107 protein-coding genes and 1 tRNA gene (2 of these 108 only partly in view) are annotated in these 115343 nt (G+C 64.8%); 62 read left to right on the forward strand and 46 right to left on the reverse strand.

The genetic code is table 11. From position 1 onward, the window contains the following. The 3 genes from CLV47_RS05365 to CLV47_RS21805 all read left to right on the forward strand — a co-directional run. On the forward strand, positions 1-2465 hold the 3' portion of the coding sequence (locus CLV47_RS05365) for a PA14 domain-containing protein (protein ID WP_146135291.1). Its footprint begins 2794 nt before the window's first position; only the last 2465 of its 5259 coding nucleotides appear in the window; its start codon lies beyond the left edge, outside the window; it ends in the stop codon at positions 2463-2465. A 170-nt stretch (positions 2466-2635) separates the two neighbouring features. After that, entirely contained in the window at positions 2636-2941 is a 306-nt protein-coding gene (locus tag CLV47_RS21800) for a hypothetical protein (RefSeq protein WP_146135292.1), read from the forward strand. Between the two features lie 797 nt (positions 2942-3738). Continuing rightward, positions 3739-3996: a hypothetical protein gene (locus tag CLV47_RS21805; protein ID WP_146135293.1), complete on the forward strand. Its 258-nt coding sequence runs from the start codon at positions 3739-3741 to the stop codon at positions 3994-3996. 299 nt (positions 3997-4295) lie between these two features. On the opposite strand, the gene CLV47_RS05370 is transcribed toward CLV47_RS21805, so the two are convergent. Further along, positions 4296-4643 (reverse strand): type II toxin-antitoxin system PemK/MazF family toxin, encoded by a 348-nt coding sequence (locus CLV47_RS05370; protein ID WP_106347994.1) that lies wholly within the window; start codon positions 4641-4643, stop codon positions 4296-4298. 336 nt (positions 4644-4979) lie between these two features. Continuing rightward, a complete protein-coding gene (locus CLV47_RS05380; protein ID WP_202862402.1) occupies positions 4980-5924 on the reverse strand; it encodes an N-acetylmuramoyl-L-alanine amidase in 945 nt (314 codons plus the stop codon). 94 nt (positions 5925-6018) lie between these two features. Between CLV47_RS05380 and CLV47_RS05385 the strand changes: the two genes are divergently transcribed. The 6 genes from CLV47_RS05385 to CLV47_RS05410 all read left to right on the forward strand — a co-directional run bounded on the left by CLV47_RS05385 (position 6019) and on the right by CLV47_RS05410 (position 10361). Continuing rightward, a complete protein-coding gene (locus tag CLV47_RS05385) occupies positions 6019-6351 on the forward strand; it encodes a YbaB/EbfC family nucleoid-associated protein (RefSeq protein ID WP_106347996.1) in 333 nt (110 codons plus the stop codon). 78 nt (positions 6352-6429) lie between these two features. Further along, positions 6430-7035 carry a recombination mediator RecR gene (gene recR / locus CLV47_RS05390; RefSeq protein ID WP_106347997.1) on the forward strand — a complete coding sequence of 202 codons (606 nt, stop codon included), beginning with the start codon at positions 6430-6432 and terminating at the stop codon, positions 7033-7035. Positions 7036-7199: 164 nt separating this feature from the next. After that, positions 7200-7928, forward strand: a complete 729-nt coding sequence (locus CLV47_RS05395) for a helix-turn-helix domain-containing protein (RefSeq protein ID WP_202862403.1) — start codon at positions 7200-7202, stop codon at positions 7926-7928. Positions 7929-7985: 57 nt separating this feature from the next. Then, positions 7986-9437, forward strand: a complete 1452-nt coding sequence (locus tag CLV47_RS05400) for a GMC family oxidoreductase (protein WP_106347998.1) — start codon at positions 7986-7988, stop codon at positions 9435-9437. 83 nt (positions 9438-9520) lie between these two features. Then, positions 9521-9934 (forward strand): VOC family protein, encoded by a 414-nt coding sequence (locus CLV47_RS05405; protein ID WP_106347999.1) that lies wholly within the window; start codon positions 9521-9523, stop codon positions 9932-9934. 52 nt (positions 9935-9986) lie between these two features. Then, positions 9987-10361 (forward strand): hypothetical protein, encoded by a 375-nt coding sequence (locus CLV47_RS05410; RefSeq protein WP_106348000.1) that lies wholly within the window; start codon positions 9987-9989, stop codon positions 10359-10361. A 72-nt stretch (positions 10362-10433) separates the two neighbouring features. On the opposite strand, the gene mnhG is transcribed toward CLV47_RS05410, so the two are convergent. The 6 genes from mnhG to CLV47_RS05440 are packed head-to-tail and all read right to left on the reverse strand — an operon-like array spanning position 10434 to position 16695. Then, the gene (gene mnhG, locus CLV47_RS05415; RefSeq protein ID WP_106348001.1) at positions 10434-10805 is read right to left on the reverse strand and encodes a monovalent cation/H(+) antiporter subunit G; all 372 of its coding nucleotides are present in this window, start codon (positions 10803-10805) and stop codon (positions 10434-10436) included. Then, positions 10802-11077 carry an MrpF/PhaF family protein gene (locus tag CLV47_RS05420; RefSeq protein ID WP_106348002.1) on the reverse strand — a complete coding sequence of 92 codons (276 nt, stop codon included), beginning with the start codon at positions 11075-11077 and terminating at the stop codon, positions 10802-10804. Before CLV47_RS05420 ends, mnhG begins: the two co-directional genes overlap by 4 nt. Further along, positions 11074-11658, reverse strand: a complete 585-nt coding sequence (locus CLV47_RS05425) for a Na+/H+ antiporter subunit E (RefSeq protein WP_106348003.1) — start codon at positions 11656-11658, stop codon at positions 11074-11076. The genes CLV47_RS05420 and CLV47_RS05425 overlap by 4 nt, the downstream gene beginning before the upstream one ends. Then, entirely contained in the window at positions 11655-13271 is a 1617-nt protein-coding gene (locus CLV47_RS05430) for a Na+/H+ antiporter subunit D (RefSeq protein WP_106348004.1), read from the reverse strand. Before CLV47_RS05430 ends, CLV47_RS05425 begins: the two co-directional genes overlap by 4 nt. After that, a complete protein-coding gene (locus tag CLV47_RS05435; protein ID WP_106348005.1) occupies positions 13268-13852 on the reverse strand; it encodes a Na(+)/H(+) antiporter subunit C in 585 nt (194 codons plus the stop codon). Before CLV47_RS05435 ends, CLV47_RS05430 begins: the two co-directional genes overlap by 4 nt. Continuing rightward, on the reverse strand, positions 13849-16695 hold the full coding sequence (locus CLV47_RS05440) for a Na+/H+ antiporter subunit A (protein ID WP_106348006.1): 2847 nt from the start codon (positions 16693-16695) through the stop codon (positions 13849-13851). The genes CLV47_RS05435 and CLV47_RS05440 overlap by 4 nt, the downstream gene beginning before the upstream one ends. Positions 16696-16901: 206 nt before the next feature. Here CLV47_RS05440 and CLV47_RS05445 point away from each other — a divergent pair, with 206 nt between their 5' ends. Beyond that, entirely contained in the window at positions 16902-17864 is a 963-nt protein-coding gene (locus tag CLV47_RS05445; RefSeq protein WP_106348007.1) for a type IV toxin-antitoxin system AbiEi family antitoxin domain-containing protein, read from the forward strand. A 58-nt stretch (positions 17865-17922) separates the two neighbouring features. Here CLV47_RS05445 and CLV47_RS05450 read toward each other — a convergent pair whose 3' ends face one another. Then, a complete protein-coding gene (locus CLV47_RS05450) occupies positions 17923-18567 on the reverse strand; it encodes a nitroreductase family protein (RefSeq protein ID WP_106348008.1) in 645 nt (214 codons plus the stop codon). Positions 18568-18639: 72 nt separating this feature from the next. On the opposite strand from CLV47_RS05450, the gene CLV47_RS05455 reads away from it, so the two are divergent. Beyond that, positions 18640-19893 (forward strand): acyl-CoA dehydrogenase family protein, encoded by a 1254-nt coding sequence (locus CLV47_RS05455; RefSeq protein ID WP_106348009.1) that lies wholly within the window; start codon positions 18640-18642, stop codon positions 19891-19893. Between the two features lie 29 nt (positions 19894-19922). Here the strand turns inward: CLV47_RS05455 and CLV47_RS05460 are convergent, their stop codons facing one another. The 3 genes from CLV47_RS05460 to CLV47_RS05470 form a co-directional block, all read right to left on the reverse strand. Next, positions 19923-20549, reverse strand: coding sequence for a P-loop NTPase family protein (locus CLV47_RS05460; protein ID WP_202862404.1), 627 nt, complete (start codon positions 20547-20549; stop codon positions 19923-19925). Positions 20550-20690: 141 nt separating this feature from the next. Beyond that, the gene (locus tag CLV47_RS05465; RefSeq protein WP_106348010.1) at positions 20691-21947 is read right to left on the reverse strand and encodes an ABC transporter substrate-binding protein; all 1257 of its coding nucleotides are present in this window, start codon (positions 21945-21947) and stop codon (positions 20691-20693) included. Next, on the reverse strand, positions 21944-23584 hold the full coding sequence (locus tag CLV47_RS05470) for an acetate--CoA ligase (RefSeq protein WP_106348011.1): 1641 nt from the start codon (positions 23582-23584) through the stop codon (positions 21944-21946). The genes CLV47_RS05465 and CLV47_RS05470 overlap by 4 nt, the downstream gene beginning before the upstream one ends. A gap of 136 nt (positions 23585-23720) precedes the next feature. On the opposite strand from CLV47_RS05470, the gene CLV47_RS05475 reads away from it, so the two are divergent. Beyond that, positions 23721-24335 (forward strand): TetR/AcrR family transcriptional regulator, encoded by a 615-nt coding sequence (locus tag CLV47_RS05475; RefSeq protein WP_106348012.1) that lies wholly within the window; start codon positions 23721-23723, stop codon positions 24333-24335. Between the two features lie 34 nt (positions 24336-24369). Here the strand turns inward: CLV47_RS05475 and CLV47_RS05480 are convergent, their stop codons facing one another. Continuing rightward, a complete protein-coding gene (locus CLV47_RS05480) occupies positions 24370-25188 on the reverse strand; it encodes a UbiA family prenyltransferase (RefSeq protein ID WP_106348013.1) in 819 nt (272 codons plus the stop codon). 437 nt (positions 25189-25625) lie between these two features. Next, the gene (locus tag CLV47_RS05485) at positions 25626-26450 is read right to left on the reverse strand and encodes a CHAD domain-containing protein (RefSeq protein ID WP_170110966.1); all 825 of its coding nucleotides are present in this window, start codon (positions 26448-26450) and stop codon (positions 25626-25628) included. Positions 26451-26557: 107 nt separating this feature from the next. Between CLV47_RS05485 and CLV47_RS05490 the strand changes: the two genes are divergently transcribed. From CLV47_RS05490 to CLV47_RS05510, 5 genes are all read left to right on the forward strand, one after another. Beyond that, the gene (locus tag CLV47_RS05490; RefSeq protein ID WP_106348015.1) at positions 26558-26857 is read left to right on the forward strand and encodes a DUF1330 domain-containing protein; all 300 of its coding nucleotides are present in this window, start codon (positions 26558-26560) and stop codon (positions 26855-26857) included. 60 nt (positions 26858-26917) lie between these two features. Continuing rightward, a complete protein-coding gene (locus tag CLV47_RS05495) occupies positions 26918-29086 on the forward strand; it encodes an alpha/beta hydrolase fold domain-containing protein (protein WP_202862405.1) in 2169 nt (722 codons plus the stop codon). Between the two features lie 86 nt (positions 29087-29172). After that, positions 29173-30237 (forward strand): type III polyketide synthase, encoded by a 1065-nt coding sequence (locus tag CLV47_RS05500; protein WP_106348016.1) that lies wholly within the window; start codon positions 29173-29175, stop codon positions 30235-30237. Between the two features lie 6 nt (positions 30238-30243). After that, on the forward strand, positions 30244-30756 hold the full coding sequence (locus CLV47_RS05505; RefSeq protein ID WP_106348177.1) for an isoprenylcysteine carboxyl methyltransferase family protein: 513 nt from the start codon (positions 30244-30246) through the stop codon (positions 30754-30756). Next, positions 30753-31772, forward strand: coding sequence for an NAD(P)/FAD-dependent oxidoreductase (locus tag CLV47_RS05510; RefSeq protein WP_106348017.1), 1020 nt, complete (start codon positions 30753-30755; stop codon positions 31770-31772). Before CLV47_RS05505 ends, CLV47_RS05510 begins: the two co-directional genes overlap by 4 nt. A gap of 46 nt (positions 31773-31818) precedes the next feature. On the opposite strand, the gene CLV47_RS05515 is transcribed toward CLV47_RS05510, so the two are convergent. From CLV47_RS05515 to CLV47_RS05525, 3 genes are all read right to left on the reverse strand, one after another. Next, positions 31819-32331, reverse strand: coding sequence for a hypothetical protein (locus CLV47_RS05515; RefSeq protein WP_106348018.1), 513 nt, complete (start codon positions 32329-32331; stop codon positions 31819-31821). Positions 32332-32395: 64 nt separating this feature from the next. Continuing rightward, complete coding sequence (locus CLV47_RS05520; protein ID WP_106348019.1) at positions 32396-33709, reverse strand: NtaA/DmoA family FMN-dependent monooxygenase; 1314 nt, start codon at positions 33707-33709, stop codon at positions 32396-32398. Positions 33710-33762: 53 nt separating this feature from the next. Next, the gene (locus CLV47_RS05525; protein WP_106348020.1) at positions 33763-34356 is read right to left on the reverse strand and encodes a TIGR03086 family metal-binding protein; all 594 of its coding nucleotides are present in this window, start codon (positions 34354-34356) and stop codon (positions 33763-33765) included. An 80-nt stretch (positions 34357-34436) separates the two neighbouring features. Between CLV47_RS05525 and CLV47_RS05530 the strand changes: the two genes are divergently transcribed. Beyond that, positions 34437-35297 carry a helix-turn-helix domain-containing protein gene (locus CLV47_RS05530; protein WP_170110967.1) on the forward strand — a complete coding sequence of 287 codons (861 nt, stop codon included), beginning with the start codon at positions 34437-34439 and terminating at the stop codon, positions 35295-35297. 6 nt (positions 35298-35303) lie between these two features. Here CLV47_RS05530 and CLV47_RS05535 read toward each other — a convergent pair whose 3' ends face one another. Then, entirely contained in the window at positions 35304-35963 is a 660-nt protein-coding gene (locus CLV47_RS05535) for a TetR/AcrR family transcriptional regulator (RefSeq protein ID WP_170110968.1), read from the reverse strand. 100 nt (positions 35964-36063) lie between these two features. Between CLV47_RS05535 and CLV47_RS05540 the strand changes: the two genes are divergently transcribed. The 4 genes from CLV47_RS05540 to CLV47_RS05555 are packed head-to-tail and all read left to right on the forward strand — an operon-like array spanning position 36064 to position 40424. Further along, positions 36064-37023: an alpha/beta fold hydrolase gene (locus tag CLV47_RS05540; protein WP_106348022.1), complete on the forward strand. Its 960-nt coding sequence runs from the start codon at positions 36064-36066 to the stop codon at positions 37021-37023. Between the two features lies 1 nt (position 37024). Then, entirely contained in the window at positions 37025-38227 is a 1203-nt protein-coding gene (locus tag CLV47_RS05545; protein ID WP_106348023.1) for an LLM class flavin-dependent oxidoreductase, read from the forward strand. Beyond that, entirely contained in the window at positions 38227-39258 is a 1032-nt protein-coding gene (locus tag CLV47_RS05550; protein ID WP_106348024.1) for a zinc-binding dehydrogenase, read from the forward strand. The genes CLV47_RS05545 and CLV47_RS05550 overlap by 1 nt, the downstream gene beginning before the upstream one ends. A gap of 2 nt (positions 39259-39260) precedes the next feature. Then, entirely contained in the window at positions 39261-40424 is a 1164-nt protein-coding gene (locus CLV47_RS05555; protein WP_106348025.1) for an acyl-CoA dehydrogenase family protein, read from the forward strand. A 131-nt stretch (positions 40425-40555) separates the two neighbouring features. Here the strand turns inward: CLV47_RS05555 and leuA are convergent, their stop codons facing one another. Continuing rightward, positions 40556-42301 (reverse strand): 2-isopropylmalate synthase, encoded by a 1746-nt coding sequence (leuA, locus tag CLV47_RS05560; RefSeq protein ID WP_202862406.1) that lies wholly within the window; start codon positions 42299-42301, stop codon positions 40556-40558. Positions 42302-42757: 456 nt separating this feature from the next. On the opposite strand from leuA, the gene CLV47_RS05565 reads away from it, so the two are divergent. Continuing rightward, positions 42758-44023: an aspartate kinase gene (locus CLV47_RS05565; RefSeq protein ID WP_106348180.1), complete on the forward strand. Its 1266-nt coding sequence runs from the start codon at positions 42758-42760 to the stop codon at positions 44021-44023. Positions 44024-44026: 3 nt separating this feature from the next. Further along, positions 44027-45073: an aspartate-semialdehyde dehydrogenase gene (locus tag CLV47_RS05570; RefSeq protein WP_106348026.1), complete on the forward strand. Its 1047-nt coding sequence runs from the start codon at positions 44027-44029 to the stop codon at positions 45071-45073. 243 nt (positions 45074-45316) lie between these two features. Here CLV47_RS05570 and CLV47_RS05575 read toward each other — a convergent pair whose 3' ends face one another. The 6 genes from CLV47_RS05575 to CLV47_RS05600 form a co-directional block, all read right to left on the reverse strand. Continuing rightward, the gene (locus tag CLV47_RS05575; RefSeq protein WP_106348027.1) at positions 45317-46225 is read right to left on the reverse strand and encodes a hypothetical protein; all 909 of its coding nucleotides are present in this window, start codon (positions 46223-46225) and stop codon (positions 45317-45319) included. Positions 46226-47159: 934 nt separating this feature from the next. Next, positions 47160-48071 (reverse strand): LLM class flavin-dependent oxidoreductase, encoded by a 912-nt coding sequence (locus CLV47_RS05580; protein ID WP_238145255.1) that lies wholly within the window; start codon positions 48069-48071, stop codon positions 47160-47162. Between the two features lie 111 nt (positions 48072-48182). Next, positions 48183-48968, reverse strand: a complete 786-nt coding sequence (locus tag CLV47_RS05585) for a phosphatase PAP2 family protein (protein WP_202862407.1) — start codon at positions 48966-48968, stop codon at positions 48183-48185. An 86-nt stretch (positions 48969-49054) separates the two neighbouring features. After that, positions 49055-50479, reverse strand: coding sequence for an MFS transporter (locus tag CLV47_RS05590; RefSeq protein WP_106348029.1), 1425 nt, complete (start codon positions 50477-50479; stop codon positions 49055-49057). Between the two features lie 351 nt (positions 50480-50830). Continuing rightward, entirely contained in the window at positions 50831-54517 is a 3687-nt protein-coding gene (eccCb, locus tag CLV47_RS05595; RefSeq protein WP_106348030.1) for a type VII secretion protein EccCb, read from the reverse strand. A 60-nt stretch (positions 54518-54577) separates the two neighbouring features. Then, positions 54578-55585: a PHP domain-containing protein gene (locus tag CLV47_RS05600; RefSeq protein WP_106348031.1), complete on the reverse strand. Its 1008-nt coding sequence runs from the start codon at positions 55583-55585 to the stop codon at positions 54578-54580. A gap of 242 nt (positions 55586-55827) precedes the next feature. Between CLV47_RS05600 and eccD the strand changes: the two genes are divergently transcribed. The 5 genes from eccD to CLV47_RS05625 all read left to right on the forward strand — a co-directional run bounded on the left by eccD (position 55828) and on the right by CLV47_RS05625 (position 61539). Continuing rightward, entirely contained in the window at positions 55828-57135 is a 1308-nt protein-coding gene (eccD, locus tag CLV47_RS05605) for a type VII secretion integral membrane protein EccD (protein ID WP_238145256.1), read from the forward strand. A gap of 4 nt (positions 57136-57139) precedes the next feature. After that, the gene (locus CLV47_RS05610) at positions 57140-58222 is read left to right on the forward strand and encodes a type VII secretion protein EccB (protein ID WP_106348033.1); all 1083 of its coding nucleotides are present in this window, start codon (positions 57140-57142) and stop codon (positions 58220-58222) included. A gap of 90 nt (positions 58223-58312) precedes the next feature. Further along, complete coding sequence (gene gndA / locus CLV47_RS05615) at positions 58313-59764, forward strand: NADP-dependent phosphogluconate dehydrogenase (RefSeq protein WP_106348034.1); 1452 nt, start codon at positions 58313-58315, stop codon at positions 59762-59764. Positions 59765-59813: 49 nt separating this feature from the next. Then, on the forward strand, positions 59814-60623 hold the full coding sequence (locus CLV47_RS05620; protein ID WP_106348035.1) for an SDR family NAD(P)-dependent oxidoreductase: 810 nt from the start codon (positions 59814-59816) through the stop codon (positions 60621-60623). A gap of 139 nt (positions 60624-60762) precedes the next feature. After that, on the forward strand, positions 60763-61539 hold the full coding sequence (locus tag CLV47_RS05625) for a DedA family protein (RefSeq protein WP_106348036.1): 777 nt from the start codon (positions 60763-60765) through the stop codon (positions 61537-61539). 63 nt (positions 61540-61602) lie between these two features. On the opposite strand, the gene CLV47_RS05630 is transcribed toward CLV47_RS05625, so the two are convergent. From CLV47_RS05630 to CLV47_RS21810, 3 genes are all read right to left on the reverse strand, one after another. Next, positions 61603-62361 (reverse strand): alpha/beta fold hydrolase, encoded by a 759-nt coding sequence (locus CLV47_RS05630; RefSeq protein ID WP_106348037.1) that lies wholly within the window; start codon positions 62359-62361, stop codon positions 61603-61605. Positions 62362-62464: 103 nt separating this feature from the next. Continuing rightward, positions 62465-63775 (reverse strand): reverse transcriptase family protein, encoded by a 1311-nt coding sequence (locus CLV47_RS05635; protein ID WP_202862408.1) that lies wholly within the window; start codon positions 63773-63775, stop codon positions 62465-62467. Further along, complete coding sequence (locus CLV47_RS21810) at positions 63772-63966, reverse strand: hypothetical protein (RefSeq protein WP_146135295.1); 195 nt, start codon at positions 63964-63966, stop codon at positions 63772-63774. The genes CLV47_RS05635 and CLV47_RS21810 overlap by 4 nt, the downstream gene beginning before the upstream one ends. Before the next feature lie 64 nt (positions 63967-64030). Between CLV47_RS21810 and CLV47_RS05640 the strand changes: the two genes are divergently transcribed. Further along, positions 64031-65275, forward strand: coding sequence for a glycoside hydrolase family 3 N-terminal domain-containing protein (locus CLV47_RS05640; RefSeq protein WP_106348038.1), 1245 nt, complete (start codon positions 64031-64033; stop codon positions 65273-65275). Positions 65276-65315: 40 nt separating this feature from the next. Then, a complete protein-coding gene (locus CLV47_RS05645) occupies positions 65316-66647 on the forward strand; it encodes an MFS transporter (protein WP_106348039.1) in 1332 nt (443 codons plus the stop codon). Here CLV47_RS05645 and CLV47_RS05650 read toward each other — a convergent pair. Beyond that, complete coding sequence (locus CLV47_RS05650; protein WP_106348040.1) at positions 66613-67863, reverse strand: MFS transporter; 1251 nt, start codon at positions 67861-67863, stop codon at positions 66613-66615. The genes CLV47_RS05645 and CLV47_RS05650 overlap by 35 nt on opposite strands. A 202-nt stretch (positions 67864-68065) precedes the next feature. Here CLV47_RS05650 and CLV47_RS21985 point away from each other — a divergent pair, with 202 nt between their 5' ends. The 12 genes from CLV47_RS21985 to CLV47_RS05710 all read left to right on the forward strand — a co-directional run bounded on the left by CLV47_RS21985 (position 68066) and on the right by CLV47_RS05710 (position 81439). Further along, positions 68066-68698, forward strand: a complete 633-nt coding sequence (locus CLV47_RS21985) for a TetR/AcrR family transcriptional regulator (RefSeq protein WP_170110970.1) — start codon at positions 68066-68068, stop codon at positions 68696-68698. A gap of 359 nt (positions 68699-69057) precedes the next feature. Beyond that, a complete protein-coding gene (locus tag CLV47_RS05660) occupies positions 69058-70572 on the forward strand; it encodes an ABC transporter substrate-binding protein (RefSeq protein ID WP_106348041.1) in 1515 nt (504 codons plus the stop codon). Then, complete coding sequence (locus tag CLV47_RS05665) at positions 70572-71669, forward strand: LLM class flavin-dependent oxidoreductase (protein WP_106348042.1); 1098 nt, start codon at positions 70572-70574, stop codon at positions 71667-71669. The genes CLV47_RS05660 and CLV47_RS05665 overlap by 1 nt, the downstream gene beginning before the upstream one ends. 467 nt (positions 71670-72136) lie before the next feature. Beyond that, on the forward strand, positions 72137-72706 hold the full coding sequence (locus tag CLV47_RS05670; protein ID WP_106348043.1) for a flavin reductase family protein: 570 nt from the start codon (positions 72137-72139) through the stop codon (positions 72704-72706). Further along, positions 72706-74220, forward strand: coding sequence for an ABC transporter substrate-binding protein (locus tag CLV47_RS05675; RefSeq protein ID WP_202862410.1), 1515 nt, complete (start codon positions 72706-72708; stop codon positions 74218-74220). Before CLV47_RS05670 ends, CLV47_RS05675 begins: the two co-directional genes overlap by 1 nt. Next, the gene (locus CLV47_RS05680) at positions 74217-75230 is read left to right on the forward strand and encodes an ABC transporter permease (protein ID WP_106348044.1); all 1014 of its coding nucleotides are present in this window, start codon (positions 74217-74219) and stop codon (positions 75228-75230) included. Before CLV47_RS05675 ends, CLV47_RS05680 begins: the two co-directional genes overlap by 4 nt. Continuing rightward, complete coding sequence (locus CLV47_RS05685; protein WP_106348045.1) at positions 75227-76090, forward strand: ABC transporter permease; 864 nt, start codon at positions 75227-75229, stop codon at positions 76088-76090. The genes CLV47_RS05680 and CLV47_RS05685 overlap by 4 nt, the downstream gene beginning before the upstream one ends. Next, positions 76074-77711: a nickel ABC transporter ATP-binding protein NikE gene (nikE, locus tag CLV47_RS05690; RefSeq protein ID WP_106348046.1), complete on the forward strand. Its 1638-nt coding sequence runs from the start codon at positions 76074-76076 to the stop codon at positions 77709-77711. The genes CLV47_RS05685 and nikE overlap by 17 nt, the downstream gene beginning before the upstream one ends. Next, complete coding sequence (locus CLV47_RS05695; protein WP_106348047.1) at positions 77708-78808, forward strand: LLM class flavin-dependent oxidoreductase; 1101 nt, start codon at positions 77708-77710, stop codon at positions 78806-78808. The genes nikE and CLV47_RS05695 overlap by 4 nt, the downstream gene beginning before the upstream one ends. Then, positions 78805-79356 (forward strand): NAD(P)H-dependent oxidoreductase, encoded by a 552-nt coding sequence (locus CLV47_RS05700; RefSeq protein ID WP_106348048.1) that lies wholly within the window; start codon positions 78805-78807, stop codon positions 79354-79356. Before CLV47_RS05695 ends, CLV47_RS05700 begins: the two co-directional genes overlap by 4 nt. 64 nt (positions 79357-79420) lie before the next feature. After that, on the forward strand, positions 79421-81250 hold the full coding sequence (locus tag CLV47_RS05705; RefSeq protein WP_177557492.1) for a penicillin-binding transpeptidase domain-containing protein: 1830 nt from the start codon (positions 79421-79423) through the stop codon (positions 81248-81250). A gap of 112 nt (positions 81251-81362) precedes the next feature. Beyond that, positions 81363-81439 (forward strand) — tRNA-Pro (locus CLV47_RS05710). A 264-nt stretch (positions 81440-81703) separates the two neighbouring features. Here the strand turns inward: CLV47_RS05710 and CLV47_RS05715 are convergent. The 3 genes from CLV47_RS05715 to CLV47_RS05725 are packed head-to-tail and all read right to left on the reverse strand — an operon-like array spanning position 81704 to position 85639. Further along, positions 81704-82606 (reverse strand): metallophosphoesterase, encoded by a 903-nt coding sequence (locus CLV47_RS05715; RefSeq protein ID WP_106348050.1) that lies wholly within the window; start codon positions 82604-82606, stop codon positions 81704-81706. Continuing rightward, positions 82607-83062, reverse strand: a complete 456-nt coding sequence (locus CLV47_RS05720) for a GatB/YqeY domain-containing protein (protein ID WP_106348051.1) — start codon at positions 83060-83062, stop codon at positions 82607-82609. It abuts the gene before it with no gap. 30 nt (positions 83063-83092) lie between these two features. After that, positions 83093-85639, reverse strand: coding sequence for a transglycosylase domain-containing protein (locus CLV47_RS05725; protein WP_146135296.1), 2547 nt, complete (start codon positions 85637-85639; stop codon positions 83093-83095). Between the two features lie 254 nt (positions 85640-85893). On the opposite strand from CLV47_RS05725, the gene CLV47_RS05730 reads away from it, so the two are divergent. Beyond that, positions 85894-86214 (forward strand): WhiB family transcriptional regulator, encoded by a 321-nt coding sequence (locus CLV47_RS05730; protein WP_106348053.1) that lies wholly within the window; start codon positions 85894-85896, stop codon positions 86212-86214. A gap of 19 nt (positions 86215-86233) precedes the next feature. On the opposite strand, the gene bagB is transcribed toward CLV47_RS05730, so the two are convergent. Beyond that, positions 86234-87412 carry an ArsA family ATPase gene (gene bagB / locus CLV47_RS05735; RefSeq protein ID WP_106348054.1) on the reverse strand — a complete coding sequence of 393 codons (1179 nt, stop codon included), beginning with the start codon at positions 87410-87412 and terminating at the stop codon, positions 86234-86236. Continuing rightward, the gene (gene bagA / locus CLV47_RS05740; protein WP_106348055.1) at positions 87409-88416 is read right to left on the reverse strand and encodes an ATPase BagA; all 1008 of its coding nucleotides are present in this window, start codon (positions 88414-88416) and stop codon (positions 87409-87411) included. Before bagA ends, bagB begins: the two co-directional genes overlap by 4 nt. 74 nt (positions 88417-88490) lie before the next feature. Here bagA and CLV47_RS05745 point away from each other — a divergent pair, with 74 nt between their 5' ends. The 6 genes from CLV47_RS05745 (at position 88491) to CLV47_RS05770 (ending at position 95067) form a co-directional block, all read left to right on the forward strand. Next, positions 88491-88655, forward strand: a complete 165-nt coding sequence (locus CLV47_RS05745; RefSeq protein ID WP_106348056.1) for a Sp36 family protein — start codon at positions 88491-88493, stop codon at positions 88653-88655. Positions 88656-88668: 13 nt separating this feature from the next. Beyond that, positions 88669-89124: a RidA family protein gene (locus tag CLV47_RS05750; protein ID WP_106348057.1), complete on the forward strand. Its 456-nt coding sequence runs from the start codon at positions 88669-88671 to the stop codon at positions 89122-89124. Between the two features lie 121 nt (positions 89125-89245). After that, a complete protein-coding gene (locus CLV47_RS05755; RefSeq protein WP_106348058.1) occupies positions 89246-90061 on the forward strand; it encodes an NUDIX hydrolase in 816 nt (271 codons plus the stop codon). Positions 90062-90081: 20 nt separating this feature from the next. Then, positions 90082-90870, forward strand: a complete 789-nt coding sequence (locus CLV47_RS05760; RefSeq protein WP_106348185.1) for an MBL fold metallo-hydrolase — start codon at positions 90082-90084, stop codon at positions 90868-90870. A 28-nt stretch (positions 90871-90898) separates the two neighbouring features. Next, complete coding sequence (locus CLV47_RS05765; protein WP_106348059.1) at positions 90899-94423, forward strand: indolepyruvate ferredoxin oxidoreductase family protein; 3525 nt, start codon at positions 90899-90901, stop codon at positions 94421-94423. After that, positions 94420-95067, forward strand: a complete 648-nt coding sequence (locus CLV47_RS05770; RefSeq protein WP_106348060.1) for a pyridoxamine 5'-phosphate oxidase family protein — start codon at positions 94420-94422, stop codon at positions 95065-95067. The genes CLV47_RS05765 and CLV47_RS05770 overlap by 4 nt, the downstream gene beginning before the upstream one ends. A gap of 59 nt (positions 95068-95126) precedes the next feature. On the opposite strand, the gene CLV47_RS05775 is transcribed toward CLV47_RS05770, so the two are convergent. The 3 genes from CLV47_RS05775 to CLV47_RS22210 all read right to left on the reverse strand — a co-directional run bounded on the left by CLV47_RS05775 (position 95127) and on the right by CLV47_RS22210 (position 97356). Further along, positions 95127-96065, reverse strand: a complete 939-nt coding sequence (locus CLV47_RS05775; protein ID WP_106348061.1) for a type IV toxin-antitoxin system AbiEi family antitoxin domain-containing protein — start codon at positions 96063-96065, stop codon at positions 95127-95129. Positions 96066-96219: 154 nt separating this feature from the next. Then, complete coding sequence (locus CLV47_RS05780; protein WP_106348062.1) at positions 96220-96894, reverse strand: Crp/Fnr family transcriptional regulator; 675 nt, start codon at positions 96892-96894, stop codon at positions 96220-96222. Positions 96895-96966: 72 nt separating this feature from the next. Next, on the reverse strand, positions 96967-97356 hold the full coding sequence (locus CLV47_RS22210) for a hypothetical protein (protein ID WP_177557494.1): 390 nt from the start codon (positions 97354-97356) through the stop codon (positions 96967-96969). A 200-nt stretch (positions 97357-97556) separates the two neighbouring features. Between CLV47_RS22210 and nth the strand changes: the two genes are divergently transcribed. Genes nth through CLV47_RS05810 form a run of 5 tightly spaced genes read left to right on the forward strand, consistent with a single transcriptional unit; the run spans position 97557 to position 101302 of the window. Then, positions 97557-98324 (forward strand): endonuclease III, encoded by a 768-nt coding sequence (gene nth, locus CLV47_RS05790; protein WP_106348063.1) that lies wholly within the window; start codon positions 97557-97559, stop codon positions 98322-98324. A gap of 25 nt (positions 98325-98349) precedes the next feature. Continuing rightward, a complete protein-coding gene (locus tag CLV47_RS05795; RefSeq protein ID WP_106348064.1) occupies positions 98350-98961 on the forward strand; it encodes a redoxin family protein in 612 nt (203 codons plus the stop codon). Beyond that, complete coding sequence (locus CLV47_RS05800) at positions 98958-99629, forward strand: NUDIX hydrolase (protein ID WP_106348065.1); 672 nt, start codon at positions 98958-98960, stop codon at positions 99627-99629. The genes CLV47_RS05795 and CLV47_RS05800 overlap by 4 nt, the downstream gene beginning before the upstream one ends. Continuing rightward, on the forward strand, positions 99626-100099 hold the full coding sequence (locus tag CLV47_RS05805; RefSeq protein ID WP_106348066.1) for a cupredoxin domain-containing protein: 474 nt from the start codon (positions 99626-99628) through the stop codon (positions 100097-100099). The genes CLV47_RS05800 and CLV47_RS05805 overlap by 4 nt, the downstream gene beginning before the upstream one ends. 24 nt (positions 100100-100123) lie before the next feature. After that, positions 100124-101302: a MarP family serine protease gene (locus CLV47_RS05810; RefSeq protein WP_106348067.1), complete on the forward strand. Its 1179-nt coding sequence runs from the start codon at positions 100124-100126 to the stop codon at positions 101300-101302. A 28-nt stretch (positions 101303-101330) separates the two neighbouring features. Here the strand turns inward: CLV47_RS05810 and CLV47_RS05815 are convergent, their stop codons facing one another. The 5 genes from CLV47_RS05815 to acs form a co-directional block, all read right to left on the reverse strand. Beyond that, positions 101331-102056 (reverse strand): 2OG-Fe(II) oxygenase, encoded by a 726-nt coding sequence (locus CLV47_RS05815; RefSeq protein ID WP_202862411.1) that lies wholly within the window; start codon positions 102054-102056, stop codon positions 101331-101333. A 67-nt stretch (positions 102057-102123) separates the two neighbouring features. Further along, positions 102124-103044 carry an alpha/beta fold hydrolase gene (locus tag CLV47_RS05820; RefSeq protein ID WP_106348068.1) on the reverse strand — a complete coding sequence of 307 codons (921 nt, stop codon included), beginning with the start codon at positions 103042-103044 and terminating at the stop codon, positions 102124-102126. A 35-nt stretch (positions 103045-103079) separates the two neighbouring features. Then, complete coding sequence (locus CLV47_RS05825) at positions 103080-103520, reverse strand: phage holin family protein (RefSeq protein WP_106348069.1); 441 nt, start codon at positions 103518-103520, stop codon at positions 103080-103082. Positions 103521-103576: 56 nt separating this feature from the next. Next, positions 103577-104788 (reverse strand): Na+/H+ antiporter NhaA, encoded by a 1212-nt coding sequence (gene nhaA / locus CLV47_RS05830; protein WP_106348070.1) that lies wholly within the window; start codon positions 104786-104788, stop codon positions 103577-103579. A 156-nt stretch (positions 104789-104944) separates the two neighbouring features. Then, positions 104945-106915 carry an acetate--CoA ligase gene (acs, locus tag CLV47_RS05835; RefSeq protein WP_106348071.1) on the reverse strand — a complete coding sequence of 657 codons (1971 nt, stop codon included), beginning with the start codon at positions 106913-106915 and terminating at the stop codon, positions 104945-104947. 227 nt (positions 106916-107142) lie between these two features. Between acs and CLV47_RS05840 the strand changes: the two genes are divergently transcribed. Together CLV47_RS05840 and CLV47_RS05845 are read left to right on the forward strand one after the other, a co-directional pair. Next, positions 107143-107754 (forward strand): ClpP family protease, encoded by a 612-nt coding sequence (locus CLV47_RS05840; RefSeq protein ID WP_106348187.1) that lies wholly within the window; start codon positions 107143-107145, stop codon positions 107752-107754. 3 nt (positions 107755-107757) lie between these two features. Further along, positions 107758-108348, forward strand: coding sequence for an ATP-dependent Clp protease proteolytic subunit (locus tag CLV47_RS05845; protein ID WP_106348072.1), 591 nt, complete (start codon positions 107758-107760; stop codon positions 108346-108348). Positions 108349-108509: 161 nt separating this feature from the next. Here the strand turns inward: CLV47_RS05845 and CLV47_RS05850 are convergent, their stop codons facing one another. Together CLV47_RS05850 and CLV47_RS05855 are read right to left on the reverse strand one after the other, a co-directional pair. Beyond that, positions 108510-108857 (reverse strand): helix-turn-helix domain-containing protein, encoded by a 348-nt coding sequence (locus tag CLV47_RS05850; RefSeq protein ID WP_177557496.1) that lies wholly within the window; start codon positions 108855-108857, stop codon positions 108510-108512. A 96-nt stretch (positions 108858-108953) separates the two neighbouring features. Continuing rightward, positions 108954-109331 carry an FKBP-type peptidyl-prolyl cis-trans isomerase gene (locus CLV47_RS05855; protein ID WP_106348073.1) on the reverse strand — a complete coding sequence of 126 codons (378 nt, stop codon included), beginning with the start codon at positions 109329-109331 and terminating at the stop codon, positions 108954-108956. 82 nt (positions 109332-109413) lie between these two features. Here CLV47_RS05855 and CLV47_RS05860 point away from each other — a divergent pair, with 82 nt between their 5' ends. Both CLV47_RS05860 and CLV47_RS05865 read left to right on the forward strand, forming a co-directional pair. Continuing rightward, complete coding sequence (locus CLV47_RS05860; RefSeq protein WP_202862412.1) at positions 109414-110178, forward strand: oxidoreductase; 765 nt, start codon at positions 109414-109416, stop codon at positions 110176-110178. After that, positions 110171-111079, forward strand: a complete 909-nt coding sequence (locus tag CLV47_RS05865) for a hypothetical protein (RefSeq protein WP_106348075.1) — start codon at positions 110171-110173, stop codon at positions 111077-111079. The genes CLV47_RS05860 and CLV47_RS05865 overlap by 8 nt, the downstream gene beginning before the upstream one ends. A 5-nt stretch (positions 111080-111084) precedes the next feature. On the opposite strand, the gene CLV47_RS05870 is transcribed toward CLV47_RS05865, so the two are convergent. Together CLV47_RS05870 and CLV47_RS05875 are read right to left on the reverse strand one after the other, a co-directional pair. Further along, entirely contained in the window at positions 111085-111381 is a 297-nt protein-coding gene (locus tag CLV47_RS05870; protein WP_106348076.1) for a hypothetical protein, read from the reverse strand. Between the two features lie 2 nt (positions 111382-111383). Next, on the reverse strand, positions 111384-112226 hold the full coding sequence (locus CLV47_RS05875) for an HAD family hydrolase (protein ID WP_238145246.1): 843 nt from the start codon (positions 112224-112226) through the stop codon (positions 111384-111386). Positions 112227-112258: 32 nt separating this feature from the next. Between CLV47_RS05875 and ssd the strand changes: the two genes are divergently transcribed. The 3 genes in view from ssd to CLV47_RS05890 are tightly spaced (each overlapping or abutting the next) and all read left to right on the forward strand, a layout consistent with a single transcriptional unit that may run on beyond the window. Continuing rightward, positions 112259-113527 (forward strand): septum site-determining protein Ssd, encoded by a 1269-nt coding sequence (gene ssd, locus CLV47_RS05880; protein ID WP_106348078.1) that lies wholly within the window; start codon positions 112259-112261, stop codon positions 113525-113527. After that, positions 113524-114675 carry a TadA family conjugal transfer-associated ATPase gene (locus CLV47_RS05885; protein WP_106348079.1) on the forward strand — a complete coding sequence of 384 codons (1152 nt, stop codon included), beginning with the start codon at positions 113524-113526 and terminating at the stop codon, positions 114673-114675. Before ssd ends, CLV47_RS05885 begins: the two co-directional genes overlap by 4 nt. Continuing rightward, on the forward strand, positions 114672-115343 hold the 5' portion of the coding sequence (locus tag CLV47_RS05890) for a type II secretion system F family protein (protein WP_146135298.1). The gene runs 162 nt beyond the window's last position; only the first 672 of its 834 coding nucleotides appear in the window; its start codon is at positions 114672-114674; its stop codon lies beyond the right edge, outside the window. The genes CLV47_RS05885 and CLV47_RS05890 overlap by 4 nt, the downstream gene beginning before the upstream one ends.

Genomic DNA, 115343 nt, shown 5'->3' on the forward strand with positions numbered 1-115343 from the left:
TGTGGCCGGTCAAGATCGAGGCCAACGACGAGACGAGTGCGGCGGGCGTGTCCCTGACCTGGAAACCACCCGGCGCGGGTGGGCAGGTCGCGGTCCCGGCCGCGAGTGTCGCCCCGGGTTACGGCAACGCCACGAGTACGACGAAGGCCGACAGCGGGGGCGCGACGCCGTCGATGGTCACCACGAACAGCTACGGTGCCGCGCCGTGGGAAGGGCTCATCGCCAGTACGACGCAGGCCGACGGCGCCAGCGGGCTCACGACCACGTTCAGCTATGACGCGCTGAAGCGGCGGACCGTGCGCGCCCTGCCGGCGGGGAGCATCGCTGATCCGAACAAGAGCTACACCGACTCGTATTACGGCAACACCCAGGCCGTGGTGAACCCGTGCGCGCCGTCCACGGCGGTAAACCAGGCCGGCCGGTTGTGGAAGAACACCGGCCCGGTGAACTCGGCCGGGACCCGGATCGTGACCGAGAACGTGTATGACCTGAATGGGAACGTGGTCGCGACCAGGGTCGGCAGCGGGGCGTGGACGTGCATGACGTACGACGCGCGGGGGCGTCTGCTCACGACCGCGTATCCGGCGACAGCGGACAATCCCGCCACCGTGGGGGTGAACGATGCCACCGCGGCGCGGACGGTCACGAACAGTTACGCCGTCGGCGGGAACCCGCTCGTTACCAGTATCAGCGACGCCAGTGGAACTGTCACGACCACCGCAGACCTGACTGCGAAGATCACGACCTACGTCGACGCGGCGGGCGTGAGCACCGCGTCGGCGTATGACGCGGCAGGCCGGCTGACCGGGGAGACCACCACCAAGGGCGGCGTCAGCTCGGTCACCGCCTACGCCTACAACGATGCCGGACAGGTGGTCACGACGAAGCTGGACGGTGTCCCGGTCTCCACGGCCACCTACAACGCGACGAGTGGCGAGCTTGCCGGTGCGCAGTACGGTAACGGCACCAGCGGCACCGTGACTCGCGGCTCAGACGGAGCGCTGACCTCGCGGGTGTGGGGGCTATCCGGGACGACGGTGACCTCGGCGGTCACCCGGTCGCTGTCGGGCCGGGTCACCAGCGACACGGCCACGGATTCGGCGACCAGCACCTCGGGATACGCGTGGTCGTACGGGTATGACACCGCGGGTCGGCTCACCACCGCATCGCTGGCCGCGAAAGGTGCCCGGCCGCCCGTCGCGAACACGTATACCTTCACCGGCTCCGCGCCCTCCGGCTGCCCGACGGGGTCGGTGGCGAACGCCGGCGCGAACACGAACCGCGTCACCAGTACGACCACCATCGGTGGCGCCCCGGCAGTGACAGGGTATTGCGTGGATGGCGCGGACCGCATTCTCGCGACGACCGGGCCAGTCGCGAAAACGTATATCTACGACGGGCATGGCAACATCGCCAGCGTCGTAGATGCCGCTGGGACGACGGTGTTCGTGTATGACTCGGCGGACCGGCACGTGAAGACGGTCGCGCCGAATGGCAGCGGCGGCACCGTCACTATTACCTACGCGCGGGACGCGACGAACCGGATCACCGGACGCACGGTGACCGGGTCGGTGACTGCGAATGAAAACGGCGTGTTCGCGTCCGGCTACACCGCGGACGGAGACACCCCGGACCTGGACCTGAGCACCAGCGGCACGATCGCGACCAGGACACTGTCGCTGGCCGGCGGCGTGACTTGTACGAAGGACTACACGGACTCGTCCAAGTCGCGGTGGTTCTACCCGAACGTGCACGGCGACAACATCGCCACCGCGACACCCGCCGGCCCGATCATCGGCGCCGTGGTGGCGTATGACGCGTACGGCACACCCGTCGCCGGGACAGGTGGACTCGATGCGGACGCGGGGCCCGATACGAACCCTGGCAGTCTGGACGCGGGGTATCTCGGTCAGCATCAACGCCTCGGGGAACACGCCGGAATCCTGAACTACATCGAGATGGGCGCCCGCGTCTACGACCCGTCTACTGGCCGGTTCATGGCCGTCGACCCTGTGGAGGGCGGGTCGGCGAATGACTACGACTACGTCAGCGGAGACGCAATCAACTCCTTCGATCTTGACGGCAAAAAATGCTGGTCGCTGATCTCCTGGGCCTGCAAGGGCGCCAGCAAGATCAACAGGAGCGTCTCCAAGATGATTGGAAGCGGCGCCCGAATGATCGCCAAGGCGGGCGGCGCGAAATGCGGCACCAAATATGGACTCAAGTACTGCAAGGGCGGCAAAATTAAACTCTACGGACGAGGTGGTACCACCATCGGAAACACGTATTTCACGGGCCCCGGAAAAATAACTTACAAAGTGGCGCGCCACGAGAAGGTTCACGTAAGGCAATGGAACGCCTGGGGGCTTTCATTTCCAGTGCTTTATTTTATCTCGGGCCTTAACCCATGCAAGAACAAATATGAGAGGCAGGCCGGACTGAAGGCGGGAAACTATAAATGCTAAGAATCATATTGAAATCCGCCCAGGTCGCGATCGTCACGCTCCTCGCTAGCGGTTGTATCGTTGGGCCCGAAGCTTTCCTCCCATCCGACCCTCCTACCCCAGAAGCCGGGCTAGCGGTGCGTGACGGCGTAATTGTTGCTTACCTTCCTAACTGTGACCACGGAGCGCCGGTGAGTGCTGAAGTGTACGACGCTAACGAGAAATCCGTACACGCACCCTTCTGGTCTGCGGAACATTTTCGAGGCTATGGGGCTGATGGCGTGATCTACCTGTCAGCTCAATCCTGGAATAGTCAATCGGGCGGTTATTCGGAAAACCTGTATCAAATTGACCTTGTAGTTTCGATTGAAACGGTAAAACTGTACTTTGTGGCAGTTGCTCCCGCTGGAACGAAGCTGATTGACCTTCCCGCCGGCGAGGTTCTGGTTAATGAGAAGAGCGTAGAGCTAGACAAGTTCCTATCAAAAGCTTGCTGATGGGCAACCCCGGGTTCGCTTCGACCCACAAGCCCGCTCATCCCTTACGAGTGGGTCACGTCGTTGATGATGTGCCGCCGCACGACACGCCCCAATGCAGTACTGCGGGGTCCGGCCAGTCCGTCTGCGCGGGGCGGAGGCCATGAGAGACGTTCTCGATGGTCAATTCTTACGCGGATCCCGTTGCTTGCTCCCGCAGACTGTCTTAGACAGTTTGGGCGATGCTTAAGTGAACGGTGCTCGTGAATCGATGTACGTCAACGGACGCTACCGTACCGCTTGATCTGACCGCGGGTCGCTGAGGGCATCGCCGCAATTTCGCCGCAGGATGTTCATTCTCCATTGGAGATCGGTTTCAATGTCTACCGGGGCGATCCGGACTAGTTGAAACGTCTGACTAACCTTTCTGCGCATGCGCCCTGCGGAAGGACGACCTTTTGGCAGTTGCACGGCGCGTCGCACCGGGCGCGTTGTCGAAAGACTTAAGATCGATCGGCCCTGGCGGTGTCCGATAGGCGATCGTTCACCGGTACGTCGCGACGCTGCCGCTGATTTCGCGTTTACACAGGTCGCGCAGGTTTGGGTCAGTCCCGAATACCTGTACCGCAAGCAATCCTGGTGAGGGTGCCTTTTCTGGGGCGCGCGAAGCAGCGCGATGGAGGGCGCGACGCTCGAGGCCCAGAGGTCTTAGCTCCGTCGCCGCTTCAGCGCGTGCGCTCGCTTTGCTATTTGACCTGGTCTTTACTGAGTCAAATGGCCATCTGAGCGGTCAGGCGATTCGCGCGCAGCAGGCGGGTATGGCACGCACATTTGTATGGACCACTACAGAGCAGCGCGAAAAAGTGTGGGCATACTTCCCTCTGGCGCCGACCGAACTGACCCGCGACACTCTCTCGGGTGGACAGGCGTCGGGCTATACCGTCGTTCCCGGTTACCTGCGTGCCAGGTTGGCGATTCACGCTGTTCGTCGCGGATTCGGCTATGGAGGGCAGGTGCTTGTTGACGCCCTGAGCCGGGCCACGCGTGCTGCCGAGCGTGGTAGTCGCCGCACTTGACGATTCCGCGGTGAGCATCTACCCGCATTACGCCTTCACTCCGGTCAAGGGTAACCCTCGCCGACTCGTCCTGAAGATGGCCAACGTCCGCAAGATCCCCGAGTGACTGTCAAAGCGGTAACGGCGCGGTTCCACTCGGCCAGGGAGGCGTGTACGCCGACCGCGATCTGCGCCCTGCCGATCTGGGCGCGGACGTTGACGCACGGTCCGCTGTGGTTGCCGTCTTGCCGGGTCAGTACGACGGCGATTCCCTTAACCCGTGATCGCAGGCAATCCGGACGTAGTGGAGATGGACCTCGTTATCGTTCGTCGGTTGCGAGGAAGCGCGCAAGGCAGCGTCGTATCTCGCGCATTGCTCCTTGGTCAAGTTGTCCGACCGCACGAGTAACGCGGCGCCGATCGATAGTCCGCGGCTGTTCGGTCATCGCGAAGCTCGAGTCTTCGAGCCCGGTGTTGCCGTGTAGCTGAATGTGGTTCGGCAGACCTCGGTCGCGAGTGGTTATCGGAAGAACGATCACGATGTTTGGGATCGCAGCGAGGTACTCGTCAGAGGACACGATCACCGCGGGACGATGACCGGCCTGTTCGGGCCCGACAACCGGACTGAAATTCACCCATACGACCTGGTCGCAGAACAGGTCAGTCATTGGTGAGCCCGTCAGCGATGGTCGTCTGCCCCCATTCGCTGATTTCTGCGGAATAGTCATCATCTGCTGGCAGAGCGCGGTAACGCAACCGAATCAAATCGAACCATTGATCGCGCTCGTATCTGTCGACGAGTTCCTCGACCAAGATCCCGGGCGTGACACCTCGCGAAGCTGCCGTGGAGCTCAGTCGGTCTCTGACCTCAGACGTAACCTTGATTGTGGTTGTTGCTGCCTTGGCAAAAATATACTGCTGCGGACCTCACGGGGCTACGAATTCAGGTTCAAGAACGTAGCCGAGTTCGTAGTCAGTTTAGCTGCAAGTGTCGTGCTGCTTGGCTACTCGGCCAGGTAGGCCAGTACGCCGGAGGCGAGTCCGGCCGCGATTTTGGCCCTGCCGGTGTCGCTCTTCTGGATCGCCGAGTCGATGTCCGAACGCATGTTGCCTAGTTCGCACATCGTCGTCGGAACCGTGCTCAGGTTGAGTCCCGCGAGGTCGCTGCGACTTCCATCCACTCCGTTGGTGCCCTCGTAGTTGGCGACCGGCATCACCCCACTGGCGACGACGGCATCACGCAGTAGTCCAGCGAGCCCGCTGGACTGGGTCTTGATCGCCTCGCCGCCCGGGGCGAGCGCAGTTGTCATACAGAAGAATCCGTGATTGCCGGCCGCGGAGCCGTCACCGTGGATGGAGACCACGGCGTTGGCGTGCGCATCGTTGCCGATCTGGGCGCGGACGTTGACGCACGGTCCGATGCCGTTGTCGTCTTGCCGGGTGAGTACGACGGTGACCCCGTTGGATTCGAGTATCGCCTTGAGCTTGGCGGAGAGATCCCAGGTGAAGGCGTGTTCGGCGTACCCGTCGTTGGTCGCCGTGCCGGTGGTATTGCACGCCTTCGTGCCGCCTGTGCCGTCCGGCACCTGCTTGTTGATCGCCGCGGAGTTGGCGCCGTTCGCGCCGTTGTGACCGGGGTCGATGACGACGACCTTGCCCGCGAGCGGGTTCGGCGGAGGAGGCGCCGGAGCAGCGGGAGTCGGACTGGGCGTGGCCGCGGGGGTCGGCGTGGGTGCCGTCGTGCTCGAGGTCGTCGTACTCGGGGCTGGTGTCGACGGGTCCGCTATCGAGGTGCGCGGCGTGCTCGAGGAGGAAGTTTTCCCGGCAGTATCCGGTGTGGCCGCGACCATGCAACCGCTCACGGCGAGCGTCACGGCCAGCATTGTGGCGCCGGCAACCGCCGCGGTGCGCGCCCGTGTCGCCAGTCCATGACACACTCGAACAGACATGGCGACACTCTTTCACGCCCCGAGTCGTTGTCCCACATGAGTACGGCGCACCGACGACGTCGTTACCCAACATTCACCTCAAGGAGTACGGCACATGCAGCCTGGCGGCCAGCCCGATATGCAGCAGATCATGAAGCAGGCGCAGCAGATGCAGGAGCAGCTGCAAAAGGCGCAGCAGGAAATTCAGAGCGCAACGGTCGAGGGTTCGGCCGGCAGCGGGCTCGTGAAGGTCGTCATGACCGGCGGCGGTGAGCTGCAGTCGATCGAGATTGATCCGAAGGCTGTCGATCCGGACGATGTCGAGACCCTCCAGGATCTGATCATCGCGGCCGTCCGCGACGGATCGCGTGAGGCGAGCGAGCTCGCGCAGAAGGCGATGGGACCGCTCGCCGGCGGCATGGGCGGACTCGGCCTGCCAGGCATGTAACCCGCCAGCGTCGTATTCGATCCGAGACGTTTCCAACCGGACTCGTTCCCCAGCCCGTACTAGCAAGAAAGAATCCACGTGTTCGAAGGCGCCGTTCAGGACCTCATCGATGAGCTGGGCAGACTGCCGGGCATCGGTCCCAAAAGCGCGCAGCGTATCGCATTTCACCTGCTGAGCGTGGACAGTTCCGTCATCGAGGACCTGGTCGGCGCACTGACCAAGGTCAAGGACGACGTACGTTTCTGCGTGACCTGTGGAAACGTCAGCGAGCAAGACACCTGCCGCATCTGTCGTGATCCTCGCCGAGTCGATGACGTGATCTGTGTAGTCGAGGAGTCTAAGGACGTTGCGGCGATCGAACGGACCAATGAGTTCCGCGGTCGCTACCACGTCCTCGGCGGCGCCATCAACCCGATGGACGGCATCGGCCCGGACGACCTACGCGTCAAAGAGTTACTGGCGCGCCTCGGTGACGGGACGGTGCGCGAGATCATTCTCGCGACCGACCCCAACCTCGAGGGCGAGGCGACGGCGACGTACCTGACCCGGATGCTCTCGCCAATGGGGCTCGTCGTATCGCGATTGGCAAGTGGCCTGCCCGTGGGCGGCGACCTGGAGTACGCCGATGAAGTGACGCTCGGCCGCGCGTTCGCGGGGCGGCGTACGGTGTCGCAAACCGTCTAGCGCTCTCGCTGGCCTTCTACACTGGTTTCATGTCCGCCGAAGACCTCGTCCGCAAGCCGCATCCGAGTTTGCGTCGGTACGTCGGTGACTAAGTCGGCTATGATTTCGCCGGTTTACCGCCCGGAACACATCTTGGGCTGCCTTCGGGATCGCTGACGTTCATCGTGTCGATCGATGAGCCGATTCGGCTGTACGACGAGTCGCTCGAGACCGATGAGGACTACGGCGTACTGCTGGCCGGGCTGCATCTGCGTCGTACCCTGGTCCGTCACAACGGCACTATGGCGGGGATCCAGATCAACTTCAGCCCGATCGCACCGCGCGCGTTCTTCGGGATCCCGGCGGGAGAAGTCGCGCATCGCAGCTACCAATTGGACGTCATCGCACGGTCGATGGCCGACGAGCTGCATGAGCGCGTCAACGAGACGTCGTCGTGGGCCGCGCGGTTCGGAGCGATTGACGATGTACTCCTACGCGCCACGCGTGAAGTAGAGGGCCCCCGCGACGAGGTCGTCGACTCGTGGCGGCAGATAGCGCTCAGCCATGGCGGACTGCCGATCTCGCTTGTCGCCGACCAGGTCGGCTGGAGTAGACGGCATCTCAACACGCAGTTCAACGCGGAGTTCGGCATCGGCCCGAAGGATGCGGCTCGCGTGCTGCGTTACGACCGTGCGCGGCGAATGATCTCGTCGGGAGACTTGAAGATCGCGGATATAGCAGCGATCTGCGGATATGCCGACCAGGCCCACCTCAATCGTGACTTCAAGTCGTTTACCGGTACCAGCCCTACGACGTGGCTGCGCGACGACCCGGTGGCACGGACGAATCAGCCGGCCGACGATGTCGACGAGCCAGCTCTCATTCGTCCAAGACTTGCCGGCGTACGCAAGTGAGAATTCGACGATGCTAACTGCAATTTCGCGAGCACTCTAAACCCGGATCGGGGCCAGATGTCAGATCGACTGGACACGATAATCGTCGGCGGTGGCACGGCCGGTTGCGTCCTTGCCGCCCGGCTCGCGGAGAATCGCACGGTGCTGCTGCTCGAGGCAGGGCCCGATCAACAGGGTGGACGATCAATCGGCGGTGACCTGGCCGACGACCGAAGCCAGGGGCTCGAGGAGATCGCGGTGTCAGGTAGTTCCGTTCCGTATCTGCGCGGGAAGATCCTTGGCGGCTGTTCGGCGGTCAACGACGGCGGACTGTGGCGCGCCCCATCCGCCGACTTCGCCGCGTGGTCGGGACAAGGCCTGCCGAGCTGGTCGTGGGAAAGGGTGCTTGCGGCCTACCAGGCACTGGAATGCGACCGCGACTTTGGCGACGAAGACTGGCATGGCGACTCCGGCCCGATGCCCGTCTCGCGTACGACGCGGCTTGAGCCACCGGCGCAGGCAATGCGGACCGCACTGAGCGGCTTCGGCGCGGAATGGGTCCCGGACATGAACGCGCCTACGGCCGTGGGAGTGGGGCCCTATCCCAAGAACATCCGCGACGGGAAGGTTGTCTCGACGGCGACGTCGCACCTGGCCCCAGCGCGCTTCCGCGCGGGTCTGGAGGTGCGCACTGAGACCCCCGTCGAGCGGCTCACGGTACGAAACGGCAGGGTGACTGGCGTCAAAGGGAACGGCTACGAGCTCACCGCCGACCAGGTGGTGCTGTGCGCGGGAGCGATCGGCACGCCTGCGATCCTGCTGAGATCAGGCGTCGGTGCGCGCGACGTACTCGCGGACGCCGGCGTCGACCTTGCGGTTGAGGTCCCCGGTGTGGGCCAAGGGATCTGTGACCAACCCGGTGCGGTGCTCCCGGCAATGCCCACGCCAGGGGTGATCGACGAACACGCCGAACGCAGCCAGCTCGTCGCCCGACTACCGCTCGGACCGCAGCAGGATGCCTCCTTGTATATGTGCCTTTTCGTCGGCCCGCCGCCGACTGGTGGCCCGCCGATGCTGGCGCTAATGGTCGGTGACCTGGCGCCGCTGTCGCGGGGCTCGGTGAGGGTCGATCGGCGCGGGCACCCTCGGGTTGACTTGGCGCTGCTCACTGAATTAGGTGACCGGGCCCGGATCCGTACGGCGTACCGACGCGCCTGGGAAGTGCTGCATCATGAGGCATTCTCGACAATGATCGACGAGGTCATGATGGCCGACCAGGCCACGATTGACAACGACTCGGCCCTTGACCGGTTGCTTGGGGCGCAGGTATTCAGCAGGCTAGCGACTCTCGGTGGGGCGCGCATGGGTGTTGATCCCAATCTCGGCGCCGTCGTTGATGACCGGCTGCACGTATACGGCGTATCCGGACTCTACGTCGCCGATCTGTCGATAGTCCCAGTCCCGCTACGTGCTCCGAGTGCAGCCGAAGCGATGATGATCGGGGAGCGTGCGGCGGAGATTCTCCGGTAGATCCCATTTCTACAAGACTTCCCGGGAGCGGCGCCTGCAGAATCTTAGCTAGCAAGGCTGATCTAACAAGAGGAGCGCATGAGATGACGACCAACAGCAAGGCGGCGAATGTGTGGCCGAGTTTCCGATACAAGGATGCGAAGGCCGCGATCGAGTTTCTGCAAGAGGCGTTCGGCTTCGAAGTCGTCGCCGAATATACAAGCGATGAGGACCCCGACCACGTCGACCACGCGGAGCTGCGCTGGCCCGAAGGTGGCGGAATCATGCTCGGCTCGGTGCGTGACGACGGCGGCGTCATGACCAACACCGGGATCGCCGCAGGCTCGGTGTACGTCGCGACCGACAACGTCGATGACCTCTACCGCCGCGCGATCAAGGCCGGAGCGACCGAGGTGATGGGCCTGACGGAGCAGGACTACGGCTCGCGGGACTTCAGCGTCCAGGACCCCGAGGGAGTGTTGTGGAGCTTCGGCACCTATCGGGGAGCCTCAACCTGAGAGTTTCCTATGTATCTGGGCGCCGCGCGCAGAGCGCCGGTACCGTTGTCGCATGGACGAATTCAGGGCGCAGCGCGTCAGTGACGAACTTCGTGAGCGTGGGATCGATGCGCACGTCGCGAGGGTTGGAGTCGGCCAGTTCGGCGTACGGGTCTCGCTGTCCGAAGGCCGCGAGGCGATGTGGGATACCGATGACACGCCTGGTCTTGAGGCCCAGGTGATGCGCGACGGCGTACTCGTCGGCTTTGTGCCGGTGATCGAGGGGTCGGCCAGTTTCGACGAAACACAGGTCATCGACGCGATAGCGCGGACCGACTACGAGCAGCCGATCGCGCGCCAGCGCACGGTCGCACCGCCACCGCAAGCGCCGCTGCCGCCCGAGGGCGGACTATTTCGCCGTTTCCTCGACGGGTTCCGTCAGAAATAACCCGCTCCTTCGTGACGTCCGGCAAAGTGGTCGCTCCGGCGACCACCTTGCCGGACGCTACGGCGTTGACGGCTACTTTTCGTCCCGCGGATCGTCCTCGGCCTTGCGCAGTGCCTCGGCGAGCTCGTCGCGCAGCAGCCGGCTCTCGTCGACCTGACCGGAGCGGTACGCCGCCCGGCCCACCATGTGCGCGGCTACCGGCGCGGTGAGCAGTTGCATTACGAAGACCAGCGACAGGATCCCCCACGCGGACCAGGAGCGCAGCACGAGACCGACGCCGAGCACGATCAGGAGCAGCCCGAGTGTCTGCGGTTTCGTCGCCGAATGCATGCGCGACAGTACGTCGGGGAACCGCACCAGCCCGACGGCGGCGGCCAGGCAGAGCGATGCGCCGGCTAGCAGCAGGATCGCCGCGATGACGTTGGCGACCGACTCCCAGTTCATCGGTCCTCCCGGTCGGACTCGCGCGGCCCGAGGAACCGCGCGATCGACACCGAGCTGGCGAACCCGACGACACAGAGTACGACGAGTATCGGCAACGTGGTCGGGTGTCGGTTGAATGCGGCTTCGAGTCCCAAACCGGCGATCACGATGGCCACCAGCACATCGGCGGCAACCGCCCGGTCGAGGCTTCGCGGCCCGCGGGTGAGCCTGAACAGGGTCAGAATCGCGGCCACCACGAGCATGCTGATGGTGATGATGAGGATGATCTTCATGCGCGGCTCGATCCCGTGGCGGCGACTGACTCTGCGTACGCCGCGAGCTCTTGCTTTGAGGCGAGGGCGTGCATGACCCGGCGCTCGACGGCGAAGACGCTCGCGCGGGCCCGCTCGAGGTCGGCATCGGACTTGACGTTGAGGACGTGGATGTAGAGCACCGACGACGTACGCCGGGCCTCGACAACTACCGAGCCCGGCACGAGGCAGACGAGCTCGGCGATCAGTGTCAGATAGAAGTCTGATTGACAGTGCAGTTGGGTCTCGATGATCGCATTCATCGGCGGTGGTCCGATCCGGAATGCCGTCATCGATACTTGCACCGACGAGATGACCAGGTCGGCGACGAAGTACGCGGCCAACTTGAGAACGCCCCACGGGTGCGGGCGTCCCGCGAACTCGATGGACGGCAGCGGAAACACCACCGTGACGACGATCGCGATGAGGACGCCGTTGATCAGGTTGGCCCACGAAAGGTCCCCCCACATCAACATCCACACGACGACGATCGCGATGATCGCGCGCGGCTGAAACCCGCCGCGACGAAGATGCCTGCGTGTCCTGCTTTCGGTCTGAGTCACCGTGCACCAACCGGGAGCACGGCGTTGACGTAGATGCTTGAGTGCGACATGTCTTCGGCCGAGCGTTCGGCGTACTTGTACATCGGCCCGGCGACCACGCTGATCATCAGGCTCATAACCGTCACCGCGGCGGCCGCCGCGAACATCGGCTTGGGCAAGGCGATCCGGGACTGCTGGCCGTCGACGGCGTCGGCAGCACGCACCAGGTCGCTCATCTCCAGGTCGTATTCGTCGCGTGCCGCGATATGCCGCAGGTCGACGTCGCTGGCGTTGGCGACGGCGCTGACCAGTGCCTCGTGCGGCGTACGCCAGAACGCCTGGCTCCAGGCTTTTGCCAGCGCGTAGAGCGTCAGCAGGCTGGTGACGATTCCGCCGACGACCAGGGTGATTGCCATCGGCGTACCGACGTCGATACCTGCCTGCATGAGACCGATCTTGCCAAGGAACCCAGACAGGGGCGGAATCCCGGCGAGGTTCATGAAACAGATGAAGAAGAGCACCGCTAGCTTCGGCGACACCGCGCCGAGGCCGCCCAGTTTGCTTAGCGACGTCGATCCGGCGAATCGTTCGATGAGCCCCGCGATGAGGAAAAGCGCGGTCTGGATGGTGATGTGGTGCGCGACGTAGAAGATCGCGCCGGCAAAACCGGCCGGTGTGGCAAGCCCGATCCCGAAGATCATGTAGCCGATGTGACTGACCAGGGTGAAGGACAGCATGCGCTTGATATCGGACTGCGCGACGGCGCCGAGAATCCCGACAATCATCGTCAGCAGGGCCGCCCACAGTAGTAGCCCGTGCAGCGGTGAGTCCGGGAAGAGCAGCGTCTGCACCCGAATGATCGCGTAGATGCCGACCTTTGTCAGCAGTCCCGCGAACACGGCGGTGACGGGTGCGGGTGCGGTCGGATAGCTGTCGGGTAGCCAGGCCGATAGCGGAAATACGGCCGCCTTGATCGCAAACACGGTGAGCAGCAGCAACTGCAGCATCAGGCTGACGCCGGGGCCGATGTCGCCGAGCCGCTGCGATAGCTGCGCGAGGTTGACCGTCCCGGTCGCGCCATAGATCGCGGCAAGGGCGATCAGGAACAGGATCGACGACAGCAGACTGACCACGATGTACGTCGTACCGGCACGGATCCGGGTGCCCGTCCCGCCGAGCGTGATAAGCACGTACGAAGCGAACAGCAGGACTTCGAAGCCGACGAACAGGTTAAACAGATCTCCGGCGAGGAAGGCGTTACCGATGCCCGCTGTGAGCACGAGATACGTCGGGTAGTAGATCGACAGGGGAGTGTCGCGCCCACTGTCGGAGATGCCCTGGCCGATGGAGAAGATCAGCACCAGCAGCGTCACAAGGGACGAAACGAGCAGCATCAGCGCCGCGAGTCGGTCGCAGACCAGTGCGATGCCCAGCGGCTCGGCCCATCCGCCGATCCACAGCACTTGCACGCCGTGCTGGTCGGTCTGGTAGACCAGCACCGCGGAGACCGCTACGACGCCGGACAGGACGGTGATGCTGACGAACCGTTGCAGTCTGGGCGATCGCCGAAGTGCCAGGGTCAGCGCGGCCCCGAGCAGGGGGAGCAGGACGGGAAGCGGGAGCAGGTTGGTCATGTGTCGCCGCCCGGTGGTTCCGCCGGATCGCTCTGGTCGGCTATCTCTTCGCGTACGGGCGTTCCGTCGGGATGGGCGTCGGGGTCGGTGATGTGGTCTCCGACCTCGTCGTCTTCGGTCGCGTTCTCGTCGGACTGGGTCGTCGACTCCACGTCGGGGTCGTAGGTCTCGGAGGTGCTGTCACGTTCGGCGAGCCGGTGGATCTTTGCGTCCTCGACGTCGTCCTGGACGTCGTCGGCCCCGGTCAACTGCCATTGACGATAGGCGAGCGCCAGCACAAACCCGACGGTCGCCAGTGTGATCACGATGGCAGTGAGGACCATGGCCTGGGGGAGCGGATCGCTCATATTGCTGGGATCGTTTACGCCGATGATCGGCGCCCCGCGGGCCTTGCCGCTCACGACCAGGAACAGCACGCTGACGCCGTTGCTGGCCAGGACGGCGCCGAGCAGCACGCGAGTGAGGCTACGTTCGAGTATGAGGTAGATGCCGGCCGCGACCAGTACGCCGCAGACGATGATCAGTACGAGATTGGGCCGGGCTGTGTCATTGGCGGTGTCAGCGACTGCGAGGAGCGTCATCGGGTGGCCACCTCTTGGTCCCGGCGTTCCTGCTCGACGTGCCGGTCGATGCCAGCGCCGAGACTGCGCGCGATGTCGAGGGCTAGTCCGATGACGATGAGATAGACGCCGATGTCGAAGAACAGTGAGGTGACGATGTGTACGTCGCCGTAAATCGGAAGCGTGAAGTCCAGTGACGTACTCTGCAGTACCGTTCCGCCGAACAGCAGCGGTGCCAGGGACGACACCACGCTGATCAACAGGCCGATCCCAAGAAGCAGGCCGGCGTCGATCGGTACGGCTTCGTCCAGCTCGGACCTGCCGCCGGCCAGATAGCGGACCAGTAACGCCAGCCCGGCCACGAGCCCGCCGGCGAAGCCACCGCCCGGGGCGTTGTGGCCGGAGAAGACGAGAAACAGCGAAAACGCGATCATGATGTGGAAGACCAGGCGGGTGACCACTTCGAAGATGACCGAACGGCGCTCGGGGCGTAGCCGGCCGACTCCGCGAAGCCATGTGGGGCCTGTTCCCGCAGGCGCGGGTGCGGATGGGGTGAGCGTGCGTGGATGAAGCGCGGTGTTGCGCGTCTGGATGAAAATCAGGCTAGCTATTCCGGTGGCCGCGACCACGAGGACGGAGATCTCACCGAGCGTGTCCCACGCCCTGATGTCGACCAGGGTTACGTTGACGATGTTCTTGCCGTGCCCGTAGCTCAGTGCCTCTTGCGGGAACCGGACCGACACCGGTGTCGCGACGCGCGCGTCGGCGGCGATGACGCCGACGACCGAAACCAACGCGCCGAAGACCACGCCGATTGCGATCCGCCAGTAGCGGTCGGCGCGCATCGGCCGACTGGCGAAGTATTCCGGTAGCCGCCGCAGCACCAGCACGAACACGACCAACGACACGGTCTCGACGAGCAGTTGGGTCAGCGCGAGGTCGGGTGCGCCATGCAGCAGGAACAGTACGGCGACGCCGTAGCCGCTGGCGCCCACCAGGACGACCGCCTTGAGCCGGCCGCGTGCCCGCGCGGCGAGAACGGCGCCGAGGACGATCACAATTCCGACGCCCGCTTGAGCCGGCGAGTCCCAGGCGCGCAAGGTCGGTGACGCTCCGGACCGGATTGCTGCCGAGCCGACCAGGACGATCGCGACGACGAGAATCGTGCCGAGATACAGCGGCAGCGAACCGCGCTGCGTGATCGCGGTTACCTCGACGGCCGACCGGTCAAGGCCACGCATGACCGCGTTGTAGGCGCGTTCGCCGTCGATCTTGGCGGGCACCTTCTTCTGCGTCGATTCCACTTGCGCGCGCCACCAGAACATCGCCAGACCGAGGACGATGGCGACGATCGTCATCGCGAAGGCGGGGGTGAAACCATGCCAGAGTCCGATTGCATCCACGTGCGCGCCCGAGGCGAACGAGTCGACGTACGGCGCGAACAGGTCGGTCTCGATCCCACCGAAGAAGCCGACGATCAGGCTCAGTACGCCGACAATGACTGGTACGACGGCAAACCCGGCCGTGACCTGTTTGGGATTAGTGAGCGGTATGTCGCGTTTGGTCGCGAACGCCCCCCAGAGGAAGCGGGCCGTGTAGGCCACCGTCAGCGCCGAACCGAGGACAAGCCCGATCGCCAGCGCCGCGACGTACCCGGCGCCGAGACCGGGATAGCCATGCGTCACGGCCTCGAAAGCGGACTCTTTAGCGGCGTACCCGGCGAACGGTGGGGCCGCGGCCATCGACAGGCCGGCGAGTACGGCGGCACCGAACACGACCGGCATCTTGCGCCATAGGCCTGACAGTTCGCGAAGGTTGCGGGTGCCAGCGCTGTGATCGACGATGCCGACGGTCATGAACAGTGTCGACTTGAACAACGCGTGGGCGACGACCATCGCGATGCCTCCGAGCGCGGCGGCGCGGGTGCCCATGCCCACCAGTGCGACGAGGAAGCCCAGCTGGCTCACCGTCCCGTAGGCGAGTAGCAGTTTGATGTCCTCTTGGCGCAGGGCTCGCCAGCCGCCGACGATCATGGTTATGACGCCCAGGCCCAGCGTGATCGGCCGCCAGCCGGGGATTTCGGCGTACATCGGTGCGAAGACAGCGACTAAGTAGACGCCGGCCTTGACCATCGCCGCAGCGTGCAGGTAGGCGCTCACCGGAGTCGGCGCGGCCATCGCGCCTGGAAGCCAGAAGTGGAACGGAATGAGCGCCGACTTCGACAGCGCTCCGACGAGCAGCAGAATGATCGCGGTGATGACCATGCCGTCGGCCGGCGGTGGTGTGGCCAGCAGTTCGGAAATTCGATAGCTGCTGCGCTGCCCGAGAATCACGATGCCGATGAGCATGGCCAGCCCGCCGAGCGTCGTCACGATCAGCGCTTGCATCGCGGCACGGCGGTTGGCGCTGCGAACGGGATTGTTGCCGATGAGCAGGTAGGAGAAGACCGTGGTCAGTTCCCAGAAAACGTAGAGCAGCAGCAGGTTGTCGCTAAGAACTAAGCCCAGCATGGCGCCGGCAAACGCGGTGAGCACCGACGAGAAGCGCCACAAGGACGGGTCGTCGGATTTGAAGTACGCCGCACAGTAGATGAGCACGAGCGCGCCGATACCGGTGACCAGTAGCCCAATCGTCCACGACAGCGTGCTCAGTCGCAGCGCAATGTCGAGGTGGAGCGATGGCACCCAGCCGAGGTCCTCGGTGACTACGCCGCCGTCAGATATCTCGGAGGTCTTGGTCAGTAGCCAGCAGAATGCAATGGCTGGTGCGAGCGCGAGGACAAGAAACGCCTTGCGGTGCAGGGTCCGCACGAGTATCGGAGCGACCGCCGCAATGCCGAAGTGGAGGCAGAGCAGAAGTATCACTAGTCAAGCTCCGCGGAGTCGTTGGTCGGCTCCGAACAGTCTACTTACTCAGCGACGGTCGACGACGTAATGGGACGATCGGGCTTGGTAGTCCGGTCCCGATCCTCCCATTAAATTGTCTTCGCCCTAACTGTCCTAAGCCCGCAGTTATCCACAGATATCCAGCGGCTATTGAACTAGGCCGCGGCAATGAGCAATCTCGATTCATGTACGCACGTACCGCGGTTGGTCTCGAATTACGTGAGCTCTCACGTACCCAGTCGGGAATCATCTCCAGGCAGCAAGCGCTCGACGGCGGCTTGTCTAAAACGGCGATCGGCCGGCTGCTGCGCGACGGACAGTTTCAGCGGTGGGACGCGGGTTTGTACGTCGTTGGCGCGGCGGCTCCGTCATGGAAGGGCATGGTGTGGGGTGGTCTTCTGCTGGGTGGCGAGCGAGCCCGAGCCGGCGGGCTTACTGCCGCGCGGCTCGACGGGCTTACCGATACCGACGAACTCCCGATCGAGATCATGGTGCCGCACGGTGTGCGAGTCGCTGCCCGTGAATGGGTTCGGTTCACCCGCGAACAGGCCGGGGTACGCCGTGCCTCGCTCGCGCGCGAGCCGCGGCGGGTGCGCATCGAAGACTCCGTGCTCGATCTTTGCGCGCGCGGCAGCGCAGGCGACGTAGTCATGTGGACCACGGCGGCCGTGCAGCGACGGTTGACAACCCCGGCCCGTTTACTCACGGCCATGCAGTCCCGCGCCCGCCTCGGTAACCGCTGGGTGCTGGAGGAAATTTTGGGCAGCGTTGTTGACGGCGTACACAGCAACCTGGAGTTTCGGTATGTCCGTGACGTTGAACGCCCACACGGTCTTCCAACGCCGATTCGGCAATACCGCGTGCCGACGTCGGGCGGGTACGCCGATGGCGGTTACCCCGACTACGGCGTGCTACTTGAACTCGACGGCCGTGGCTATCACTCGGGCATTCGCGAATTTCGTGATCGAGCGCGCGATAACCGACACGCCTCAGCGGGCTGGACAACGTTCCGCTTCGGGACGTACGAAATCTACGGCGATCCTTGCGGCGTGGCGTGGAGTTTCGGTGGCAACCTAGTTGACCACGGCTGGCGCGGGTCCGTGCGGCGCTGTCGCCGTTGCCGTGGCAGGTCGTTCGACGCGAAGTAGCCGTTCGGCGCGCACTAATGGGAAGATCGGGCTTGGTAGTCCGGTCGCGATCCTCCCATTAGATCCCAGGCTGCGCGTCGAAAAGGGGCGCACCGAAGCGCTCGGTGAAGACGAACTCGCTCACCGGCCCGCGGCGTAGTTTCGTGGGGAACTTCTTCGCCGGATAGCCGATCCCGAGATGCGCGGCCGTGAGGTAGTCCGCCGGGATGCCAAGCAGCTCGCGCACGGCCGGCTCGTCCGCGCACAAGAACGTCGTCACGGCCGTCGCGACGCCTTTGTCGCGCAGCGCGAGGCAGACGTTTTGCATGTGCGGATAGATCGAGGCGCCGCCGACGACACTCGTGCGATCGAGGTCTTTGTCGGTGACGTACAGCGACGCGATCTTGGCGCACAGTACGCCGATGATCGGGATGTTGGCGAAGTTCTCGGCGAAGTCGTTCGCCGGCCCGACAGGAGTCTTGACCGCCTCCTCGCGGCGGCCGCCGGGAGCGGTATAGACCCGCCATCGCGGCAGGTAGAGATCTGCGAGCGCGCGCTTCGTCGCCTGGTCGCGCACGAGAACCCAGCGGGCCGGCTGGCGATTGCCGCCCTGCGGGCCGAAACGTGCCGCGTCGAAGGCGTCGTACAGTACGTCGTCTGGTACGTCGGCCTCGTCAAAGTATCGGCAGGTGCCTGTAGTGCGCATTGCGTCAAGCAGTTCCATGTCCCAATACCTCCACTGGCATCATGCTAACTAGCAACGCCCGATTATCGGGCCCTAGGCAAGGACTTATGTATGGATTTCGCGCCAACCGATAAGACGAAGAAACTCCAGGACGGAATCAGTCAGTTCCTGGAGGAGCATATCTACCCCAACGAGGAGCTCTACGAACAGCAGGTCATCGAGTCTGGCAAGGCTCGCACCCAGCCGCCGATCATGGAGGAGCTGAAGGCCAAGGCCCGGGAGAAGGGCCTGTGGAATCTCTTCCTGCCCGCCGGTTCGCAGTGGAGTGAGCCAATCTCCAACCTCGAGTACGCGCCGCTCGCAGAACTCATGGGCCGCAGCATCTTCATGGCGCCGGAAGCGTTCAACTGCAACCCACCGGACACCGGCAACATGGAGATCCTCAACCACTTCGGCACCGATGAGCAGAAGGAGACCTGGCTTAAACCGCTGCTGGGCGGGGAGATTCGCTCGTCGTACGCGATGACCGAGCCGGCCGTTGCCTCCTCCGACGCGAGCAACGTCTCGACCCGCATCGAGCGCGACGGCGACGACTACGTCATCAACGGCACGAAGTGGTTCATCACCGGCGCGAACCGGGACCGCACCGAGATCTTCATCCTGATGGGCGTCACCGATCCGAACGCCGACCGGCATCGCCGGCACAGCCAGATCCTGATCCCGCGTCGTACGCCTGGCGTGACGGTCGCACGTGACCTCACGCTGATGGGCTATGACCCCTTCGAAACGCACGCCGAGGTTGAGTTCAAAGACGTTCGCGTCCCGGTGTCCAATTTGCTTGGCGAGGAAGGCGGCGGCTTCGCGATGTCACAGGCTCGGCTTGGGCCCGGCCGGATCCACCACTGCATGCGGATGATCGGCCTGGCCGAGCGGTCCCTGGAGCTGTTGATCAAGCGGGCCAACGACCGGGTCGCGTTCGGCGCGCCGTTGTCCGAGCAGGGCGTCGTGCGCGAGTGGATCGCGAACTCCCGGATGGAGATCGACCAAGCGCGCCTCTACACGCTGTACACGGCGTACCTCATGGACACTGTCGGCAACCGTGAGGCGGCCAGCCAGATTTCCGGCATCAAGGTCGCCGTACCGGAGATGGCGCTCAAGGTCATCGATCGCGCTATCCAGATGCATGGAGCCGGTGGGATGAGCCAGGACTTCCCGCTGGCCCGTGCGTGGGTCGAGGCCCGCACGATGCGGTTTGTCGACGGTCCCGATGAGGTGCACCGCCGCGGTGTCGCGCGTTCCGAACTGCGCCGGTACGCCGGCTACACCAACGACGGGCTGCACGGCGTGCACGCGCATCTTCGGTAGCGATCCGGCTGATTCGGAGCGCGCAGATTTTAGGGCCCGACGGCATCGCGGACGACTCCGTCTATCCATAGTTGCGCCTCGTGCTGGGAACGCAAACGCACTATGGGTAGTTGGGGGCGCCGACGACGCAGGACGGCGATCCGTCGGGCGGTCTTGGAATGTGTGCTCCAGGCCCAGCGCACGATGTGCTCCGGATCGGTGAAGATCGTCCAGAGTGGCCGCTCGACGTTGCCGTTCCACAGCACCTCTCGATGCAGCCGTCGGCGTATCGTGCGCGCGCTCACCTGACGCATCACCGTGCCTCGGGGTAGGTCAAGCCACACCAGTAGATCCGCGCGCTCGGACAGCACGGCTCGAACGGCGCTGTACTGCCATTCCGTCACCCAACGTGGTCCTGCGCTGAAGGCCGCTACGTCGTCGGCGAAGGAGTCCCGCGGAGTCCAATCCGGACCGTGGAAAAGCGCGTCGATTTCGACGTGCGGCACCTCTAGAATCTGGCCGAGTCGGCCGGCAAGGGTCGTCTTGCCCGAGCCAGACGTGCCCGCTACCAACACGCGACTGGGTCGTCGCGGAAGCGGATCTCGGGGGCCCAGGAGCATTCGATCCCGGTTGATGGTTGCTCTGGTCGCTGCCAACTTCCGGATTCGCTTGCCCATAGTCCGATGATGTCACCGGCCACGGACTCGGCGACATCGTGAGCTCCAGATAATGTGGTGAGCCCCCGCAACCTAGATGGTTGCGGGGGCTCAGTTCGCAAGCGCCGTCGGTTGTGGCGCGATCGATCGACGGCGGGTGCGCTACTTCTGGTACGGCGTCTTGTAGGACTTCGCTTCCTTGGACTCGGTCAGGTCTTGCACGAGCTTCAGTCCGCCTTCGGAGGCGGCATCTGGAGTCTCGATCAGGCTCAGGCGGCTCGAGACGTTGCCGGCCTCGGAGAAGTCGAGCTTGCCGGTGAGGCCCTGGGTGTCGATCTTGATCTTGTTCTTGGCCTTCATCAGGCCGGCGCGGGTGAGGTCCTTGTCCTTACATGCCTGGTCGAGGATCTTGCCCCAAATCGTGCCGAAGATGTAGCCCATCGTCACGCTGTCGTTGGCCTTGTCGGTGTACTTCGCGGCGTACTCCTTGCGGATCTTGGCCATCAGCGGGTTGTCCGAGGAGTAGGGCACAACCGAGGCGACGCGGTAGAACTTGCCGAACGAGCTCGCCGCCGGAGTGTCCAGCAGCGTCGGGTCGAACGAGACCGCATTGGCTACGACCGGCACGTCCAGGCCCTGTGCCTGCATCTGCGTGGTCACCGAACTGGTCGCCTTCGGGCCGAGGATCAGCGCGATCGCGTTGACGCCCTTGCTCTTCATGCTCGTCACGGCCGAAGACAGATCGTTGTCGGTCGCGGCCATCTTGACCGACTCGACCTTTATATTGTGCTTGTCGGCGTAGTACTGCACGCCGGCGAGCGTGTTTGCACCGGCCTCGCTGTCCAGGACGATGGCGCCGACAGTGTCGCCGTCTTTAATCATCTTCTGGTCCTGCAGGTAGGCCATTCCGTTCATGATCTCAATGTCGTACGTCGAGCCGACCATGAAGACCTGCTCGGTGTCGAGGTTGCTCGAGGCCCATGAGCCCGGCATCGTGATCACGTTGTCGGATTTGATCTGGGACTTGAGTGCGGCGAGCATTGGGGACCCGACGAGCTGGACCATGCCGAGCATCTTGGGCTGTACCTCGGCGTACAGGGTGACCGCCTTATCGGTGGTGTAGCCGTGATCGCGGACCTCGATCTTGATATCGCGACCGCAGATCCCGCCGCTGGCGTTGACCTCGTCGGCCCACAGCTGGTTGCCGTAGGTCAGCGACGTACCGGTCACCTTGTAGGCGCCGGACGCATCGGAGATCGCGCCAAGCGTGATGGTCTTGTCGGTCACGCCGAAGTCGGTCTTGACACCGCTCGAGTCGGTCTTGCTCTCGACGCCGCCTCCGCCTTTGGTACTGCAGCCGGTCAGCACGACTGCGGCAGCGGCCGCTGAGGCAATCAGTGCTCGGGTGCGGTTATTCATTGTTTGGAGTTCCTTCCGTCGGGTGACATTGGTGATTCTGGTGAGTCGGGCGCCTCTAAGGACGCGTCGATGAGCGCTTGGCGCAGGTTGACGCGCTGCAGCTTTCCGCTGGCAGTGCGGGGGAGCTCGTCCCACACGACGACCTTCCGGGCGGTCGCGTGCCGGCCGACGCGCTCGCCGACCCAGGCGCGCAAAATGTTATGCAGGTCGGCTGGTTCCTCGCCGTTGAGTACGACGTGCGCGGTGACGATGGTGCCTTTGACCGGGTCGGGAATGCCGACGACGCCCGCGTCGGCGATCAAAGGGTGTGCCATGAGCGCGGTCTCGACCTCCGATGGGCCGACATTCATGCCGGAGGCAACGATGACGTCGTCGGCCCGGGACTCGTACCAAAAGCGACCGTCCTCGTCTCGGCGTACCAGGTCCTCGGTGACAAACCAGTCGGCGTGGAAGCGCGCTTCCCACTCAGGCATCCGGTTCCAATAGCCGCGGCTGATCAGGTGTCCGTTGTCCTTCACGGCGAGCCTGCCGACCCCGATACCGCTGATCGGATTCATGTCGTCGTCCAGTATCTCCACGTCGTAGCCGGGGAGGGCGATGCCCATCGAGCCCGGTATCGGCGGTGGCGCTCCCGGCGTACGCAGGTTGCCCACAACCATGCCGATCTCGGACAGGCCGTAGCAGTCGTAGATCGTGACGTCCGCATTGTCCTGGAACCATTGTGCGGTCGGCGCATCGAGCGGTTCTCCCGCGCTCGAGGCGGCAGTGAAGCCCGCCGGAATCGCGTCGGAGCCTCCGCTGGCCAGTTGCCGGTACGCCGTCGGTGCGGCTGCCAGATGGTGTGCTCCGCTGCGGTCCATGACGGCCCACCACTCGGTGGCCTTGAAGGGACCTTCGTAGATGACCCGCGGGTTGCCGGCCGACAAAGGCGCGAGTCCGGTGGTGAAGAGCCCAAACGACCAGCCGGCGTCGGCGCCGGAGAACAGCACCTCGCCGGGCTGCAGCGCCAGAGCGTGGGTGATGTACGACGACAGGCCGATGATGATGTCGTGCGGCATCAGGCAGCCCTTGGGCTTACCGGTGGTGCCCGATGTGTACATGATGGTCGCGAGGTCATCAGCCTTCGTCGGCGCGGGAGCGTAGTCGCCGATCGACGTGTCGACGTCACCGAAAATGGGGCCGTCGGCGTCGACCACAATCCTTGCCAGATCGGGGAAGTCGGCCTGGACATCATCGAGCAGATGCTCACTGACCGAGTCGGTGATCATGACGCCAGGCTGGCTGTCGTCCATCCGTACCCGCAGGCCATCGCCGCTGAAGCCGCTGAACAGCGGTACGTAGATCGCTCCGAGATACCAGACAGCGAGTGCCGCCGTGAGCGATTCGGGCCGTTTGCTGAACATCCCGGCGACCCGGTCTCCCCGGCCGACGCCAAGTTCGCCGAGCCGCGCGGCCAGTTGCATCACCTGGTTGCGGATCTGGGCACCGGACAACTCGATGACCGAGCCGTCGGTGCGGCACCAGATGATCGCGCGCTGTTCGGGAAGCGCGATTCCGCTTGCGTTGTAGGTGCCGTCCGCTGTGACACCACCGCGGCGTGCGGCGTCCTCCCATGACCAATGTGGATCAAAATTCATTAGGCCTCAACAGTGTTCCGTGTATCTTCTCGGTCTAGACCGATTGGTTTGTCTGAACGATAAATGGAATCGCGAGGTTTTCAGTGTTCCGTCACCAATTTGTATCTAAAGCGTCCGCCGCGGGGGTTCGTTACTCATGACCCGAACTGCTGCGGACAGTCCGCCGAAGCCGCGCGGAGCGGCGACCCGTCAGCGTATCGTCACGGCCGCGACCGAGCTGTTTTCCGCGCGGGGTTATCACGGCACCGGCGTCGCGGAGCTCCTCGAGGTCGCTCAGGTCAGTCGCGGTTCCTTCTACCACCATTTCGACGACAAAGAGGCCGTGCTCTACGAGATCAGCCTCGTCCCGGTCGAGAACATGTGCATCGTCAGCTCCCGTATCGCGGCTGATGGAACGCCTGCTACAGAGCGAATTCGACGACTCGCCGCCGTCCTAGTCGAGGACATCGGCGTACATCAGGCGCAGTGGCGAGTGTTCCTCAGGGATTTCGAGTATCTGTCGGAGGATCGCCGCGCCGCCGTACTCGCCGCCCGCGATCGTTTCGAGTCCTACTGGGAGCAGGTGCTCGATGCCGGATACCGAAGCGGCGAGTTCCGGGAGATCTCGAAACTGCGCGTGAAGGGCATCCTCGGGATGTTTAATTTCAGCGTGCTGTGGATGGATCCGGTCGGACCGGTCTCCCCTCGCGAGATCGCCGAGGATTTCGTCGAGCTGATCCTGGCCGGCATCTGTGTTGACGCGTCTGAGTAGACCGATTGGTCTAAATCCGTAGCATCCGTGGTTGCTATCGAAGTGCGCCTGATATCGCGATCAGCACGACGCAAACCGCGGCTGCCCCCACTGTGCATAGGAACGCCGCTTCCGACCGATGATCGCGACGGGCACGCCAGAACCCCGCCGCCGCGAGGATAGCGGCGGCCACGAGTCCGCCCCAGTCGACCGGGGTCGGCGTACTCCCGCGGCCGAGTACGACGACCGCCACGGCAACCAGTACCGAACCGGATGCGGCGACCGCCGAACCGAGCCGACCAATTCGATGCGGCAGCCCGTGTACGCCGGCCGCGGCATCTTCGTCGATGTCGGGAAGCACATTGCCGAAATGTGCCGATACGCCGAGCAGTGCGCCGGCGACCAGCGCCCACCACGGCGGCCAACCTCCGCCGGGCAGAGCCAGTGTGGCGATCGCCGGCAGGCCGCCAAACGCGACGACGTACGGCGCCGGGGACAGGACCGTCGACTTGATGCCGAAGTTATAGGCCCAACCGGCCGCGGTGCCGGCGAGCTGGACTAGGCCGGCGCGCCAGCCAAGCCCGAGGGCGAGCGGGACGGTGAGGATGACGGACGCCGTGATCGCGATTATCACCGAGCGCCTGGATATCGCTCCTCGGGCGACCGGCTTGTCGGTGCGGCCGGCGGCCCGATCCCGCCTCGCGTCGATCAGGTCGTTGGACCAGCCGATCGACAGTTGGCCGGTGAGCACCGCGAGTGCCACGAGAGCGCAGGTGCCGATGGAGTTTCCCGTGACCGCGGTCAGAACGGTCGCGATGACGGTGACGGCAAGGGTCGGTATCGGGTGGCACGACAGCAGCAACGAGCGACCCATCCCGTAACTTTAGTGGTGTATTCCGTGATCAGGTGGCTGACTAGAGCCGAACCGGCACCAATGCCCGCCATCCGTCACCAAATCCCGTCATTGGTCGCGCGTGCACCGTGTGTCCGGTTTTGGTGGCGTTTCAAGCGGGCTAAACACAGGCAGTAGCGCTCTTGGTCGATTTCGGATTCCCGTCGCGACCGCTCGAGCACAGATGTGCTGTTTGGCAGCAAGATTTCGCCTATCAGTGCTGCATGTTCATACATTTGTGTGCGGTTGTGACGACAGAGCGCGGCCGGACCAGCAGCGCCGCGTTTCGTATTAGACCTACGTCAGACTCAGCCACAGACCGTTCCAGCACGCCAGCACGCCGGCGCGAAGTCACGGGTGGTGCGTGGCGGGGACGGTCGTGACGGATGGTCCCGTATTTTGTGACGGATGGGCGGGACTCAGCCTGTGTAGCGCCGGCGTACCTTGCGGCGGACCCTGCGCGCGGCACGCCGTTCACGTTCGTGCAGTACGCCGAACGTGAAGCCACTTTCTCCCGGCAGCGATGATGCTTGCTTACCGATGCGAAGAAGGAACTCCGCGCTGGCAACTGCATCGTTGTGTTCGCCGAGGAGGTCCTGTAGCGCTTCGTGCCGCCGCACCTGTTTGTCCGCCCGTTTGCGGCCGATCGCCGGCGCACCGAGTTCGGCGGCGTACCGCGCACGTTTGACCGCTTTGCGCGCCCGATGCAAGACAACAGGATCGCCCGACTTGGCGGCCTTCTTCAGCCTCGAAGCCGCGGTGTGGGTGGCGCGCGCGGTGAGTTTACAAATTGCTATTCGCGATTGCGTCCGGCGCACCGAGTCGATCTCGGCAAGCATGTGCCGGTAACGGGCGGTCGTCATATGGGCGCGGAGCCTGGCCTCGTGGCTGGCTAGCTCGGCGCTCAGCTCGATCCCGATCCGCGGGGCGACCGGGCCGACGATGAGCGGCTCGTCAAGGTCGTTCAGCAGAGCGCTCAGCCTTGTCGTAATGACCTGCCGGTCACGGACAGCTCCGAGTAGGCAGGCGTACCAGCGAAGTTCGCCGTCCAGGTGCTGTGCCTGCTCAGATTCGAAGTGGGGCGCAAACGTGCGCAGCGTGCTGCGGAACCGGCGTACGGCGACCCGGGTGTCGTGGATCGCTTCCTTGAGGTCGTTGTCCCGCTCCTCGCGCAGCGCGCGGTCGCCGACCAGGATCGCCTGCCGTTGCCGGCCGAGGTAGTCCGCTATCGGATCGATCGACAATTTAGGTTCACCACCACTTCTGCATATGGAGTCTAATGTTGGGCGCGCTGACTAGGGTGTCAGCGAAGGTGTCAGCGAAGGAAGCCGCTAGCGAAAGGAATCATCCGATGGCCAAGGGATACTGGATCGCCCGCGTCGACGTACATGACGAGGATGCATACGGGAAGTATCGGGACGCGAACGCCGCGGCGTTCGGCAAGTACGGCGCTCGGTTCGTGGTGCGTGGTGGCAATTTCGAGACCATGGAAGGTACATCGCGAGCACGAAACGTGGTCATCGAGTTTGATAACTACGAGACCGCGGTGGAGTGCTATCGGTCGCCGGAGTACCAGCACGCAATGCAGTTCCGGTCCGGCGGCGCCTCCGAGGGTGATCTGATCATTATCGAGGGATACGACGCCCCGTAGCGGGAGAACTAGTTTGAAATTGCGATCGGCCCAACTAGCGAGATTACGTCTGGAGAAGTGATGAGTTCGGTCGATGCGGAACCACTGCACGTCATCCTTGTCGGCGCCGGCATCGGTGGGTTGACTGCGGCGCTCGCGTTGCAGCATCACGGCGTTCGGGTGACGGTCCTGGAAAGGACGAGCCAGTTGACCGAATCTGGGGCCGGCATTCAGATCGCCGCGAACGGCGTCCACGTGATGCGCGCACTCGGGCTCGAAGGCGACATTGCCGAGGCCGGAGTGGCGCCGGGCTCCTATGACATCCGGGACCTTCGGACTGGACGGCAGCTCTGGTACATCCCGTTCGAAGATGTCGCCGCCCAGCGGTACGGCGCACCGATGTACAACCTGCATCGTTCGGACCTGATCGATTTGCTCAAGCGCGGGCTTCGCCAGGGCTCGGTGCGTACCGAGGCAAAGGTCGTAGCCGTCGGACAGGATGAGTCGAGCGCGTGGGCCGAGCTCGCGACCGGTGAGCGGATCACCGCCGACGCACTCATCGGTGCCGACGGGATCCACTCCGTCGTACGCACGCAACTGCGAGGTGACGAACCGCGCCAGTTCTCCAACATCCTGATGTGGCGCGGACTCATCCCGGCAGACAGGGTCGCTCACCTTGACCTGCCCGAAAACGGGAACTACTGGTTCGGTCCCGGACGGACGTTGATCACGTACTGGGTCCGCCCGGGCGAGCTCTATAGCGTGCTTGCCTCGGTGCCGGTCGACGAGGTGAGCCGCGAGTCGTGGGAGGACACCGGCGACCTGGCCGGCCTGCTCGACTCGTTCAAGGACGCCGAACCACGCGCCCGGGGGATGCTCGAGGCGATTGAAACCGGTTTCATCACCGGGATGTTCTACCGCGATCCCATCGACGGTTGGACTTCTGGCCGGATCAGCCTGCTAGGCGACGCGGCGCACCCGATGGTTCCATTCCTTGCCCAAGGAGCATGCCAGTCGATGGAAGACGCCTGGGCGCTTGCGCACTGCCTCGCCGATCCGATGCACGATTCCGTGCCGGCGGCGCTGCAGGACTACGAGGCGCGGCGGCGACCGCGTACCACCCGGGTCCAGGTCGGGGCCCGGGCGATGGTGAAACTCGTCCACGAGTCCGATCCGGAGCGAGTCGCCGTCCGAGACGGCCGGTTTCAAGGACTCATGCGGATCGACCCGATCGCCGAACGCACGTGGGCATTCGTGATGGACTACGACATCACCAAGGCGGTGCGCGAACCAGCCGGTGACGTGGTGGGGCTCTCTGGCACCCGTGAGGGCGTCACGATGAACCGGCCGGAGAGCCAGCGTGCCCACGACCTGTGGCGGACCGCGTTCACTCAAGAAGACATCGCCCGCGGGCACGACGGGCTACGCGAGGGATACGAGCGGTTCTTGACGACCAACTTTCCGACGCCGGCGGAGGCTACGTCTCGGTCGATCGAACTCGGCCGCGTCGACGCGATCGAGATCTTAGGAGCCCAATCCGCGGTCGAGGGGCCTCATCTCCTGCACTTCCACGGCGGCGGTTACGTCGTCGGCTCCGCCGAATCATCCCTCGAGTACGCCGCACGCCTGGCCAGCGCGACCAACGGTCGCTGCGTCGTGGTGGACTATCGCCTCGCACCCGAGCACCCTTATCCGGCAGCGCTTGACGATGCCCTGCATGCCTACCGCATGCTGCGAGAGTCCGGGGTCCCGGCATCTCAGATCATCTTGAGCGGCGAATCGTCAGGTGCCGGCCTGGCCGTCGCCGCGGCACTGGCCCTCAAGGGTGCCGGCGAGCAGCTCCCCGCGGGGATTATCGCGATCTGCCCGTTCGCCGACCTGACCCTGTCCTCACCGAGCGTGGCGAAGTTTGACGGGCGTGACCCTGCGACCAACCGCGACTCGTTGACGAACATGGCCGCGATGTATGTGCAAACGCACGAACCGACCGACCCGCTGGTATCGCCGCTGTACGGCGACCTGAGCGGCCTTCCACCGATATTCATCGCCGCGACCGATGGTGAAGTGCTCTACGACGACGCCCGGCGGCTGGCCGAGCAAGCATCTGGCGTGGGAGTCGAGGTCACGAGCCACTTCATCGAGGACTCCGTGCACGTGTTCCCGCTGTTCGCGTTCCTGCCGGAGACCACCGAGACCATCGACAGAATCGCGCAATGGGCGCGCCTTCTCGGCGACCGTGCAGCCAGATAGCCGCTCGGCGACGTAGCCGGAGAACGACTTGTCCGTAAAATTCTGCGTTGACCCCACTTCTGAATATGGAGTCTAGTGTTGGGCGCATGACGACGATCGCGTCCGTTCATGGGGCACTGCCGCCGTACCGCTACCGGCAGGACGCGATCACCGATGCGTTCTGCGAGTGGTGCGTGACCAGCCATGCCGAGGAACTGCTGGTCCGTCGGCTCCACAGGAGTGCGCGCGTCGATACCCGGCACCTCGTCGTACCGCTTGAGCGTTATCCCGAGCTTGCCGACTTCCACGCGGCGAATGACATGTTCATCTCCCAAGGCAGCGTGCTGGCCAAGGAAGCGCTGGTCGGCGCGCTCGATGCTGCCGGAATCCGCGCCGACGAGGTCGACGTAATCTTTTTTACGACGGTGACCGGCGTAGCGGCCCCGTCGATCGATGCGCGGATTGCCGGTGACGTAGGACTTCGCGCCGACGTGAAGCGAGTGCCGATGTTCGGTCTCGGCTGTGTGGCTGGCGCCGCAGGGGTGTCCCGGTTGCACGACTATCTCGTCGGGCACCCCGACGATGTGGCGGTGCTGCTGTCGGTGGAGCTGTGCTCGCTAACAATGCAGCGCAACGACACGTCGGTCGCGAATCTGGTCGCTAGTGGGCTTTTTGGCGATGGTGCGGCGGCCGTGGTCGCGGTTGGGGAGCGCCGCGCTCAGCTCGGCGGGATCACTGGACCGACCGTAATCGACTCGCGAAGCCATCTGTATCCGGACACTCAGCGCACTATGGGCTGGGACGTCACCGGCTCCGGTCTGAAGATCGTGCTCGACGCCCATGTGCCTGAGATCGTCGAGAAATTCCTCGGTGACGACGTACGCCGGTTCCTCAAGGAACACCATCTCGAAGTCGCCGATGTCGATGCCTGGATCTGTCATCCTGGCGGGCCCAAGGTTATCGAGGCAATCCGCGACGTGTTGGAGCTGTCGGACGCGGATGTCCGGCTAACGTGGGATTCGCTTGCACAGGTGGGAAACCTATCGTCGTCGTCGGTGCTTCACGTCTTTGCCGAAACCCTCCGGCAAAGGCCGCAGGCGCCCGGCGCGATCGGCGTACTCATGGCGATGGGCCCGGGTTTCTGTTCCGAACTAGTCCTGCTGCGCTGGTAGGTGCGTGTGCTCTGGTTTACCTGCCTCGTCGCGGCCGTCGCGGTCGAACGTCTTGTGGAGTTGATCGTCGCTACCCGCAACCTCGCATGGAGTCGATCGCGAGGCGGGATCGAGTACGGCGCCGGGCATTACTTTCCTATGGTCCTATTGCATACGGCCCTCTTGGTCGGCTGCGTCGTAGAGGTGTGGACCCGGCGTCCGCAGTTTCTCCCCGAGCTCGGATGGACGATGGTCGGCTTCGTCCTGCTCGCGCAGGCGCTGCGGTGGTGGTGCATATCGACGCTCGGCTACCAATGGAATACGCGGATCATCGTCGTGCCCGGTGCGACGCGGGTCCGAGCAGGCCCCTACCGGATCATGGCACATCCCAACTATGTGGCGGTTGTCGTCGAAGGAATCGCGTTGCCGTTGGTCTACTCGGCATGGATCACTGCTGTCGTCTTCACGGTTCTTAATGCATTCCTGTTATTTGTGCGAATCCGCACCGAAGAGGCCGCACTTGAATCAACGTTGGCATGATCGACGTACTGATTGCCGGCGCCGGCCCGATCGGTTTGGCAACCGCGCTGTACGCCGCCCGCTGCGGCCTTCAGGTCGTCGTCGTCGAGCCGCGCGCCACGCCAATCGACAAGGCGTGCGGAGAGGGGTTAATGCCGTCCGCCGTTGAGGCGCTCGACCGGCTCGGCGTCCAGCCCGCGGGCGTCGAGTTCAACGGTATCCGCTACACAGATGGGATTCGGTTCGCCGAGGCGCGTTTTGCGGCGCGTCCCGGCCTGGGTGTGCGACGTACCGAGCTGCAGCGGGCGTTGCACGCGCGAGTCGCGGATGCCGGTGTCGAGATGATCGAGGCGACGGTGGGCGAGGTTGAACAGCGGTCTGACCAAGTACGTACCGCTGGACTTGTGGCGCGCTATCTGGTCGCAGCGGACGGCCTGCACTCGCGCGTCCGCGAGAGTCTCGGGCTCGCCGTTGACCACGCCGGCGCCCGGAGGTGGGGGACTCGACGGCATTTCGCCGTACCAGCCTGGACCGACCTGGTCGAGGTGCACTGGTCAGACGATGCTGAGGCCTACGTGACGCCGATCGGCCCGGCGGAGGTGGGCGTCGCCGTACTCACCTCGAGGAGGGCGTCGTACGACGAGCAACTGCGCGGATTTGGAGCCCTGAGCGAACATCTCGCCGGCGCGGCCCCCTCGACGCCCGTGCTCGGCGCCGGCCCGTTACGGCAAAGCGCATCACGGCGGGTGCTGGGCCGCGTTGCGCTGGTCGGTGACGCGGCCGGGTACGTCGACGCGATCACCGGCGAGGGAGTCGCGGTTGGATTGGCCAGCGCCGAAGCCCTTGTCGAATGCCTCGCGCGCGATGACCTTGCGGCGTACGAAGGGATGTGGCGGCGCCGCACGCGTCGCTACCGGACGCTCACTACGGGTTTGTTGTGGGCCTCGGGCCGGCCGGCGCTGCGTCGGCAGATCGTGCCGGTGGCCGCGCGATTCCCGCCGCTGTACGGCGCGGTCGTGCGCCAACTCGCCCGCTGACCCGTGATCCGCGGCAACTTGCCCGGCGATCCGCGGCAACTACGTCTCATCCGAGACTTTCGCTCCAGAGCCTGCGCAACGCCGGCGCCAAACCCGCCGTGGCCGCGAGCAGGACGCCGACCGAGAACACTGGCAGCCCCGGTTCAAGCGTCCACTCGCCCTTACTTAGGCCGATAGACATCATCAGCCAGGCGCCAAGTGCGCCCAGCACAAGCAGGACCATCATTGTCGTGACGAATCTCGTCATGCCCAGCCCAAGGCCCCTCCGCGTGATGGAGATCAAGGCGATGATCGACAGCAACGAGACGATCGCCAGCACGAGATACGCCCCTCCGAATAACACTGAAAAGGCGACGTCATCGCCCGGCTCGATGAACGCCTGCACGCCCATGCTTGCGATCGTCGTTGTCGTCATCGTTGAGTTCTGGTCGGAGATCTCCGTATACGGCAGCACCGATCCAGCTAGTAGTAGCAGCGCGGCGAACGTAGCCAGGCCGCGCACAGCGAGGGACTCAAGTCGCTCAACGCGCGCGTTAAGATCCAATTGCTCAGCCGCCATTTAAGCCGCGGGTCCTAGTAACGGGATCAGTCATGAGCCGAACTATAGCGAACCATTAGGTGGGTCAGTGGTTTACGGACGGGCGCTGCAGTCCGAGGTGATCGCGCAGCGTGGAGCCGGCGTACTCGGTGCGGTATCTGCCGCGGCGCTGGAGTATCGGCACGACGTGATCCACGAAGGTGCTCAGTTCGTAGGGCAGCGTCGATCCCATGATGGTAAATCCATCGACCGCGCCCGCATCCTGCCAACGGATCACATGATCGGCGAGCTGATCGGGCGTTCCGATGAAGTGCATCTGGCCGGCGCCGCCGGACGTCTGGTCGGTGAGTTCGCGCAATGAAGCGTCTGGACGTGCCCGCGCGGCGGCAAACAATTGTTCTGCGCGACTCGACGGAGCTGGCCCGGACAGTAGCTCGGCGGACAAGGGAGCGTCCGGGTCATAAGCGTCAGGGTCGAGACCGGCCGTATAGAGCGCGTTTTGCCAGCGGAAGTCCGGGCTCGCCAGCTCCTCCAACTGCCGGGCCCGGTCTTGGGCTTCAGCCTCGGTGCCGCCCAAGGTGATCATCAGCGCTGGCATGACGAGCACATGCTCGGGATCTCGACCGGCGGCGACGACCTGCGCGTGCAGGTCGGTTCGGAAGTCGGCCGCTGCCTCGAGCGTTGGCGGCCCCGAGAAAACTAGCTCGGCGTACCGCGCCGCCAGTCCGATGCCGGCTGCCGACTGTCCTGCCTGGACGAGCACAGGGCGGCCTTGAGGGGAGCGTGGAAAGGGCAGCACTCCTTCGGAGTTGTAGTACTCGCCCCGGAAATGCGGGTCATGCAACTTCGAACGGTCGGCCCAGACGCCGCCCGCGCGGTCGCCGACGACCGCGTCATCTTCCCAGCTGTCCCAGGCGCGGGTCACGACGTCGACGAACTCGTGGGCCATCGCGTACCGGTCGGCATGCTCGGGATGGGCGGGCTCGCCGAAGGCGGCTGCGACCAGGGGTGTGATGGTCGTGACGATGTTCCAGCCTGCGCGGCCACCACTGAGGTGATCCAGTGTGGCGAATCGGCGGGCGAGCTCCCACGGTTTGCTGTACGTCGTCGAGCCGGTGCCGATCAGCCCGATATTGCTCGTCACGGCAGCGAGCGCCGACAACACCGAGATCGGGTCGAACTGCGTCTGCGGCAGATGCGTGGCGCGGTACTGGGCGATGGCGATGTTGTCGGCGAGGAAGATCGAGTCCATCAAACCGGCTTCGGCGATCCGCGCGATATTGGCGTAGTAGGGCAGACCGAGAACGCCGCGGACATCGTCCTCGACAACCCGCCACGCGGACTCGTGGTATCCGTTCGGCCAGACGAAAGCGTTGAAGTGCAACGGCCTTGGACTCATTGGCTAGCTCCTTAGCGAGACTCGCTAGCCACTCTTCCAGACCGCTGCGCCGCTCAGGCGGACCAGTGTGGGTCGCGGCCGACAAGACCGAGCAGCCGGTCGAACGCCGGCGCATCGGACGGTACGTCGACTCGTGGCGCGAACGGCTTGCCTTCTCCCTGGTAGTCCTCGTTGAGCATGTTGGGCATGAAGGCCAAGGATTCCTCCGCGGCCTCGGTCGGGGGTGTCCACCTCTGGCCCGTCGCGGCGGCTAGATCCCAGCCGTGCACTTGGTATTCGCACAGGATCATACCGAGCGCGAGGTCGCCGGGCATCGCGCTTTCCCCGAGGCGTAGCGGCCGGTCGGCGGCACCGTTGCGTAGGGCGCGTTCGAGCTGGTCGGCCGCCGAGCGGACCTCGCCCGCAGCGTCGGTAGGTGACGTATAGCCCTCGAGGTCCGCCTGCGGCGCCTGACCGTTGGGGTCGTCGAATCCTGCGGCAAACATCGTCAGCCAGCCAAGTGTGTGGTTGCGCAGCTGCTCCACATCGAAGTCCGTGCACGGCGTCGGCTGATGGTTCTGGTCGGATCCGATGCCATCGACGACCTTGGCCAGATCGGTGAGGACGGTGCGCAGTAGGTCCGTGGTGTGCTCGTTCGAATTCGTCATACCGGCAACTCTAGGCAGCAGGCGGTGGCCAGGATTGAAGATTCGCGCCAATGTCGGTGAGCTGGTCTAGCGTCGTTCCTGTGACTAGCGAACCGGCCCCGGTGGAGCGGGACAGCCGCGGGATTCTCGACCCGTGGATGCTGCGCCAGCGGCTGACTCTTAACCGATACCCGGTGCCTGAGACATTGGCCGGCCTCGTTGACCGTTTTTGGACGGTGCAGTGGGATTTACCCGCTGGCAGCGTCCACACCCAGCACATCCTCACGCATCCGGGCGGCAATCTCAGCGTCAGCCATCCCGATGCGCGCGATGCCTCCGCCCCCGTGATCGAACGCAGCCCGGAGGCGGTGTTCAACGGTGTCGCGACCAGTCTGATGACGCGACACCTCGCAGGCCGCGGGTGGGCTGTCGCGGCGATGACCACTCCAGGCGGACTGGGTGCTTTTATCTGCGGCTCGGTTGCCGAGTTCACTAACAAGGAAGTGCCACTGGGCCAGGTCTTGGCGATCGACGAGACCGGCCTGGTACGCCGCCTCGTCAATGCGCCGGACGACGGCGCGCGCGTCGAGCTATTGGCCGGTGCGCTTGAAGGCGCGCTTGTACCGCACCGCGCCGAAACCGCGCGTCAGGTAGCCGCCGTGGCCCGGCTTGCCGAGACGGACCGCTCAATCCGTCGGCTGGCGGACTTGGCTTCGCGCGCGGGGATTTCCTCGCGGACGTTGCAGCGCTTGTTCTCCCAGTACGCCGGGGTGTCACCGAGTTGGATGCTGCGACGCTACCGTCTGCTCGACGTCGCCGAGACGGTCCGCAACGGCGAGCGCCCGTCGTGGGCGCAGGTGGCCGCCGACCTTGGTTACGCCGACCAGGCCCACCTCGTGCGCGACTTTCACGCGGCGACTGGCCGGACACCGGCGTCGTACGCCGCCTCGCTTGCTCGGTAGCGGATGTTACGTCTGGACCGATTTGCGGTCACGGCCATCGGTGACGGCGACGTCCTGCCCGTGCCCGGTATCGGCGGCAGAGGAGAGTCGGGCGCCGACCCGGCCGATGGCGAGGAATAGTTCGGTCGCGGCGTCCACGAGTTGACCGCGCTCCAGAGGTATCTGTCCGTCGAGCCACCGGATGAGCAGTTCGCTAAACCCACCGACCAGGACCGAGGCGACGACCCGGTGGGTCGGGCCTGGTTGTTGTCCTGCGGCTTCGGTAGCCACCAGGTCAACGATCAGGGAGGAGGACTCGACCCGTCGGCGCTGTAGGTGCGCCTGGTCGCGGCCCTCGATGTAGAGCACCTGTGCGCGCCGTCGGTCGGAGTCGACGTACGCCGCCGTACTGGCGACCATGGCCCGGACGCGGCCGACGGGGTCGTCGCCTGCTGCCTCGACAGCCTCGGTGACGCAGACGCGCAGTTGGTCGACCACGTCGTCGAAAACGGCCACGACAAGGGCGTCGAGGTCGGGGAAGCTCTCGTAGAAGTAGCGCGCGTTGAGCCGGGCCTGCGCGCAGACCCCGCGGACGGTCGTGCCCGACAGGCCGTGCGTGCCGAGCAGTTCCAAGCCCGCGGCGAGCAGGAGAGAGCGGCGTTCAACTACCCGGTCGGCCGCGGGCACCCCTGCCCACCGGGTTTGTCTGTTTGGAGGATCGACTCTTGGCAACACCTGCAACCGTACTTTACGATCCTGGTAACGCCCGTTACCAGGAGGTGTCGAGGTGCTCCGACGACGCACGATTGCAGTAAACGATGTGGAGTTGAATGTCATTGACGCGGGCCCATCGGACGGGCCACTCGTCATTCTGGCTCACGGCTTCCCCGAGCTGGGCTACTCGTGGCGCCATCAGGTGCCCGCTCTGGCCGAGGCCGGTTACCGCGTACTGGCGCCCGATCAACGTGGATATGGCCTCAGCTCCCGTCCGGAAGAGATCGCCGCCTACGACATCGAGCACCTGAGTGCCGACCTGATCGGGCTGATCGATGAAATCGGCGCCGAGAAGGCCGTGCTCGTCGGGCATGACTGGGGCTCCATGGTGGTCTGGCAGACCACTCTGCTGCACCCCGACCGGGTAGCGGGCGTGTGCGGGATGAGCGTGCCGTTCAGCCCGCGCCCGCCGGCTCCGCCGACACAATTGTGGCGACAAGTCTTCGACGGCCAGTTCTTCTACATCCTCTACTTCCAGGAGCCGGGAGTGGCCGATGCCGAGCTGGACGCGGATCCGGCAAAGGTCATGCGGCGCTTGTTGTCGGGCACGCGCACCGACGTCGGCACCTCGATTGAGGCCAACGCCGACGACGGTCGCGGTTTCGTCGAGCGGGCGCCCGAGCCGGCCCACCTGCCGGCCTGGTTGTCGCAGGAAGAGCTGGACGTCTACGTCGCCGAGTTCACTCGGACCGGGTTCACGGGCGGCCTTAACTGGTACCGCAACTTCGACCGCAACTGGGAGCTGACCCCGCAACTGGACGGGGCCACGATCGACGTACCGAGCCTGTTCATCGGCGGAAAGCTCGACCCGGTGCTACTGATGGCGCCCCCGGATGCCCAGGCGCAGTGGCTGACTGACTTCCGCGGCAACCAGCTGATCGAGGATGCCGGCCACTGGGTGCAGCAGGAAAAAGCCAATGAGGTCAACACCGCACTGCTGAACTGGCTGCGGGATATCACTAAGGAGCACTAACGTGGGCCGTCCACTGAACTTCGGAGTCTTCTACGCTCCGTTCCATCCCCTCGGGCAGGATCCGACTCTCGCGCTGGAGTACGACCTGGAACGGGTCGAGGCACTCGACCGGTTTGGGTTTGACGAGGCTTGGTTCGGCGAGCATCACTCAGGCGGTTATGAGCTGTGGGGCAACCCTGAATTGATCATCGCGGCGGCCGCGCAACGCACCAAACACATCAAGTTGGGTACCGGCGTCGTGTCGATGCCGTATCACCATCCCTGGCTGCTGGCCGACCGGATCTGCCTGCTCGATCACCTGACCCGCGGACGGATCATCTTCGGCACCGGACCGGGCGCGCTGCCCACCGATGCGTCCATCCTCGGCATCGACCCCGTCAACCAGCGGCGCATGCATGAGGAAGCTCTGGAGGCTGTGATCGCGCTGTTCACCAGCGAGGAGCCGGTCACCCGCGAGACCGACTGGTTCACGATGCGCGAGGCCCGCCTGCAACTGCGGCCGTATCAATGGCCGCACCCGGAGATCGCGGTCGCCGCAATGATTTCGCCGTCCGGCCCACGGTTGGCCGGGATGTACGGCGCATCGCTGCTATCTCTGTCGATGTCTGCTGCCGCTGAGGGCTTCGCGGCGATCGGCAACGCGTGGGGTGTGGTCGAAGAGCAGGCGGCGAAGGCCGGCCAGCCGGCACCGGACCGCTCGACCTGGCGCGTGCTCGGGCAGATGCACATCGCCGAGACCCGGCAGCAGGCCGTGGACGACTGCAAATACGGGCTGCGTGACTTCGCCGCCTACTTCGGCGGCGGAGGCGCGGGATTCGTGCCGCTCGCCGACGGCGACAACGGCGAGCTCTCGGACGAAGGATTCATCACTCAGTACGCCGACAGCGGACGCGCGATGATCGGCACGCCGGACGATGCCATCGAATACATCGAGGGGCTGCTGGAGCAGTCCGGCGGGTTCGGAGCGTTCCTGATGCTGGGCCATGACTGGGCGTCGCCGGCTGCGACCATCGAGTCGTACCGGCTATTCGCGCGTCATGTCATCCCGCATTTCAAGGGCCGGCTCGCGGCGCCGCGGGCCTCGCACGCCTGGGCGGTGAGCAAGAAAGACGCGTTGCTCGGCCGCGCCGGCGAGGCGATCGTGAACGCGATCAAGAGCCACGCCCAAGAGTCCGATCAGACCCAATCGACGGGGTCGAACTGATGCGCGCGGCAGTGCTGAGCGGCGGCGGGATCATCGTCCGAGACGATCTTCCCGAGCCGGTACCTGGCCCGGGCCAGGTGCTCGTACAGGTCAAGGCCTGCGGGATCTGCGGGTCGGATCTGCACTTCGCCAAGCACGGGGCTGACATGCTCGCGCTCGGCCAGCAAATGGAAGGAGTTCCTCGCCCGGACAGGGAGCCAATTGACCTGAGCCGAGATATCTTCATGGGTCACGAGTTCGCTGGCGAGGTGCTCGAGGCCGGACCCAACACCGAGGCGCCGCCGGCGGGGACGGCCGTGACGTCGTTTCCGGTGCTGCTTCGCCCCGACGGGGCGGTTGACCCGATCGTCTACTCCAACCACGTTTACGGCGGATACGGCGAGCGGCTTCTGCTCTCGGCGCCGCTTCTGCTACCGGTTCCGAACGGGTTGTCCACCGACCTCGCAGCGCTGACCGAACCCATGGCGGTGGGACTGCACGCTGTGAACCGGTCGCGGATCGAGCAGACCGAAAAGGCCGTGGTACTCGGCTGTGGGCCGGTCGGGCTGGCGGTAATCGGGGCACTGAAAATGCGCGGAGTCACATCGATCATTGCAGCCGACTACTCCCCGGCGCGCCGCGCGCTGGCCGAAGGCCTCGGCGCTACCGACGTGGTCGACCCGCGCGAGGAGACCGCATGGGCGCGAGCGGGCGCCGCGGGCCCGCTCGTGGTGTTCGAGGCCATCGGCGTACCAGGCGTCCTCGACGAGATCCTGCGCTACGCCCCGGCGCAGTCGCGCGCGGTCGTGGTCGGCGTATGTATGAACGCCGACACGGTCAACCCCTACTTCGGCATCAGCAAAGAGTTGTCCGTGCAGTTCGTCCTCGGCTACACACCCGAGGAGTTGGCGGCGTCACTACGCTCGATCGCCGAGGGCGACATCGACGTCGCACCGCTAGTTACCGCCCGAGTTGGGCTTGACGAAGTGCCGTGGGCGTTCGAAGCCCTCGGGAACCCAGAAGAACATTGCAAGATCATCGTGGAGCCCTAACCATGACTGACTGGCCTGCTGTCGCTACCGACCTCGCCGAGGAATTCGCTTCGCGCGCCTCGGAGATCGACCGGGAAGCTCGCTTCCCCGTCGAGAACATCGAACGGATGAGGGAGGTCGGGTACCTGACGTCTGTCGTACCGACAGAACTGGGTGGAGGAGGAGCGGACCTCGCGACCTTTGCCACCTGCCAAAGAATCATCGCGGGGGGATGCGCATCAACCGCCCTCGCGATCAATATGCATCTCTTCGGCGTCGGCGCTGCGGCCGAGGGTTGGTACCGCGGCGAGCGTGAAGCCGAACCGATCCTGAGGATGGTCAGCTCTGGAGTCATTGTCGGAGGTAGCCTGACCGACGCTGCGACCGGGCTCAATGTGCGCACCTCCTCCACGCCGGCGAAGCCGGTGGACGGCGGATACGTGATCTCCGGGCGCAAAGCCTTCTGCTCGCTGGCCCCGGTGCTGCAGTTTTTCTGGGGGACCGCGGCGGACACCGAAACCGGTCAACTGCTGCTGTTCGGGATCCCGCGAGCCACCGAGGGTCTCAAGTTCGTCGACACCTGGGACACAATGGCGATGCGCGGCACCGGTTCGTGGGACGTCGTCTTCGAGGACGTTTTCGTGCCGGAGACCGCCGTACAGCGCGGCATGAACCCCGACCAGCCGCCCGTGTGGGACGCCGCCCAGGAGCGGATTTTCTCCTGGTTCGCCGCCTCCGTTGCCGCGGTCTATCTCGGTATTGGTCGTGCGGCGGCGGCGTTCGCATACGACTACGTCGGCAACCGGACTGTCACCGGTGCCTCGCTGCCGATGGCGCGCCAGCCTGCGCAGATTGCCAGCGCAGCAGACATCGAACTGACGCTGCGCCCGGCGGAGGCGATGCTGGGCGACGCACTTCGTCGGCGCATCGACGGAGAACTGCTGCAGCCCGCGGACATCCAGGCGCTGAAGTACGTCGCGGTCAATGCGGCCGATGCCGCTGTCGACCGGTGTGTGCGGATGGTCGGTGGGCATGGGATCTTCCGCAAGCTGCCGCTCGAACGCTACTACCGCGACGTACGGGCGGGGCAGTTTCACCCACCGTCCAACGATGTGGCGATTGAGACCATCGGCAAAGAGGTGCTGGGCATCGATCCCAACGCCGAACCCCGCTGGCCGTCCGACTAAGCCCCGAGCGTTCCGTGCGCGTCAGATGTCGACCGGGACGATCGCTGCCTGTGCTGCTTGTGTCATGAAAAGTGCACTTGTGTCACCGAGGTCGGTGACACAAGTGCACGATTCGTTACACGAGCGGGAAGTTAGACCAGTTCGGCGTCGCGGGCATCGCGGTTGACCGCCGAGATGATCGCTTTGAGAGAGGCGGTCACGATGTTGGCGTCGATACCCACGCCCCAGAGCACCCGCTCGCCGATCGCGCACTCGACGTACGACGCCGCGCGTGCGTCATCGCCGGCGCTCATCGCGTGCTCTGCGTAGTCGAGTACACGTACCTCGACGCCGACTTGTGACACCGCATCGCAGAAGGCGTTGATCGGGCCGTTGCCCTCGCCAGTGAGGGTGATCGGCTTGCCGTCGGCCTCGAGTTCGACGGTGATCGCATCGAGCTCGCCCTCCGTCGAGGTGTTGCTGTGCCCCTTAAGCGTGTAGCGGCCCCACGGCTTCTTGTCGTTAGGCAGGTACTCGTCGTTGAAGATCTCGAGCATCGCGTGTGGGGTGACTTCACCGCCGTCGGTGTCGGTCAGCCGCTGTACGACGCCGCTGAATTCGATCTGCAGCCGGCGCGGGAAGTCCATCTGGTATTCGGACTTCATGATGTAGGCGACGCCGCCCTTGCCGGACTGCGAGTTGACCCGGATAACCGCTTCGTAGGTGCGCCCGACGTCCTTCGGGTCGATCGGCAGGTAGGGGACGGCCCAGGGGATCTCGTCGACGGTCTTCTTGGCCGTGGCCGCGTCGCGGTCCATCCACTCGAAGCCCTTCTTGATCGCGTCCTGGTGGGACCCGGAGAAGGCGGTGTAAACGAGGTCGCCGCCGTACGGGTGGCGTTCGTTGACCGGCAACTGGTTGCAGTATTCGACCGTACGGCGGATTTCGTCGATGTCACTGAAGTTGATCTGCGGGTCGATGCCCTGGCTCATCAGGTTCATCCCGAGCGTCACGATGCACACGTTGCCGGTGCGCTCGCCGTTGCCGAACAGGCAGCCCTCGATGCGGTCGGCGCCTGCCATGTAGCCGAGCTCGGCTGCGGCGACGGCCTCACCGCGGTCGTTGTGCGGGTGCAGCGACAGGATGACCGAGTCACGGTTGTTGAGGTGGCGTCCCATCCACTCGATCGAGTCGGCGTACACGTTGGGCGTGGCCATCTCGACGGTCGCGGGCAGGTTGATGATGACCGGCCAGTCCGGCGTCGGCTCCCACACATCCATGACCTTGTTGCTGATCTCGGCCGCGAACTCCAGCTCGGTGCCGGTGTAGGACTCGGGGGAGTACTCGAAGCGGATGTCGGTGTTGCCGGCCATCTCGCGGTACTTCACGCACTGCTGCGCACCGTTGAGGGCGATATCGACGATGCCGTCGGTGTCCAGACCGAACACGACCCGGCGCTGCAGCGTCGAGGTGGAGTTGTAGAGATGCACGATGGCCCGGCCCGCGCCGCGGACCGACTCGAAGGTGCGCTCGATGAGTTCGTCGCGCGCCTGGGTCAGGACCTGGATCGTGACGTCGTCGGGGATCGCGTCCTGCTCGATGATTTGGCGGACGAAATCGAAGTCGGTCTGGCTCGCGGCCGGGAAACCGACCTCGATTTCCTTGTAGCCCATTTTGATCAGAAGATCGAACATCCGGCGCTTGCGGGCAGGAGTCATCGGGTCGATGAGCGCCTGGTTGCCGTCACGCAGGTCTACGGCACACCACTGCGGCGCGCGTTCGATCACCGTGTCCGGCCAGGTACGGTCCGGCAGGGAGATCGGCTGGAATGGCGCGTATTTGTGGATCGGCATTCCGGACGGCTGCTGCGGGTTGATGAATCGCGTGGTGTTGCCCATGGTCTTACGTGGCTCCTCATTCGGCGGAATGATGATGGCTGCCGGATGGCGGCAGGGATTCCGCGGATTAGTGTAAAAGTTCGATGCTTCGACGCGGATTCGCTGTGGGATCTACGCGTAGGTGATGCGTCGCGTCGGCGTACATGCCAAAACTCCGCGACGAGGGTGCCGACCTCTAAAGGGTCTCGTCGCGGCCGCTAAGGAGTAGGAGCGCGCCGTACATAGTGATTGACTGTAAACCCACCGCTTCGTACATGACAACCCGGGGGTACGCCGGTTCAGCGTGCGTCTGCTCATATTCAGTGGGCGCGGCAATGCGGCGGCGGTAGGATCGTCGTTGGTATCAAGCGGCCGACTGTCGGCTGACCTGGTGCTGAGCAGCCCGCGAGTGGGCAGCAACCTTGTTGGGAGTCATCGCGGACCCGGAGGCGGGTCCTTTTTCGTGTGGAGGTTCCGGTGGCGCTAGTCGTCCAGAAGTACGGCGGATCGTCGGTACAGGACGCTGACCGGATCAAGCGGGTAGCCGAACGTATCGTCGAGACGCGCCGCGCCGGCAACGACGTCGTCGTGGTGGTCAGCGCGATGGGTGACTTCACCGACGAGTTGCTCGATCTGGCCGAGAAGGTCACGCCGCTCCCTCCTGCTCGTGAGCTCGACATGCTGCTCACCTCCGGCGAGCGCATCAGCAACGCACTCGTCGCGATGGCAATCGACGCGCTCGGTGCCGAAGCCCGATCCTTTACCGGATCGCAAGCCGGCGTGATTACCGATGCTCAACATGGCCGCGCCAAGATCATCGACGTGACTCCGGGCCGTGTGCGCCAAGCGCTCGATGACGGTGCGATTGCACTTGTGGCTGGCTTCCAGGGCGTCTCGCAGGACAGCAAGGAGATCACCACGCTCGGCCGAGGCGGTTCGGACACCACCGCGATAGCGCTCGCGGCCGGGCTTGGCGCCGACGTGTGTGAGATCTACACCGATGTCGACGGCGTCTACACCGCCGACCCGAGGATCGTCCCCAACGCCTCCCAACTGCGCACCATCACGTACGAAGAGATGCTCGAGATGGCCGCCTCCGGCGCCAAGATCCTGCACCTGCGCGCGGTCGAATACGCCCGCGCATATGACATTCCCCTTCACGTCCGGTCGTCGTACACCACGAAGCCCGGCACCGTTGTCCAAGGATCGATGGAGGATCTTCCTGTGGAACAGGCGATCATCACCGGCGTCGCGCACGACCGGTCGGAAGCAAAAATCACCGTGATCGGCGTCGTCGATCACCCGGGTACGTCGGGCAAGATCTTCCGCACAATCGCGGACAACGAGATCAACATCGACATGGTTGTGCAAAACGTGTCGGCGGTCGGCACCGGCAAGACCGACGTGACCTTCACGCTCCCGAAGAACGATGGACAGCGCGCCATGGAAGCGCTCAACCGCAGCCGCGCCGAGCTCGGCTTCGACCGGCTGCTGTACGACGACCACATCGGCAAGGTCTCGCTGATCGGCGCCGGCATGCGTTCGCATCCGGGCGTGACGGCGACCTTCTGTGAGGCGCTGGCGTCGGTCGACGTCAATATCGAGATCATCTCGACCTCCGAAATTCGCATTTCGGTGCTGACCCGGGACACCGAGGTCGATTCCGCCGTGGCGGCATTACACGAAGCTTTCCAGCTCGGTGGCGATCAGGTCGCCGAGGTACACGCAGGGACGGGACGATAGATCATGGGATTCACTGTTGGAATTGTTGGCGCGACCGGTCAGGTCGGCGGCGTCATGCGCACGCTTCTCGCGGAGCGCAACTTTCCGGTAGATAAGATTCGCTACTTCGCGTCTGCCCGTTCGGCCGGGTCGACCCTGCCGTGGGGTGACGAGCAGATCACCGTCGAGGACGCCTCCGAAGCGGACCTCACGGGGCTGGACATCGCGCTGTTTTCCGCGGGCGGGGCGACGTCTAAGGCGCTCGCACGGAAGTACGCCGAGGCCGGCGCTATCGTCATCGACAACTCGTCGGCGTGGCGGATGAACCCTGACGTGCCGCTGATCGTCTCCGAGGTCAACCCCGAAGCGATCAAGGACGCCAAACTCGGCATCATCGCCAACCCCAACTGCACGACGATGGCCGCTATGCCGGTGCTGCGCGCACTGCACGCTGAGGCCGGCCTCACCCGGCTGGTCGCCTCGACGTACCAGGCGGTTTCCGGCAGTGGTGTCGCCGGCGTCGACGAGCTCGCCGACCAGGCCAGTGCTGTGGTCGATGGCGCCCGCGGGCTGGCGTTTGCCGGCGACGCGGTCGAATTTCCGCAGCCGCAGAAGTACGTCGCACCCATCGCATTCAACGTGCTTGCGATGGCCGGTAGCGTCGTCGAGGACGGTTCCAACGAGACCGACGAAGAGCAGAAGCTGCGCAACGAAAGCCGCAAGATCCTCGGTATCCCGGGGCTTCTCGTGTCCGGCACGTGTGTGCGGGTGCCGGTCTTCACGGGCCACTCGCTCTCGATTAACGTCGAGTTCGATTCGCCGATCACGGCGCAGCGCGCGGCCGAAGTGCTTGCTAACGCGCCGGGTGTCGAGCTGGTCGACGTGCCGACACCGTTGATGGCCGCCGGCCAGGATCCGTCGTACGTCGGACGCATCCGGCAGGATCAGAGCGTCGCGGACAACAAGGGCCTGGCGCTGTTCATCAGCAACGACAACCTGCGCAAGGGCGCCGCGCTCAACACGATCCAGATCGCCGAGCTGATCGCCGCGAGCAAGACCGCCGCGGTCTAGGGCGATCACTGGACTCGATACTCGCGGCTGGACGCAGCGGTGGGTTTTATGGGACCGCTCGGACGATCAGATCGCCGCCCATTTGGTCGATGCCGGGCTCCGTATCGCCACCATCGACGGCGCGTGGATCACCGCAACCCGGTAACTCCGCGTCATCGCATTGGCGTGGGGTGCGTTCGTCTCGGACCTGCTGCGCCTACGATTCATCCGCTCTCACTCATGCGGTAGCTGCAGGCTGCGATGTCACCATAATCTGGGCATTTCTGGAGCCTCTAGTTCGGTCGGCAGTTCTGCCGACGGCGTGCTGGACGTGAAGGCGGTGCGCAGCCAACACGTGCACTCGGACGTCCAGTTCCACAAGGTCGTGCTCACGGCGCCGGTGCGGACCGGGACAAACAGGGCGCTAAGCAGACCGGCGAAGGTCAGGTGCACCCCGTCGTAGTCGCGCGTCACGGCGTTCCATGTAGGCGCCAGGCCGTGGTCGATACCACCACAGTTCAGCAGACTGCGGTCCGGACCCGGGTGAGTCTCTGGGTCCCCGTAGGTCAGAGCCAGGGCATGCCAGTCGACCGCCGAGGTGATCTCGTACACCCGCGCGTGGGAGTCGACTTTGAGGCGGGTCTGGGCCACCGGATAGATCGGGTCGGCATCCCAGCCGTAGGCCAGCTCGCCATGACCTCCACTGGCGATCACTTCGCCATCCCGGACGGGGAGCAGAGTCGATGTCAGCACTGAGTCGATGGGGCGCTGCGCGTAGGTGACATTCCACAAGCCCGGCATGCCGGCCGAGGTGGGTAGATGCATTGGGTCCGGTCTCGGGGTCCGTTCGGCGGCGCGTTGGTCGACCAGGTGTACCTGGTTCGAGCCCGCTGCGGGCTGCTGCCACCAGGTGTTGCGCGGATCGGCCAGGACGGCGTTGACAAGGCTGCGCAGGGGCCGCACTTGCTCCAGGACTTGGGCGCGCAGGCGAGCCGAGCCGGGCGAGGGAACCCAGGGCGTGAGGTCGGCGATCGCACTTGAGGCCAGTGCCGTCACCAGCGCCGGGTTGGCCAGGGCGTCGGCGTCCAGACCGCCGCGGTCGGCCAGGACGAACACCGCAGCGGCCACTGGGGCACGCGAGAAGTCATCCGCTCGTTCCGCCAGATCGCGCATCCACTCAGTCTCCCAACTCTCCGGCCGTGGTCCCCTGTCAGCTGAGCACCCGATTAATCACCGATTGCGCGAGTGTAGGCGGGGTGTCGCCGGAAATACGACCTGACCGCGCTGGCTCGTCCCGGCAGCGGGGTACGCACCACATTGTTGAATCAACGGGACAAGAAACTCATCGTGCAGCTGCGGGGCAAGAAATCGCTTCCCGCCGGCGTGCGGGTCGACATCGAGAAGCCTCCGTTGAACCGATGTTGTGGATACCCGATCAAGTCGTAGGAGCCATCGGCGATGCCGGGGCAGGCGAGTCCGAGTGGATTGATCCTCTGCGGCCGATGCGGACGCGGGTGGATATCCGTCTCTAGACAGCGCGAAGGCCAGGTCCCGTCTGTACGGCGGGGATCCTGGCCTTAACTTCCCACTCACCCGCAGGAGGGGGCTTCGCGTACTAGCCTAGCCCGCGGTCGCCACCAGTGCTACCAGCGCGAGGCCCGGCCGCGTGCCGTACTTGATCGAGACACCCCGAATTAGGGATGTAGCGCAGCGCAATTCAGAAGGAGTAATCCAGCCGATGCTCGTCCTCGAAGCCACCCCACCGCAAGATAAGCGACGGCGCAGAACTGTTTGGCAGCGACGAGCCTAATCAACGCCCGGGCGCGTACCGGTTTCGCGGTGATCGACTACATGACTGCCCATATGGCGGCGTCGTCGATCATGATGGCTCTTTGCGACCGTGATGCGTGCGGCGGCACGAGTCCGTCCTGACTACGGATCGTTCATGATGGCAAATGTGTTTCCGACGACGAGCGGCAACGACCCGCCGCAGAAGGCGTCATCTAAACCAGTAGCGGCAGACGTTCTAGGCGCGCGGGGCGTGTGCCTACAACGTTCGGGCGCCCACGCCTTCGAAGGGATCATTCGTATGTTCCCGGCCGGCGGGCTAGCTGCTAAAGGCGTCGAAGACGGCCTGTACGCCGGCGAGGTGCCCACCCTTGAGCGCCGATGGGACCAGGATCGGGGTGGTGACGCCCGCTTCCTGCCATGCTGTGACGCCGTCGCGGACTTCGGCGGCGCTGCCGTAGAGCGTGGAGTTGGACAGCCAACGATCGCTCATCAATTCGGGCAGGCGCTTGAGGTCATCGTCTGCGATGGCCGCCTCGATCGCAGTCATCTCTTCTTCGTAGCCGGCGGATTTCCAGTAGTTACGGTAGTTGGGCAGCATCACGTAACCGGTCAGCGACTTGCGGTGCTTTGCCGCAGCGGCCTCCTTGTCCTCGTCGATGATGGTCGGAATCATGTTGGCCACGACGAATCCGGCATCGCGCTTCTGTTGAGGAATCCGCGCGATCGAGCGGGGGATGTCGTTGAGCGAGCAGTTGGCCCAAATCGCGCCCTCGGCGATCTCGACCGACAGGTCGACCATCTTGTCGCGCAACGTCGCGAGCAGCACCGGCGGGAGCCCGGCCCCGGCCACGCCTGGAGCGGGGTCACTGGCATGCAGATCGGCGACGTACTGGCGGATGTCGCTGAGCGGACGGCCTCGACTGGCGCCGACCCGGTCAAGCGCCGGCGCGTGGCTGACACCGATACCCAACGAGAAGCGGCCGCCGGAGATCTCGTTGAGGTATGACGCCTGGTTGGCCAGCTGTGCGGCAACCTGGAAGTAGATCGGCTGGATCGACGTCGCAAACTTGATCGACTTCGTCAGATGGGCGATCGAGCTACAAATGCCAAGCGCGTCGCCGCTGCTCGGGCAGTAGATTGCGCTGAACCCTCGCTGGTCCGCTTCCACCGCGGCATCGACGGTGGCTTGCCGCCGTCCGGGGACAGCTATTAACGAAATCGCAGGCATGTTGGTCACAGGGCGGTCCTCAGAGTCGTCGTAGATGTGGTTAGTCAGACTCGACAAGGATGTCGAGTACGGCGTACCCGTGTCAACCGAGGAGATGGGGCAATGGTCGCATCACTCGATCGACCTCTTGCTCCTGTGGAGTCTCCACCGAGCGACGGTCACGGTCCACACGGCCGCAGTCGCGATCGAGACTGACAGCAGCACCACGCTCCCGGCCACGTCCAAGACGTAGTGGTTGCCGGTGGTGAGAACGACCGCGATCATGACAATCGGGAATAGCCAGACGAGTAGCGCGAGACGCGGACGCCTGCTGCGCAGCGCCAACCATGCGGCATAGGCGCCCAACGCAGACCACCCGACGTGCATGCTTGGCATCGCCGAGAAGTGGTTCTGCCCATTCGTCATATCGCGCGAGGTGTCGCCTAAGACAAGGTCATGCTCGGCAACGATGTCGATAATTCCGTCCAGACCAAATCGCGGCGGAGACATCGGCACCAGCCAGAAGGCCACCAACGCCAACGGCATCATTACCAGCAGGGTGCGGCGGACGGTGAGGTAGGTCTCGGCGTGCCGAAAAAGCACCCACAGCAACACGACGGCAAGCGGCACGTAGTACCGGCGGTAGTACAGAACCGCCGCCTGCATCAGAACTGCGTGCTCAGCAAGCCAGTGATTAGCGGCCACCTCGATATCCAGGTTCAGTGTGCGTTCGACTGATTGCAGCGCCCGCGCGTTCGCGTTCGCCTGCGCGACATCGCTGCCTGCCAAGTTGTGCAACCGCGAGAACAGCACCAGGCACACCGTCAACACGGCTAGTTCGGCCACCGGCCGATGCCACCCGCGCGAGTTCAGGCCCGAGTGACGGTTGCGCTGATCCCACTGACCCCCGGCGCTCATGTCGCTACCGACCTGGAGACGGTACCGAGGTCGGCCATCAAACGATGGTAAAGGACACCCGAGAATTGCGAGATCGCCAAGCGGAACTAGTGTGCCTTGGCGAGCCGCTGGCTCAGGGGGATAGCGGCGAGACCGATAATCGCGATGCCGATCGAGGTCGCCGCGAACGCCCCGCCCTGGCCCCAGGCCGAGGTGGTGAGCGCTAGATATGCGGTGCCGACCGTCGCCGCGCCGAGCGCGATGCAGGTCTGCTGTGTCGTGACGAGTACGCCGCTGCCGAGCCCGGCCTGTTCGGCGGGTACCTGGTCGATGACGACGCCGAACAGCGGCATCATCACCAGACCCTGGCCCGCGCCGCCGACCAACAGCGGGGCGGCGAGATTCCACGGGGTGATGTGCGGCCAGGACAGGAGCACGACGGCACCCAGCGCGCAGTAGCCGATGATCAACATGATCCAGCCGGTGGTGATCAAGTATCCGCCGTACCGCCGTTGCAAGGCCGGCAGCGGGATCGACACGGCCAGGAAGCCGATCGCCATCGACAGCAGCGTAAGGCCGCCTTCGAGCGCGGACATGCCGGCGCCGGTCTGGGTGGCGATCGCGACGACGAACATAAACCCGCCGAACGTCGTGAAGAACGCGACTGCGACCGTCAGCCCGAGGCGTAGCGGCGGCAGCGCGATCGTGCTTGGCGGCACAAGAGGAGTGCGCAGCGTGCCGTCCAGTCGTCGCTGTAGGAACAGAAATGCGGCCCCGGCCGGGACCGAGGCGGCCATGACCAGCCAGATCCATAACGGCCAACCCAACGGCCGGCCCTCGGTCAGTGGGAATAGCAGCAGCGAGAGCGTGACGATGAGCAGGATTGCGCCGACCCAGTCGATGGCCAGCCGGCGCTCAGCCTTGGTCTCCGGCAGCAGTCGTAGCGCGAAGACGAAGCCGACTGCACTGATCGGGACGGTGACAAGGAATACCGAACGCCACTGCAGGCCGGCGATGTTTGCTTCGACGAGCACGCCGCCGAGGATCTGGCCGAACGCTGTGGCCAGTCCGCCGGCAGCCCCGAATAGCCCAATCGCGCGGACCCGGTGCTCGCCGGTGAGAGTGGCGCTGATGATGGCCAGCACTTGCGGGGTCATCATTGCTCCGCTGGCACCCTGACCGGCACGCATCGCCAGCAGCGTGCCGATGTTGGGGGACAGCGCGCACAGTAGGGAGAACACGCCGAACCCGGCCATGCCGATCAGGAACAGCCGCTTGCGTCCATAGCTGTCGCCGAGCCTGCCCCCGACGACAACAAGCGCGGCCGTAGCGATCCCGTAGCAGCCGATGACCAGTTGCAAGGCCGCTGGTGTCGCGTGCAGATCTGTGCCAATCGACGGTAGCGCGACGTTGGTGATGAAGAACGAAAGCATGGTCAGCAAGGCGCCACTGATCAGCGTGTACGTCGCCGCGGTACCCATACGTCGTTCGTCGTCGGGCGGTACTTCTCTGACTATGGTCCGCTCGCTCATCAGCTACGTCTCTGTCGACTGTCGTGATCGACCTGACCACGCTCCTATCACTGTGCCGTATGGGCCTGACAATTCTTCGCGGCGGGTGGCCGCCGACCGGAGGCGGCGCACTGTTGTCCACTCGTTGACCCGCGTAATCTTCAACCATGAGACGCGCCGTGCTCTGGGTGAGCGGCATCCTATGGGTGTGGAGTTGGCGAACGATGTGGCTGGAGATCTTCCGGTGGCACCACGTAACCCGATCGTTCCGTTTTAACGCCGGCCCGCCGATCCCGGGTACGTCGATCTATGCACACCCGGGGCGGCCGTTGCGTTTCCTCTACCTGGTCTTTGGTCTTGCGCCCGTGACGTTCATAGTGGCGATCGTCGCGGGACATACGCGACCTGGACCTCCAGTGTGCCCACCGTGCGGCCGGCGTACGTCCCGCGACCAGGGACCTGACGGCTCGCCGGTACGCCGAAGATGCGGCCCTCGTCGGGCGGGGCGCTGAGAAGCAGCGTCGGCGTTTGAAGCTCGATCAACTGGGCGACGATCGGGTCAAGTGCAGCTCTCGTGGCGCCGGCCGCACGCCGGGTGAGGAAGACCCGTAGGCCGACATCGCGGGCGTGCGGGAGGTACTCGAGCAGCGGAAGCAGAGGATGGGCTGCCGTATTCGCTACGAGGTCGTAGTCGTTGACGAGCACGTAGATCTGCGGGCCACTCCACCAGTTGCGATCACGCAGCTGTGTCTCCGTCGCTTCGTTGGTGGGCAGGCGGGCGGCCAACCCATCGCATACGCCGGTGATCAGCTCGTTCGCATGGTCCTTGGTCGCGGCGTACCCGAGGATCGCCGCGTCGTCGAAATCGCCGAATAGATCGCGGCGGTAGTCGATGACGACCAGTTTTGCCGTACCCGCAGGGAAAGTGTCTTGGACCTGACAGCCAATGCTGCGTAGTAGCGACGTCTTGCCTGACGCGGGATCGCCGAGAGTGACCAGACCGATCTCCTCGTCCGGGTCGAGGCAGAGCGGCTCAAACGTGCGGCCATTGAGCCCGAGACAGATCCGGTTATGCGGATAGGTAAGGGTTTCCAGCGGGATGACGCTTGGGAGAGGCTCGAGGTGGGGCGCCGCCGGACCGTGCCAGTCCCGGGCGATCCGGCTGACTAAAGCTCGTTCTGCGGCGGCGGCGCGCGTGATGCCCCGGGTGCGGTCAGCGCGCGGTACGGCGGCGAGAAAATGTCGGCCGTCCGGCGTCAGCCCGCGCCCAGGCGTGTCGGCGGGGATGGCTTCTTGCGCGCGCCGGCTGATGTCCGAGTCGAGACTGTCGCCGAGCTTGAGCTCGAGCCTGGTGCCGAACAAGTCCCGCAACCCATGTCGTAGGTCCGACCAGCGATGAGTGCTGAGCACTAGGTGCACGCCGTACGCCGCACCGCGTTCGGCGATCGCCCTGACCTGTATCGATAGTTCTTCGAAGTCGTGGCTAAATCCGGCGTACCCGTCGATCACCAGAAACGTGTCCGCGCCGTCGTACGTCGGCGCGCCCTCGCGCGTGGCAATGAGGTCGGTGAGGGCTTGGACGGTACGCCGTACCATCTCGGGATCTCTGCCCGCCGTGAAATTTCCGGTGTGCGGCAAGGGTTCGAGTGCTGCCAACGAACCGTCGGAAAAGTCCAGAAGATAGAAGTTGGCCTCTGCCGGTGTATGCCGGAGTGCGGCCGCGAGCACGATCGTTCGCAGCAAGGATGACTTGCCAGAACGGGGAGCGCCAACGACAGCCAAGTGCGAACCGGCGCGGGAGAAATCCACCGCCAGTCGGCTGCGACGTTGCTGCAGCGGTTCGTCAACGGTGCCGATCGGGACGACAAGCGGAGGTCGAGCGGGGTCCGCGCCGTACCCGCGACCGGTACGAGTCGCGAGCGTCGGATGCATGGCATCGAGTGGATCGGCCAGGTCCAACGGCGGCAGCCAGATCTTGTGCGCCGGCTCGCCGACGCAGGTGAGCGCGGCGATCAGCAGCGCCGCATTGTCGCCCGTAAGGCCTCCGCTGAGCTTGTCGAATGGCTTGTCAACGGACTTGTCGTGAGAGGGCTTCGCCGAACCAAGAAGGGAGAAACGCTCGACCGTCACTTCGTTTGGTGCGGCGGGCGCCGATGCGACGTGTCCCAATGTATGTGCCGCCTTGAACCGGATGAGCGACGTGCTGTCGCTGCGCAACAAGGCATGGCCGGGGGCCGATGGCAGTTCGCTTGCATCGGGTACGCCGATTGCGGCGCGTGACTCGCCGGCGGAGAACGTCCGCAGTGCTATCCGGTAGGAAAGGTGAGATTCCAAGCCACGGACCCGGGCCTCGTCAAGGTGCTGCGTGGCAAGTAAAAGGTGGATCCCTAACGACCGACCAAGTCTCCCGATCTGGACGAAGACATCGATGAAGTCTGGCTGCTGGGCCAGCAGCTCGGTAAATTCATCGACGACGATGACCAGGCTTGGAAGCGGCGGAAGATCAGGTCGAGCCGAGCGGCGCTGGGCGTATTCGCCGATCGACGTCGCATGTCCGGCCGCGCTAAGGAGGCGTTGCCTCCGGCTCAGCTCGCTGGCCAATGCGTCGCGCATTCGGTCGACCATGACGATGTCGTCTTGCAGGTTGGTGATCAACGCCGACGTGTGCGGTATCCCAGACATATCGGCGAACGTGGCGCCGCCTTTGAAGTCGACGAGCACGAAGTTAAGCAAGTCTGGTGGATGTGTCGCCGCCGCACCGAGGACCATGGTGCGCAACAGCTCCGATTTGCCCGAGCCAGTTGCGCCGACGACAAGCCCGTGCGGTCCGATACCTCCCTGAGCCGGCTCCTTGATATCCAAGAACAGCGGCCGCAGATCTGTGGTCGTGCCCATTGGTAGCGTCAGCCGCTGTTGCGCATTCCGCGCGTTGGCCCGGATCGCCTCCACGTCGATCGCCCGTATGCCGGGGATTTTCAGAAGCGTATAGAGCGAGTTGTCACTCTCATTGACGCCGGCGCCCTCGGCGTACCTTCGGGCTATTGCCCGGGCGACGGCCTCGGCCTCGGCTGCTGACAGCGAGTCCGCGCGCGCACGAGTGTTAGCCGCGTCGTCACGTCGGAGGGTGACATAGCCGCCCTCGATGTGAAGCTGAGCGTCGTACGTCGAGGCGGCGCCGAGGTGGATGACAGTCACCCGGTCGCCACCGTCAATGGTCAGTGGTGTGCCGTCGGTCAGGACGATCGAGTGCCCGGCCTCATGTCGGAGCCGCTCGACGAGATCCATGGGCGATACAGCGATGCGTCCGTGAGTGTGTGGTAGCCATTTCGCCCACTCCCAATCGCTGATTTCGTCGCTGTATATGTAAATCGAGAGTCCGCCGGGCCGGTGAAACGCGCCGGCATGTGTGATTAATGCGCGGCCGAGCCCAAGGACCTCCTGTCGGGTTCCGGCAATTCGGATGTTTTTGTGGTCGTATACCGAGATGGTCGTTGGCAGGTCAGGGAGTGACGAGTGCGCTTGGATGAACAGATCGAGTTGCCTGACACTCGCGATATCCGGCTCCGACTCGGAACCGTCGGGTTCAACTCGAAGGACAGCCATGAGCGGTTGGGCGGCCACTCCGAATCGGAGTGCCCCGAAATCGCGGTCACCGGCGTTGCGTGGCTTGATGGAGGGTGCGATGGCGCAGAGTGTCTGTGGTGTAGGGAATCGCTCGTTCATTTGAGCCCTCTGCATGCGTGCGATGTCTCTGACGACGGCGCGCTGCCCCCGAAGGTAGGCGTCGTACGATCGACGCTTTCGCGCCAGACCCTGTTTCTTAGAACCACGCCCGCGAGCAATTAGGCCGACGACCATTCCCAACGACAGCAGCAGAAACGCTCCGCCGGCGATGTAGGTAGCGGGATGGCGTGGCCCCGCGAACATGTACGCCACCGATCCGAGTCCACCCATCGCGGGCAGCGCGGTCATCAGGCCGCCGGCACCGTTGGCGTCAGGGACCGTGGGAGGCGCGCGCAGCACGATCTCGTCGTACGTGGAATCGGCTGCCCCGTGCATGGGTTCAGACCGTAGCGCCGTTGACGCGAATGGCGCGGCGACTATCCACAGGCGAGCGGTCTACCTATTGTCGGCGCACCATTCGAGAAGTTCGTCGACGGGAAGAGTGTTGATGACTCGGTCTGCCGGCACGTCGCGCGCCTCGGCACGCTCGCAACCGTAGCCCTGCCAGTCGAGCTGGCCCGGTGCGTGCGCGTCGGTATCGATCGCGAACTGGCAGCCCATCTCAAGGGCGAGGTCGATAAGTCGGTCGGGTGGGTCTTGGCGTTCGGGTCGGCTGTTGATCTCGACCGCCGTACCGAACTGGCGGCATCCTTCGAAAACGATCTCTGCGTCGAACTCGGACTCAGGTCTTGTCCCACGAGCGCCTTCGACGAGTCGCCCTGTGCAATGTCCGAGTACGTCGACGAGCGGGTTGGCGATGGCGGTGACCATGCGCCTGGTCATCGTCGTACGGTCCGACCGGAGCTTGGAGTGAACGCTCGCGACGACGATGTCGAGCTCGGCGAGAAGTTGGGGGTCTTGGTCAAGCGTCCCGTCCTCGAGGATGTCGACTTCGATCCCGGTGAGGATGCGAAACGGTGCGAGTTCGACGTTGAGCCGCGCGACGACGTCCAACTGGTCGCGCAGCCGGTCCGCGGACAGCCCGTTGGCCACTGTCAGGCGCGGCGAGTGGTCGGTCAGCGCGCAGTAGTCGTGGCCGAGAATGGCCGCGCGACGCATCATTTCCTCGATCGGGCTTCCACCGTCGGACCAGTTGGAATGAGTGTGCAGGTCACCGCGGAGCGCCGCTCGCAGTTCGCCGCCGCCGATAGGCTTGGCCTCGTCCATCAGCTCGGCGAGGTACGCCGGCGTCCCGTCGTACGACTCGGCGATGACCTTCGCCGTCTTCGGGCCGATGCCGGCGAGCTTCTGCCAACTGTGGTCGTTCTGATGTGTGGCACGTTCATCGGCACTAAGACCCTCGACGATGTCCGCTGCGCGCCGGTACGCCTTGACGCGGTGGGTTTCGGAGCGGGCACGCTCAAGCCAGTACGCGATCTCGCGGAGTGCCTCGACAGGATCCATCCTCCTACCGTAGGGGTTGATGCCACGGTCTGCCTGTCCAGTCCACACAGGGCAGTTCGTGTGTAGAGATTCCTCGCGCGGGGTGGGCAGTTCGTGAGCCGGCTGTGGACAGCGACGTCGCTATCCACAGCCGTGACGTGGTTGACGGGCCAGTTCGGCAATTCCAGGAACGCTAGGACCAGCACTCGACGTATGGATATGGCGGAAGGGGCTAGCTCTCGAAGTACAGAATGGCGGTGGCGATGGACATGCAGCGGTCGCGGGTAACGGTTTTCGCGCCGACCGGGCGCGCAGATCTTGCGGTGCCCAACAGGGTGCCACTGGCGCTGCTGCTGCCGTTTCTCTTCGATGAGCTCAAGATAAAAGGCAACCTCAGCGCCGAGACGTGGGAGGTCGCCGGCGTCGATGGCCGGGCGATCAGCCGGGACGTGGGTCTGCGCGACGCGGACATTCGGGACGGCGACCTGCTGTTCGTACGCCGCGCCGAGACCGACGATCTGGAGCGCTACGACGATGTCGCGGAGATCATCAGCGAAGAGGCTACGCAGGCCAACTGGCTTCCGCGGCATACCGCCATCGCGGGAATGGCCTTCGGTGTCATCACCATGTTGCTGGCGGTCGTGGGTGTCACGGCCAGCCTCGAACCGACCCAGCGAGTGTTGATCGGAGCCGGAGCGATCGCGGCCCTCTGGGTGGCCGCATACGTGGCGACGACGTGCGCTGATACGCGGCAACACGCGTTAGTGGCGGTAGTGCTCGCGGTGTGTTGGGCTGCGGTCACCGGTAACGCCATTGCCGGTGGTGGATTCGATGGCGCTGGCGTACTGGCCGCCGCGGTCGCCGTCGAAGCGGTATGCGTGCTCGGTTGCCTGCTGCTCGGCGTGAGGGGACCGTTGCCGTACGCCGCATCGGCGTTTTCGGCCTTCGCCGCCACGGGCGGACTGGTACTACTCGCGACCGGTCAGCGTTCGCTGGCGGCTGCGATTGTAGGTGCCGCGGGCATAGTAGCGCTCGTGGGCGCACCATCGTTGGCGCTGCGACTGAGCGGGGTCAGTGCGCTGGACAATCGGCAGGATCACGACGGTGCGATACCGATCGACCAGGCGAGGGGGAGCGTACGGCGGGCCGCCCAGGCGTTATCCGGACTGGTCACCGGCATCGCCGCCGCGATGGCAGGGGCGGTCTTCGTCCTCACTCGTGGCGATGACTCGACGGCGCATGCATTGGCGGCGGTAGTAGTTGCGTTGACGTTGATCCGGGCCCAAACATTCCGGGATCGCCGGCAGGTAGGTGCGCTGGTCGGCTGCGGACTCTGCGGACTAATCGCATTAATATCAGTGATCTCCTGGACAGACCCGCTGATGCTCAGCGCACTAGGCATCATTGTCGCAGGCTGCTTCCTGACGAACGTCGCGGTAGTGCTGCAATGGCGGGCCCACCGGCTACGCCGACTCGGCGACATCGTCGAGATGATGCTGATGGTCGCCGTAACGCCAGTGGTGCTTGCGATCGGCGGCGTCTATGGTGCCGTCTTGAACCTGTGGGACTAGCCAAGTGACAACCCCCGCAGCCGAGGCCGAGGCGCAGTCGTACGCCGCGCGCCGGCGTACAGCCGCACTCCTCAGTGGTGACCCCGACCTGACGCGAGATCCGATTCGGCGGGCACGACGCACGGCCGTTGCCAGTCTCGTCCTCGCGTGCGTGACGGTCGCGGCCGTCGCGCTCGTCGGCTTCATGACCGGGCTGAGTACGGCCGAAATCCCCGACAACGGCTCTATCGCGGTGAAGGGGAGCACCGATAGGTACGTCGTCATCGACGGGGTTGTGCACCCCGCGCTCAACCTCGGTTCGGCGATGTTGGCTGGCGGCGGCAAGATCACCACGGTCGGCGCGGAGGCGGTCGCGCAGGCGCCAAAGGGACCACCGGTCGGGATACCGGGCGCACCGGACGTGCTTCCGCGCTCAGAGCAGTTCGCGCATGGCCCCTGGACTGTCTGTGCGACAGCGGATCCGCAGCGGTTGCACCTGATCATCGGGTTGCCGCCTCCTAAGCCGCTCGCCGCCGGCACGGCCGCCGTCATCCGAGATAGCGCGGGGGCCGCGTGGCTTCTGGCTGCGGACGGGCGTTATCGGCTGCCCGCCCAGACGCAGGCGATTCTGGGGCTGAGCGATTCGCCGAGTGTCGTGCTGTCCGACGACCTGTTGGGCGTAATACCGATCCGTGCCACAGCAATATCGACGAGTTCGGGCTCCCCGTTCGACCTGATCGTGCAGCCCGAGTCCCCGCTGTGCCTGTCTATTCCCGAGGACGGCACGGGGCCGACGTCAGTCGCGCTCCCGGCCACCGTCCCTGCGCGGGAGGGCATCGCCGCCGTCGCGGTCGGCGGACCGGGCACCGCGGAGTCGGCCACTATCGCCGGCAGCGGCGCGTTGGTGTATGACGGCGACGTACCGGAGCCAGATCGGGTCTACTGGTTGGTGACCGACAGCGCAATGAGCTACCGATTTGTCTCCCAAGATGCCGTCCGCGGGCTCGGGTACGACGTCGGGAGTGCGCGCGCGGTCCCGGCCGCACTGATAGCCCTGTTCCCCTCAGGTCCGGCGCTCGATCCGAAGGCCGCCGCATCGACTGGGTAGCGTGACGGCGCGGTGTCCGCCGACTCGTCTCCTGGTCGCAAGTCACCCGCGATAGCCTGTGATGAACGTGTCAAACGGTGAGGACGAAATATGAGCGAGATCGAACCATCAGCCAACATCGGAGTCGTCGGGCTCGCCGTCATGGGGTCCAACCTTGCCCGCAACCTAGCCAGTCGCGAAGGCAACACGGTCGCCGTTTACAACCGGACCACGGCTAAGACCGACGCGCTCCTCGAAGCGCATCCGGAAGCCGGTTTCGTGCACACCGCCACTGTGCAGGAGTTCGCCGACTCGCTGCAGAAGCCGCGCACCGCGATCATCATGGTCAAGGCCGGTCGCCCAACCGACGCGGTCATCGACGAGTTGTGCGAGGTTTTCGAGGCTGGTGACGTCATTGTGGACGGCGGCAACTCGTTGTTCACCGACACGATCCGGCGCGAAAAGGCGGTGCGCGAGACCGGCATCAACTTCGTCGGGTGCGGTATCTCGGGTGGTGAGGAGGGCGCACTCAAGGGCCCGTCGCTGATGCCAGGCGGATCTGTCGAGGGATACAAGACACTCGGGCCGATCCTTTCCACGATTGCTGCCGTCGCCGAGGGGGAACCTTGCGTGACCCATGTCGGCACGGATGGTGCGGGCCACTTCGTGAAGATGGTCCACAACGGTATTGAGTACGCCGACATGCAGTTGATCGGTGAGGCCTACGACTTGATCCGGCAAGGCACGGGGGCCTCGCCGGCGCAGATCGCCGACATATTCGGGAAGTGGAACGACGGAGAGCTCAACAGCTACCTGATCGAGATTACGGCAGAGGTGCTTCGTCAGACCGACGCAGAGACGGGCAAAGCGCTCGTCGATGTGATCGTCGACCAAGCCGGCGCGAAGGGGACCGGTGCATGGACCGTCCAGACCGCGCTCGATCTAGGTATTCCGGTGTCCGGCATCGCTGAGGCGGTGTTTGCGCGGTCGCTGTCCTCGAAGCCGAAGCAGCGCGCCGTTACGGGCGATCTGCCCGGCCCGTCAGCGTCGGCGGTCGACGACGCTGAAGCGTTCATCGAGGACGTCCGGCTCGCACTGTTCGCGTCCAAGATCGTCGCCTACTCGCAAGGGTTCGACCTGATCGTTCAGGGTGCCGAAGAATACGACTGGGACATCAAAAAGGGCGATATAGCAGCGATCTGGCGTGGCGGCTGCATTATCAGGGCGCAGTTCCTGAATCGGATCACCGACGCGTACGCCGATGAGCCGGACCTCGTCGCGTTGCTGTCCGCGCCGTACTTCCGCGAGGCACTGACCGCGGCGCAGGACGGCTGGCGGCGCGTCGTCGTCGCCGCCGCGCAGTCCGGCATTCCCGCACCGGCGTTCTCCTCGTCGCTGGCGTACTACGACGGTCTGCGGGCAGAACGCCTGCCGGCCGCGCTGGTGCAGGGGCAGCGCGATTTCTTTGGTGCACATACTTACAAGCGGACCGACAAAGAAGGCACCTTCCACACCCTGTGGTCCGGTGATCGTTCGGAGGTCACAGCCGAGGACACCCACTGATACGGACGCGCGCTGACCTGCTGAATGCGTCGCGAGTTACGATCCGCTCATGACTACTCCATCGCAGGCAGCGCCCGTCCCGTCATTGAGTCGCTCGATCACCGGCGAGGTCGCTATCGTGACCGGTTCGGCGAGCGGTATGGGTCGCGCGACTGCCCAACTGTTTGCATCCGAAGGCGCGAAGGTCGTCATCGCTGACCTAGGCGAGGACCGAGTGGCGGCCGTCGTCGACGACATCAACGAGCGGTTCGGCGCAGACAGTGCACTTGGCGTCGTCACCGACGTGGCCGACCGCGACCACCTCAAGCACCTTGTCAGCCAGGCCATCGAGTGGGCCGGGCGGCTCGACATCGTGGTCAACAACGCGGGCGTCTCGATCCGCAACTCCACCGTGATGGACGAAGAGGAGTTCGAGGAGATCTGGAGCAAGACGCTTGACGTCAACCTCACCGCGCAGATCCGTCTCGTTCGGCTGGCGCTGCCGCATCTGCTCAAGTCGCCGTCGCCGCGGATCATTAACATCGCCTCCACGGAGGCGATCGTGGCGCAGCGCGGCATTCTTGCGTACGCCGCGTCCAAGGCGGGCGTGACCGGCCTGACTAAGTCGCTCGCGGTTGAACTCGGCTACCAAGGCGTCACGGTCAACTGCATCTGCCCCGGGCCGATCAATACCGGCATGACCGAGAAGTATCCCGCCGAGGACAAGGCGCGCTACGCGAAGGCGCGCGTGCCGCTACGCCGTTACGGCCTCGCCGAGGAGGTCGCCCAGATGACCCTCAACCTGTGCCTGCCCGCATCGTCGTTCGTCACCGGCGCGGTCATCCCGGTTGACGGTGGCTTGACGATCCGACACACCTAAAGACTTCGTAACGTCATACCTCCTGGCCACAATCGCGACCGGGACGTACGACGTTATTTGGGTGTGAGCGCGGCCGGGACATCTGGCTTTGCGGGTAGTGTCGCAGGGTCGATCCTGACCCTAGAATCCTGAGCGAGGCATGCCAGAGCAATCCGACGTTGATCCGTCCGCGGACGAAGTAGTCGACACCGATTCTGACGTCGATCCAGCCGCGGACGAGGCGGTCGCAGACGCGCGCCCGGCCGCGGTATCTCCCTGGCCATGGGAAGGGAAAGCGACTAAGGCCGACAAGTGGTGCTGGGGCGCGATCATGGCGATTTCGCTCTACAGCCTTGCGACGCTGCCCCTGAAGCCATTGATTCTGAGCCTCAACACCTACGCGCTTGCGGCTTTCAGCGGCTCGAACATCGCGATGATCGACATCGGGGCGCGGGCCAGGATCGGGTCCGAACCGTTCTGGTGGCTGGGTCTGCTCGCCGCCGCTCTGACGTCCATTAAGTTCGACTGGATTTTCTGGTGGGCCGGCAAGCTGTGGGGCCTGCGGATCATCGCGATGTTCACCGGGCCGTCGCGCTGGGCGCAGCGCATGGCCCGGGTGGCCGAACGGGCCGCGAAGCGTTTCGGCGGCGTGGCGATCTTCTTGTCCTGGTTCATACCGTTTATCCCCAACGTGATCGTGTACGCCTTCGTCGGGCTCACCGGTATGCGACTACGCATATTTTTGTTGATCGACTTCATCGGTGCGTTGTTGTATCGCAGCATCTTCTTGTATCTCGGGTATCGCATCGGTGAGCCTGCGAAGCACGTGGTCGATAAGATCGCCGACTACAGCTGGTATCTCGCCATCGCACTGATCGTCCTAGTGGTCTTCAAGTCCGTAACTGGCGCACGCAAGAATTCGGCGGCCCATCGCTAGTCCGTCCCCCGGAATCGGTGACCGTCCGCGATGGACGGTCCGCGCAGGCAGTGCCGGATGTGTTTATTGCAGGAAGAAATCGGCCAGGATCGGCGCGACGACCTCATGCGCAACGGGGTGCCCCTGACCTGGAACCATCTTGGCGCGCGCACCCGGAATAGCAGCCGCGACCGCGGTGGCCGACTCAAGCGCCCAGCCCTGACTGTCTCCGCCATACAGTGCGAGAGTCTCGGCCGAAATATGCGCCAACTCCTCCGAAGGGACGGTGCCGTCCCCGGCCAGTCTGAGGTCGTACGGGAGAGTGTGGGCGAGGGCGACGAGGCTCGGCCAGAACGGTGCATGTTTCCAGCCGTCGTTGTATGGCGCGCCGGTGGATCGCATCCACTCTGCCACGGCCTCGTCGCGGTTGTCGTCGGCCAGCAACTTCTCGATGTGTTCGGGGAACCCTGGCTTCGGTTCGACACAGAACGGGGGTTCGTATACGGCAACTTTGGCAAATCCCGGCGTGCTGTGCGCGGCGCGGAGGGCGAGGATCCCGCCACTTGAGTGTCCGTAAAGGTTCGCTGACCCACCGGTGACCTGCAGGACCGCACGCAGGTCTTCGACCTCGCGTGCAACCGAATACGACGTGCTGTCGCCGCTGCTGCCGCGACCTCGTCGGTCGTATCTGTACACGGTGAACTGGTCGGCAAGAAGATCGACGAGAGGGCCGACAGATTGGCTGGCGGACAACGCGCCTACCGTCAGAATTAGGGCGTCTCCCGCACCTGCCGATTGATAGGCGATGGGGGTGCCGTCGGCGGAAGCTACTGTGTCGGCCAATGTCGTATTCCTTCGCTGCGGTGCCTGGACGGCCGCTGATGCGACCCCTGTCGTATATCGAGACTGTCGGTTCGGTATCGAACCTAATATGACAGCATTCTTCCTAGAACGACCAGTCGATAGCGTCGAACAGGGCACGCAGGCGTGCCCCCCGCGCCGGATCGTGCTGCGCGACCCACGCGATCCGTCCGCGCAGATGGCCCTCGAAGTCCGGTACGCCGGCACGGTTCTGTGTGCTCGGCCCGTCCCTGCGACAGTTGTGCAGCACCGCGCGTAACAGGTCGACCTCGGCGCGCGAAACATGCGGCCGTTCGTTGACGACCAGACCGCCGAGTACCTGACGTGAGTGCGCCGGTAGCACGGCGGTCTTGCGGTCGTTGAGCCGAAAGCCTTCATCACGCACGATGTCGCCGACCAGTGCGACCAACCGCGAGACGTCGCCACGCCAGCCGATCCCTCCAGATAGCGCGAGATCGTCGGCGTACCGGGTGTACCGCCCGCCCCAGGAGGACGCCAGGGCGCTGAGCCGGACGTCGAGCCGATGGGCGGCGAGGTTCGCCAGCGCGGGGGAGGTCGGTGCGCCCTGCGGCAGATGTGGTCCGGCCAGCCGGCGGCCGAGGCGCCAGTGTGCTTCGCGCAGGTCAGGATTGGCCGGCGGCGAGATCGCGTTCCACTCTGCGCGAGGTAGCACCGTTGTCGCCAGCCCGGTCAGGGCATGCGCGACCGGCTCCGGATAGCCGGCGCTTCGCAAGATGCCGTAGACGCGGCCCGCGGTGATGCTTGCAAAGAATCCTTCGAGGTCCATCCGTACGACGACTGGCTGTCCGCCGTGCGGCGCGGCGTAGCTGGCGACGGAGCGCCCGGCGCGGAACCCATGTGCCGCGTCGTGTGCGGGAATCCGGTCGAGGATCTCAGTAAGGAACCGTCGCTGGTGACTCTTGAGCCGGTACTTCGGCGCCTCGAGAACGCGGACGGCGCCACTCGCTGCGACTTTCGTGGTGACCCGGTAATGGCGCAGCCGCCGGTCTGTCGTCGATCTCGCCCAGTGCCGCGGGTCGGTGAACCACGCCAGCTCCGTGGCGCCCAGGTCCAGCATCTCGGCGAGGTCGCCTAAGCCGTGCAGCGCGGGCAGATGCCACGGGTTGCTGGTCATTTGGGTAGTTGCGGCCGGCCAGGCGATCGGTCTTGCCGACTTAGCGCCACCGGCGGCCGGACGTGAGCCGATGACGACGGCAAGTTCGCGGGACCGATCCAGCGGCGCCGCCGGGTAGACGGCCAAGATCTGCCTGATCAGCGCCGGCAGCCAGGGGGTCGGTCCCTGGACAACGGGAACGGCGCTGTCGAACAGCCCCGACGACGTCCACTCACCAGACAGGAACGCTCCGGCGAGAGCGGTGGCGAGGTCCTTTCTCACAGCAGCCCTGGATGATTGAGATGCGGCAGCGTCGCTCGACCATTCCTGTCGTGCGCGCGACTAGCTGCCGCGAAGCGCAGTGCCTCGCGCGTGGTGAGGTGCCCGGCCATGCCGGTTGACCCCGGGGTAGCCCCGGGGACGTCGTTCGACGTCGTACGCCGATCGACATTCTCGAACCAACGCTGCCGCATCGCACCAGGGTAGGCGACGCATAGGGTGGAGCGGCATTGCACGGACGACAGGCTGAGGGAGTAGATGGCGCGCGGAGCACGACGGCGTACGGCGGTGATAGCTGCCTGCCTTGTCGGCCTCACCACCGCGGCCACCGGGTGTACGGCGACCGCCAAGAGCAACGCCCCGCCGTCGGCAAGCAGCACGAGCACAGCCCGCTCGTCCAGCCAGTCCGCGAGCCCGTCGTCCACGTCTGCGCCGCCTCCGCCGCCGCCGACGTGCGCACAGACGACGTTCGCCGCGCTCACCCCGGAGCAACGGGCCGGTCAGCTGATCATGGTCGCGCTGCAGCCGGGCCAGCAGGCGAACGTGGCAGCACTCATCGCGACGAGCCATGTCGGTTCGGTCTTCCTTCTCGGCGGGTGGGACGGCGGCGCGTCGAGCGTCCAGACCGCGATCGCCGCGGTAGAGCAGAGCGCGACGGCCGAGGCGACCGGTGCGGTCAAGGTGTGGACGGCCGTTGACCAGGAAGGCGGGCAGGTCCAACAGCTCAAGGGCCCTGGTTTCAATCCGCTGCCCGATGCGCGGACCCAGGCCGGGCTCCCGCTCCCTGAGCTCACCACCCAGGCTCAAGGCCTCGGTGCACAGCTGAAGGCCGCTGGAATCGACATCAACCTCGCGCCGGTCGCAGACGTCGTACCGACTTCGATCGGCACCGGGAACGGACCGATCGGCAAATTCAACCGGCAGTATGGCGCGACCGCCGAGCAAGCGACACCGCCGATGCTCGCCTTCGCCGCCGGCATGACCGCCGCCGGCGTTCTGCCAACGGCGAAGCATTTCCCGGGGATCGGCCGGATCTCGCAGAACACCGACGACTCCGCGGTCGGCATCACCGACAATCAGCTCACCGCAGCCGATCCATCGCTCGGCACGTTCAAGGCCGCGATTGCCCACGGTGTGCCGCTGATGATGGTCTCGTCCGCGTTGTATCCACAGCTTGATCCGGCGAACCAGGCGATGTTCAGCCCGGCGATCGTCTCCGGGCTCTTGCGAGGCACGTTCGGGTTTGGTGGTGTCGTGCTCTCCGACGATGTCGGCGCGGCGAAGTCCGTTGCAGCCGTGCCGATCGGGGATCGGGCTACCCGGTTCGTCGCAGCCGGTGGCGACGTCGTACTGACCGCCGTACCGTCCCAGGCGCCAATAATGACGGCGGCTCTGTTGACCGACGGCGCGTCGGACCCGGCGTTTCAGGAGAAGATCAACGCGTCGGTACTGCGAGTGCTCACCGCGAAAGACCGGCAGAAGCTGCTTCCGTGCTCGGCATAGAGCCCGAGAAACAACTCACTATAAAAAATATAGTGTCGGCATGTACGATCATCTAGTGTCCGTGACCCAGGCTTCTGCCGACGAAACAACCCCGGCCAAGAAGCGCCGTAAACGCGTTCACCGCGCGTGGTGGATCGCCTTCGTGACGTTCCTGGCCCTGATCTCTACCTCGGCGTTCCGCTCCTCGACCGGCGTCCTACTCGAACCGATAGAGCAGACCTTCGGCTGGTCGCGCACGGTGACTTCCGGCGCGGTGACCCTCAACTTGATCATCTACGGGCTGACCGCACCGTTTGCCGCGGCGCTGATGGAACGGTTCGGTATCCGCCGTGTCGTGGCGATCGCGCTGCTGCTGGTCGGTGCGGGCAGCGGACTGACGGCGCTCATGAACGCGCCCTGGCAGCTGTGGATGCTGTGGGGCGTCGCGATAGGCGTCGGCACCGGTTCGCTGGCGCTGGTCTTTGGCGCGATCGTCGCCAACAGGTGGTTCTATCGGCACCGCGGCCTCGTCGTCGGGCTATTCTCGGCGGCGTCCGCGACCGGGCAACTACTGTTCCTGCCGCTGATCGCTTCCATCGTGACCGGTGGCAGCTGGCGTGCCGCCGCCCTCGTGGTCACGGTCCTCGCGTTTGTCCTGATCCCGATCTTCCTCGTGGTGATGGCCGACCACCCCGAGGACGTTGGTACGACGGTGTACGGCATCGAAGATGCACCCAGCGAGCTCCCCGAGCCGGCCAAAGAGACTCGTTCGCCCGCGACTGTCGCGATCGGCGAGCTGAAGTCGGGCCTACGCAACCGGGTCTTCTGGATACTGCTGCTGACCTTCGCCATCTGCGGCTTCTCCACCAACGGGCTGATTGCCACCCACTTCATTCCGGCCGGGCACGACCACGGCCTACCCACTCAAACCGCGGCGAACCTGCTGGCGGTGATCGGGATCTTCGACATCGTTGGCACCCTGTTGTCCGGATGGCTCACCGACAAAATCGACCCGCGCAAGCTGCTGTTCGTCTACTACTCGCTGCGCGGCCTGTCACTGATCCTGCTTCCGCAACTGCTGGACTCCACCGTGCAGCCGCCGCTTTTCTTCTTCATCATCTTCTACGGCCTGGACTGGGTCGCGACCGTGCCGCCGACCGTCGCGCTATGTCGCGAGCACTTCGGTGCCGCACGTGCCGGGGTTGTGTTCGGATGGGTGTTCGCCGGGCACATGATTGGCGCCGGTGTCGCGGCCAGCTTCGCCGGCTGGATCCGCGAGAGCCAGGGCGACTATCTCCTGGCGTGGCTCTCCTCCGGGGGCGTCTGCTTCCTCGCCGCCGTCGCGATCTTACTGATCCCTAAAGTGCGCTCGAAAGTTCTCGCCGGCGGGTGATTTGATCGGTGCGCACCGCCAGCACCAGTGCCACTACGACTACCCCGACATAGACCCACGGAAGCCGGGCAACACCGAAGGCGTCGAAGACTATCGCGCCGACGAGGGCGCCGCCGCCGATGCCGATGTTGAACGCCGTTGTATAGACCGCGCTCGCGGTGTCCCTGAACGACGCGGACGCGGTATGCAGCAGGCGAGTCTGCATCAACGGCGGTAACGCGCCAAAGGCCGCTCCCCACACGAGGAACGCGCCAATCCCCAGCACGAATACCCCCGTCAACAGCGAGGTCGCGGCGACCGCGACCCCCGTGACGACCATGGCGAGGATCAGACCGAGTTGGGGGCGCCGGCCCAACACCGATCCGGCGAGGATCAGGCCGACGACGCCCGCGATCCCGTAGCCAAACAGCAGCGGCCCGATAGCGCCCTCACTGACTCCGAACTCGTCAATCAGGAACGGCGCAATGTAGGTATAGAACGAGTAGTGCCCGATCATGATCAGCGCGGTGATGGTGCAGACCAGTAGCACCGGCACGATCGACGTGTCCCGCCGGGCGCGGGTCCCATCGGCGGCAGCGGTGCGGCGTACTGGCTCGGCCCGGTCGACGGCCGGCAAGAAGTACCAGATGACGACGGCGCCAATCAACATGAGTACGCCGAGCCCGACAAATGTCAGCCGCCAGCCGAATGCGTGGCCGGCGCCGGTGCCGATCGGAATGCCCAGGACAAAGGCGATCGAGCCACCACTGAGCGCCACTGACACGGCCCGCCCGATCTGCGCCTTGGGCACCAAGTGGCCGGCGTATGCACCGACGATTGACCAGAACAGGCCGTGCGCGAGCCCACCGAGTACACGTGAGGCAACGACGAACTCGTAGTTCGGCGCGATCGCGGTGAGGGCATTACTGATCGCGAGTACGACGAGGACGGCGACAACCATGGCGTGCCGGGAGACCCTGCGCGTGAGGGCGGTCAGCGGTGTGCTCGTCACGACTACGGTCACCGCGAAATACGTAACGAGCAGGCCGATCTGGGCCTCGGTGACCTCGAGGGACCTGCTCATGTCTGGCAGCAGACCGGTCGGCACCATCTCGGAGGTGACCGACAAGAAGACGGCGGACGCGAGCGCGATCAGGCCGACCCACGGGAAGGGTGCGGTCGACGGCGATCGGGGACTGGTGGAGGTGGAATCGATGGGCGGTTCGTTCAGGGACATTTCGACGTTGCTTACGCACGGCGTATCCGGAGACTTCCGAGCAGTGGGGAAGCGGATCGACTTCGCGCATGTGTGCGCGCCCAGGGTCAGCGTGTGCCGCTGGCCAGGTCCTATTGTGCCTGATTCGGGTGGGTGGAGTACCGCACACCCCGAATATGTACAGTCCGGTACAACCGGTCGCCATCGGCGGTACGCTCGGCTCATGTCCAGCGCTCACACAGAATCAGCTCCGGTACTGCCCACAACCGCACGAGGCCGGCGTACGCGTGGCGCGATCGTCGACGCGGCCGCGGACCTGATGTTTCAAAACGGGATCTGTCAGACCGGGCTCGATCAGGTGCTTGAACACAGTGGTGCCGGAAAATCTCAGCTATACCACTACTTCGGCGGCAAGCAGGATCTCGTGGCCGCAGTCATCAAAACCCAGCTGGAACGCGTGCTGTCCACCGAGCCAAGTCTCGATTCGATTCATCGGTGGTCGGATCTGCAGGCATGGCATGCGGCATTCGTGGAGCGGCACGGCACGGACGCCGGACCGATTGCGTGCCGACTCGGCAAGTTCGCCGGCGAACTCGACCACGACGACGTGCTGCGCGCGGCGCTGGCCGATGCGTTCGAGCAATGGCGCGGACAGTTCGCAGCGGTAATGGTGCGATTGCGCGAGAGCGGCGACTTGCGCGTCGACGCGGACCCCGACGACTTGGCCAGTGCGTTGCTTTCAGCCATACAGGGCGGGCTTTTACTCGGCCGGTTGCACCGAGACGCTCACTTCGTCCGCATCTCGATGGACATAGGGCTCGCGTACGTTAGGTCACATCTGGCCGTCCGCGTCTAGCCGACATCTGTACCGCTTGGTACTGTCTGCTTTCTGTGCGCGTTGAATAGCATCGCGCGATTCAATTTGGCGGTGTCCACCAAGATCGTGGTTGCCCACTCGATCCCCTTGCCCTCTCGAGCCGTGTTGACCTCTCGCCGCGCGATCGATCTTATGCGCGCCAGCACTTCTGCTTGTTGTTGTTAATGGAGTAGCGCCCCAAGACAGGGCCTTCCACTGCGCGTGTCCCTTCTGCTGACCCGCCATTCCTTTTTGTAACAGCCACTCTTGGCCCACGCGCTCGCGCGCTCGATTTTCGGGTGAGGGCTGCAAGTTGCCTGCCCGCTGGCCTTTTTTACCTCGCTGAGGACTCTATTTCGATGAAACGCATCCGCTTTAAGCTCATTGCCGTCTTGACCGCACTCATTGCCGCTACCGCTGCATGCAGTAGCGCAAGTGGCGGCTCCAACGACAGCACCCATCTGGACTGGGGATGGCGATTGCCCACATCATGGGATCCGGTTGCCTCGAGCGCCGGCAATGATGTGCACGCGCTGTCGCTGGTCTACTCCGGGCTGACCAAACAGGACCCCGACGGCAAGGCCGTGCCCGAGGCCGCCGAGTCGTGGGCCTACAACGCAGACGGCACCAAGTTGACCTTCAAACTTCGCGAAGGTCTGACGTTCAGCGACGGCTCGGCGTTGGACGCGACGGCGGTGAAGAAAAGCCTGGAGCGGGGCCGGGATGCTGACTACTCCACAAAACAGGCACAGTTAGCGGTTATCGGCAGTATCGACGTCGTCTCGCCCGCGGAGGTCAGTCTCAATCTGACGCACGCGGACTACCAGATTCCGCTTCTGCTTGCCGGACTGACCGGGATGATCGTCAGCCCCGCGGCGTTCGAAGCCGACCCCAAGACCCTCGCGACCCAGCCGGTCGGTAGCGGACCTTTCCAGCTGACGTCATACAAGCCGGGCTCCGAGGCGCAGTTCAAGAAGTTCGACGGCTATTGGAATGCCGACGACATCCATTTGAAGACTCTTACTCAGAAGCAGCCTGCCGATGACTCGGTGATCGTCGCAGGCCTGCAGAGCGGGCAATACGACATAGCGTCGATCCCTCCTTCGCAGGTCGACGCGGCGAAGGCCGCGGGCTTCGACATCGATGTCAACAACGTGCTCACCGTTCGCACGCTCGACATCAACAACACGGTGGCTCCCTACGACAACCCGAAGGTCATCGAGGCGATCAAGTACGCGCTAGATCGGCAGGCGCTCGTGGACGTCTCCGCGTTTGGCTATGGCGAGGTCAACTATCAGCCGTTCCCGAAGGGCTACGAGGCGTACAACAGCGACCTCGACGATCTGTACCCACATGACCTGGGCAAGGCGAAGGCGCTATTGACGGAGGCGGGCTATCCGGATGGGCTGAAGATCGAGCTGACGAGTTCGGAAACGGACAATGCGCTACCCGAGCAGATCGCCGCGCAGTTAGGCGATGCCGGGATCGACGTCACGATCAAGACGATTCCCGCGGCCCAAGCTACCCAGGTCAAGTACATCAAACGGGAGGCGCCGTTCACGTTGGACAGTTTCTCCGGCCGCGAGTCGCCGGCGCAGGCGATGGAGGTCCTGTTCGGGCCGGAGGGTCTGATGAATCTAGGCCGTAACAGCCCACCCGAAGTGATCGCCGCGCTACAGAAAGTCTCGACCACACCGATCGAGGACCCGAGCTACAAGCAGGTGCTGCAGGACGCGGTCGCTGTGGCGGTGAAGGCGATGCCCAATACATTCTTGTTCAGCTGGCCGCGGATATTCGCCCGCAGTAAGAAGGTCACTGGATTCGATCAATACCTTGCCGCGCAGCGGTTCGACGGCACGAAGATTGAGGCGTGATGAAGCTCGAAATCATTGGAATGGTCGGCACTCGTCACGAGTCCGAGTCAACGGCGGCATCGGACCCTGAGGTCATCGATGTTGATTACGTACGCCAGTTTGCCAAGGCACATGATGAGGCGAAGTTCGACCGAGTCCTCATCGGATACCGCTCGACCGCGCCGGACGGTTTCACCGTTGCGTCCGAGGTGCTGCACCATACCGAAAATCTTGGTGTCCTGATCGCGCATCGCCCTGGGTTTGTGACTCCGACCTTGCAGGCACGGAAGTTGGCCACGTTGGACCACTTCAGTGGTGGCGGCCGGGTCGCAATTCACAACATTTCTGGCGGGAGCGACGTCGACCAGCGCCGTGATGGCGATTTCATCGACAAGGACGCACGGTATCGCCGCACCGCCGAGTTCATTCAGGTATTGCGTCAAACGTTCACGTCGGAAGTGCCGTTCGATTTCGACGGCGAGTTCTACAAGCTTGAGCAGGCATTGAGCGCCGTACGGCCGGCATCGGGCGCCGGCATCCCGATCTACTTCGGTGGGCAGTCACCGATCGCGGTTGAGGTCGGTGCGCAACATGCCGACGTCTTCATGTTGTTTGGTGAGCCGCTGGAACAGACGGCGGAGCGAATTGGGCTGATTCGTGAGGCAGCGGCCCGGCACGGCCGGTCGGTGGAGTTCAGTTTGTCGACCCGACCGATCGTTGCGCAGACCGAGGAAGCTGCATGGCAGCGGGCGCAGCAGATCTACGACGACGCGCTTGCTCGCCAGGGCGCCGTTAGTGCGTTTGCGCAGGAATACAAAAAGTCCAGCACGGCGGTGTCGCGACAGCGGCTGCAGGAGCAGGCGGCAAAGAAGGAGGTTCACGACGAGCGCCTCTGGTTCGGAATCACGAAACTCACCGGGCCGGGCGGCAATTCGACCGCCCACGTCGGTACGCCGGATCAGGTCGCCGAAGCACTCCTGCAGTACTACGACCTGGGCGTGAGCAAGTTCCTGATCCGTGGATTCGACCCGCTCAAGGACGTCGTGGACTGGGGTCACGAGCTGATTCCGCGGATTCGCGAGGGAGCGAAAACGCGAGCAGCCACTGTCGCCAGATAGCAATTCGCCCGCATCCGGACTCGGCGCGCCTCTTCACGAGAGGCGCGCCGGGTCGTTTGTTAGGTCACAAACCGAGTCCGCGCATAGACGGGTTCTGTACTGCTTGGTACCGTTTGTAGATATTCACGGCAGCGGGCTACCGCTGCCTCTGTCGCAGAAGGGTGCTGAGTCTGACCATGCTGGCCAATTCTCTGCCCATGCCAAAGCGACCAGTTCTGACTTCACGTCGCGCGATCGATCTCATGCGCGCATGCACCTGCACCTGTTGTCGGTAGACCAGCCGACGTCCTGCATCTAGGACGTCCCGGCCACACCTCTCCCCGGGTCCCAACTCTGTTCCTCAGACTCCGAGAACGACCGAGTTCTGACCGATAGCCCGGGTCGAGCGCCGGTTCAGCACTCTTGCCTATCGCCGCTTCTGCAGTGCGCCTGTCTGCGCGCTGCAGTCAGAACCTGGAAGAACCCACATGGTCGCGCTTCGCTCAGTTTCCACTCTCGCTGCACAGCCTGCAGACTTACCCATCGCCTCGATCCGTCGGAGCGTCACACCTGACGACTTCCGTCAGGTGTTCCGGGGGTACGCCGCCGGCGTCGTCGTCGTCACCGCGGATGCGGGAGACGGGCCCGCCGGTTTCACGGCGACTTCGCTGTCAACCCTGTCTCTCGAACCGCCGCTGATCTCGTTCTCCATCGCCAACAACTCATCGGCGTGGTCGACGATCCGGCGGGTCGACTCACTGACTATCAACTTCCTCGACGCCGACCAGCACGCGACGGCCGCGCGCTTCGCGACCAGCGGAATCGACCGCTTCGCCCAGCCGACGGCGTGGTCCCGGTTGGACTCCGGCCACGTGGTCCTCGACGACGCGCCCAGCATCTTGGTCGCCGAGGTCGAGTACCGCTGGGAGATGGGCGATCACCACATGATCGTGGCCCAAGTCCGTCGCGCCGACGTACGCCGGTCGCACGCCCCGCTCGTCTATCACGCCGGAAACTTCGGCGGCGTCGTTCCAACTCAGCCCGAGGTATCCGCGTAGTGAACCGCTTGACCGTAAAACTGATTGCCCTGCTGACCGCATTGGTTGCGGTGACCACCGCATGCGGTGCCGGGAATGCGGGAAGCTCCGACCCGACACACCTGACGTGGGGTTGGGGAATGCCGAGCTCGTGGGACCCCGTCGCGTCGACGGCCGGCGCCGACGTTCACTCGCTATCGCTCGTCTACTCCGGCCTGACAAAGCAGGATCCCGACGGCAAGGCGGTGCCCGAGGCGGCGAAGTCCTGGGCCTACAACGACGACGGATCGGCAATCACGTTCACGCTGCGCGACGGCCTGAAGTTCAGCGATGGGACCGCACTGGACGCAACCGCGGTAAAGAAGAGCCTCGAGCGCGGTCGCGATGCGGAGTACTCGACGAAGCGGGCGCAGCTCGCGATCATCGCGAGCATCGACGTACTTTCGCCCACCGAAGTGCGGCTCACCTTGACCCAACCGGACTACCAGATTCCCGACCTGCTGGCCGGACTCACCGGAATGATCGTCAGTCCAAAGGCCTTCGAATCCGACCCGAAGTCGCTTGCGACTAAGCCGGTTGGCAGCGGGCCGTTCGAGCTCACGTCGTACACGCCGGGCTCCGAGGCGCAGCTCAAGAAGTACGACGGCTATTACAACGCCGCCGACATTCATATCAAAACGCTGACTCAGAAGCAGCCGGCGGACGATTCGGTCATCATTGCCGGCCTGCAGAGCGGACAGTACGACATCGCGGTCATCCCGCCGTCACAGGTCGAGGCGGCTAAGAAGGCGGGCTTCGACGTCGACGTCAACAAGGTGCTGACCGTCCGCACACTCGACATCAACAACACGGTCGCGCCGTTCGACAACCCCAAGGTCGTCGAGGCCATCAAGTACGCCCTTGACCGAAAAGCTTTGGTGGATAAGGCATTCTTCGGGTTCGGCGACCCCAACTACCAGCCGTTCCCGTCCGGGTACGTCGCGAATAACCCGGCGCTGGACAACCTCTACCCGCACGATGTCAAGAAGGCGAAGTCGCTCTTGGCCGAGGCGGGCTACCCGAACGGCGTCGACCTGACGTTGACGTCGTACGACACCGGTGGCCTGGCCGAACAGATCGTGTCCCAGCTGGGTGAGGCCGGGATCAACGTCAAGATCCAAACACTGCCGCTTGCCCAAGCCTCGCAGCAGATCTACATCAAACGCGAAGCCCCGTTCGCGCTCGACAGCTTCTCCGGCCGCGAGTCGCCGGCGCAAGCGATGGAGGTGCTCTTCGGCCCGGAGGGTCTGATGAACCTCGGCCGAAACACGCCGCCAGAAGTGGTGACAGCGATGCAGAAGATCTCCACCACGCCAACCGATGACCCGAGCTACCCGACGGTCGTCCAGGACGCGGTCGCCGTTGCGGTGAAGGCGATGCCGAACGCGTTCCTGTTCAGCTGGCCACGAATCTTCGCACGCAATAAGGACGTGAAGGGATTCACGCCTTACATTGGCGCGCAGCGATTCGATGGCACGAAGATCGAGGCGTCATGACGGCGGCCGCGGTCCTCGACGCTTCGCCGAAGCTCTCTGCGCGGCCGCGCACACTCTCGCCACTGCTGGCGTTGGCGCGGGGGATCGGCACCATCGTCGCGGTTCTGCTGTTCGCGAGCTTCGGCACGTTTGCACTCGGTGCGATCGCGGGCTCAAGTCCCGGTGCCGTGGCGCTGGGGTCCGATGCCACCCCGGCCGCGATTGCCGCGTTCGACCATAACGTCGGCTACGACCGGCCCATGATTGTGCGGTACGTCGACTGGCTTACCTCCGCGCTCAGTGGAGACCTTGGCACGTCCTGGTTCAGCGGCATTCCGGTCGCGAAGTCGCTGGCGGACCGCTTACCCGTCAGCCTTTCGCTCGCCGGCCTGGCCCTGCTGATTGCGATCGTGGTCGGCGGCGCAGCGGGAATCCTCGCGGGGATGCGGCGTCGTACGATCGTCGATCGGGCGATCACAGTGACCTCCGGCGCGCTGTCGACGCTGCCGCCGTTTGTGGCCGGCATCGGGCTGATCGTGATCTTCTCGGTCGGACTCGGGGCATTGCCATCGGGCGGCTACGTACCCGCTACGGCCGGTTTCGGTACCTGGCTGAGTTTCTTGATCCTTCCGGCGGTGGCGCTGAGCTTGGACGCAGCCTGCGAAATCACCCGTCAGCTGCGCACCGGGATCGTGTCGGCGATGGAGGAAAACTACGTCACCGGTGCGGTTGTGCGGGGCCTGACACCGCGGCGGATCATGTTCGGCCACGTGCTGCGCAACGCCGCCGGCCCAGCACTCGCCGTGGTGGGGCTGCACATTCCTCGGCTGATCGGCGGCGCCGTGGTGACTGAGGCGGTGTTCGCACTACCGGGCATGGGTCAGCTCGCCCGCGATAGCGCCTTGCAGGGCGATATTCCCGTCGTGCAAGGGATCCTGCTCGTCGTACTCGGCCTGGTGCTGGTGTCCAACACCGTCGTCAACGTTCTTCTTGAGCGGCTGCGGCCGCACGCGGCGAGGGCCGACTCATGAGTCTCATCGGACGCGCATTGAAGTCCAACCGTACGGCGCAGGTATCAATCGTCGTACTCGTCATCGTCGCCATCCTGGTGATCTTCGGTGGATGGCTGGCGCCGTACGACCCGCTCAAGCAGGGCTCTGCGATCCTGCAAGGTCCTAGCGGCGCGCACTGGCTGGGCACCGACAACCTCGGCCGAGACACCCTGTCCCGGCTGCTGGCTGGGAGTCGGCTTTCGGTCCTCGGTGCCGTGGAGGCGACGCTGGTGGGCGCCGTACTCGGGGCGATCCCTGGGCTACTTTCGGTATATTTAGGGCGCACCGGCGAATGGCTACTGCTGCGGCTGATGGATGCACTGTTGGCACTGCCATTCATCATTGTCGCGATCGCGGTGGCCGGCGTGGCCGGTGGCGGTCTGCATCCGGCCATGATCACCATCGGAGTGCTCTTCGCGCCGACGTTCTTCCGTATTTCCCGATCCGCGACGCTCGGACTGCGCCGCGCGGGCTACGTCGAGGCTGCCGAGCTCTTCGGCTCCTCGACCGCCCGGCTGGTTGTGCGGCACGTGTGGCGCAAGGTCGCAACGCCGATTGCGGTTGCCGCGGCCAACACCACCGGCGCAGGGCTACTGGTCGTGTCCTCGCTGATGTTTCTCGGGATCGGCGTCGCGCCACCGGCACCCACATGGGGCGGCATGCTCGCGACCGATCTCAACTTCCTGAGCCAGGCGCCGATGGCGCCTCTCGCACCGGCCGTGCTGATCATGGTCACGGTCGGCGCGCTCAACCTGCTCGCCGACGCGATCCGCGAGGACACGCCGACTGCCCGTAGTACTACCCGACGGAAGGAGCGTGCCAATGTCAACGCTCATTGATGCGCCGGTCGATGCGCTGGACCGACTGGACACCTCAGCGCGAGAACCACTGCTGCAGATAGAAAATCTGTCCATCGGCACGCCGACCACCACTCTGGTGAACGAGGTGTCGCTCGAGGTCGGCCGCGGTGAGATTGTCGGCATCGTCGGCGAGTCCGGCAGCGGTAAAACGCTGACCTGCCGCGCGGTGCTGGGGCTACTTCCCGGTACGACGGCCGTCACGCATGGGCGGATCACGCTCGGCAGCCAGGATCTCGCCTCGTTCACCGCACGGCAGTGGCTCGGTGTGCGCGGCCGACGTGTTGGTGCGGTCTTCCAGGACCCGGCGTCGTACCTCAACCCGTCGCTGACCATCGGCCATCAAATCGCCGAAGTGTTGACGCACACGGCCGATGTCGAGCGCAAAGAGATCCGTGACCGGTCGATCGAGTTACTACATTCGGTGGGGCTGAAGGATTCAGATCGAGTGTTGCGTCAGCATCCGTTCGAGCTGTCCGGCGGGATGCTGCAGCGCGCACTACTCGCGGTGGCGATCGCCGGTGGCCCAGAGCTGTTGATCGCCGACGAGGCGACCACAGCACTCGACGTAACGGTGCAGGCCGAGGTCCTCGACCTGCTCGAGCGACTGCGGGCCGAAAAGAACATGTCGATCCTGCTGGTCTCGCACGATCTGGCGCTTGTCGCCGAACGCACCGACCGGGTAGCGGTGTTCTCCGAAGGCCGCAAGGTCGAGGAGGGGCCGACTAAGGACATCGTCGCTCGCCCGCAGCACCCATATACCAAAGAGCTCATCGGGCAGGCGCGCACCGTCGTACGTCGACACGACCTGCCCGCGCGCGAAGGCGACGATGCGGTACTCGACGTGCGCAAGATCAATGTCTCGCTCGGCCGTGGCAAGAAGCGGCACGATATCTTGCACGAGGTCGACCTGAGGGTGCGCCCCGGTGAGATCGTCGGCCTGATAGGCGAAACCGGTTCGGGAAAGACCACTCTGGCTCGGACCGTGCTTGGACTGGCGCGTCCGTCCGCTGGCGAAATCGGGGTCGGTGGGGCGGAGGTGTCCGGGCTGAAGGGACGTCGTCGGCGTGCGTGGCGGCGTACCGGCGCCGTGCAGTACATCTTTCAGGACCCACTGCGGGCGCTCGATCCAGATCTCACCGCCGGCGAGAGCATCGGCGAGCCGCTGGTGATCGCCGGCGCCGACGACATCGCGACGCGGGTCCGAGACGTGCTCGACGCGGTCAAGCTCGATCACAGCCTGGCCGAGCGCAAACCGGCCGAGCTCTCCGGCGGCCAGCGGCAACGGATCTGTGTGGCCCGCGCCCTGATCACGAATCCATCGCTGCTGATCTGCGACGAGCCGGCGAGTGCTCTGGACGCAACCAACCGCAACCACATCCTTGCCCTGCTTGATGAATTGCGGCGTACTCGCGACATCGGCATCCTGCTGATCTCGCACGATCTCGGCACACTCGAGGGCCTCGCCGACCGAATTGCGGTGCTCTATCGCGGCCGGGTCGTCGAAACGGGACCGACAAGCGAGCTGTTTGCCGCTCCGACACACCCTTACACCCAACGCTTGCTGGCAAGCACCCCCAACCTGGAAGGAATCCTGGCATGAGCCTCGAAGTAATCGGCATGGTCGGCACCCGCTACGAGTCGGAGATGATCGCCGCGTCGAGCTCGGACGCAATCGACGTGGACTACCTACGCGAGTTCGCAAAAGCCCACGACAAGGCCGGTTTCGACCGAGTCCTGATCGGATACAGCGCCACCTCGCCGGACGGGTTCGCCGTCGCTACCGAGGTGCTGCACCACACCGAGCGCCTCGGCGTACTCATCGCGCACCGTCCCGGATTCGTCACGCCGACCCTGGAAGCGCGCAAGCTCGCGACTCTCGATCACTTCAGCGGCGGCGGCCGGGTTGCCATCCACCACATCTCCGGTGGCAGCGACTTCGACCAGCGGCGCGACGGCGACTTCATCGACAAGGAAGCGCGTTACCGGCGTACCGCTGAGTTCATCGACGTACTGCGCAAGACGCTGACGTCGAACGACCCGTTCGACTACGAAGGCGAGTTTTACAAGTTCGAGCAGGCCTTCAGCGCCGTCAAGCCGGCGTCGCCGGACGGCATCCCGATCTACTTCGGCGGCCAGTCGCCGATCGCGGTCGAAGTCGGCGCCGAACATACCGACGTATTCATGCTTTTCGGTGAACCTTTGGATCAGACGGCCGAGCGGATCGCGTTGATCCGCGAAGCCGCCGAACGACATGGCCGGACCGTGGAGTTCAGCCTGTCGACACGGCCGATTATCGCAGCGACCGAAGACGCCGCATGGCAGAAGGCGCAGGACATTTACGACGCCGCGGCAGCGCGTGTCGACGACGCCCCCAAGAAGGCGCTCTGGTATCCGAAGAGCACCAACGCGGCTGTGTCTGCGCAGCGGCTGCAGGATCTGGCCGCTGAACGCGAGGTGCACGACGAGCGGCTGTGGTTCGGGCTGACCAAGCTCGCCGGACCGGGCGGCAACTCCACCGCGCACGTCGGTACGCCGGACCAGGTCGCCGAAGCGCTGCTTCAGTACTACGATCTCGGCGTGACGAAATTCCTCATCCGCGGGTTCGACCCGCTCGGCGACGTAATCGAGTGGGGCAAGGAGCTCCTCCCGGCACTACGCGCGGGCGCCCTGGACCGAGCCGTCGGAGTGAGCGCGTGAGCGATCCGCTCAAAGTCATCGGCGTGGTGGCGAGTCCGACCGCAGGTGGCCGGACCGCCGCCGCCGTACAAGGGATCCTGTCCGGCGCGGCCGCGTCCGGGGCCGATACGGCGTTGCTGGAGTTATCGAGCGCTGGCCGAGACGAGGTGATCGCGGCGATCGACGGTGCGGACGCGATCGTCTTTGGCAGTCCCGTCTACCGTGCGACGTACACCGCTCTGCTCAAAGACCTGCTGGAAAACGTCGAACGCGGCAAGCACGGTGAGCAGACCGCGCCGCTACGAGGAAAGGCAGTCGCGCTCACGCTCACCGGGGCCAGCGCGCACCACTTCTTGTCGCCGGACTCGCTGCGCAACGTGCTCGCGTCGTTCTTCGCCGTACAGGTGCTGTCGCCGGCGCTATATCTTGAGCACGGCGACTTCGCCGACCGTGACACGTTGGGGGAGAGGGCCGCGCAGACGGCAACCCAGCATGGCGCCGCGCTGGTCGACCTCGCAGGCGCCGTACGCGCGTCCAAGGCACTGTCGACTCTCGATCCTCTGGTGTAGCTACTGGCTCACGCCTGGTCAGGCATACTGGACAGCGCCAGCGACCGTGCGTGAGAGGAACCGAGTGCCCGCCAAACGCCGTACCTTTGTCTCTTTGTTCGGCGTGCTGCTCCTCGTCTTGACCGCCGCGTGTACGTCGACTTCGAAGGATGGGATCGACCGGTCCGAAGCGGCGAGTGTCGCTAAAGGCTTTGCTGCCGCGATGTCCAAGAAGGACGCGTCCGCCGCGTCGAAGCTGACCGACAAGCCCGCAGAAGCGAAGAAGCTGCTTGCCGCCGTGTTTAAGGCTCTTCCGGCGAAGAAGGTCAGCTTCAGCGTCGCGACGGCGCCGTCGGGCAAGTCGTCCGCGTCAGTGTCGTTCAAGGCATCGTGGGACTTCGGCAACAAGCAGGTCTGGGCTTACAACGTGCCGGCGACCCTTAAGGCAGGCAAGGACGGCGACTGGGACGTCATCTGGAGCCCCGCCGACGTACACCCGGCGCTGACCGCGGACACCACACTCTCCTACGACAAGGTCGCGCCGGCCGGGCCGACGTTCACCGACAGCGCCGGCCAACCGTTGATGAGCGAGCAGACCGTCGACGTCGTACAGGTCGACCCGACTCAGGTCACCGATCCGGCCGGTACGTCGAGCGCTCTTGCCGGCGTACTCAACCAGTTCGACCCGACCATTACCGCCGACTCGATTGCGGCGCAGCTGGCGGCGAGCCCGACCAAGGTCGTCGCGATCGTCACCCTGCGCTCCGCGGACGCCGATCCGGTGCTGGGTGCCTTGCAGCAGATCGCGGGCGTGTCGATTTCGATTCAAAACCGGCTGCTGACAGTCGATTCAGCGATGAATTCCCCGGTATTCACCGGGCTGAAGGCCTTCTCGGACAAAGAGGTGAAGGCACACCAAGGCTGGCGGGTGTCGCTCGTCGACGCGAAGGGCGCTACGGGCAGCGTATTGGCCGAGGGCGGCCTCGAAACACTGCCGAATATCCAAACGACGATGGAGCCGGCGATCCAATCGGCGGCCCAGCTGGCAATCGAGAAGCTTCCGGAGCAGGCCGCGATCGTGGCGTTGCGACCGTCGACTGGGGCGGTGCTCGCGGTTGCGCAGAATGACGCCGCGAATGCCGAGGGCCCGATCGCGCTCACGGGGCAGTATCCGCCGGGTTCGACGTTCAAGATCGTCACGTCAACCGCGATCATCTCTGCCGGCGTCGCGACCGCGGACAGCATCGAGCCCTGCCCGGGTACGGCGACGATCGAGGGACGCACCATCCCCAACGAGAATAAGTTCGACCTCGGCCAGATCCCGTTCCACACGGCGTTCGCGCAGTCATGTAACACGACGATGGCCGCGCTCGCGTCTAAACTTCCCGGCGACGCCCTGCACAACACGGCGCTCGGCTGCGGGATCGGCGTCGACTACACCACGCCGGGCCTGACGACGCTGACCGGCAAGGTCCCGGTGACGACCAACGCGGCCGAACAAGTCGAGTCCGCGATCGGCCAGGGCAGTGTCGTGGTCAGCCCGTTCGGGCTGGCTCTATGCGCCGCGTCAGTGGTGACCGGCCAGACGCCGACGCCGGACCTGATCGTGGGGCAGCCGGCCACGGCCGACCAGAAGCCCGCGCCGATGCCGGCCGCCGTCCTGCCGGCGCTGCGCTCGATGATGACCGAGGTCGTGACCAGTGGCACCGCTAAGCAGCTTAAGAACATCAGTGGGCTCGCCGGCAAGACCGGTACGGCGCAGTTCGGTGACGGCACGCATTCGCACGGCTGGTTTGTCGCCACCTACAAGGATCTCGCATTCGCCGTACTGCTAGTCGGTGCCGACAGCTCGACGCCCGCCGTCAACGTCGCGGGCGACTTCCTCAAGCCGATCCTGAATGCAATCCCCGGCTAGCCTCGGCGTACCCGAGCGATCGCCTAACGTCCGGCAACGGGTGTTGCCATCGGCGGATGGGTCGTGTTTCAGCCGACAAAGTCGGCATGTAGACTTTGCAGGTTGTTCGCACCGGGGTGTGGCGCAGCTTGGTAGCGCGCTTCGTTCGGGACGAAGAGGCCGCAGGTTCAAATCCTGTCACCCCGACCAACAACCAAAAGGCCCGTCCGGCTCTCTCCGGACGGGCCTTTTTTGGTACGCCGCTGATCCGTCACGAAAGTCCGCTGATCCGTCACGAAAGTCCGCCGATCCGTCACGAAAATCCGGTCATCCGTCGGGAAAGTCCCGCCATCCGTTCGGCCACGTATGTGCCGTTTGGCAGCAAGACTTCGTCGCCGGCGTTGCGGAACCGGACATTTGTGTAGCGGTAGCGACGACGAAGCGCGACTTCGCGCGGATCGCGGGAAGGTGACTTTAGCGGGGGCGAAGGTTGAGGAGCGTGGCCTCGGGCCGGCAGCAGAACCGGGCCGGCGCGTACGGCGACGTGCCGAGGCCCGCGGAGACATGCAACGGACTCACGTTGCCGCCCGGCGAGGTCCACGTCGACAGCCCGCGGGCCCGCGCGCGGTCGATGCCACAGTTGGTCACGATCGCGCCGTAGAACGGCACTCGCAACTGGCCACCGTGAGTGTGCCCGGCCAGCAGCAGGTCGTAGCCGTCGTCGACGTACTGGTTGAGAAGCCGTGGTTCGGGCGAGTGCAGTACGCCGATCCGCAGGTCCGCCGACGCATCCGCGGGCCCGGCGATCTTGACGTAACGATCGCGCTTGAGGTGCGGGTCGTCGACTCCGCCGAAGTACACTTTGCGGCCATCCACGTCAAGTGATCCGGTGGCGTTGTTGAGCTGGACCCAGCCACCACTCTCGAAACCGGCGGCCAGGGGAGCGAGGTCGATCCGCGGCCCGCGCATCTTCTTGGTCTTGTCCGGAATGAAGTAACGCAGCGGGCTTTTCGGGACCGGCGCGTGATGGTCATTGTTGCCCCACACGAACACGCCGGGAAACTGAAGCAGCGGCTCGTGGGCGCGAAGCACGTTGGGGATCGCGTCAATGCCGGCAAGGTTGTCGCCGGTCGAAACGACGAGGTCGGGCTCGAGGGACGCGAGCGCTCGCACCCACTCGACCTTTTTGCGTTGGTCGGCGGTGATGTGCAGGTCGCTCAGATGAAGCACCCGAAGCGGTGCGCTCCCAGGCGCGAGCACCGGTACGTCGAAGCGGCGCAGCGTAAACCAGTTGCGTTCGATCAGCGTCGCATAGCCGAGCGTCGCCGCGCCGATGCCTGTGAGCGCCCCGAATGCTCGAAGCAAAGATCGGGTCATCTAGGCGGACAACTGTCGGCGTACTTCGGTGGACAGTCGCTTGCCGTCGGCCGTACCGGCTACCGCCGCCTGGGCGGGCTTCATGACCTTGCCCATATCGGCCGTTCCGCTCGCACCGACCTCGGCGATGACCCGCGCGACAACCTGAGTCAGGTCCTCGTCGCTCATGGCGGCAGGCAGGTAGCGCTCAAGGACGGCTGCCTCTTCGCGTTCGCGGTCGGCGAGCTCGGGCCGATGCGCGTCGTCGTACGCCTCCGCTGACTCGCGACGCCTCTTGAGCTCGCGGGCCAGCACCTTGAGTACGTCGTCGTCGGCGAGCTCACGCGACGACTTGCCGGCCACCTCTTCATTGCGTACGGCGGTCAGCGCCATCCGCAAGGTCGCGGTCGTGACCGTATCTCGGCCCTTCATGGCGGTCTTGAGGTCGGCTTGGAGGGTGTCCTTGAGAGCGCTCATGCGACCCGCCCGGATTCGATCGGGTATTCGCTAGCCACCGTTGCCGTTCCCATTTCCGTTACCGCCGTTCCCATTGCCGTTGCCGTTGTTGCCCGGCTGAGACCCGCCCGGCTGCGCGCCGCCCGGCTGCGCGCCGCCGGGCTGAGCGCCCGGGACACAGCCGGTGGTCGCCGGATCCTGACCCGGTTGGCACGGGGTTGGCGCCGGGTTGGGTGTAGGGGTAGTCGGTGGGATACAACCGGTTGCCGGATCCTGTCCCGCGGCGCACGGCTGACCGGCGGGCGCCTTGCCAGTCGAGATGCTGTAGGTGACGATCGAGCCAGGTGTGATCGGCTGCCCGGCCGCCGGTGACTGCGCACCGACAAGTCCCGCAGGTACCGAACCATTGTCGACCGGAGTACCGCTGTCGGCGGCCTTGAGTCCGGCCTTGGAAAGATCAGACTTGCACTGGGCGGGAGTCTTACCGACACAGTCGACCGGGTTCTTGACCGTGTTGCCGGCCTCGACCTTCGGGTCCGCGGGCGGGAAACTTATCTTTGGGTAGCTGTTGAGGATGTTCTGCATCGCGAGCTTCCACATCATCGCTGGGTAGCCGCCACCGAAGCCCTCCTCGCCACCACCGGGAGAGGGCAGCGGGTCGTTGTTCTTGGGGTTGAATGCCATGACCGACGCGACGACCTGCGGGGTGTAGCCGACGAACGCGTACGACGCGTTGTCCTGCGCGGTGCCGGACTTGCCGGCGATCTGCCGTCCGTCGCCGGTGTACGCCCGTGCGGCGGTCTGCCCCGAGTTGCCGGGCATAACGTCCTTCAGGAGGATGTCGTTGATCGTGTCGGCGACGCCCGGCGGGATGGCGTTGGCGGTGCAGTTGGTGCCGGGCGTGAAGTAGGGCTTCTTAGTCTTGGGATTGATGAGCGGCTGACCGTCCGGGCCGAGGATGTCGGTGACCGGTACCGGTTCGCATCGCGTGCCGCGGTTCGCGGTTGTGGCATACGCGACGGCAAGGCGGAGCGGATTGGTCGCTAGCGGACCGAGGGTGAAGGAGCCCTGTTGCTCGGCCTTGGCCTTGTCCGCGGCTGCCGTGTCGCCCGGCGCCCAGAGCCCCATCGCGGTGGCCGCGTCCACGACCGGGTCCACGCTGCCGAGGTGATCTTCGAGCCCGACGAAGTAGGTGTTCTCGGACTGGTAGAGGGCCTTCCACAACGGGAGGTTGGCGGCGTATTTACCGGCGTTGTTGACGACGTACGGCTTGTTGCCGTTCTTGAACTTCTTCGAGGTGTACGGCGCGTTGGCGCCGGTCACGAAGTTGACCCCGACTCCGGATTCGAGGCCCGCGACCGCGGTGAAGAGTTTGTAGGTCGACCCGGCGCCCTCGGTCAGTATGCTTGGAAAGTTGTTGGATGTCTGGCTCGCGTCGTTGGCGTCGTTGCCGAACTTCTTGTTGACTCCCAATGCGAGAACGTTGCCGTTGGTGGCGTCGAGCACATCCATGACCGCGATGCGCTGGTCGCCGAGACCGAAGATGTCGGAGCTCCTGCCCAGCGCCTGACTCGCGCCGAGGATGCCGTTGGTCGCGGCGTCCTGGAACGACGGCTGAAACGTCGACTTGACGGTCAGGCCCTGCTCTTTGAGGAGCGTGGACGGGATGCCCAGAGTCTTAGTCAGGTAAGTCCACAGGTAGTCGCAGAAGAACCCGCCGTTACTCGGCGCCTCGGAGCACGAGCGACCAGGCTTCGCGCCCGGGTTGAGGGTGAGCGGCTTCTTCATCGCGTCCTCACCCTCCGACTTCGTGAGGGTGCCATCGCCGATCATCGTGGACAGCACGATGTCGCGACGCTTCTTGGCGTCCTTAGGGTTGTTGAACGGGTTGAACTTCGTCGGGTTCTGTACGATTCCCGCGAGCAGCGCCGCCTGGTCGACCGTGAGATTTGCCGGTTCGACGCCGAAGTAGGTGATCGCGGCCGCGCGTACGCCGTACGCACCGGCGCCCATGTTCATCAAGTTGAGATACTTCTCGAGGATCTGGTCCTTGGAGAGCTTCTTCTCGAGCTCGATCGCGATCTTGGCTTCCTTGAGCTTGCGCCCGAGCGTCTGCTCGGTCGCCGCCTTCTGCTCAGCCTGTGTCTTGGCCTGGTAGAGCAGAGTGTTTTTCACAAGTTGCTGGGTGATCGTCGAGCCGCCCTGCGAGACGCCGCCGGACACCACGTTTTGGGCGAGCGCGCGGATCGTGCCCGTCGTGTCAAACCCGTTGTGCTGATAGAACCGCTTGTCCTCGATCGCCACGATCGCCTTCGGAACCCATTTGCCCATCTGGTCCAGCGGGATGGGGGTGCGGTACTGGTTGTAGTAACTCGTCAAGACGCTGCCGTCCGCCGCGAGCACGGTGCTCACCGTCGACGGGGTCTGGGCATTGAACTTCGTCGAGACGTCGGCTACCATCTTTGCGCCGCTCTTCGTTGCGATGCCGGCACCGCCGATCGCAGGGAAGAGCATCAAGGCGACCACCAGGCCGCCACAGGCGATGGCTACGACGAGTTTGACGAGCGCTAGAGGCTTCGAAGGCGCGGAAGTTGACACTCGAACAGAGTACGCGGACCTGCGTGGAATGCGGGTAATTCGTGCCCGAGACCTCTATGTCTAAAGGGCCGTGTAGCGCAGTCGCCAAGAAAAATCTCGAAAATGGCACATTATTTTGCTCTGCTGCGTCATTAGTGGCGCCGATGCACGTCAACTACTAGTCACGAACTATTGCCAACTAACGACGAGTGCGCGTTACCCCGCCGCTCAGAAGTGGTTTGCATCACAACTAGCACCATGGATACGGAGACCATATGACGACCTCGCCGCGCACCCGCGGATCCAGCGTCGGGCCCTCGTTTGACTCTGAGTGGGCATCTCAGGCGCGTTGTCTCGGCACAGACCCCGAAGCGCTGTTTGTCCAAGGCGCCGCTCAGCACAAAGCGAAGAAGATTTGTTCTGGTTGCCCGGTCCGCTTGCAGTGCCTCGCTGACGCCCTCGACAATCGCACCGAGTTCGGTGTCTGGGGCGGGATGACCGAGCGCGAGCGTCGCGCGCTGCTGCGTCGTAATCCCGATGTGAAGTCGTGGAAGTCGGTCCTGTCCGACAGCAATGCCGCCGAGCAGATCGCTTGAAGAGCTCAGGGCAGCTGAGCTAGCGATCGCCCGCTAGCCGGCTGCCGACCTCACGCAGGTCGTCCAGGTCGTGTGCATCTTCGGCGAGCGCGCCTATCTCACCGATTGACACGTCCGGGTGCGCCGCGACGAACTTCTCGGTCAGCTTCTGCTCTCGCAGTGCAAGGTCAACCCGGTCGGCGTGGATGCGCAGCGCGGCGGCCGCGAGCTCGCTCTTCTGGGAGACGTCCTCGCCGTTCGGCCATAGCTCGTCCGCGAGATCTCGGGCCTTCTTCGCGGGCAGCTCGGTTGCTTCCGAGTAGTGCACCCTGTTCATGACGACGCCGGTGAGCGGCATCGCCTCACCGACCAGCCGGTCCACGAAGTACGACGCCTCGCGCAGCGCGTCGGGCTCGGGCGTCGCCACCACCAGGAACGACGTACCCGGCTGACGCAGCAACTCATACGTCGCGGTGGCGCGGGCCCGGAAGCCGCCGAACATCGTGTCCAGCGCTCCCACAAACGCGGAGATGTCCTGGAGCACCTGCCCGCCCACTATCTTTGTCAGGATCCGGGTAAACATTCCCATCCCGGCGCTCACGAGCTTGATCGACATGCGCCCGCCGGTCTTCGCCGGCGCGAGCAGCAGCTTCAGAACCTTGCCATCCAGAAACCGGGCCATCCGTTCGGGAGCATCAAGGAAGTCCAGTGCGGACCGGCTCGGCGGAGTGTCGACGATGATCAGGTCCCACTCGTCGGCGGCGACCAGCTGGCCGAGCTTCTCCATCGCCATGTATTCCTGAGTCCCGGCAAAGGACGTCGAAAGTGTCTGGTAGAACGGGTTCTCGAAAATCTGTTCGGCCCGCTCGGGCGTCGTATGGCTGAGCACGATCTCATCGAACGTCGTCTTCATGTCGAGCATCATCGCGAACAGTCGACCACCGTTTTTGGGGTCGACGCCTTTGACCTCGAGCGGGGTGTTGCCGAGTGCGTCGATGCCGAGTGACTGGGCCAGTCTGCGGGCCGGGTCGATAGTGAGTACGACGACCTGACGTCCGGCGTCGGCGGCGCGCAGCGCGATAGATGCCGATGTAGTCGTCTTGCCGACCCCGCCTGCGCCACAGCACACCACGACGCGGGTGGACGCCGAGCCGAGCAGCTCGTCCAGGTCGAGCGCATTGGCCGCACGAGGCCGCAGGTGGACGCGGGGCCTACTCATGCCGGCTCGTTGGCGTGCGTCATTTGCTCGGTGATGATGTCGGCAAGGTCGTAGATTGCGTCGTGCGTCATCAGTCCCTGCAGCCGTGGCAGCTCGGTGATCGGTTTGCCGAGGGACGGCAGGTCGACGCGGCACTGGCGTTCCATCGCATAGCGGCCGGCGTACTCCTGCAGCTCGAGCGCGAGCCCTTCGGCGAGCGCGGCCCCGTCCAGTCCGGCGTGGTTCAGCCCGGCGGCGAGTTTCTTGACCGGTACGCCGTCACCGTGGATCGATTTGAGGGTCGCCGGCCGCAACTCCGGTTCGGTGGCCATATTGATGATGACCGAGGCGATGTCCAGCCCGCTTGAACGCAGCTCGGCCGCGGCATCGATGGTCTCCTGTACCGGCATCTCTTCAAGAAGTGTCACTAGGTGGATCGCGGTCTGCGTCGAACGCAGCAGGGCCATCACGCCGTCACTTTGCCGCCGGATCGGCCCGACCTTCGCGAGTTCGGCGACCTGGCCGGTGACGTTGAGGAACCGCGAGATGCGGCCGGTAGGCGGCGCGTCGAGGATGACCGCGTCGTACACCCGACTACCATCGCGGACCCGGGTCGTGGCTTCCTTGACCTTGCCGGTCAGCAGCACGTCGCGCAGGCCGGGTGCAATGGTGGTCGCGAAGTCAATTGCGCCCATCCTGCGCAAGAGGCCGCCGGCACGTTTGAGGTTGTAGAACATGTCGAGATACTCGACCAATGCCTCATCCGGTTCCACCGCGAGCGCGTGCACTTCGCCGCCGCCGGGGGCTGCGAGAATCGGTCGTTCTTCATACGGCAGTGGCGGGATGTTGAATAACTGCGCGATGCCCTGTCGGTCTTCCACCTCGATCAGCAGGGTACGCCGGCCGCCGGCCGCGAGCGCCGTAGCGAGCGCCGCAGCGACGGTTGTTTTGCCGGTGCCGCCCTTGCCGCTGACGATGTGCAGGCGTGCGTCATTCCACCACGGAGGGGGGCTGGTGGAGATCACGTCTTGAGCCTAGACGCGACATGGAGAGCGGGTGTACGAAGTCCCCGAAATCACGTTGCCTTTAGACTGCGGTCATGGCTGAACTTACGAAGTGGGAATACGCGACCGTGCCGCTGCTGACGCATGCGACGAAGCAGATCCTCGATACCTGGGGTGAAGACGGCTGGGAATTGGTGAGCATCACTCCTGGCCCTACCGGCGAGCAGCTGGTCGCGTTCCTGAAACGTCCGAAGCAATAGCGAGGTTGATGGCATGAGCGTCAAGGATCGACTGAAAGAACTCGGTGTCGAACTGCCACCGGCCACGACGCCTGCGGGCGCCTACATCCCCGCGCTGCGCAGCGGCAATCTCGTCTACACCTCCGGTCAGTTGCCGCTGGTAGAGGGCAAGCTGCCGCGCCGCGGCAAGGTCGGCGCCGAGGTCAGCCTCGACGACGCGAAGACGGACGCGCGCATGTGCGCGGTCAACGCTCTTGCTGCCGTCGACGCGCTGGTGGGACTGGACGCAGTCGTGCGAGTCGTCAAGGTGGTCGGCTTCGTGGCCAGCGACCCGTCGTTCACGTCGCAGCCGGAGGTCGTCAACGGTGCAAGTGAGTTCCTCGGCGAAGTGTTCGGTGAAGCCGGTCAGCATGCGCGCAGCGCGGTCGGCGTCGCGGTACTCCCGCGTGATACGCCGGTCGAGGTCGAGATCATCGTCGAGGTTGCATAACCTCGACGTCTGCGTAGCAATCGACGCCGTATAGCAAGAGATATTTAGCAATGCATAGGAATTCGTCCCGAGACGGGATATAGGTAGTAGTAACAGCGTCCATCCCAGATAAGTAGGTTTCATGTCAGAAGCGCCCGCAGTTCCCAAACATGCCTCGACCGTTCTGTTTGTGCGAGACGGGAGCGATGGCCTTGAGGTTTACCTTGTCCGCCGCGTGAAAGGTATGCCCTTCGCCGGCGGCATGACGGCCTATCCGGGCGGCAGCGTCGACCCACGGGATATGGACGCGCACTTCAAGTGGGTAGGTCCCGAGCCCGCAGAATGGGCCAAGTCGTTCACGTGCGATGACCAGACCGCCCGCGCCCTCGTGGCGGCCGCCGTACGCGAGACCTTCGAGGAGGCCGGCGTCCTGCTCGCCACCGAACCCGACGGCGACCTCGTCGACGTCAGCGGCGAGGAATGGGAGACCGAGCGGCTCTCCTTGATCGACCACTCGCAGTCCTTCGCCGACCTGCTCGAACGCCGCGGCCTGTCGCTGCGCGCGGACCTGCTGCGGCCGTGGGCGCACTGGATCACGCCCGAGCGCGAACCTCGCCGGTTCGACACTCGGTTCTTCCTCACGTCCCTTCCAGAGGGCATCGCGCCGCGCAACGTCGGTGGCGAGGCGGACCATGCCGAATGGGTGAAGCCCGGGGTGGCCGTCGAAGAGGGGCACAGCGGAGCCCGGCCGATGCTTCCGCCGACGATCCAGACCCTCGAGGACCTTGCCCGGTTCTCGACCGTTCAAGAGGCGATGGACGGCGCTCCGCCGCGACCGATCACGCCGATCGAGCCGAAGATCATCAAAGATGGTGAGGTCGAGTACGTCGAACTACCGGACGGCACTCGCACCCGTACCGCAATCAAGATCGGCAAGAACCGTTCGGTTGCCGACTAATCAAGAGGGTGGTGCGCACCATGTCTGCTGAGCATCCGCTCTACGAAGTACGCCGAGACGTCACGCCGTACGCCTCGGTCGTGCTGGCCAACAACCCCGACCACATGACGCTGGACGGCACCAACACCTGGCTGCTGCGTGCTCCCGGCAACGGCGAGGCGATCGTCATCGATCCCGGGCCCGAAGACGTCAAGCACCTCAACGTCGTCGGCTCCGAGGCCGGCAAGGTCGCGCACATCCTGCTCACCCATGGGCACTGGGATCACAGCGAGTCCGCCCGCGCGTTTCACGAGATGACCGGCGCTCCGGTGCACGCGCTCGACCCCAAGCATCGTTATGGCAGCGAGGGTCTCGGCGAAGGCGACGTGATCGAGGCCGCCGGCGTCGTCGTCAACGTGATCGGTACGCCGGGGCACACCGCCGACTCGTTGTGCTTCGTCCTCGACGATGGCGAGAAGCAGTCGGTGCTGACCGGCGACACGATCCTGGGTCGCGGCACAACGGTGGTGGCCTGGCCGGACGGCGTCCTCGATGACTATCTCAAGTCGCTCGAGCGCCTCAAGGGGTACGGCGCCGCCACGGTGCTGCCCGGTCACGGCCCGGAGCTGCCCTCGGCGGTCGATGCCGCGACGTACTACCTCAAACACCGCGCGCAGCGTCTGCAGCAGGTGCGCGACGCCGTCGCCGAGCTCGGACCCGATGTCGAGCCGCGTGCCGTGGTGGAGAAGGTCTACGCCGACGTAGACGAGAAGCTGTGGGACGCCGCGGAGCTTTCGGTGCGTGCCCAGTTGGAGTACATCAAGGTCTAACTCCCTCACGGAGCAAATAGGAGTCGTCATGACCACCGTGCACCCGCGCATGAACCTGAAGGACCGTTACCGGGTCGAGGACGGTTCGATTTATCTGAGCGGCGTGCAGGCGCTCGTCCGGCTTCCGATGGACGTACGCCGGCTGGACGAGCGTGCGGGCCGTAACTCGGCTGCGTTTGTCTCCGGTTACGAAGGGTCGCCGCTGGCTGGCTACGACTTGGAGCTCGGCCGCAACCGGGATCTGCTGGAGAAGTACCAGATCGAGTTTCAGCCGGGCCTCAACGAGGAGCTCGCGGCCGACTCGGTGGAAGGTAGCCAGCTCGCGCCGCTGATGGACACGGCGACCAAGTCCGGTGTCGCGGGATTCTGGTACGGAAAGGCGCCCGGCCTCGACCGTGCGTCAGACGCGATCCGGCACTCCAACCTCGGCGGCACCCACCCCTCTGGCGGCGTACTGGCGCTCGTCGGTGACGACGCGATCGCGAAATCTTCCACGGTCCCGAGCGGATCGGAGATCGCGATGTCCGAGCTGGGTATGCCCGTGCTTGCGCCGTGTGACCCGCAAGATGTGCTCGACCTTGGGCTGCACGGCATCGCGATGTCCCGATTCTGTGGCCTGTGGGTGGGCATGAAGGTCGCGACCAACGTCGCCGACGGGGCCGGTTCGGCGCTTGTCTCGCCGGATCGCGTCGTACCGTCACTGCCGGACAACACCTTCGATGGCACGCCGTACGTGCACACGCCGAGCGCGCAGTTCCTCGGTCCCAATCTCGCCGTGCTCGAGAAGTCGATGATGGGGCCGCGCCTCGAGCTCGCCCGCCGGTACGCCGCCGCCAACGCGATCAACAAGGTCACCGGGGCGCAGGATGCGACGATCGGCATCGTCACCTCCGGGATCGCGCACCTCGACGTGCTCGAGGCGCTGGGCAACCTCGGCATCGACGCGGGGGCCCTCGAGCGGCACGGGATCCGGATCCTGAAACTCGGACTCGCGTGGCCGTTGGTCGACGCGCAGATCGAAAACTTCGCCGACGGCCTCACCGAGATCATCGTGGTGGAGGAGAAGCGCGCCTTCATCGAGACCAACCTCAAGGACGTACTCTACGGGCGCGCCGGTGCACCGGCCGTGTCCGGCAAGCTCGACCCAGACCGCAAGCCGCTGCTGCGCGCGGACAACGATCTCGGTGCGGACACCATTGCCGCGGCGCTGGCGGCGCGACTGTCTGCCCGGCTGGAGATCCCGTCGGTGAGTGCGTGGCTCGAGGCCAAGGCGGCACCGGCTCCTGTCTCGACCCGGCGCACGATGTTGCCGCTGCTGGCGCGGACGCCGTACTTCTGCTCGGGTTGCCCGCACAACCGGTCGACCGTTGTACCCGAGGGTTCGACCGTCGGTGGCGGGATCGGCTGCCACGCCCTGGCTTTGATGCTTCCCAGCGAACGGGTCGGGGACATGATCGGGCTGTGCCAGATGGGAGGCGAGGGCGCCGCGTGGATCGGGATCTCGCCGTTCGTGGAGGACAAGCACCTCTTCCAGAACATCGGCGACGGCACGTTCCACCACTCCGGAAGCCTTGCGCTGCGGGCGGTCGTGGCCTCCGGCGTCAACGTCACCTACAAGCTGCTCTACAACTCCGCGGTCGCGATGACCGGCGGGCAGCAGGCCGTCGGCGGCATGAGCGTGCCCAACCTGACACGCATGCTGCTCGCCGAAGGCGTCAAGAAAATCATCGTCACCACTGAGGATCCCGACCGCTACAAAGGAGTCGCCCTCGCCGACGGGGTCGACGTACGGCACCGCGACCGGCTGCTCGAGACGCAGGAGCAGCTGGCGGCTATCCCCGGTGTCACCGTGCTGATCCACGACCAGGAATGCGCGACCGAGCTGCGGCGTAAACGCAAGCGCAACATCGTCGCCGAACCGGACAAGCGGGCGTTTATCAACGAACGGGTCTGTGAGGGCTGCGGCGACTGCGGCGCCAAGTCCAACTGCCTGTCCGTGCAGCCGGTCGAGACCGAGTTCGGCCGCAAGACCCAGATCCATCAGCAGTCGTGCAACAAGGACTTCTCCTGTCTGGACGGTGACTGTCCGTCGTTCCTGACGATCACCCCTGGCGTGTCGACGGGGCGTGGCGCGAAACCGGCTGTTGCCGCGCTGTCGGCATCGTCGTTGCCCGAGCCTACTTTTGTTGTGCCGCAGGAAGAGTTCGCGATCAGGTTTACCGGCATCGGCGGCACCGGCATCGTGACCGTCGCGCAGATTGTCGCCAACGCGGGCGTCATCGCCGGTCGCCACGTGCGCACCCTCGACCAGCTCGGCCTGGCGCAGAAGGGCGGCGCCGTCGTATCGGACGTCAAGGTCGGCATGGCACCGCTAAACGCCGCCAACAAGATCAGTGCCGGCGACTGCGATCTTTACCTCGGCTGCGACGTACTGGTCGGTGCGACCGATGCAAACCTCACCGTCGCCTCGCCCGCGCGCACCGTCGCCGTGGTCAGTACGTCGGAGGTGCCGACCGGCGCGATGATCACCGACACGACCGTCGGCTTCCCGGACGGCGATCAGACGCTCGGACGTATCAACGCCGTCAGCCGCGCGTCGCTCAACGCATTTGTCGATGCCCGGATGGCGACCCGCGGACTATTCAGCGACGACCAGTACGCCAACATGTTTCTCGTCGGGGCGGCGTACCAGGCCGGCGCGCTGCCGATCCCGGCCGCCAGCATCGAGGAGGCGATCACACTCAACGGCGTCGCGGTGGATGCCAATGTCCAGGCGTTCCGGCGCGGCCGCCAGATCATCAGCGACCCCGCGGCGGTGTACGCCGCCATCGACGGCCTCGGCGTCGAAGCGCCCGCTCCGGCGGTCGAAGCGCCGAGCAACGTCGGGGTTGCCGTCGGCCGCGTGGTGCGCGCGGTCGCCGGGTCCGAGTTGGAACGGCTGGTCGCGCTGCGGGCGGGAGAGTTAACGGCGTACCAGGACAAGAAGTATGCGAAGTCCTACGCGTCGTTCGTCGAGCAGGTGCGGGCCGCCGAGGCGCCGCTCGGGTCGACCGAGTTGACCGAGTCGGTCGCGAAATACCTGTTCAAGCTGATGGCCTACAAGGACGAATACGAGGTCGCCCGGCTCAGTCTCGACCCGCAGCTCGCGGACGACATCAAGACGCAGTTCGGCGACGCGGCGACGTACTCCTACCGACTGCACCCGCCGATGCTGCGGGCACTCGGGATGGAAAACAAGATCGCCATCCCGCAGGCCGCGGGAAAGCAGATGTTCCGGGCACTGTATGCGATGCGCAAAGTCCGTGGCACCCGACTCGATCCCTTTGGCAAGGCCGAAGTAAGGCAAGTCGAACGCGAGCTGATCGAGGAGTACCGAGTCGTGATCGCCGGCCTGCTGCCGACGCTTGACGTGGCCAACGTGGGGATCGCCGTGCAGATCGCACGACTGCCCGACGTCGTACGCGGCTACGAGGGCATCAAGCTGCGCAACGTCGCGTCGTACCGTGACCAGCTGGCGCAGCAGCGATCGCGCTACGCCGAGGTGCGGGTATGAGCTCGTCTGCCGATGCCGCACCAAGCGAACGTACGGCGGTCACCCGTTATCCGGGTCGTGGGCACTACGACCGGGCAACGATCGACGACGCGCTCGACGCGGGCCTGATCAGCCACCTCGCGATGGCTCACGACGGGTTGCCACGGCTGATCCCGATGATGTTCGTACGCCGCGGTGACGCGGTGTATATCCACTGCGCGGCCGGTTCGCCGCTCGGCCAGCGATTGCAGTCGGGGATCGAGGTATGCCTCGGCGTCACCACCATCGACGGGCTCGTCCTCGCCCGATCGGTACGGATGCACTCGATGAACTACCGCTCCGTCGTACTGTTCGGCACTCCGGCGTACGTCGATGACGAGGACGTCAAGCGGGAGATGTTCGTGGCGCTGCTGGAGAAGCAGGTGCCGGGCCGGTCGGCCGTCGTACGGGCACCCTCGCGCAAGGAACTCGCGCAGGCCTGGGTGTTTGCGCTGCCGATCAACGAGGCCTCGGCCAAGGTGCGCACCGGCGGCGCGTTCGACAACCCGGACGACCTGCCGAGCGAGCTGTGGGGTGGTGAGCTACGGATTCGTACGTCGTACGAACCCGTCCCTGACGAACACACCCCACCCGGCACCGGCCTAGATCTCGACTCCAGTCAATAGTGCTCCAAGGTCGGATTTGGTCGGGTGTATGCGACCAAATCCGACCGCGAGAGCGGGGTTTAAGGGCAGCGGGCACAGCGCTTCATTTTTCCGGCCCAACCGCCTGAGCCGATATCAGTCGCCACGTCGCGCGCAACTCCGCACGGGTTGCCGTGTATGTCGCGGCGGCCGAAGCGCATCGATCGCCAGCCGATCGCGGAGTGTCGGTTGTCGCGTTCGCGGTCTCGGAACACTTGTTGTCCGGTGTGCCACTGCTCGCCGTCGAGTTCGATCAGTAGCCGGAACTCCTCGTAAGCGCCGTCCGCGCGTCTTCCGGTTTCCGGTACGACGAACTGACGCGTCATCGGCGGCAGCCCATGCGGTCTTTCGACTCGGTGTAGGAAGTCGTATTCGAGGTGGCTGTTGATGCCGTCGCGCACGTCAAGCAGGGTTGAGTAGATCAAGTCGCGGTTGGCGATGCGTCCGCGTTCGCCGAGCGTCGCGAGCAGGATCGCTGGCGTCGTTTTAGAGCTGCCGACCGCGTCGTAGATCCAGCCGGCGACATCGCCCGGCGTACTCGCGGCGCACATGTCCAGTACGACGTCGTGGATCGGTGGTCGCGCTGGCCCGCTGTGCACAAGCCTGGATGGCAACTGGGTCGGTCGGTGAATTTGCAGCCACGCACGACTCTGCACCCCGCGACGGTCCGAGATGGCGACATGAATAGGTAGCTGCCGTTGGGTGGTCAGCCCGTGCAGGGCAGCGGCCGTATCGGTCGTCGTGTAGGAATCGGGCCCGGCGAGTGCGAGGCCGGCGTGCACGTAGGAGAGCCAAGATGGCGCGCCACTGTGCAGGAGATATAAGCCACGGTCCAGCTTCGTCCAGATGCGGTCATCGACAAGACGCCGCACGGTGTGCCGACTCAGTCCCGTTTGGGTGATCTGGGTGGTCGTGACGATGCCACTTTGGGCACGGCCGAGGTCCATGAGCGATTTCGGGATCGCCTTGCGTTCATGCATAGAGCCGAGAATGAGCGCCCGGCGTACCTACGCGACTGGCGCGGGAGGCGAACTGTGGACGACACGCCCGCCTGTGGAAACCCCGATTAACGCTCCAAGGTCGGATTTGGTCGGGTGTATGCGACCAAATCCGACCTTGGGAGGCGATTCAGGGCTAGCGGGCGCGGCGGGCCAGACGCTCGGCATCCAGGATGATGACGCTCTTGCCCTCGAGGCGCAGCCACGAGCGCTGCGCGAAGTCCGCGAGTGCCTTGTTGACGGTCTCTCGGGAAGCGCCGACCAGCTGGGCCAGCTCTTCCTGGGTCAGGTCGTGGGTGACACGCAGGTTGTCACCTTCCTGCTGACCGAACTGCTTCGACAGGCTCAGCAACGCCTTGGCGACACGGCCGGGTACGTCGGTGAAGATCAGGTCAGCGACGATGTTGTTGGTACGCCGCAGCCGCCGCGCGATCACGCGAAGCAGGCGTTCGGCAAGGTCGGGGCGGTCGGTGAGCCAGGGGCGCAGGGCGGACTTGGGCAGCCGCGCGACCCGTACGTCGGTCAGCGCCGACGCGGTCGAGGTACGGGGGCCCGGATCGAACAGCGACAACTCGCCGAACTGGTCGGACGGGCCCATCACGGCGAGCAGGTTTTCGCGGCCGTCGGCGGACTTGCGTCCGATCTTGACCTTGCCGGCGAGCACGATATAAAGGCTGTCGCCCTGCTCGCCTTCCTTAAAGATGACGGCACCACGGGCGAGATCGAGGAATTCGAATGATCGCGCCAGCGCCTCCGATGCTTCCTCGTCGACGCCTTGGAATAGTCCGGCGCGCTGAAGTACCTCGTCCACGTGTTCCTCCTGATCGTCAGGCCTGGTGACCTGGATCTTAATTTAGTCGCTGCTGCGGTTAGTTGAAAGTTGTTACTTGCTCGTGTCGGCGGTCTCGCCAGATTGGCCGTCCTCCGGCTCCGAGCTGTCGGTGCTCGAGCCTCCGAGTACGGCGGGCTCAGGCTTGACAATGTCACGGCTACGTCTGGCCGCTTTGCGCCCTCGGCGACCGTTGCGCGGCAACAGGCCGCCGAATCGACGCGATCGCCAGCGCTCCATTGCCTTGCGGAGGCCGCCGGAGATGATCGCGTCGACATCTTCCTGCTTGGCGGAGTCCAGGAACCGCTCGACGTCATCGGTGTCATTGCCCCGGCGTAGGGGCGCTTCGACACGCTCCATCCCGAGCAGGAAAAGCAGTACGGCGATAGGGAAAAGCACGACGAGCAATGCGGCCATCGTGTGCCCTTTCAGTCGCGTATTCATGTCTGTCGGAACGTCGAGCAAACGGAGCTTGACATCGATATGACGAACCTCTCCCCATATCTTGCCGTACGCCGTGGAATTACGACAACAGGCTTGGCCGAAACGCGCCCGACGAACTCAACTCACCATCATATGCGCAGGTCGTCGACGCCGTAGGTACGGTCGCCAAACTGTCGGCGGCTGCGCTTAGGCTAAGAAGCATGGCGAAGCTTAGTGGGGACGGCAGTGCGACGAGCAAACCGGTGAGGAAGACCAGGCGAAATTGGGACACCGAGACAGCCCTTGGACGCAAACGACGCGCGCGCGCAATGGCCCGTGAACTCGGGGAGGTCTATCCGGACGCGCACTGCGAGCTTGATTTCACGACGCCACTCGAGCTCGCGGTGGCCACCATCCTGTCGGCGCAATGCACCGACAAGCGGGTCAACATGGTCACCCCGGCGCTGTTCAAGGCCTATCCCGATGCGGCGGCGTACGCGGGCGCAAACCGTGCCGAACTCGAGGAGATGATCCGCTCGACGGGTTTCTTCCGCAACAAGACGAGCTCGCTGATCAACCTGGGCCAACAGCTGGTCGAGGAGTACGACGGCCAGGTGCCGCCGCGGCTGGATGCCCTGGTCAGGCTGCCGGGAATCGGCCGCAAGACCGCCAACGTCATCCTCGGCAACGCATTTGATATCCCGGGCCTCACGGTCGACACGCATTTCGGGCGGCTCGTACGCCGCTGGGGGTGGACCGAACTGGAAGACCCCGTCAAGGTCGAGCACGCGGTCGGCGATCTGATCGACAAGAAAGACTGGACGATCGTCAGCCACCGGATCATCTTTCATGGCCGCCGGGTCTGCCACGCCCGCAAGCCGGCCTGCGGCGCGTGCACATTGGCCGCGATGTGCCCGTCGTACGGCGAAGGCCCGACCGAGCCCGAAGTCGCATCACGCCTGGTCAAGACCGCCGCTGACTTCCGTTGACGGTTCGACGTACCCTCAAACCATCATGAGGAAGCTGCTCATCGCGCTGGGTTGCGCGCTCGTCGCCGTCACCGGATGCGCCCCGTCGACTGCAAATTCGGCCGACGAACCCACACCGAGCGGCACCGCGGCAGCGCCCAGTGAGCCGGCGACCGGCGATCCGAGCCTGTGCCCGGCCGAGTTCGGTGCGCCAGATAGTTCCGTCGCGGCGGACAAACGCCTTCCGGATGTCACGCTGGTGTGTCTCACCGCGGACAAGAAGCTGAAGCTGAACGGCGCCCCTGGCGTTCCTACCGTGGTCAACTTCTGGGCGGCGTGGTGCGCCCCGTGCCGCACCGAGATGCCGATCTTGGAGCAGTTCTACACGGCGGCTGCCGGCAAGGTGCAGGTGCTCGGCGTCGTCACCAGTGATACCCGCAGCGCGGCGACGTCGTTCGTGGCCGACGAAAGCGTCACCTTTCCCAACGTCCTTGACACCTCTGGGCAGGTCGTGAAGAAGACCGGGCTGATGGGGCTACCCAACTCGATTCTGATCGACGCGAAGGGCAAGATTGTTGCGACCCACGTCGGCCCGTTCAAAGATGCCGCCGAGCTGCGCGAGACCGTCAAGAAGGACCTGGGAGTGGATGTTCAGTGAGTGCACCCAGCCCGCTGCGTAAACCCGAACCCGAACGGGCGCCGGACTTCCTCGCACCGCTGGTCGACAAGCTCAGGACCAGCACCCGCGATGACCTGATGCGATCGGGGCCGCCGGAGACAGGCTCGCGTGAAGCGGCGGTGCTCGTCCTCGTGGGGGAGTCGGCCGCCGGGCCCGACGTACTGCTGACGCAGCGGTCGAGCACCATGCGTAACCATCGTGGACAGGTCAGCTTCCCGGGTGGTTCGACCGACCCGGGCGACGGCGGGTCGATCGGCACGGCACTGCGCGAGGCGGAGGAGGAGGTCGGGCTCGACCCGACCGCCGTCCATCCGCTTTCGGTGATGCCCGATCTCTACATCCCGCGCAGCGGGTTTGCCGTCGTACCGGTGCTGGCCTGGGCCGACGGCGACTACGAGGTGCACGTGCGTGAACCGGCCGAGGTCGCGCGCGTCGAACGCGTCCCGATCAGTGCGCTCGTCGACCCGGCGCACCGCTTCACCGTCACCCACCCGATGGGCTACCGGGGCCCCGCCTTTGAGGTCGATGGACTGTTTATCTGGGGTTTCACCGCCGGCGTACTAGACAGGCTCTTGGATCTGGGCGGATTTGCCTCGGCCTGGGACGAGACAACCGAGCGGCTTCTGCCGGAGAGGTACATGAGATGACCGAATCACCTGAGACTCTGCCAATCTTCGAACGGCAGATGGGTCGCCGAGGCGTGCTCGCCGTCGGGCTCGGGGCGGCGGTGTTGGGACTGGCAGCCTGCACAGGAGCCGCCCAAAAGTCGGTCGATGAGGAAAACAAGAAGGCGCAGCCGCAGAAGGACACCGTTACCCTCAAGCCCAACGCGTCCGGCGTACAGGAGGTCGAGATCGATGCGAGCGACAACTACCGATTCGTGCCGTCCACCATCAAGGCCCAGCCCGGCACGATCAAACTGACGTTGGTCAACAAGGCGACGGCGGCCACCCACAACCTCGTGTTCAAGCCGGGCGGGCCGACCGCAGAGATCCCCTACCTCGCGCCCAAGACGAGCAAGTCGATAACCTTCGATGTGACGCCCGGTGACTTCCCGTTTGTCTGCACGTTCCACGAGTCGCTTGGTCAAAAAGGCACTCTGATCGTTACCGCATGATCGTCACTGCATGAGCGACCCCGCATGATCGCCGACGTCATCGTCGTACTCCTCGTCGTGTGCTTCGCAGCACTCGGCTATCACCATGGGCTTATCCAGTCGGTGTCCTCGTTTGTCGGATTTGTCGTCGGCCTGGTGGTCGGTATCCGGCTGGCCGTGTTTATCGGCAACCGGATCGACACGGTCGCGACCCGTATCGGAGTCGTCGTCGCCGTGCTGGTGCTTTTCGCGCTCGGCGGTCAGGCGATCGCCAACTTCGTCGGCACGCGAATCAAGAAGAGGGTGCGGTGGAGTTCGGCCAGACGCGTGGACCGGGTGCTCGGTGGCCTGGTTTCGGCAACCATCGCGGTCCTGCTGTGCTGGGTGGTCGCGCTTCCGCTGGCAGTATCGACATCTCCGCAAGTATCTGCCGCGATCAAGTCCTCGAAACTTCTGCCGCTGATTGATGACGCCGTACCCAACTCGGCGCGCGACCTCTATGCATCGATCAAACAGTCGATTTCCAGCCAGGGCCTACCCGACGTGCTCGGACCTCTGACGCAGTCGACCGCCGTCGAGGTCGGTCCGCCCAAGGCGGGGCTGCCCAGCACACCGGCGATAGTGCAGGCCGGCAAGTCGGTAGTCAAGGTGCAGGCAACGGCCGACCAGTGCTCGCGGATCATTGACGGCTCCGGCTTCGTGTTTGCGCCCGAGCGGGTGCTGACCAACTCGCACGTGGTCGCGGGTACCTCGTCGGTCGAAGTGCAGACGATCAACGGCGTACGGGACGCGACCGTGGTCTACAACGACGAGCAGACCGACGTCGCGGTACTCAAGGTCCCCGGTCTTACGCTGCCGACACTGCCGATCAATCCCAAACGTGCCGCCTCCGACGATGATGCGGTGGTGGCCGGCTATCCCGGCGGTGGTCCGTACCAGGCGCAGGCGGCCAAGATCCGCACAAGTGGTGAGATCAGCGGCCCCAACTTCCGGGACACCGGCACCGTAGTCCGCGACGTCTACGCACTCAAGGCGCACGTGATCAAGGGCAACTCCGGCGGGCCGCTGCTCGCGCCGGACGGGTCCGTGCTCGGCGTGGTGTTCGCCTCCGCGACAGACAACAGCGAGGTGGGGTACGCGCTGACGCAAAATCAGGTCTCGGACGCGCTTACCACGGGTGCGAAGGCGACGAAGCAGGTCGACACCGGCTCCTGCGCCGGCTAGGCCCGACCCGCCGGCATCGGCGGCGGGCTCAGGCCGCGTCGTGCAACACGAGCCCGAGGGTGTGCCGTACGCCGGACCGCACCTCGTTGACGCCGTGTCGCATCGGGCCGAGGACCCAGCCACGCTTGGCCAAGACCGGCCGTTCACGAGTGGTGAAGATCAGCCCGTGACCTTGCTCCAGGACGCGGCAGATGCCGCGGGACTGCGCGCGGGGCCGTTGCTCGAGCATCATGAACTCGCCTCCGGTGAAATCTTCGCCGGGCCGGTTAAGCCCGATCACGACCTGCATCGGGAAGACGAGCTCGCCGTAGATATCGCGATGCATGGCGTTCCAGTCGCCCTCGCCGTACTTGAGCAAGATCGGTGTCGGCTTGGTCTGGCCGGCCGCGTGGCACTGACCTAGCCACTCGTCGTACGACGCGGGCCACGGCGCATCCTTGCCCAGCTTCGCGGCCCAGTCCTGCGCGATCGGCAGCAGACGCGGGTAGAACGCGTGCCGTAGCCGGTCGATGAGGTCGGGCACGGGGTTATCGAAGTAACGGTATTCGCCCTTGCCAAACCGATAGCGCTCCATGTCGATGGTGCTGCGGAAGCGGGCGTCCTCGTCGTACATCTCGATGATCTGGGCGCATTCGGCCGGCGTCATTATGGGGCCGGTCAGGGCGCTACCGGCGTGGTCCAATTCGGTCGTCAGCGCGCGCCAGTCCTGGCCGTCCACGCGGCTGGCAATGTCCGTCATAGTCTCTCGGCTCACGGTCGGTCCCCTAACGTTCGACTGCGGGTATCAGAGAGTAGACGCGCCGTACAGCGTGGTCGTGAGATTAGAGAGTGAGCAGCCACTCCTCGATCAGAGCGCCAACCGTTTCGGGGTCCTCTTCTGGCAGGAAGTGCCCCAGGTTGTCGAAATAGTGCGACTCGTACGGTCCGGCGACGTACGCCGATGAGCCGTCCGATGTCTGCGGCAACAGCACCGGGTCGAGCCAACCCTGCAACTGCAACACCGGTACGTCGATCCGCACCGCCAACGACTTCGCGAACCGCGCGCCGTCCGGTCGGGCCAGCGAGCGCATCATCCAGCGGAAGTACTCGGCCGCGCCGTACGCCGCCTGAGGCACGCACATCGCCTGGCGATAAACCTCGGTGGCGTAAGCGAAGTCGGTCGTATGAGCCCAATCCGGCCCGGTCCACTTGCGCATGATCTCGCGAACCTCGGCGCCGTTGTCGCTCGTCAACTGGGACTCCGGCACCCGAGGAAGCTGATAGGCAAAAGCGTGCGCGAGCGCCCGGCGCTGCGCATTGCTGGAAATCAGCTCGCGGCGTAGTCGGCGCGGATGCGGAGCGCTGACCGCGCCGAGCCCGCGTACGACGCCCGGATGTAGCGCCGCCGTAGTCCAGGCGACGAGGCCGCCGATGTCGTGACCGATCACGGTCGCCTCGCGGGCGCCGAGCGCCCGGATCAGGCCCCCGACGTCACCGGACACGGTCATCAGGTCGTAGCTGCGCGGCGGTTTGTCACTCGCGCCGAAGCCACGCAGGTCCGGCGCCACCACGTGGTAGCCGGCATCGGCAAGCCGCGGGATGAGGTGCCGCCACATCCACCAGTTCTGTGGAAACCCATGCAGCAGTACGACGAGCGGGCCTTTGCCGGCTTCGGCAATATGCAGGCGAATGCCGTTGGCGGAGATCTCGCGATGGGTCCAGGGACCGTCTGCCAGGATGCGGCTCGTGCCGTTACCGGACATGAGTGACGTTAAGCGGTTGCTGTGCTACGGCGAGCTTAGGCTGCCTTTTCGGGCTTCTTGAAGGCGCGCGCGATCTCGGAGTTCTTCTTCATCGAGCTCACGGTGCGTTCTGGTTTTTTGATCTTCTTGATCTTGCGCAACCCGATGAGGCCAAACAGCGCCGCAAGGACGAAGAAGAACCCGACGATGCAGGCATAGCCAGCCCAGCGAGGCAGGCCGATCAGGATGAGCACCTCGGCGAGGGTTACGAAGATGAACGGTAGCGCGACGAGAACCAGTACACCGGCGACGATGAGCGAGATGCTGCCCGTGGCTGCCTTCTTGACCTCCGCCTTGACTTCGGTCTTGGCGAGCTCGACTTCCGAACGTACCAACGTCGACAGGTGATCGGATGCCTCTTTGACGAGTGTGCCGACCGATGGGTGGGCGACTTCGGTCTCCTCCACAGCGGCGTAGCGGGTATCGGGGATCGTCATGGAGTCTCCTCGGCGTTCGGTATGGATGTCTATCTTCTCAGGTGTCGTCACGGACGTTAGTCAGACCCAGTCTCGTCCGCCATGTGCGCGTATCGACGAGACCGGAACCTCAGTACGACGGCACCTATCACCGAGGCTATCGCGGACGCGAGCAGGACGGCGGTCTTTGCGACGGCGATATGCGCCTCGTCGTCGAACGCCAACTCCGCGATCAGTAGGGAAACGGTGAACCCGATGCCCGCGATCAAGCCCACAGATGCGATGTCCGACCAGTCCAGATTGCGGGGTAACGCCGCGAGGCGGGCCTTGACGGACACGAACGATCCTAGGAACACGCCGATCGGCTTGCCGAAGACGAGCCCCACCATGATGGCGATGGCCACCGGATCGGTGAACAAGCGCGCCAGGTCCCCGCCGCTGAGAGTCACCCCGGCCGCGCCGAGCGCGAAGATCGGTACAACAAATCCAGATGAGAAGGGCTGGACGAGATGTTCGATCCGTACGGCGGGGGGATCCTCCTCGCCCGGGTCGCCCTTGACGCGGGTGAGCAGCCCGAGCGCGACAGCGGCGATCGTGGCATGGATACCGCTGTTGTGCACGAAGTACCACACGGCGAGTCCCAGCGGTATATAGAGAATCGCGGTCAGCGCGCCCTGGAAACGTAGCTTCTGCAGTGCGGCGTACCCGACTAGGAGCACCGCCGCGATTCCGAGGCTGAGGAAGCTGACGCCAGTGGTGAATACGGTCGCGATCACGATGATGGCGCCCAGGTCGTCGACGACGGCCACGCTGAGCAGAAACACCCGGACACCGCTGGGCAGGTTGGACGCGATGATCGCCAGAACCGCGACTGCGAAGGCGATGTCGGTCGCTAGGGGGACTGCCCACGCCTTCTCAGCGCCGGGCGCTCCGTGCGAGATCGAGAACGCGATGAGCGCGGGCACCAGCATCCCGCCGAACGCTGCGAAGACCGGAAGCATTGCGCGTTTGACGCTGCGCAGCTGCCCGATGACCAACTCACGCTTCAGCTCCAAGCCGACGACAAAGAAGAAGATCGCCAGAAGCCCGTCGGAAATCCATTCCGAGACGGTGAGGTCCAGGTGCAGCGCGGCCGGTCCGATCTCGGTCCCCAGGATCGAGTGGTACGCCGACCGCCAGGGCGTGTTGGCGATGATCAGAGCCAGCACGGCGGCGCCGAGCATGACGAGCCCACCGATGGTCTCCGTGCGGAGGTACTGCACGGCATCGTCGAAGGCCTGCCGGGTCATCGACCGGTCCCGCGCGACTGCGCGACGGGCCAGCCGAGTAGCGCGGTTGTCGTGTCGGGACTCGGCTAGCCGTACCCGTCGTTCTTTGATCCGGCGGCGCTTTTTGTTTTTGGTACGGCGGCTCAGGCTGCTCGACTCCTCAGGGTCGGCGTGCGGCTAGTCATCGGTGGCCGTCGACTTCGCGAGGTTTTCCTGGATCAGATCCATCACGGTGGAGTCGGCAAGCGTCGTGACGTCGCCGATCTCGCGCTTTTCGGCGATGTCGCGCAGCAGGCGACGCATGATCTTGCCCGAACGCGTCTTCGGCAGCTCCTGCACGACCATGATCTGCCGCGGTTTCGCGATCGGGCCGATCTGGGTGGAGACATGGTTGCGCAGCTCGGTGATCAGCTCAGGTCCCTGCTCCTCTTCGGGCAGCTCGCCGCGCAGAATCACAAATGCCACAATGGCCTGCCCGGTGTCCGCATCGGTAGCGCCGACGACAGCAGCCTCAGCCACCTTCACGTGCGACACGAGCGCGGACTCGATCTCCGTGGTGGACATGCGGTGACCGGACACGTTCATGACATCGTCGACGCGGCCAAGGACCCACACGTCGCCGTCACCGTCCTTCTTCGCCCCGTCGCCGGCGAAGTAGACGTCCTTGAAGCGCGACCAGTAGGTGTCGACGTAGCGCTGATCGTCGCCGTACACCGTGCGCAGCATCGATGGCCACGGTTTGGTGACGACAAGGTAGCCGCCGGATCCGTTCGGAACCGACTTGCCGGTGTCATCGACGACGTCGGTGAAAATGCCTGGTATGGCGCGCATCGCGCTACCTGGCTTCGCGGCGGTCACGCCAGGTAGCGGGGCGATCATGCTGGATCCGGTCTCGGTCTGCCACCAGGTATCGACGACCGGCGTACGGTCCGCGCCAATGACCCGGCGATACCAGATCCAGGCCTCCGGGTTGATCGGTTCGCCGACGCTACCGATCAGCCGCAGGCTGGTCAGATCGAACCGCGCCGGTACCTCCTCGCCCCACTTCATGAACGTGCGGATGACTGTCGGCGCGCAGTACAGGATCGTCACTTTGTATTTCTGGACGATTTCCCACCAACGACCGCGATGCGGGGTCTCGGGAGTGCCTTCGTACATCACCGATGTGGTGCCGTTGGCGAGCGGTCCGTAGACGATGTAGGAGTGGCCGGTCACCCAGCCGACGTCTGCGGCTGTCCAGAAGATGTCGGTGTCGGCCTTGAGGTCGAACAGCGCCCAGTGCGTGTAGGCGCAGCCGACGAGGTAGCCGCCCGTCGTGTGCAAGATGCCCTTCGGCTTGCCCGTGGTGCCCGAGGTGTACATGACGTAGAGCGGATGCTCGGCGTCGAACGCCTCTGGAGTGTGCTCACTGGACTGCTTGCCGACGTAGTCGTGCCACCACTTGTCCCGGCCGTCCTGCATGTGGGTGTCCTGCTTGGTGCGCTCGACCACAAGCACGGTGTGCACGTCGGGGCAAGACTCGAGTGCCTTGTCAACCGCGGGCTTGAGGGCGCTCGGTGCGCCACGACGGTAGCCGCCGTCAGCGGTAACCACGACCTTCGCGTTGCAGTCCTGGATACGGGTCGACAGTGCGTCGGCGGAGAAGCCGCCGAAGACCACGGTATGGATGGCGCCGATCCGAGCACACGACAGCATCGCGAAGATGGTCTCCGGGATCATCGGCATGTAGATCGCGACTGTGTCGCCGGCCTTGACGCCGAGCTCGATGAGCGCATTAGCGCCACGGCTGATCTCGTCCTTGAGATCTGCGTAGGTGATCGTGCGAGTGTCACCCGGCTCGCCCTCGAAGTAGTAGGCGACCTTGTCGCCCTTGCCGGCCTCGACGTGCCGATCCACGCAGTTGTACGCCGCGTTGAGCTTGCCGTCGGCAAACCACTTCGCGAACGGCGGGTTGGACCAGTCGAGGTTTTGGGTCGGCTCGGTCTCCCAGGTCAGCCGTCGCGCCTGCTTGGCCCAGAAAGCCTCGAAGTCGGCGTCGGCCTCGGCGTACGCCTCCTCGGTCACATTTGCGTTGGCAGCGAAGTCCTTCGACGGCGGGAACCGGCGGGTTTCGTTGAGCAGGTTATCGATTGCTGGGTTTTCTGGCATTGAGTCACTCCCGCGTGTGTCGTCACTGGACTGCTGAACTGATTCCCAATCTAGTAGGGACCGAAAGGCGCGTCGACCCTGGTGCGGTTCCACAGCCGGTCACCGTCGCCGTTCTGCTCCGAGCAGATCTGCCGTCGGCAGATTCGATGGCGCCGCGCAGCGTCACGGACGACCGTGGGATCGAACCGCGATGCGTTCTGTCGCGGCGTACCAAGAAAGGGACGGACATGACCATCGAGAACTCCGAACAGGCCAGACCAGCCGGCTTCGACGACACGCTCTCCGGACGGCTGCTGGATCAGCGGATCATCGTGCTGGGTACGGCGGTCGACGACGCCGTCGCCAACCGAATCTGCGCGCAGCTGCTGTTGCTCTCCGCGGAGAACGCGCGGCGCGACATCAGCCTTTACATCAACTCACCGGGCGGTTCGGTCAGCGCCGGGCTGGCCATTTACGACACGATGCGCGCGATCCCTAACGACGTGAGCACGCTCGGTATGGGTCTGGCCGCGAGCATGGGCCAGTTCCTGCTGACCGTGGGCACTCCGGGCAAGCGCTACAGCCTGCCGCACACGCGGGTGATGATGCATCAAGGCTCGGCAGGGATCGGCGGGACCGCGATGGATATCGCAATTCAAGCCGAAAACATCAAGTACACCAAGGATCTGATGTTTAGGCTGTTGTCGGAGCACACCGGGCAGGACATTGCGACGATCGAGGCCGATGCCGACCGGGATCGGTGGTTTACCGCCGAACAAGCCCGCCAGTACGGCATCGTCGACCACGTCGTGTCGTCGCTGGCCGACGTACGACCCGAACCAGCAAGGGCGGGGCTGTAAGCAATGAGCCAGTACACGATTCCAACGGTCGTCGAGAAGGTCGCCGGCGGTGAGCGGGCCTACGACGTATTCAGCCGGCTGCTGTCCGAACGGGTCATCTTCCTCGGCACCGAGATCGACGACGGTGTCGCCAATGTCGTCATCGCGCAACTGTTTCACCTCGAGGCTGACAGCGCCGACCAGGAGATCAACCTCTATATCAACTCGCCCGGCGGCTCGTCGAGCGCACTGATGGCCATCTACGACACGATGCAGTTCGTCAAGCCGGATGTGTCGACGTTCTGTATCGGCCAGGCGGCGTCGGCCGCGGCGGTACTGCTGGCCGCGGGTGCGCCGGGGAAGCGCTCGGTGCTCGCGCACTCGCGGGTGTTGCTGCACCAGCCGTCCGGTGGTGCCGAGGGCTCGCTGTCGGATCTGTCCATCCAGGCCGAGGAGATCATGCGGATTCGTCGGGAAACCGAAGAAGTGCTCAGCCGGCACACTGGCCAGTCCGTCGATACGTTGCGCGTGGATACCGCCCGCGACAAGATCTTCGGCGCCCAGGAGGCGGTCGACTACGGGCTCGCCGACCGAGTGATCACCATCCGCGACTAACCCAGTCCGTGTGACCGTAGGGCCGTCCGCTTGTCGCACGCCCTTGTGTCACCAAGCGTCCACTTGTGTCACCGAGGTCGGTGACACAAGTGGACGTTCTATGCCACAAGCCGGGAGCGCGCAGCCAGACGTTACGCAGCCAAACGCTGTGCAGCCACAAGCTATGCGGCCAGAAGCTTAGCGTCGTACGACGAACCGACCGAGCGCTGGAACGACGTGTGGATCTGGCGGCTGAGCTCGACCATCCGCAAGCCGAGCGCCGCCGAGATGGTGGCGAGCAGTTCCGAGGAGACCTCCTTGCGCCCGCGCTCGACCTCGGAGAGGTACTGCGTCGACATCGCGGCGTCGGCGGCGACCTCTTTGAGCGTGCGCTGTTGTTCGAGACGGCGTTTGCGCAACACCGTGCCGACCACCTCACGCATCAGCGGTGCCGGTGCGTTCTCGGGCTCGGCCTCGGGCAGTACGCCGGGGCGAGTCGGGAACTGAATGATCTTCGCGGACTGCTCCATGACGGTTCCTAGCCTCGGCGATGCGGATGTCCCGACTGTAGAGCAGGTTTCACGCGGGTCGACCGCCGTTCGCGACCAGAGAACACTTTTGACGGACTAGCGGACGCCCATCAGGTCGACGACGAACACGAGAGTCTCGTTGGGCGCAATGGCGCCGGGAGCGCCGTACTCGCCGTAACCGAGATGCGGCGGGATGGTGATCTTGCGGCGGCCTCCGACCTTCATGCCGACGATTCCTTGGTCCCAGCCCTGGATGACGCGTCCGGCGCCGAGCGGGAAATCGAGGGTGGAGCCGCGGTCCCAGCTCGCGTCGAACTGCTGGCCAGTGGACCAGGCCTTGCCGACGTAATGGGCTTCAACGGTGCTGCCGGCCTGCGCTTCGGCGCCGTCGCCGACCGAAAGGTCCTCAAGGAGGAGGTCAGTAGGTGGATTGTCGTTGGGAATGTCGAATTCGGGCTTCTGGTTATCTGCCATGCAGGGCAGTGTAATGACTTCGCGACCTGATGTCTGCCGGGTGCTCGTGCCTGGACGCTCGGTTCGCCCTACCCTTGAGCACGTGCCTGTTAATACTGAAACCGCTGATCCGCTCGCACCCCTCATGGACCTGCCGGGCGTGCGTGACGCCGCGTTGCAGTCTCGCGCCGACGTCGATCGCCTGCTCGGGCACCGTGTCTTGCGCAAGAAATCCGCCGAGGTGAGTGCCGAGTCACTGCTGCGTGGGGCGCGTTCGTCGGCCGCACTTGAGGACGCGAGCTACCAGTTGGAGGCTGTCCGGGCCGGCGCTATCGAGGACCCGGTACTGACCGGTTGCCTTCGAGTGTCCGGCGCGGTCGGCCGGCAGACCGACGTGTGGGAACACGCCCCCCTGCAGGCGCTCGCGGCACTTCACTTGCAGGCTGCCGCGGGTGTCGCCGACCCGGACGACCTCGGGCGGGCATCCAGCAGGCCCGGAGTTTCGGTACGACTGCAGCAGCTGGTTGAGACGGTCCGGATGAAGCGTTCCAGGGATGTGCCCGGTGTCGTCGTCGCGGCCGTCGTGCACGGCGAAATCCTTGCGCTGCAGCCCTTCGCGCAGCTCAACGGCGTGGTCGCGCGCGCAGCGGCGCGTATCGTGCTGGTTTCCACCGGCGTCGACCCCAAGTCGCTCGCCGTACCCGAGGTTGGCTACGCCGACGACGAAAAGGCTTACGCGGCAGCGCTTGCGGCGTACCAGACCGGTACGCCGGACGGCGTCGCCACATGGTTAGTGCACTGCTGCGCGGCAATGTCGGCGGGTGCTGTCGAAGGGCTGGCGATCTGCGAGTCAGTCCTTCGTGGCTAGTGGTGATGACGCGATGGCCAACTGGGCGCTGCTTCCGGGCGTAGGCGTATCGGCAGGTATGTCGGCGCTCTTCTTCGGTGATGCGAGGGACCTGATTCGCAGCACAATCGGGGACGACCTACTCGGAGATCTGCGGGAGTACGGCCGTTACGACCGATACCGCGACGGCGTGCTGAGGTACGACGACCTCGATCGACTTGACTGGATCGAACTGCGGGAGGGGTCGCTGCAGTGCGAAGCGATCGACCTGCTTCGTGACACGTTTGAGGATGTCGCGCGTTACTGCGCCGTACGCGACGGGCACCAGTCGCGTTGGCGAGATGGCGTCAACCTTGCCAGCAGCACCGAGCTTGGGGTTTGTTGCGGCGGCGTGCACAAGCGAGGCGACCGCGACCCGCGAGTGGGATGGGTCGGTATCGGTGCGGACGCTAAGGCGTTTCGGCAGGTGACATTGCATGTGGTGACGTACGGCGACGAGGACATGCTCACCGAAGATGTGGAGGCGCTCGAGCTTGGGGACGATGACTATCGGCTTGCCGTGACGCCGATGCTGGCCGACGATATGGCCAAGTCCGATATCGTGCGGATCCAGGGCACCGACTCCACGGTGCTCGTGCGTGGCAACTTCTTCGGTGTGCAGATCTTCGGCAACGTGCTGAACGACCCCGAGGTACGCCGGGCGGTCGAGTCGGAACTGTTGGATATTGACGGCGCGTCCGTCGACGAGGTCGTCATCGATGATCGCGCGCCGAATCTGAGTGCCTCGATTCCGGTGCGGGTCGGCGTACTTCAGACCGAACAAGCGTTGGATGACTTGGTGTCGCCGTACCGGCTGGAGTGGATACTGACGAACGTGTACGCCGAGGACGGGGTCACCGAACTCGGCTGGTGGCGCGAATAGCCGAGCTATCTTGGCGCGAGGTAGAGGCCGAGTCCCGTGACGATGACGATGCCGACAAAAGTGCCGAGCGCGCTGGTCAACCAGTAGCCGGTAATAGCCGCCGCAATCAGACCGATTACAAAGCCGACCAGCGGTCCGTTTATGGAGATGGCCACGCCGACACGGGTGCGGGTCGGAATGTGTCCGCGCGGATAGCGCTCGAATGATGCTCGCGCAAACCGGCCAAAGATGAACGCCGCATAGCCGCACGCGGCGACCAGCAACCACGCGAATACGGCATACCAGGCCTGGCTGTCCGACATGGCTACGCCGAATTGTCGGGGTCGTGTGCCTTGGTGTGGCGTCGCGACGATAGCCAGGCGATGCCGGCGATCGCGGCACCCACTCCGACGGCCGTGCTTGCGACGACCGGCTTGGAGGGCTTTGACAGCTGCCCGAATCGTTCTCCCAGCGATACGCCGTGTCGAAATGTCAGTACCGGCCAGCCTTTTTGTCCGGCGATCGTCCGCAGCGTCTTGTCCGGGTTGACGACCGTGGGGTGGCCGACGGCATCGAGCATCGGCAGGTCGGTGGCCGAGTCGGAGTATGCGTAGCACTGCGCAAGGTCGTAGCCGTGATGGTCGGCCAGGGTGCGCATCGCGGTGGCCTTGTGCGGGCCGTACGCATAAAAGTCAACGTCGCCCGTGTATTTGCCGTCTTCGACCACCATCGTCGTCGCGATCACATGGTCGGCCTCGAGCATTTTTCCGATAGGTTCGACCATTTCGGCGCCACTGCTTGAAACGATCACAATCTGCCTTCCCGCAGCCTTGTGCTCGGCGATCAGTTCGGTTGCTTCGTCGTACACGAGCGGGTCGACGACCTCGTGGAGCGTCTCGGCGACGATCGCGCGGACTTGCTCTACGTCCCAGCCGGCGGCCATCGCGGTGATGTGTTTGCGGATCCGCTCGATCTGGTCCTCGTCGGCGCCGGGACTCATGTAGACCAGTTGGGCGTACGTGGCCTTAAGGACGGCGCGCCGGTTGATCAGCCCGCCGGCAAAGAACTGTTTGCCGAACGCCAAGGCACTCGACTTGGCGATGACCGTCTTGTCGAGGTCGAAGAATGCAGCCTGTTTGGCGTTCGCGGATTTAACAGTAGGAGCCACGCTCGTCAGCATATTGAATAACCGCTGCGGGTATGGGTGCCCGCGCCGTCGACGAGCGGTCAGTTAGTACGCCGGTGCGCAGTTATCCACAGGCAGCGTGTCGTCCACAGATCGTGTTTTCGGCGTACCGCGAGGTGCCCCAGGTGCGAGAAGGTCAGTTCGAACTCGACCTCGGGAGGCACCTCATGGCCACACGGCACGCACGCACGGCGCTGTATATCGGCGCGACCGATGCGTTGTCCGAACGCGCCCGCCGGATCGTGGTTGCCGCGGGCTTTGAGTGGGAGGCGGTGGCGGCGCCTGACTGTGGCGTGCGATGGCGGCTGGCCGACGTCGTACTCATCAACGCCGCGGATGCCGAACTGGTGATGCTGGAGGACCCGGTACGGCGAGGCGACGTGCTGGTACTCGCCGAGTCTTCGGTCGACCAGGCCGTCTGGCAGCACTGCGTGTCGCTAGGCGTCGAGGACGTGGTGTTGCTGGACGAATCCGAACCGTGGCTCGTCGACCGGCTTGGTGTGGTCGGTGGCGGCGTACCGGACGAGGGGATGGTCATCGGTGTCATCGGGGCGTCCGGCGGCTGCGGCGCGTCGACGCTTGCCGCAGGTCTGGCCGTGGCAACGAGCGCCGCATTCGGTACGTCGATGATCATCGACCTCAACGGCTTTGGTGGCGGCTATGACCTGCAGTTCGGCGCCGCGGACTGGTCGGGCCTGTCGTGGCACGAGCTGGCCGACATCAGTGGTCGGATCAGCGGTGGCTCGTTGCGCGAAGCGGTGCCGTCCGTTGACGACATCGCGGTCGTGGGATTCGCCCGAGACAGCCCGATGTGCGAGGTGCCCGATCGCGCGCGTCGCGCCGTACTCCTTGGTGCCCGCCAGGCCGCGGGGCTCACGGTCGTCGACATACCGACCGCGCCGGGCACGATTCGTGAGGTGCGTCCGCTGCTTGACCAAGTCGTTGTCGCGGGTACGGCGGACATCCGCGGGGCGTTGGCCACGCGAGGGGTCTTGCGTTTCCTTCGCGAGCTGGAGGTGCCGTCGGCCGTCGCGGTTCGCGCGCCCGGCCGGCAGTGCCTGTCCGACGACGTCTACCTCGAGGTCGTCGACTGTCCGGACGGGACGTCGGTGTGGTGGCTCAGCGAGATCAGGGCCATCGACCGCCGGATTCGGTCCGGAGATCCGGTCGTGCGGTCCGGAGACCGGTTCGTCGGTGACTGCCTCGAGCTCATCGACGGGCTGCAGGAGACACGCACGACCGGACGACCACGACGCCTCGCTCGGGCCGGGGCGCCTACATGAACGGCGACCGGACGGCGGTGATCGATCGGGTACGCCGCAAGCTCGCCGACGGGCGGACGGACGCGGACGTCGCGCAGATAGCGCAGCTGATCCGCGACGAGACCCAGGGCCTCGTCTCCGACCGCGAGCTTCTCGAACTTCTCAAGCTGACGCAGGCCGAGGTCGCAGGTGCCGGACCGCTCGACGGGCTGCTACAAGATGACGCAGTCACCGACGTTCTCGTCAATGGGCCCGCCGATATCTGGGCGGACCGAGGCGCCGGACTGGAACGGGTGAGCGTCGATCTGGGCACCGACCTCGACGTACTTCGTCTGGCCCAACGGCTGGCTGCGCGCGCCGGTCGTAGGCTCGATGCGGCCAGCCCGTGGGTCGACGCGACACTGCCGAGCGGCGCGCGCCTGCATGCGGTGATTCCACCGATCGCGCACGGCTGCGCCCTCATCTCGATTCGTACGCTTCGCCAGCGACACCTGACCCTGTCGGGGCTCGTTGACGCGGGGTCGATGACCGCGGAGGTCGCCGACCTGCTTGTGGCGATCGTCGACGCGCAACTGTCGTTCTTGATCAGTGGCGGTACCGGAAGCGGCAAGACAACCCTGCTCTCGGTGCTGCTGAGCCTCGTAGCGCCGAAGGAACGGATTCTCGTGGTCGAGGATGCTGACGAGCTTCGGCCGCAGCATCCCCAACTGGTCAAGTTGCTATCGCGCCCGCCCAATATCGAGGGTGCCGGCGAGATTGCGCTGAGATCGCTTGTGCGCCAGGCACTTCGGATGCGCCCAGATCGGATAATCGTGGGCGAAGTGCGCGGCGCCGAAATCGCCGAGTTGCTCATGGCTCTCAATACTGGGCATCGCGGAGGAGCGGGAACGATACACGCCAACGGCGTACAGGACGTGCCAAGCCGCCTCTGCGCATTGGGCGCCGTGGCCGACTTGTCGCTGGAGGCCGTCCGTGCCCAGGCGAGCTCCGCGATCGACGTACTTATCCATGTAGGGCGCCGCGCGAACGGTGACCGATATGTCGCCCAGATCGCGGTCGTGGACGGCCGCGATAACGACTTCGCGGTGTCCACGGCCTGGAGCGACCGCGGTGGATTCACGGCGTCTGCGGGCCTCTTGGACGATCTCCTCGCGGGCGGTGTGTCGTGACAACGCCCTTAGCAGTAGGACTTCTGGGGATCGCGCTCATCGTTGCCCCGTCACGTCGCCGGGGATTTCGGCGTACGACGAACCGTGCCGAGTCGCGCCTGGCCGACGTGCGCCGCCTGCGCCAGTCGGTCGCCGGATGGCCGCCGACGCGCCGGCGTCAGGTCTGCGCGGCGGCCGGCGGCGGTGCCGCGATTGGTCTGGTTGTGATCAGTGTGCCGACGGCGATTGCCGGTGCCGCGATCGCGGTGACGCTGACCCACAGCGGTCTGCGGATGATCGCCGAGCGGTCGGCGCGGTCCAGCGCCGATCACGACATCGATGCGCTGGCCGCACTTGGAGCAGAGCTTCGTGCCGGCCAGACGATGTCTGCCGGACTGCGCGCTGCCTCCGCGACGGCCAGCGAGGGCCTGCGCGCCGGATTTGCCTCGGCCGCCAGCGCCGTCGAACTCGGCGCCGATCCGATCGCCGTACTTCTTGAGGCTGAGTCCGCGCCGTTGTTGGTCTCGGTCGGACAGATGTGGAAACTGTCGCTCGATACCGGATGCCCGTTGGCAGAAGTGATCGAGGCTATCGAGTTAGACCATCGGGAGCGTCGGCGTCATCAGCTGGAGCTGCGGAGCCTGCTCGCGGGGCCGTCGGCGACCGCGGGCATGCTCGCGCTATTGCCG

Origin of the sequence: Antricoccus suffuscus (genome assembly GCF_003003235.1) — a bacterium.
Lineage (GTDB): Bacteria > Actinomycetota > Actinomycetes > Mycobacteriales > Antricoccaceae > Antricoccus > Antricoccus suffuscus.

Excerpts from the sequence above, each read along its gene's own strand:
- CLV47_RS21805 (WP_146135293.1), top strand. The coding sequence starts at position 3,739 with ATGGCACGCACATTTGTATGGACCACTACAGAGCAGCGCGAAAAAGTG.
- CLV47_RS05370 (WP_106347994.1), bottom strand. The coding sequence starts at position 4,643 with ATGACTGACCTGTTCTGCGACCAGGTCGTATGGGTGAATTTCAGTCCG.
- CLV47_RS05380 (WP_202862402.1), bottom strand. The coding sequence starts at position 5,924 with ATGTCTGTTCGAGTGTGTCATGGACTGGCGACACGGGCGCGCACCGCG.
- CLV47_RS05385 (WP_106347996.1), top strand. The coding sequence starts at position 6,019 with ATGCAGCCTGGCGGCCAGCCCGATATGCAGCAGATCATGAAGCAGGCG.
- CLV47_RS05400 (WP_106347998.1), top strand. The coding sequence starts at position 7,986 with ATGTCAGATCGACTGGACACGATAATCGTCGGCGGTGGCACGGCCGGT.
- CLV47_RS05405 (WP_106347999.1), top strand. The coding sequence starts at position 9,521 with ATGACGACCAACAGCAAGGCGGCGAATGTGTGGCCGAGTTTCCGATAC.
- CLV47_RS05410 (WP_106348000.1), top strand. The coding sequence starts at position 9,987 with ATGGACGAATTCAGGGCGCAGCGCGTCAGTGACGAACTTCGTGAGCGT.
- mnhG (WP_106348001.1), bottom strand. The coding sequence starts at position 10,805 with ATGAACTGGGAGTCGGTCGCCAACGTCATCGCGGCGATCCTGCTGCTA.
- CLV47_RS05420 (WP_106348002.1), bottom strand. The coding sequence starts at position 11,077 with ATGAAGATCATCCTCATCATCACCATCAGCATGCTCGTGGTGGCCGCG.
- CLV47_RS05430 (WP_106348004.1), bottom strand. The coding sequence starts at position 13,271 with ATGACCAACCTGCTCCCGCTTCCCGTCCTGCTCCCCCTGCTCGGGGCC.
- CLV47_RS05435 (WP_106348005.1), bottom strand. The coding sequence starts at position 13,852 with ATGACGCTCCTCGCAGTCGCTGACACCGCCAATGACACAGCCCGGCCC.
- CLV47_RS05445 (WP_106348007.1), top strand. The coding sequence starts at position 16,902 with ATGTACGCACGTACCGCGGTTGGTCTCGAATTACGTGAGCTCTCACGT.
- CLV47_RS05450 (WP_106348008.1), bottom strand. The coding sequence starts at position 18,567 with ATGGAACTGCTTGACGCAATGCGCACTACAGGCACCTGCCGATACTTT.
- CLV47_RS05455 (WP_106348009.1), top strand. The coding sequence starts at position 18,640 with ATGGATTTCGCGCCAACCGATAAGACGAAGAAACTCCAGGACGGAATC.
- CLV47_RS05460 (WP_202862404.1), bottom strand. The coding sequence starts at position 20,549 with ATGGGCAAGCGAATCCGGAAGTTGGCAGCGACCAGAGCAACCATCAAC.
- CLV47_RS05465 (WP_106348010.1), bottom strand. The coding sequence starts at position 21,947 with ATGAATAACCGCACCCGAGCACTGATTGCCTCAGCGGCCGCTGCCGCA.
- CLV47_RS05470 (WP_106348011.1), bottom strand. The coding sequence starts at position 23,584 with ATGAATTTTGATCCACATTGGTCATGGGAGGACGCCGCACGCCGCGGT.
- CLV47_RS05475 (WP_106348012.1), top strand. The coding sequence starts at position 23,721 with ATGACCCGAACTGCTGCGGACAGTCCGCCGAAGCCGCGCGGAGCGGCG.
- CLV47_RS05480 (WP_106348013.1), bottom strand. The coding sequence starts at position 25,188 with ATGGGTCGCTCGTTGCTGCTGTCGTGCCACCCGATACCGACCCTTGCC.
- CLV47_RS05490 (WP_106348015.1), top strand. The coding sequence starts at position 26,558 with ATGGCCAAGGGATACTGGATCGCCCGCGTCGACGTACATGACGAGGAT.
- CLV47_RS05495 (WP_202862405.1), top strand. The coding sequence starts at position 26,918 with ATGAGTTCGGTCGATGCGGAACCACTGCACGTCATCCTTGTCGGCGCC.
- CLV47_RS05500 (WP_106348016.1), top strand. The coding sequence starts at position 29,173 with ATGACGACGATCGCGTCCGTTCATGGGGCACTGCCGCCGTACCGCTAC.
- CLV47_RS05510 (WP_106348017.1), top strand. The coding sequence starts at position 30,753 with ATGATCGACGTACTGATTGCCGGCGCCGGCCCGATCGGTTTGGCAACC.
- CLV47_RS05515 (WP_106348018.1), bottom strand. The coding sequence starts at position 32,331 with ATGGCGGCTGAGCAATTGGATCTTAACGCGCGCGTTGAGCGACTTGAG.
- CLV47_RS05520 (WP_106348019.1), bottom strand. The coding sequence starts at position 33,709 with ATGAGTCCAAGGCCGTTGCACTTCAACGCTTTCGTCTGGCCGAACGGA.
- CLV47_RS05525 (WP_106348020.1), bottom strand. The coding sequence starts at position 34,356 with ATGACGAATTCGAACGAGCACACCACGGACCTACTGCGCACCGTCCTC.
- CLV47_RS05550 (WP_106348024.1), top strand. The coding sequence starts at position 38,227 with ATGCGCGCGGCAGTGCTGAGCGGCGGCGGGATCATCGTCCGAGACGAT.
- CLV47_RS05555 (WP_106348025.1), top strand. The coding sequence starts at position 39,261 with ATGACTGACTGGCCTGCTGTCGCTACCGACCTCGCCGAGGAATTCGCT.
- leuA (WP_202862406.1), bottom strand. The coding sequence starts at position 42,301 with ATGGGCAACACCACGCGATTCATCAACCCGCAGCAGCCGTCCGGAATG.
- CLV47_RS05570 (WP_106348026.1), top strand. The coding sequence starts at position 44,027 with ATGGGATTCACTGTTGGAATTGTTGGCGCGACCGGTCAGGTCGGCGGC.
- CLV47_RS05575 (WP_106348027.1), bottom strand. The coding sequence starts at position 46,225 with ATGCGCGATCTGGCGGAACGAGCGGATGACTTCTCGCGTGCCCCAGTG.
- CLV47_RS05580 (WP_238145255.1), bottom strand. The coding sequence starts at position 48,071 with ATGCCTGCGATTTCGTTAATAGCTGTCCCCGGACGGCGGCAAGCCACC.
- CLV47_RS05585 (WP_202862407.1), bottom strand. The coding sequence starts at position 48,968 with ATGAGCGCCGGGGGTCAGTGGGATCAGCGCAACCGTCACTCGGGCCTG.
- CLV47_RS05590 (WP_106348029.1), bottom strand. The coding sequence starts at position 50,479 with ATGAGCGAGCGGACCATAGTCAGAGAAGTACCGCCCGACGACGAACGA.
- eccCb (WP_106348030.1), bottom strand. The coding sequence starts at position 54,517 with ATGCACGGGGCAGCCGATTCCACGTACGACGAGATCGTGCTGCGCGCG.
- CLV47_RS05600 (WP_106348031.1), bottom strand. The coding sequence starts at position 55,585 with ATGGATCCTGTCGAGGCACTCCGCGAGATCGCGTACTGGCTTGAGCGT.
- eccD (WP_238145256.1), top strand. The coding sequence starts at position 55,828 with ATGGACATGCAGCGGTCGCGGGTAACGGTTTTCGCGCCGACCGGGCGC.
- gndA (WP_106348034.1), top strand. The coding sequence starts at position 58,313 with ATGAGCGAGATCGAACCATCAGCCAACATCGGAGTCGTCGGGCTCGCC.
- CLV47_RS05620 (WP_106348035.1), top strand. The coding sequence starts at position 59,814 with ATGACTACTCCATCGCAGGCAGCGCCCGTCCCGTCATTGAGTCGCTCG.
- CLV47_RS05625 (WP_106348036.1), top strand. The coding sequence starts at position 60,763 with ATGCCAGAGCAATCCGACGTTGATCCGTCCGCGGACGAAGTAGTCGAC.
- CLV47_RS21810 (WP_146135295.1), bottom strand. The coding sequence starts at position 63,966 with ATGCGGCAGCGTTGGTTCGAGAATGTCGATCGGCGTACGACGTCGAAC.
- CLV47_RS05640 (WP_106348038.1), top strand. The coding sequence starts at position 64,031 with ATGGCGCGCGGAGCACGACGGCGTACGGCGGTGATAGCTGCCTGCCTT.
- CLV47_RS05645 (WP_106348039.1), top strand. The coding sequence starts at position 65,316 with ATGTACGATCATCTAGTGTCCGTGACCCAGGCTTCTGCCGACGAAACA.
- CLV47_RS05650 (WP_106348040.1), bottom strand. The coding sequence starts at position 67,863 with ATGTCCCTGAACGAACCGCCCATCGATTCCACCTCCACCAGTCCCCGA.
- CLV47_RS21985 (WP_170110970.1), top strand. The coding sequence starts at position 68,066 with ATGTCCAGCGCTCACACAGAATCAGCTCCGGTACTGCCCACAACCGCA.
- CLV47_RS05660 (WP_106348041.1), top strand. The coding sequence starts at position 69,058 with ATGAAACGCATCCGCTTTAAGCTCATTGCCGTCTTGACCGCACTCATT.
- CLV47_RS05665 (WP_106348042.1), top strand. The coding sequence starts at position 70,572 with ATGAAGCTCGAAATCATTGGAATGGTCGGCACTCGTCACGAGTCCGAG.
- CLV47_RS05670 (WP_106348043.1), top strand. The coding sequence starts at position 72,137 with ATGGTCGCGCTTCGCTCAGTTTCCACTCTCGCTGCACAGCCTGCAGAC.
- CLV47_RS05680 (WP_106348044.1), top strand. The coding sequence starts at position 74,217 with ATGACGGCGGCCGCGGTCCTCGACGCTTCGCCGAAGCTCTCTGCGCGG.
- CLV47_RS05685 (WP_106348045.1), top strand. The coding sequence starts at position 75,227 with ATGAGTCTCATCGGACGCGCATTGAAGTCCAACCGTACGGCGCAGGTA.
- nikE (WP_106348046.1), top strand. The coding sequence starts at position 76,074 with ATGTCAACGCTCATTGATGCGCCGGTCGATGCGCTGGACCGACTGGAC.
- CLV47_RS05695 (WP_106348047.1), top strand. The coding sequence starts at position 77,708 with ATGAGCCTCGAAGTAATCGGCATGGTCGGCACCCGCTACGAGTCGGAG.
- CLV47_RS05715 (WP_106348050.1), bottom strand. The coding sequence starts at position 82,606 with ATGACCCGATCTTTGCTTCGAGCATTCGGGGCGCTCACAGGCATCGGC.
- CLV47_RS05720 (WP_106348051.1), bottom strand. The coding sequence starts at position 83,062 with ATGAGCGCTCTCAAGGACACCCTCCAAGCCGACCTCAAGACCGCCATG.
- CLV47_RS05730 (WP_106348053.1), top strand. The coding sequence starts at position 85,894 with ATGACGACCTCGCCGCGCACCCGCGGATCCAGCGTCGGGCCCTCGTTT.
- bagB (WP_106348054.1), bottom strand. The coding sequence starts at position 87,412 with ATGAGTAGGCCCCGCGTCCACCTGCGGCCTCGTGCGGCCAATGCGCTC.
- CLV47_RS05745 (WP_106348056.1), top strand. The coding sequence starts at position 88,491 with ATGGCTGAACTTACGAAGTGGGAATACGCGACCGTGCCGCTGCTGACG.
- CLV47_RS05750 (WP_106348057.1), top strand. The coding sequence starts at position 88,669 with ATGAGCGTCAAGGATCGACTGAAAGAACTCGGTGTCGAACTGCCACCG.
- CLV47_RS05755 (WP_106348058.1), top strand. The coding sequence starts at position 89,246 with ATGTCAGAAGCGCCCGCAGTTCCCAAACATGCCTCGACCGTTCTGTTT.
- CLV47_RS05760 (WP_106348185.1), top strand. The coding sequence starts at position 90,082 with ATGTCTGCTGAGCATCCGCTCTACGAAGTACGCCGAGACGTCACGCCG.
- CLV47_RS05765 (WP_106348059.1), top strand. The coding sequence starts at position 90,899 with ATGACCACCGTGCACCCGCGCATGAACCTGAAGGACCGTTACCGGGTC.
- CLV47_RS05770 (WP_106348060.1), top strand. The coding sequence starts at position 94,420 with ATGAGCTCGTCTGCCGATGCCGCACCAAGCGAACGTACGGCGGTCACC.
- CLV47_RS05775 (WP_106348061.1), bottom strand. The coding sequence starts at position 96,065 with ATGCATGAACGCAAGGCGATCCCGAAATCGCTCATGGACCTCGGCCGT.
- CLV47_RS22210 (WP_177557494.1), bottom strand. The coding sequence starts at position 97,356 with ATGAATACGCGACTGAAAGGGCACACGATGGCCGCATTGCTCGTCGTG.
- nth (WP_106348063.1), top strand. The coding sequence starts at position 97,557 with ATGGCGAAGCTTAGTGGGGACGGCAGTGCGACGAGCAAACCGGTGAGG.
- CLV47_RS05795 (WP_106348064.1), top strand. The coding sequence starts at position 98,350 with ATGAGGAAGCTGCTCATCGCGCTGGGTTGCGCGCTCGTCGCCGTCACC.
- CLV47_RS05805 (WP_106348066.1), top strand. The coding sequence starts at position 99,626 with ATGACCGAATCACCTGAGACTCTGCCAATCTTCGAACGGCAGATGGGT.
- CLV47_RS05810 (WP_106348067.1), top strand. The coding sequence starts at position 100,124 with ATGATCGCCGACGTCATCGTCGTACTCCTCGTCGTGTGCTTCGCAGCA.
- CLV47_RS05820 (WP_106348068.1), bottom strand. The coding sequence starts at position 103,044 with ATGTCCGGTAACGGCACGAGCCGCATCCTGGCAGACGGTCCCTGGACC.
- CLV47_RS05825 (WP_106348069.1), bottom strand. The coding sequence starts at position 103,520 with ATGACGATCCCCGATACCCGCTACGCCGCTGTGGAGGAGACCGAAGTC.
- nhaA (WP_106348070.1), bottom strand. The coding sequence starts at position 104,788 with ATGACCCGGCAGGCCTTCGACGATGCCGTGCAGTACCTCCGCACGGAG.
- acs (WP_106348071.1), bottom strand. The coding sequence starts at position 106,915 with ATGCCAGAAAACCCAGCAATCGATAACCTGCTCAACGAAACCCGCCGG.
- CLV47_RS05840 (WP_106348187.1), top strand. The coding sequence starts at position 107,143 with ATGACCATCGAGAACTCCGAACAGGCCAGACCAGCCGGCTTCGACGAC.
- CLV47_RS05845 (WP_106348072.1), top strand. The coding sequence starts at position 107,758 with ATGAGCCAGTACACGATTCCAACGGTCGTCGAGAAGGTCGCCGGCGGT.
- CLV47_RS05850 (WP_177557496.1), bottom strand. The coding sequence starts at position 108,857 with ATGGAGCAGTCCGCGAAGATCATTCAGTTCCCGACTCGCCCCGGCGTA.
- CLV47_RS05855 (WP_106348073.1), bottom strand. The coding sequence starts at position 109,331 with ATGGCAGATAACCAGAAGCCCGAATTCGACATTCCCAACGACAATCCA.
- CLV47_RS05870 (WP_106348076.1), bottom strand. The coding sequence starts at position 111,381 with ATGTCGGACAGCCAGGCCTGGTATGCCGTATTCGCGTGGTTGCTGGTC.
- ssd (WP_106348078.1), top strand. The coding sequence starts at position 112,259 with ATGGGTGCCCGCGCCGTCGACGAGCGGTCAGTTAGTACGCCGGTGCGC.
- CLV47_RS05885 (WP_106348079.1), top strand. The coding sequence starts at position 113,524 with ATGAACGGCGACCGGACGGCGGTGATCGATCGGGTACGCCGCAAGCTC.